Source organism: Phyllobacterium pellucidum (genome assembly GCF_013327855.1).
Classification (GTDB): Bacteria; Pseudomonadota; Alphaproteobacteria; order Rhizobiales; family Rhizobiaceae; genus Phyllobacterium; species Phyllobacterium pellucidum.
The window spans coordinates 55,175-168,314 of record NZ_JABUMX010000008.1 but is presented as its reverse complement, the minus strand read 5'-3'; the positions used below and the strand labels follow the sequence as shown (position 1 = coordinate 168,314).

General features: G+C 58.0%; 117 protein-coding genes and 3 tRNA genes (2 of these 120 cut by a window edge). 70 read left to right on the top strand and 50 right to left on the bottom strand.

Going from position 1 to position 113,140, the window contains the following annotated elements; all coding sequences use genetic code 11:
- The 12 genes from eno to HQ945_RS22215 all read left to right on the top strand — a co-directional run.
- Positions 1-167, top strand: partial view of a phosphopyruvate hydratase gene (eno, locus tag HQ945_RS22270; RefSeq protein ID WP_027233319.1) — the end only. It extends 1,111 nt beyond the left edge of the window; the window shows 167 of its 1,278 coding nt (coding positions 1,112-1,278); its start codon lies beyond the left edge, outside the window; the stop codon is at positions 165-167.
- Positions 168-323: 156 nt separating this feature from the next.
- The gene (locus HQ945_RS22265) at positions 324-656 is read left to right on the top strand and encodes an FtsB family cell division protein (protein WP_113280543.1); all 333 of its coding nucleotides are present in this window, start codon (positions 324-326) and stop codon (positions 654-656) included.
- Positions 657-784: 128 nt separating this feature from the next.
- A complete protein-coding gene (gene pdhA, locus HQ945_RS22260) occupies positions 785-1,816 on the top strand; it encodes a pyruvate dehydrogenase (acetyl-transferring) E1 component subunit alpha (protein ID WP_027233317.1) in 1,032 nt (343 codons plus the stop codon).
- A gap of 15 nt (positions 1,817-1,831) precedes the next feature.
- Positions 1,832-3,223: a pyruvate dehydrogenase complex E1 component subunit beta gene (locus HQ945_RS22255; RefSeq protein WP_113280542.1), complete on the top strand. Its 1,392-nt coding sequence runs from the start codon at positions 1,832-1,834 to the stop codon at positions 3,221-3,223.
- A gap of 15 nt (positions 3,224-3,238) precedes the next feature.
- Positions 3,239-4,603 carry a pyruvate dehydrogenase complex dihydrolipoamide acetyltransferase gene (locus HQ945_RS22250; protein WP_174208525.1) on the top strand — a complete coding sequence of 455 codons (1,365 nt, stop codon included), beginning with the start codon at positions 3,239-3,241 and terminating at the stop codon, positions 4,601-4,603.
- Positions 4,604-4,611: 8 nt separating this feature from the next.
- Entirely contained in the window at positions 4,612-5,250 is a 639-nt protein-coding gene (locus HQ945_RS22245) for an SGNH/GDSL hydrolase family protein (RefSeq protein ID WP_091922737.1), read from the top strand.
- An 18-nt stretch (positions 5,251-5,268) separates the two neighbouring features.
- Positions 5,269-6,714, top strand: coding sequence for a dihydrolipoyl dehydrogenase (gene lpdA / locus HQ945_RS22240; protein WP_091922738.1), 1,446 nt, complete (start codon positions 5,269-5,271; stop codon positions 6,712-6,714).
- Positions 6,715-6,729: 15 nt separating this feature from the next.
- Complete coding sequence (locus HQ945_RS22235) at positions 6,730-6,990, top strand: hypothetical protein (RefSeq protein ID WP_175585089.1); 261 nt, start codon at positions 6,730-6,732, stop codon at positions 6,988-6,990.
- Positions 6,991-7,002: 12 nt separating this feature from the next.
- Positions 7,003-7,281: a GlsB/YeaQ/YmgE family stress response membrane protein gene (locus tag HQ945_RS22230; protein WP_027233311.1), complete on the top strand. Its 279-nt coding sequence runs from the start codon at positions 7,003-7,005 to the stop codon at positions 7,279-7,281.
- 9 nt (positions 7,282-7,290) lie between these two features.
- Entirely contained in the window at positions 7,291-8,256 is a 966-nt protein-coding gene (gene lipA, locus HQ945_RS22225; RefSeq protein WP_174208524.1) for a lipoyl synthase, read from the top strand.
- Positions 8,256-8,714, top strand: a complete 459-nt coding sequence (locus HQ945_RS22220) for a type II toxin-antitoxin system RatA family toxin (RefSeq protein WP_027233309.1) — start codon at positions 8,256-8,258, stop codon at positions 8,712-8,714. Before lipA ends, HQ945_RS22220 begins: the two co-directional genes overlap by 1 nt.
- Before the next feature lie 28 nt (positions 8,715-8,742).
- Positions 8,743-9,186: a GNAT family N-acetyltransferase gene (locus tag HQ945_RS22215; protein ID WP_027233308.1), complete on the top strand. Its 444-nt coding sequence runs from the start codon at positions 8,743-8,745 to the stop codon at positions 9,184-9,186.
- A gap of 26 nt (positions 9,187-9,212) precedes the next feature.
- Here the strand turns inward: HQ945_RS22215 and HQ945_RS22210 are convergent, their stop codons facing one another.
- Together HQ945_RS22210 and HQ945_RS22205 are read right to left on the bottom strand one after the other, a co-directional pair.
- Positions 9,213-9,707: a CinA family protein gene (locus tag HQ945_RS22210; RefSeq protein WP_174208523.1), complete on the bottom strand. Its 495-nt coding sequence runs from the start codon at positions 9,705-9,707 to the stop codon at positions 9,213-9,215.
- The gene (locus HQ945_RS22205; RefSeq protein ID WP_174208522.1) at positions 9,704-10,924 is read right to left on the bottom strand and encodes a bifunctional 2-C-methyl-D-erythritol 4-phosphate cytidylyltransferase/2-C-methyl-D-erythritol 2,4-cyclodiphosphate synthase; all 1,221 of its coding nucleotides are present in this window, start codon (positions 10,922-10,924) and stop codon (positions 9,704-9,706) included. Before HQ945_RS22205 ends, HQ945_RS22210 begins: the two co-directional genes overlap by 4 nt.
- A 144-nt stretch (positions 10,925-11,068) precedes the next feature.
- Between HQ945_RS22205 and dusB the strand changes: the two genes are divergently transcribed.
- The 4 genes from dusB (at position 11,069) to HQ945_RS22185 (ending at position 15,321) form a co-directional block, all read left to right on the top strand.
- The gene (gene dusB, locus HQ945_RS22200) at positions 11,069-12,091 is read left to right on the top strand and encodes a tRNA dihydrouridine synthase DusB (protein WP_174208521.1); all 1,023 of its coding nucleotides are present in this window, start codon (positions 11,069-11,071) and stop codon (positions 12,089-12,091) included.
- Positions 12,091-13,245 carry a two-component system sensor histidine kinase NtrB gene (locus HQ945_RS22195; protein ID WP_113280537.1) on the top strand — a complete coding sequence of 385 codons (1,155 nt, stop codon included), beginning with the start codon at positions 12,091-12,093 and terminating at the stop codon, positions 13,243-13,245. The genes dusB and HQ945_RS22195 overlap by 1 nt, the downstream gene beginning before the upstream one ends.
- A gap of 2 nt (positions 13,246-13,247) precedes the next feature.
- Positions 13,248-14,708: a nitrogen regulation protein NR(I) gene (ntrC, locus tag HQ945_RS22190; protein ID WP_027233303.1), complete on the top strand. Its 1,461-nt coding sequence runs from the start codon at positions 13,248-13,250 to the stop codon at positions 14,706-14,708.
- A gap of 139 nt (positions 14,709-14,847) precedes the next feature.
- On the top strand, positions 14,848-15,321 hold the full coding sequence (locus HQ945_RS22185) for a YfbU family protein (protein WP_027233302.1): 474 nt from the start codon (positions 14,848-14,850) through the stop codon (positions 15,319-15,321).
- A gap of 9 nt (positions 15,322-15,330) precedes the next feature.
- On the opposite strand, the gene HQ945_RS22180 is transcribed toward HQ945_RS22185, so the two are convergent.
- The 3 genes from HQ945_RS22180 to HQ945_RS22170 form a co-directional block, all read right to left on the bottom strand.
- Positions 15,331-15,840, bottom strand: coding sequence for a DUF1993 domain-containing protein (locus tag HQ945_RS22180; protein ID WP_113280536.1), 510 nt, complete (start codon positions 15,838-15,840; stop codon positions 15,331-15,333).
- Positions 15,841-15,941: 101 nt separating this feature from the next.
- Positions 15,942-16,730 (bottom strand): GGDEF domain-containing protein, encoded by a 789-nt coding sequence (locus HQ945_RS22175; protein ID WP_113280535.1) that lies wholly within the window; start codon positions 16,728-16,730, stop codon positions 15,942-15,944.
- Between the two features lie 150 nt (positions 16,731-16,880).
- Positions 16,881-17,234 (bottom strand): DUF1428 domain-containing protein, encoded by a 354-nt coding sequence (locus tag HQ945_RS22170; protein WP_091946287.1) that lies wholly within the window; start codon positions 17,232-17,234, stop codon positions 16,881-16,883.
- Positions 17,235-17,466: 232 nt separating this feature from the next.
- On the opposite strand from HQ945_RS22170, the gene HQ945_RS22165 reads away from it, so the two are divergent.
- Positions 17,467-18,393 (top strand): Gfo/Idh/MocA family protein, encoded by a 927-nt coding sequence (locus HQ945_RS22165; protein WP_113280534.1) that lies wholly within the window; start codon positions 17,467-17,469, stop codon positions 18,391-18,393.
- A gap of 103 nt (positions 18,394-18,496) precedes the next feature.
- Here the strand turns inward: HQ945_RS22165 and otsB are convergent, their stop codons facing one another.
- The gene (otsB, locus tag HQ945_RS22160; RefSeq protein ID WP_091922752.1) at positions 18,497-19,246 is read right to left on the bottom strand and encodes a trehalose-phosphatase; all 750 of its coding nucleotides are present in this window, start codon (positions 19,244-19,246) and stop codon (positions 18,497-18,499) included.
- 149 nt (positions 19,247-19,395) lie between these two features.
- Here otsB and HQ945_RS22155 point away from each other — a divergent pair, with 149 nt between their 5' ends.
- The 10 genes from HQ945_RS22155 (at position 19,396) to hflX (ending at position 33,202) form a co-directional block, all read left to right on the top strand.
- A complete protein-coding gene (locus HQ945_RS22155; protein WP_113280533.1) occupies positions 19,396-20,853 on the top strand; it encodes an alpha,alpha-trehalose-phosphate synthase (UDP-forming) in 1,458 nt (485 codons plus the stop codon).
- A 25-nt stretch (positions 20,854-20,878) separates the two neighbouring features.
- Positions 20,879-23,566: a malto-oligosyltrehalose synthase gene (treY, locus tag HQ945_RS22150; protein ID WP_113280532.1), complete on the top strand. Its 2,688-nt coding sequence runs from the start codon at positions 20,879-20,881 to the stop codon at positions 23,564-23,566.
- Between the two features lie 94 nt (positions 23,567-23,660).
- Positions 23,661-25,913, top strand: coding sequence for a sensor histidine kinase NtrY-like (locus HQ945_RS22145; RefSeq protein WP_113280531.1), 2,253 nt, complete (start codon positions 23,661-23,663; stop codon positions 25,911-25,913).
- A gap of 1 nt (position 25,914) precedes the next feature.
- Positions 25,915-27,276: a nitrogen assimilation response regulator NtrX gene (gene ntrX, locus HQ945_RS22140; protein ID WP_027233296.1), complete on the top strand. Its 1,362-nt coding sequence runs from the start codon at positions 25,915-25,917 to the stop codon at positions 27,274-27,276.
- Between the two features lie 7 nt (positions 27,277-27,283).
- Complete coding sequence (gene trkA / locus HQ945_RS22135; protein ID WP_113280530.1) at positions 27,284-28,660, top strand: Trk system potassium transporter TrkA; 1,377 nt, start codon at positions 27,284-27,286, stop codon at positions 28,658-28,660.
- Between the two features lie 20 nt (positions 28,661-28,680).
- A complete protein-coding gene (locus tag HQ945_RS22130; RefSeq protein ID WP_174208520.1) occupies positions 28,681-29,445 on the top strand; it encodes an MBL fold metallo-hydrolase in 765 nt (254 codons plus the stop codon).
- Between the two features lie 8 nt (positions 29,446-29,453).
- Positions 29,454-30,548: a lactonase family protein gene (locus HQ945_RS22125; RefSeq protein WP_091922764.1), complete on the top strand. Its 1,095-nt coding sequence runs from the start codon at positions 29,454-29,456 to the stop codon at positions 30,546-30,548.
- A 12-nt stretch (positions 30,549-30,560) separates the two neighbouring features.
- A complete protein-coding gene (locus HQ945_RS22120; protein WP_091922766.1) occupies positions 30,561-31,427 on the top strand; it encodes a D-amino-acid transaminase in 867 nt (288 codons plus the stop codon).
- A gap of 121 nt (positions 31,428-31,548) precedes the next feature.
- On the top strand, positions 31,549-31,788 hold the full coding sequence (hfq, locus tag HQ945_RS22115) for an RNA chaperone Hfq (RefSeq protein ID WP_008129219.1): 240 nt from the start codon (positions 31,549-31,551) through the stop codon (positions 31,786-31,788).
- Between the two features lie 49 nt (positions 31,789-31,837).
- Entirely contained in the window at positions 31,838-33,202 is a 1,365-nt protein-coding gene (hflX, locus tag HQ945_RS22110) for a GTPase HflX (protein WP_244532872.1), read from the top strand.
- Between the two features lie 5 nt (positions 33,203-33,207).
- Here the strand turns inward: hflX and mazG are convergent, their stop codons facing one another.
- From mazG to HQ945_RS23070, 10 genes are all read right to left on the bottom strand, one after another.
- Positions 33,208-34,029, bottom strand: a complete 822-nt coding sequence (gene mazG, locus HQ945_RS22105; protein WP_027233291.1) for a nucleoside triphosphate pyrophosphohydrolase — start codon at positions 34,027-34,029, stop codon at positions 33,208-33,210.
- A gap of 151 nt (positions 34,030-34,180) precedes the next feature.
- Positions 34,181-34,906, bottom strand: a complete 726-nt coding sequence (locus HQ945_RS22100) for a class I SAM-dependent methyltransferase (protein ID WP_091922769.1) — start codon at positions 34,904-34,906, stop codon at positions 34,181-34,183.
- A 162-nt stretch (positions 34,907-35,068) separates the two neighbouring features.
- Complete coding sequence (locus HQ945_RS22095) at positions 35,069-35,539, bottom strand: YbaK/EbsC family protein (protein ID WP_091922771.1); 471 nt, start codon at positions 35,537-35,539, stop codon at positions 35,069-35,071.
- A complete protein-coding gene (locus tag HQ945_RS22090) occupies positions 35,536-36,345 on the bottom strand; it encodes an MBL fold metallo-hydrolase (RefSeq protein ID WP_091922773.1) in 810 nt (269 codons plus the stop codon). Before HQ945_RS22090 ends, HQ945_RS22095 begins: the two co-directional genes overlap by 4 nt.
- Entirely contained in the window at positions 36,338-37,126 is a 789-nt protein-coding gene (locus HQ945_RS22085; protein ID WP_113280558.1) for a TatD family hydrolase, read from the bottom strand. The genes HQ945_RS22090 and HQ945_RS22085 overlap by 8 nt, the downstream gene beginning before the upstream one ends.
- Positions 37,127-37,143: 17 nt before the next feature.
- Positions 37,144-38,691 (bottom strand): methionine--tRNA ligase, encoded by a 1,548-nt coding sequence (metG, locus tag HQ945_RS22080; protein ID WP_113280528.1) that lies wholly within the window; start codon positions 38,689-38,691, stop codon positions 37,144-37,146.
- 85 nt (positions 38,692-38,776) lie between these two features.
- Positions 38,777-39,838, bottom strand: a complete 1,062-nt coding sequence (locus tag HQ945_RS22075; RefSeq protein WP_174208519.1) for a DNA polymerase III subunit delta' — start codon at positions 39,836-39,838, stop codon at positions 38,777-38,779.
- Positions 39,835-40,506 (bottom strand): dTMP kinase, encoded by a 672-nt coding sequence (tmk, locus tag HQ945_RS22070; protein WP_027233284.1) that lies wholly within the window; start codon positions 40,504-40,506, stop codon positions 39,835-39,837. The genes HQ945_RS22075 and tmk overlap by 4 nt, the downstream gene beginning before the upstream one ends.
- A 75-nt stretch (positions 40,507-40,581) precedes the next feature.
- Entirely contained in the window at positions 40,582-41,811 is a 1,230-nt protein-coding gene (locus HQ945_RS22065; protein ID WP_246272759.1) for a D-alanyl-D-alanine carboxypeptidase family protein, read from the bottom strand.
- Positions 41,780-43,021: a septal ring lytic transglycosylase RlpA family protein gene (locus HQ945_RS23070; protein ID WP_174208518.1), complete on the bottom strand. Its 1,242-nt coding sequence runs from the start codon at positions 43,019-43,021 to the stop codon at positions 41,780-41,782. Before HQ945_RS23070 ends, HQ945_RS22065 begins: the two co-directional genes overlap by 32 nt.
- A gap of 236 nt (positions 43,022-43,257) precedes the next feature.
- On the opposite strand from HQ945_RS23070, the gene HQ945_RS22055 reads away from it, so the two are divergent.
- Positions 43,258-43,800 (top strand): carboxymuconolactone decarboxylase family protein, encoded by a 543-nt coding sequence (locus tag HQ945_RS22055; protein ID WP_174208517.1) that lies wholly within the window; start codon positions 43,258-43,260, stop codon positions 43,798-43,800.
- Between the two features lie 3 nt (positions 43,801-43,803).
- Here HQ945_RS22055 and HQ945_RS22050 read toward each other — a convergent pair whose 3' ends face one another.
- On the bottom strand, positions 43,804-44,229 hold the full coding sequence (locus tag HQ945_RS22050) for an OsmC family protein (RefSeq protein WP_113280524.1): 426 nt from the start codon (positions 44,227-44,229) through the stop codon (positions 43,804-43,806).
- 175 nt (positions 44,230-44,404) lie between these two features.
- On the opposite strand from HQ945_RS22050, the gene HQ945_RS22045 reads away from it, so the two are divergent.
- Positions 44,405-44,494, top strand: a tRNA-Ser gene (locus HQ945_RS22045).
- 407 nt (positions 44,495-44,901) lie between these two features.
- Here the strand turns inward: HQ945_RS22045 and HQ945_RS23225 are convergent.
- On the bottom strand, positions 44,902-45,075 hold the full coding sequence (locus tag HQ945_RS23225) for a beta-barrel domain-containing protein (protein WP_484555912.1): 174 nt from the start codon (positions 45,073-45,075) through the stop codon (positions 44,902-44,904).
- Positions 45,076-45,361: 286 nt separating this feature from the next.
- On the opposite strand from HQ945_RS23225, the gene HQ945_RS22040 reads away from it, so the two are divergent.
- The gene (locus HQ945_RS22040; RefSeq protein ID WP_174208516.1) at positions 45,362-46,780 is read left to right on the top strand and encodes a sensor histidine kinase; all 1,419 of its coding nucleotides are present in this window, start codon (positions 45,362-45,364) and stop codon (positions 46,778-46,780) included.
- A gap of 18 nt (positions 46,781-46,798) precedes the next feature.
- On the opposite strand, the gene HQ945_RS22035 is transcribed toward HQ945_RS22040, so the two are convergent.
- Positions 46,799-47,473, bottom strand: coding sequence for a response regulator (locus HQ945_RS22035; protein ID WP_113280521.1), 675 nt, complete (start codon positions 47,471-47,473; stop codon positions 46,799-46,801).
- A 234-nt stretch (positions 47,474-47,707) separates the two neighbouring features.
- Between HQ945_RS22035 and HQ945_RS22030 the strand changes: the two genes are divergently transcribed.
- The 6 genes from HQ945_RS22030 to HQ945_RS22005 all read left to right on the top strand — a co-directional run bounded on the left by HQ945_RS22030 (position 47,708) and on the right by HQ945_RS22005 (position 52,131).
- Positions 47,708-48,841 (top strand): glycosyltransferase, encoded by a 1,134-nt coding sequence (locus tag HQ945_RS22030; protein WP_162737166.1) that lies wholly within the window; start codon positions 47,708-47,710, stop codon positions 48,839-48,841.
- 300 nt (positions 48,842-49,141) lie between these two features.
- Positions 49,142-49,420, top strand: a complete 279-nt coding sequence (locus HQ945_RS22025; RefSeq protein WP_113280519.1) for a hypothetical protein — start codon at positions 49,142-49,144, stop codon at positions 49,418-49,420.
- Between the two features lie 11 nt (positions 49,421-49,431).
- Positions 49,432-50,187, top strand: coding sequence for a polysaccharide deacetylase family protein (locus HQ945_RS22020; RefSeq protein ID WP_113280518.1), 756 nt, complete (start codon positions 49,432-49,434; stop codon positions 50,185-50,187).
- Complete coding sequence (locus HQ945_RS22015) at positions 50,172-51,194, top strand: glycosyltransferase family 2 protein (protein ID WP_246272758.1); 1,023 nt, start codon at positions 50,172-50,174, stop codon at positions 51,192-51,194. Before HQ945_RS22020 ends, HQ945_RS22015 begins: the two co-directional genes overlap by 16 nt.
- A gap of 309 nt (positions 51,195-51,503) precedes the next feature.
- A complete protein-coding gene (locus HQ945_RS22010; protein WP_113280517.1) occupies positions 51,504-51,734 on the top strand; it encodes a hypothetical protein in 231 nt (76 codons plus the stop codon).
- A 127-nt stretch (positions 51,735-51,861) separates the two neighbouring features.
- A complete protein-coding gene (locus tag HQ945_RS22005) occupies positions 51,862-52,131 on the top strand; it encodes a hypothetical protein (RefSeq protein WP_091922844.1) in 270 nt (89 codons plus the stop codon).
- Between the two features lie 13 nt (positions 52,132-52,144).
- On the opposite strand, the gene HQ945_RS22000 is transcribed toward HQ945_RS22005, so the two are convergent.
- Positions 52,145-53,605 carry an MFS transporter gene (locus HQ945_RS22000; RefSeq protein WP_174208515.1) on the bottom strand — a complete coding sequence of 487 codons (1,461 nt, stop codon included), beginning with the start codon at positions 53,603-53,605 and terminating at the stop codon, positions 52,145-52,147.
- 178 nt (positions 53,606-53,783) lie between these two features.
- Entirely contained in the window at positions 53,784-54,053 is a 270-nt protein-coding gene (locus HQ945_RS21995; RefSeq protein WP_174208514.1) for a hypothetical protein, read from the bottom strand.
- 321 nt (positions 54,054-54,374) lie between these two features.
- Here HQ945_RS21995 and HQ945_RS21990 point away from each other — a divergent pair, with 321 nt between their 5' ends.
- From HQ945_RS21990 to HQ945_RS21975, 4 genes are all read left to right on the top strand, one after another.
- Positions 54,375-54,935 (top strand): tetratricopeptide repeat protein, encoded by a 561-nt coding sequence (locus HQ945_RS21990; RefSeq protein WP_113280514.1) that lies wholly within the window; start codon positions 54,375-54,377, stop codon positions 54,933-54,935.
- Between the two features lie 40 nt (positions 54,936-54,975).
- Entirely contained in the window at positions 54,976-55,629 is a 654-nt protein-coding gene (locus tag HQ945_RS21985) for an RNA polymerase sigma factor (RefSeq protein ID WP_051615397.1), read from the top strand.
- Positions 55,629-56,429 carry an anti-sigma factor family protein gene (locus HQ945_RS21980; RefSeq protein ID WP_228018323.1) on the top strand — a complete coding sequence of 267 codons (801 nt, stop codon included), beginning with the start codon at positions 55,629-55,631 and terminating at the stop codon, positions 56,427-56,429. Before HQ945_RS21985 ends, HQ945_RS21980 begins: the two co-directional genes overlap by 1 nt.
- A gap of 63 nt (positions 56,430-56,492) precedes the next feature.
- A complete protein-coding gene (locus tag HQ945_RS21975) occupies positions 56,493-58,220 on the top strand; it encodes an AMP-binding protein (RefSeq protein ID WP_174208529.1) in 1,728 nt (575 codons plus the stop codon).
- On the opposite strand, the gene HQ945_RS21970 is transcribed toward HQ945_RS21975, so the two are convergent.
- From HQ945_RS21970 to HQ945_RS21960, 3 genes are all read right to left on the bottom strand, one after another.
- Positions 58,221-59,066 carry an alpha/beta fold hydrolase gene (locus HQ945_RS21970; RefSeq protein WP_174208513.1) on the bottom strand — a complete coding sequence of 282 codons (846 nt, stop codon included), beginning with the start codon at positions 59,064-59,066 and terminating at the stop codon, positions 58,221-58,223.
- A gap of 133 nt (positions 59,067-59,199) precedes the next feature.
- Positions 59,200-59,571, bottom strand: a complete 372-nt coding sequence (locus tag HQ945_RS21965) for a COG4315 family predicted lipoprotein (protein WP_091922856.1) — start codon at positions 59,569-59,571, stop codon at positions 59,200-59,202.
- 260 nt (positions 59,572-59,831) lie between these two features.
- Positions 59,832-62,402, bottom strand: a complete 2,571-nt coding sequence (locus tag HQ945_RS21960; protein ID WP_174208512.1) for an autotransporter family protein — start codon at positions 62,400-62,402, stop codon at positions 59,832-59,834.
- A 267-nt stretch (positions 62,403-62,669) separates the two neighbouring features.
- Here HQ945_RS21960 and HQ945_RS21955 point away from each other — a divergent pair, with 267 nt between their 5' ends.
- The gene (locus HQ945_RS21955) at positions 62,670-62,915 is read left to right on the top strand and encodes a hypothetical protein (protein WP_027233266.1); all 246 of its coding nucleotides are present in this window, start codon (positions 62,670-62,672) and stop codon (positions 62,913-62,915) included.
- Positions 62,916-62,921: 6 nt separating this feature from the next.
- Here the strand turns inward: HQ945_RS21955 and HQ945_RS21950 are convergent, their stop codons facing one another.
- Positions 62,922-63,464, bottom strand: a complete 543-nt coding sequence (locus HQ945_RS21950; protein WP_174208511.1) for a flavin reductase family protein — start codon at positions 63,462-63,464, stop codon at positions 62,922-62,924.
- A 356-nt stretch (positions 63,465-63,820) separates the two neighbouring features.
- Between HQ945_RS21950 and HQ945_RS21945 the strand changes: the two genes are divergently transcribed.
- The 3 genes from HQ945_RS21945 to HQ945_RS21935 all read left to right on the top strand — a co-directional run bounded on the left by HQ945_RS21945 (position 63,821) and on the right by HQ945_RS21935 (position 65,429).
- A complete protein-coding gene (locus HQ945_RS21945; RefSeq protein ID WP_155810951.1) occupies positions 63,821-63,964 on the top strand; it encodes a hypothetical protein in 144 nt (47 codons plus the stop codon).
- 49 nt (positions 63,965-64,013) lie between these two features.
- Complete coding sequence (locus tag HQ945_RS21940) at positions 64,014-65,102, top strand: alkene reductase (protein ID WP_174208510.1); 1,089 nt, start codon at positions 64,014-64,016, stop codon at positions 65,100-65,102.
- 168 nt (positions 65,103-65,270) lie between these two features.
- Entirely contained in the window at positions 65,271-65,429 is a 159-nt protein-coding gene (locus HQ945_RS21935; RefSeq protein WP_153667455.1) for a hypothetical protein, read from the top strand.
- A 259-nt stretch (positions 65,430-65,688) separates the two neighbouring features.
- Here the strand turns inward: HQ945_RS21935 and HQ945_RS21930 are convergent, their stop codons facing one another.
- Positions 65,689-66,165, bottom strand: a complete 477-nt coding sequence (locus tag HQ945_RS21930) for a host attachment family protein (RefSeq protein ID WP_244506626.1) — start codon at positions 66,163-66,165, stop codon at positions 65,689-65,691.
- Between the two features lie 193 nt (positions 66,166-66,358).
- Here HQ945_RS21930 and HQ945_RS21925 point away from each other — a divergent pair, with 193 nt between their 5' ends.
- From HQ945_RS21925 to bfr, 7 genes are all read left to right on the top strand, one after another.
- Positions 66,359-66,538, top strand: coding sequence for a hypothetical protein (locus HQ945_RS21925; protein ID WP_091922863.1), 180 nt, complete (start codon positions 66,359-66,361; stop codon positions 66,536-66,538).
- 100 nt (positions 66,539-66,638) lie between these two features.
- A complete protein-coding gene (locus HQ945_RS21920; RefSeq protein ID WP_113280553.1) occupies positions 66,639-67,001 on the top strand; it encodes a putative quinol monooxygenase in 363 nt (120 codons plus the stop codon).
- Between the two features lie 114 nt (positions 67,002-67,115).
- The gene (locus tag HQ945_RS21915; RefSeq protein WP_036815271.1) at positions 67,116-67,346 is read left to right on the top strand and encodes a hypothetical protein; all 231 of its coding nucleotides are present in this window, start codon (positions 67,116-67,118) and stop codon (positions 67,344-67,346) included.
- Positions 67,347-67,641: 295 nt separating this feature from the next.
- Positions 67,642-67,887: a hypothetical protein gene (locus HQ945_RS21910; RefSeq protein WP_027233260.1), complete on the top strand. Its 246-nt coding sequence runs from the start codon at positions 67,642-67,644 to the stop codon at positions 67,885-67,887.
- A gap of 188 nt (positions 67,888-68,075) precedes the next feature.
- Positions 68,076-68,537, top strand: a complete 462-nt coding sequence (rirA, locus tag HQ945_RS21905) for an iron-responsive transcriptional regulator RirA (RefSeq protein WP_027233259.1) — start codon at positions 68,076-68,078, stop codon at positions 68,535-68,537.
- A gap of 557 nt (positions 68,538-69,094) precedes the next feature.
- The gene (locus HQ945_RS21900; RefSeq protein ID WP_081815984.1) at positions 69,095-69,406 is read left to right on the top strand and encodes a (2Fe-2S)-binding protein; all 312 of its coding nucleotides are present in this window, start codon (positions 69,095-69,097) and stop codon (positions 69,404-69,406) included.
- Entirely contained in the window at positions 69,372-69,857 is a 486-nt protein-coding gene (bfr, locus tag HQ945_RS21895; RefSeq protein WP_027233257.1) for a bacterioferritin, read from the top strand. Before HQ945_RS21900 ends, bfr begins: the two co-directional genes overlap by 35 nt.
- 63 nt (positions 69,858-69,920) lie before the next feature.
- On the opposite strand, the gene HQ945_RS21890 is transcribed toward bfr, so the two are convergent.
- From HQ945_RS21890 to pcsA, 6 genes are all read right to left on the bottom strand, one after another.
- Entirely contained in the window at positions 69,921-70,988 is a 1,068-nt protein-coding gene (locus tag HQ945_RS21890; protein ID WP_113280510.1) for a BMP family ABC transporter substrate-binding protein, read from the bottom strand.
- 49 nt (positions 70,989-71,037) lie between these two features.
- The gene (locus tag HQ945_RS21885; protein ID WP_174208509.1) at positions 71,038-71,958 is read right to left on the bottom strand and encodes an ABC transporter permease; all 921 of its coding nucleotides are present in this window, start codon (positions 71,956-71,958) and stop codon (positions 71,038-71,040) included.
- A gap of 1 nt (position 71,959) precedes the next feature.
- Positions 71,960-73,051 carry an ABC transporter permease gene (locus HQ945_RS21880; protein WP_174208528.1) on the bottom strand — a complete coding sequence of 364 codons (1,092 nt, stop codon included), beginning with the start codon at positions 73,049-73,051 and terminating at the stop codon, positions 71,960-71,962.
- A complete protein-coding gene (locus tag HQ945_RS21875; RefSeq protein WP_174208508.1) occupies positions 73,051-74,634 on the bottom strand; it encodes an ABC transporter ATP-binding protein in 1,584 nt (527 codons plus the stop codon). The genes HQ945_RS21880 and HQ945_RS21875 overlap by 1 nt, the downstream gene beginning before the upstream one ends.
- Positions 74,635-74,750: 116 nt before the next feature.
- Entirely contained in the window at positions 74,751-75,728 is a 978-nt protein-coding gene (locus HQ945_RS21870; protein WP_174208507.1) for a quinone oxidoreductase family protein, read from the bottom strand.
- The gene (pcsA, locus tag HQ945_RS21865; RefSeq protein ID WP_036815269.1) at positions 75,728-76,465 is read right to left on the bottom strand and encodes a phosphatidylcholine synthase; all 738 of its coding nucleotides are present in this window, start codon (positions 76,463-76,465) and stop codon (positions 75,728-75,730) included. The genes HQ945_RS21870 and pcsA overlap by 1 nt, the downstream gene beginning before the upstream one ends.
- A 180-nt stretch (positions 76,466-76,645) precedes the next feature.
- Here pcsA and HQ945_RS21860 point away from each other — a divergent pair, with 180 nt between their 5' ends.
- Positions 76,646-77,848, top strand: a complete 1,203-nt coding sequence (locus HQ945_RS21860) for a UbiH/UbiF family hydroxylase (protein ID WP_174208506.1) — start codon at positions 76,646-76,648, stop codon at positions 77,846-77,848.
- Here the strand turns inward: HQ945_RS21860 and HQ945_RS21855 are convergent.
- Entirely contained in the window at positions 77,845-79,191 is a 1,347-nt protein-coding gene (locus tag HQ945_RS21855) for an Nramp family divalent metal transporter (protein WP_174208505.1), read from the bottom strand. The two genes, HQ945_RS21860 and HQ945_RS21855, sit on opposite strands and share 4 nt — an antisense overlap.
- 162 nt (positions 79,192-79,353) lie before the next feature.
- The gene (locus tag HQ945_RS21850) at positions 79,354-80,298 is read right to left on the bottom strand and encodes an AEC family transporter (protein WP_113280506.1); all 945 of its coding nucleotides are present in this window, start codon (positions 80,296-80,298) and stop codon (positions 79,354-79,356) included.
- A 94-nt stretch (positions 80,299-80,392) separates the two neighbouring features.
- Here HQ945_RS21850 and hspQ point away from each other — a divergent pair, with 94 nt between their 5' ends.
- Positions 80,393-80,728 carry a heat shock protein HspQ gene (hspQ, locus tag HQ945_RS21845; protein WP_027233248.1) on the top strand — a complete coding sequence of 112 codons (336 nt, stop codon included), beginning with the start codon at positions 80,393-80,395 and terminating at the stop codon, positions 80,726-80,728.
- A 71-nt stretch (positions 80,729-80,799) separates the two neighbouring features.
- Here the strand turns inward: hspQ and HQ945_RS21840 are convergent, their stop codons facing one another.
- A complete protein-coding gene (locus HQ945_RS21840) occupies positions 80,800-81,420 on the bottom strand; it encodes an invasion associated locus B family protein (RefSeq protein ID WP_027233247.1) in 621 nt (206 codons plus the stop codon).
- A gap of 369 nt (positions 81,421-81,789) precedes the next feature.
- On the opposite strand from HQ945_RS21840, the gene HQ945_RS21835 reads away from it, so the two are divergent.
- Both HQ945_RS21835 and HQ945_RS21830 read left to right on the top strand, forming a co-directional pair.
- Positions 81,790-83,514: an extracellular solute-binding protein gene (locus HQ945_RS21835; protein WP_246272762.1), complete on the top strand. Its 1,725-nt coding sequence runs from the start codon at positions 81,790-81,792 to the stop codon at positions 83,512-83,514.
- A 9-nt stretch (positions 83,515-83,523) separates the two neighbouring features.
- Positions 83,524-84,195 carry a DsbA family oxidoreductase gene (locus HQ945_RS21830; protein WP_113280504.1) on the top strand — a complete coding sequence of 224 codons (672 nt, stop codon included), beginning with the start codon at positions 83,524-83,526 and terminating at the stop codon, positions 84,193-84,195.
- On the opposite strand, the gene mfd is transcribed toward HQ945_RS21830, so the two are convergent.
- Both mfd and HQ945_RS21820 read right to left on the bottom strand, forming a co-directional pair.
- Complete coding sequence (gene mfd / locus HQ945_RS21825; protein ID WP_113280503.1) at positions 84,192-87,692, bottom strand: transcription-repair coupling factor; 3,501 nt, start codon at positions 87,690-87,692, stop codon at positions 84,192-84,194. The genes HQ945_RS21830 and mfd overlap by 4 nt on opposite strands.
- 7 nt (positions 87,693-87,699) lie before the next feature.
- A complete protein-coding gene (locus HQ945_RS21820; RefSeq protein WP_027233243.1) occupies positions 87,700-87,987 on the bottom strand; it encodes an FAD assembly factor SdhE in 288 nt (95 codons plus the stop codon).
- Between the two features lie 208 nt (positions 87,988-88,195).
- Between HQ945_RS21820 and recG the strand changes: the two genes are divergently transcribed.
- Positions 88,196-90,295 (top strand): ATP-dependent DNA helicase RecG, encoded by a 2,100-nt coding sequence (gene recG / locus HQ945_RS21815; protein ID WP_113280502.1) that lies wholly within the window; start codon positions 88,196-88,198, stop codon positions 90,293-90,295.
- Here recG and glmS read toward each other — a convergent pair whose 3' ends face one another.
- From glmS to HQ945_RS21800, 3 genes are all read right to left on the bottom strand, one after another.
- The gene (glmS, locus tag HQ945_RS21810) at positions 90,296-92,119 is read right to left on the bottom strand and encodes a glutamine--fructose-6-phosphate transaminase (isomerizing) (RefSeq protein ID WP_113280501.1); all 1,824 of its coding nucleotides are present in this window, start codon (positions 92,117-92,119) and stop codon (positions 90,296-90,298) included. It lies immediately after the preceding gene.
- A 110-nt stretch (positions 92,120-92,229) separates the two neighbouring features.
- Positions 92,230-93,591 carry a bifunctional UDP-N-acetylglucosamine diphosphorylase/glucosamine-1-phosphate N-acetyltransferase GlmU gene (gene glmU / locus HQ945_RS21805; RefSeq protein ID WP_113280500.1) on the bottom strand — a complete coding sequence of 454 codons (1,362 nt, stop codon included), beginning with the start codon at positions 93,589-93,591 and terminating at the stop codon, positions 92,230-92,232.
- Positions 93,592-93,681: 90 nt separating this feature from the next.
- Positions 93,682-94,428, bottom strand: coding sequence for a cytochrome c biogenesis CcdA family protein (locus HQ945_RS21800; RefSeq protein ID WP_113280552.1), 747 nt, complete (start codon positions 94,426-94,428; stop codon positions 93,682-93,684).
- Between the two features lie 272 nt (positions 94,429-94,700).
- Here HQ945_RS21800 and HQ945_RS21795 point away from each other — a divergent pair.
- Positions 94,701-94,776: transfer RNA gene (locus HQ945_RS21795), tRNA-Lys, on the top strand.
- Between the two features lie 116 nt (positions 94,777-94,892).
- Here HQ945_RS21795 and HQ945_RS21790 read toward each other — a convergent pair.
- The 5 genes from HQ945_RS21790 to HQ945_RS21770 all read right to left on the bottom strand — a co-directional run bounded on the left by HQ945_RS21790 (position 94,893) and on the right by HQ945_RS21770 (position 97,637).
- On the bottom strand, positions 94,893-95,201 hold the full coding sequence (locus HQ945_RS21790; RefSeq protein ID WP_174208504.1) for a helix-turn-helix transcriptional regulator: 309 nt from the start codon (positions 95,199-95,201) through the stop codon (positions 94,893-94,895).
- Between the two features lie 66 nt (positions 95,202-95,267).
- Complete coding sequence (locus tag HQ945_RS21785) at positions 95,268-95,585, bottom strand: hypothetical protein (protein ID WP_174208503.1); 318 nt, start codon at positions 95,583-95,585, stop codon at positions 95,268-95,270.
- A gap of 3 nt (positions 95,586-95,588) precedes the next feature.
- The gene (locus HQ945_RS21780) at positions 95,589-95,762 is read right to left on the bottom strand and encodes a hypothetical protein (protein ID WP_174208502.1); all 174 of its coding nucleotides are present in this window, start codon (positions 95,760-95,762) and stop codon (positions 95,589-95,591) included.
- 163 nt (positions 95,763-95,925) lie between these two features.
- The gene (locus tag HQ945_RS21775) at positions 95,926-96,735 is read right to left on the bottom strand and encodes a helix-turn-helix domain-containing protein (protein WP_174208501.1); all 810 of its coding nucleotides are present in this window, start codon (positions 96,733-96,735) and stop codon (positions 95,926-95,928) included.
- Between the two features lie 134 nt (positions 96,736-96,869).
- On the bottom strand, positions 96,870-97,637 hold the full coding sequence (locus HQ945_RS21770) for a hypothetical protein (RefSeq protein ID WP_174208500.1): 768 nt from the start codon (positions 97,635-97,637) through the stop codon (positions 96,870-96,872).
- Between the two features lie 191 nt (positions 97,638-97,828).
- Between HQ945_RS21770 and HQ945_RS21765 the strand changes: the two genes are divergently transcribed.
- The 6 genes from HQ945_RS21765 to HQ945_RS21740 all read left to right on the top strand — a co-directional run bounded on the left by HQ945_RS21765 (position 97,829) and on the right by HQ945_RS21740 (position 102,225).
- On the top strand, positions 97,829-98,074 hold the full coding sequence (locus tag HQ945_RS21765; protein WP_174208499.1) for a hypothetical protein: 246 nt from the start codon (positions 97,829-97,831) through the stop codon (positions 98,072-98,074).
- Positions 98,064-98,474: a hypothetical protein gene (locus HQ945_RS21760; protein WP_174208498.1), complete on the top strand. Its 411-nt coding sequence runs from the start codon at positions 98,064-98,066 to the stop codon at positions 98,472-98,474. Before HQ945_RS21765 ends, HQ945_RS21760 begins: the two co-directional genes overlap by 11 nt.
- A 330-nt stretch (positions 98,475-98,804) precedes the next feature.
- Positions 98,805-100,019 (top strand): AAA family ATPase, encoded by a 1,215-nt coding sequence (locus tag HQ945_RS21755; RefSeq protein WP_174208497.1) that lies wholly within the window; start codon positions 98,805-98,807, stop codon positions 100,017-100,019.
- Between the two features lie 393 nt (positions 100,020-100,412).
- Complete coding sequence (locus HQ945_RS21750) at positions 100,413-100,724, top strand: hypothetical protein (protein WP_174208496.1); 312 nt, start codon at positions 100,413-100,415, stop codon at positions 100,722-100,724.
- Positions 100,725-100,982: 258 nt separating this feature from the next.
- Positions 100,983-101,291 carry a hypothetical protein gene (locus HQ945_RS21745; protein WP_174208495.1) on the top strand — a complete coding sequence of 103 codons (309 nt, stop codon included), beginning with the start codon at positions 100,983-100,985 and terminating at the stop codon, positions 101,289-101,291.
- Between the two features lie 70 nt (positions 101,292-101,361).
- Positions 101,362-102,225 (top strand): AbiJ-NTD4 domain-containing protein, encoded by an 864-nt coding sequence (locus HQ945_RS21740; protein ID WP_174208494.1) that lies wholly within the window; start codon positions 101,362-101,364, stop codon positions 102,223-102,225.
- Positions 102,226-102,730: 505 nt separating this feature from the next.
- Here HQ945_RS21740 and HQ945_RS23065 read toward each other — a convergent pair.
- Together HQ945_RS23065 and HQ945_RS21735 are read right to left on the bottom strand one after the other, a co-directional pair.
- Positions 102,731-102,856, bottom strand: coding sequence for a hypothetical protein (locus HQ945_RS23065; RefSeq protein ID WP_280139090.1), 126 nt, complete (start codon positions 102,854-102,856; stop codon positions 102,731-102,733).
- A 4-nt stretch (positions 102,857-102,860) separates the two neighbouring features.
- Positions 102,861-104,294, bottom strand: a complete 1,434-nt coding sequence (locus HQ945_RS21735; RefSeq protein WP_091922896.1) for a tyrosine-type recombinase/integrase — start codon at positions 104,292-104,294, stop codon at positions 102,861-102,863.
- Positions 104,295-104,437: 143 nt separating this feature from the next.
- Between HQ945_RS21735 and HQ945_RS21730 the strand changes: the two genes are divergently transcribed.
- The 4 genes from HQ945_RS21730 to HQ945_RS21715 all read left to right on the top strand — a co-directional run bounded on the left by HQ945_RS21730 (position 104,438) and on the right by HQ945_RS21715 (position 106,890).
- A tRNA-Lys gene (locus HQ945_RS21730) sits at positions 104,438-104,507 on the top strand.
- Positions 104,508-104,558: 51 nt separating this feature from the next.
- A complete protein-coding gene (locus HQ945_RS21725) occupies positions 104,559-104,798 on the top strand; it encodes a hypothetical protein (protein WP_162737165.1) in 240 nt (79 codons plus the stop codon).
- A 145-nt stretch (positions 104,799-104,943) separates the two neighbouring features.
- Positions 104,944-106,473, top strand: coding sequence for a S10 family peptidase (locus HQ945_RS21720; protein WP_113280498.1), 1,530 nt, complete (start codon positions 104,944-104,946; stop codon positions 106,471-106,473).
- Between the two features lie 156 nt (positions 106,474-106,629).
- A complete protein-coding gene (locus tag HQ945_RS21715) occupies positions 106,630-106,890 on the top strand; it encodes a hypothetical protein (RefSeq protein ID WP_091922902.1) in 261 nt (86 codons plus the stop codon).
- Between the two features lie 18 nt (positions 106,891-106,908).
- Here HQ945_RS21715 and HQ945_RS21710 read toward each other — a convergent pair whose 3' ends face one another.
- Positions 106,909-108,318: a sensor histidine kinase gene (locus HQ945_RS21710; RefSeq protein WP_113280497.1), complete on the bottom strand. Its 1,410-nt coding sequence runs from the start codon at positions 108,316-108,318 to the stop codon at positions 106,909-106,911.
- Positions 108,315-109,031 (bottom strand): response regulator, encoded by a 717-nt coding sequence (locus HQ945_RS21705; protein WP_113280496.1) that lies wholly within the window; start codon positions 109,029-109,031, stop codon positions 108,315-108,317. Before HQ945_RS21705 ends, HQ945_RS21710 begins: the two co-directional genes overlap by 4 nt.
- A gap of 209 nt (positions 109,032-109,240) precedes the next feature.
- Here HQ945_RS21705 and HQ945_RS21700 point away from each other — a divergent pair, with 209 nt between their 5' ends.
- The 3 genes from HQ945_RS21700 (at position 109,241) to HQ945_RS21690 (ending at position 110,264) form a co-directional block, all read left to right on the top strand.
- Positions 109,241-109,543: a hypothetical protein gene (locus tag HQ945_RS21700; protein WP_091922908.1), complete on the top strand. Its 303-nt coding sequence runs from the start codon at positions 109,241-109,243 to the stop codon at positions 109,541-109,543.
- 39 nt (positions 109,544-109,582) lie between these two features.
- Positions 109,583-109,795, top strand: coding sequence for a hypothetical protein (locus HQ945_RS21695; protein ID WP_027233234.1), 213 nt, complete (start codon positions 109,583-109,585; stop codon positions 109,793-109,795).
- A 214-nt stretch (positions 109,796-110,009) separates the two neighbouring features.
- Positions 110,010-110,264 carry a GlsB/YeaQ/YmgE family stress response membrane protein gene (locus HQ945_RS21690; protein WP_113280495.1) on the top strand — a complete coding sequence of 85 codons (255 nt, stop codon included), beginning with the start codon at positions 110,010-110,012 and terminating at the stop codon, positions 110,262-110,264.
- Between the two features lie 72 nt (positions 110,265-110,336).
- Here HQ945_RS21690 and HQ945_RS21685 read toward each other — a convergent pair whose 3' ends face one another.
- On the bottom strand, positions 110,337-113,140 hold the 3' portion of the coding sequence (locus HQ945_RS21685) for an efflux RND transporter permease subunit (protein WP_027233232.1). Its footprint extends 274 nt past the window's final position; 2,804 of the gene's 3,078 nt are visible here — the last part of the coding sequence; the start codon falls outside the window, past its right edge — the gene reads right to left on this strand; the stop codon is at positions 110,337-110,339.

Here is a 113,140-nt window from a genome sequence, read left to right as displayed (position 1 = left end):
ACTCGACAATTGCCGATCTTGCTGTCGCCACCAACTGCGGACAGATCAAGACCGGTTCGCTGGCACGCTCCGACCGGGTCGCGAAATACAACCAGCTCATTCGCATCGAGGAAGAACTCGGACCGCAGGCGCGCTATGCCGGCCGCGGCATCTTCCGCAACGCCTGACAGCAAACTGGCAAGACAACAGAAAATGGCGGGCCTGGTGTCCGCCATTTTGCTTTTCAAGGCTGGCGGTAAGACCCTGTTAAGCAAAACATCGTCTTATTGATTGCCAGAGATCGGGCATTGTCGCCTGATTCCGCAGCATTCGGACCGGCTTCCATGTGGACAAAACAAAGACGAAAAACGCGACGGGGACGGTTGATCCTTCCGTTCCTGTCAGCGCTATTCTTCAGCTATTTCGGATTTCACGCCTACCACGGTGAATACGGTCTCTATTCGACCATCAAGCTGCAGGAGCAGACCAAGCTCCTGCAAGCTCAACTCGAGGCCGTGACCGCTTCGCGCACGGAGCTTGAACGACAGGTCCAACTTATGCATGATGGCACGATTGAGAAGGATATGTTGGACGAACAGGCTCGCAAGGCATTGAACATGTCCCGCCCGGACGAAGTCACCATAATGCGTGGCTCCGGCGATTTGGCTATTAACTGATTTCTAGTTAATAGCCGTTTTATGCTGTATTTTTAACAGCTTATTTGCATAGCACTTATTCAATTCTGCATATTGTAACTTCTGCCCCTGCTGCTATTCTCTTGCGACCAAGTCACAGGGAGTGAGATATGGCTACGAGGGCGAAAAAAAGCCCTGCGCGTTCTGCGCAGACCTCTGCTGTTAAAGCACCAAAACCCATCCAGTTCACCAAGGAGCAAGAACTCGAAGCCTATCGCCAGATGCTGCTGATCCGCCGTTTCGAGGAAAAGGCCGGTCAGCTTTATGGCATGGGTTTCATCGGCGGTTTCTGTCACCTGTACATCGGCCAGGAAGCCGTCGTCACGGGCATGCAGATGGCCCTGAAGGAAGGTGACCAGGTCATCACCGGTTACCGCGATCACGGCCATATGCTTGCTTGCGGCATGAGTGCCCGCGGTGTCATGGCCGAATTGACCGGACGGCGCGGCGGCCTTTCCAAGGGCAAGGGCGGCTCGATGCATATGTTCTCCAAGGAGAAGCATTTCTACGGCGGCCACGGCATCGTCGGCGCGCAGGTTTCGCTGGGTACGGGTCTCGCCTTCGCCAATCGCTATCGCGACAATGGCAATGTCTCACTCGCCTACTTCGGCGACGGTGCGGCGAACCAGGGCCAGGTCTATGAAAGCTTCAACATGGCCTCGCTGTGGAAGCTGCCTGTGATCTATATCATCGAGAACAATCGCTACGCCATGGGCACCGCCGTATCGCGCGCCTCGGCTGAGACCGATTTCTCCAAGCGCGGTGTTTCGTTCAATATTCCGGGCATCCAGGTCGACGGCATGGATGTGCGCGCCGTCAACGCGGCTGCCGAGGAAGCAGCGGCCTTCGCGCGTTCGGGCAAGGGTCCGATCATTCTCGAGATGCAGACCTACCGGTATCGCGGCCACTCCATGTCGGATCCGGCAAAATACCGGTCGAAGGACGAAGTGCAGAAGATGCGCTCCGAGCACGATCCAATCGAGCAGGTGAAGAACCGGTTGATCGGCAATAACTGGTCCAGCGAGGACGATCTGAAGAAGATCGACAAGGACGTTCGCGACATCGTGGCCGACGCAGCCGATTTCGCCCAGTCCGATCCAGAGCCGGATCCGTCCGAGCTTTACACCGATATTCTGCTCTAAGGGGAGGCGCGACCAATGCCTGTAGATATTCTTATGCCCGCGCTCTCGCCGACAATGGAAGAGGGCAAACTGTCCAAGTGGTTGAAAAAGGAAGGCGACAAGGTCACTTCCGGTGATGTGCTTGCCGAGATCGAGACCGACAAGGCGACTATGGAAGTCGAGGCCGTCGATGAAGGCACGATCGGCAAGATCGTCGTTCCGGAAGGCACCGACAACGTAAAGGTAAACTCTGTGATCGCCGTCTTGCTGGGCGATGGCGAGAGCGCCGATGCCGCCAGTGCGCCGAAGGCCGCGCCCGAGGCGCCGCCGCAAGCAGCCGAAGCTCCAAAGGCAGAGGCAGCGGCCGAACAGGCTCCCGCCTCGGTTCCTGCTGCTCCCAAGTCCGAAGTTGCGGCCGACCCCGACATTCCGGCCGGCACCGAAATGGTTTCGACCACGGTGCGCGAAGCATTGCGCGACGCGATGGCTGAAGAAATGCGCCGCGACCCGAATGTCTTCATCATGGGTGAGGAAGTTGCCGAATACCAGGGCGCCTACAAGATCACCCAGGGCCTGCTCGACGAGTTCGGCCCGCGCCGCGTTGTTGACACGCCGATCACCGAACACGGCTTTGCCGGCGTCGGCGTTGGCGCCGCAATGACCGGGCTGCGTCCGATCGTCGAATTCATGACCTTCAACTTCGCCATGCAGGCGATCGACCAGATCATCAATTCGGCGGCAAAGACGCTCTATATGTCGGGCGGCCAGATGGGTGCGCCGATGGTTTTCCGCGGACCGAGCGGCGCCGCCGCCCGTGTCGCCGCCCAGCACTCGCAGTGCTACGCCGCGTGGTACAGCCACATTCCGGGCCTCAAGGTCGTGATGCCCTATACGGCCGCCGACGCCAAGGGCCTGCTCAAGGCGGCGATCCGCGATCCTAATCCGGTGATTTTCCTGGAAAACGAGATCCTCTACGGCCATTCGTTCGACGTGCCCAAGCTTGACGATTTCGTCCTGCCGATCGGCAAGGCCCGCATTCACAAGAAGGGCAATGACGTTACGCTCGTCTCGTTCGGCATCGGCATGAACTACACCGTCAAGGCCGCCGAGGAGCTTGCCAAGCTCGGCATCGACGCCGAGATCATCGATCTGCGCACGATCCGCCCGATGGATATGCCGACGGTGATCGAATCGGTGAAGAAGACCGGGCGTTGCGTCACGATCGAGGAAGGCTATCCACAATCCTCCGTCGGCACGGAAATTGCCACACGCGTCATGCAGCAGGCCTTCGACTATCTCGATGCGCCGGTTCTCACCGTCGCCGGCAAGGACGTGCCCATGCCCTATGCGGCAAACCTTGAAAAGCTGGCGCTGCCAAGCGTCAAGGAAATCATCGATGCCGTCAAAGCTGTGACCTACACGGCTTAAGGGGAGGAAACCGATATGCCGATCAATATCACCATGCCGGCGCTCTCTCCTACGATGGAAGAGGGCAACCTCGCCAAATGGCTGGTCAAGGAAGGCGACAAGGTTGGTCCCGGCGATGTCATCGCGGAGATCGAGACTGACAAGGCGACGATGGAAGTCGAGGCCGTCGATGAGGGCACAGTCGCCAAGATCGTCGTTCCCGCCGGTACCGAAGGCGTAAAGGTCAATGCGCTCATCGCCATCCTTGCGGGTGAGGGCGAGGACGCCGCCGCAGCCGCAAAGGCCGATGGTGCAGCGCCCAAAGCGGAAGCGCCAAAGGAAGAGAAGAAGGAGGCCGCGGCTGCTCCAAAGGTGGACGCCGCTCCGGCACCGGCCGCAGCGCCTGCCGCATCAGCCGCGCCTGCCGCATCTGGTGCACCTGCCAAGTCGGGTGACCGGCCCTTCTCGTCGCCGCTTGCACGACGCATCGCCAAGGAAGCAGGCATCGATCTGTCCGGCGTCACCGGCTCCGGTCCGCATGGGCGCGTGGTCAAAAAGGACGTCGAAGCTGCCATCTCGGGCGGCGGCGCAAAGCCCGCGGCGGCGGCTCCAGCTTCCGCTGCAGCCCCGGCGCCGGCAGCGGCCAAGCCAATGTCCGACGATGCTGTGCTAAAGCTCTTCGAGCAAGGCTCTTACGAACTCGTGCCGCATGACGGCATGCGCAAGACCATTGCCAAACGCCTGCTCGAGGCAAAGACGACGGTCCCGCATTTCTACCTGACCATCGACTGCGAACTCGACGCGCTGCTTGCGCTTCGTGCGCAGATCAACACGGCCTCGCCGATGATCAAGACCGAAAAGGGCGACGTTCCCGCCTACAAGCTTTCGGTCAATGACATGATCATCAAGGCCATGGCGTTGGCGTTGCGCGACGTTCCCGAAGCGAATGTTTCTTGGACAGACGCGAATATGGTCAAGCACAAGCATTCCGACGTTGGCGTTGCCGTTTCCATACCAGGCGGCCTGATCACACCGATCATTCGCAAGGCCGAGCAGAAGACGCTCTCGACGATTTCCAACGAAATGAAGGATCTCGCCAAGCGCGCCCGCGACCGCAAGCTGAAGCCCGAAGAATATCAGGGCGGCACCACGGCCGTGTCCAATCTCGGCATGTTCGGCGTCAAGGATTTCGCCGCGATCATCAACCCGCCGCACGCAACCATTCTTGCAGTTGGAGCGGGCGAGGAGCGGGCGGTCGTCCGCAAGGGCGAGATCAAGATCGCGACAATCATGTCGGTGACCTTGTCTACCGACCATCGCGCGGTTGACGGTGCGCTTGGAGCCGAACTCGCACAAGCCTTCAAGCGGCACATCGAAAATCCGATGGGCATGCTGGTCTGAGCAACGCGATGAAAACCGTCCTCTGCTATGGCGATTCGTTGACCTGGGGCTATCGCCCCGACGGCTCGGGGCGCCATGCACGCAAGGACCGGTGGCCGGAAGTCTTGCAGGCTGAACTTGGTGAAGCCGTGCACGTGATCAGCGATGGCCTGAACGGGCGAACGACGGCGTTCGACGATCACCTTTCGGGCTTTGAGCGCAACGCTGCCAAGACGCTGACGACGGCGCTTGGCACGCATTTTCCGCTCGATCTGGTCATCATCATGCTCGGCACCAACGACATGAAGCATATACTCTGCGGCAACGCCTACGGCGCCAAGCGGGGGATGCAGCGGCTGATCGAGATCGTTCGCACGGCGCCCTATCAGTTCGACACCAAGGCGCCGGCCGTTCTGATCATGTCGCCGCCGCCATTCGGCGCCAACGAATGGAGTGAATTCAGGCTGATCTTCGAGGGCGGTGCTGAACAGTCGCACCTGCTTGCGGAATTCTACCGTGACGCGGCGGAGCTTGCCCGTTGCGCGTTCTTCGATGCCGGCTCGGTCGCCGCAACGTCAAGCATTGATGGCATTCATCTTGATGCCGAAAACACCAGGGCGATCGGAAAAGCCGTCGCTCCCATCGTTCGAGACATACTCGATCTCTAATCCAGGAGGACCAAGGTCTTGGCCAATAATTACGACGTGATCATCATTGGTTCTGGCCCCGGCGGCTATGTCACCGCGATCCGCTCCGCGCAGCTCGGATTCAAAACCGCCATCGTCGAGCGCGAGCATCTTGGCGGCATCTGCCTGAATTGGGGATGCATACCGACCAAGGCTCTGCTGCGCTCGGCGGAGATCTTCCACTATGGCCAGCATCCCAAGGATTATGGCCTGACGATAGAAGGCAAGATCTCGGCCGACATCAAGGCTGTCGTCCAGCGTTCGCGCGGCGTCTCGGCGCGTCTTAACGGCGGCGTCGGCTTCCTGATGAAGAAGAACAAGGTAGACGTGATCTGGGGCGAAGCGAAACTCTCAAAGCCCGGCGAAATCGTGGTCTCCAAGTCTTCGAAGAAGCCCATGGAGCCGCAGAATCCGGTGCCCAAGAACACGCTTGGCGAAGGTACTTATTCGGCTAAGCACATCATAATTGCCACCGGCGCACGCCCGCGTGCATTGCCCGGCATCGAGCCGGACGGCAAGCTGATCTGGACCTATTTCGAAGCCATGGTGCCGCCGGAAATGCCGAAATCCCTGGTCGTTATGGGATCTGGAGCCATCGGGATCGAGTTCGCCTCGTTCTACCGGACCATGGGAGCGGACGTGACTGTGGTCGAGCTTCTGCCGACAGTCATGCCTGTCGAGGATGCCGAAATCTCCGCCTTCGCCCGCAAGCAGTTCGAAAAGCAGGGCATGAAGATCATCACCGATGCCAAGGTGACCAAGGTCGAAAAAGCAGCCAACTCCATCACCGCCCACGTCGAAACCAAGGACGGCAAGGTCGAGAAGATCACGGCTGAACGGCTGATTTCCGCCGTTGGCGTCCAGGGTAACATCGAGAATCTCGGCCTGGAGGCGCTTGGCATCAAGACGGATCGCGGCTGCATCGTAACCGACGGCTACGGCAAGACCAATGTGCCCGGCGTTTATGCGATCGGCGACGTCGCCGGCCCGCCCATGCTCGCGCACAAGGCCGAGCACGAGGGCGTTATCTGCGTCGAGAAGATCGCCAACGTTCCGGGCGTCCATGCGCTCGAGAAGGACAAGGTCCCGGGCTGCACTTACTGCCAGCCGCAAGTGGCGTCGGTGGGGCTGACGGAAGCGAAAGCCAAGGAAGGCGGGCGCGAAATCCGCGTCGGGCGGTTCCAGTTCGCTGCGAACGGCAAGGCGATCGCGCTCGGCGAAGACCAGGGATTGGTAAAGACGATCTTTGACAAGAAGACCGGCCAGCTGATCGGCGCCCACATGGTCGGCGCGGAGGTGACGGAACTCATTCAGGGCTTCGTCATCGCCATGAACCTCGAGACTACGGAAGAAGAGCTGATGCACACCATATTCCCGCATCCGACTCTGTCCGAGATGATGAAGGAAAGTGTACTCGACGCCTATGGTCGTGTGCTGAACGCCTAAAGGAACGATGAGCGATTGAACATCAGCGACAGCAGGCCCTGGACCAGTCTTGCATGGGCGGTCCTCAAATGGTCGACCATTATCGGCCTGCTGGTCGGCTTCGTGCCGTCTGCCTTGAGTCTTTTGTCGGGTAACACCATATCGGTGAGTGGAACGGCAATCGGCGGGTGGACTGGTGTCTGGGTTGTCACGCTTGCGTGCGGCTTGGGCGGGTTTCTTTTCGGTGCTATATGGGCTCTGGTGCTGCGCGCCGTTGCCATCGCATCTGGGCGCTAGCGGGAGAAAAATATGGATCAGCCAGTCGGTATCATGGGCATGCCCGGTGTGGGTTTCTTTGGAATGCTGGTCATCGGCTTCATTGCCGGTTATATCGCCGAAAAGGCGATGAACCGCGATCACGGATTGCTCACCAACATTCTCGTCGGTATTGCCGGTTCTTTCGTCGGCGGCACGCTGGCCAGCCTTCTGAATTTCCAGTTCTATGGATTTCTGGGAAATCTGATCGTCGCCACCGTCGGGGCAATTCTCATTCTGTGGATTTTTGGCAAGGCCAGGACCGCGAACTAGGAAGACATAATGGTAACGGTACTCGACACGATCGACCAGAAGCGGCGCCTTCGCCACCCGGAGAAAGCGCATCGCCCGGATTCGGAGGTTTTGAAAAAGCCCGACTGGATCAGGGTCAAGGCGCCCGTGTCGAAGGGATATTCGGAGACGCGCGATATCGTTCGCTCGCACAACCTGGTTACGGTTTGCGAAGAAGCCGGCTGCCCGAACATCGGCGAATGCTGGGACAAGAAACACGCGACGTTCATGATCATGGGCGAAATCTGCACCCGCGCCTGCGCGTTCTGCAATGTCGCCACGGGCCTGCCGACCGCTCTCGATGTGCACGAACCGGAGAATGTGGGCAAGGCAGTCAAGAAGATGGGCCTTTCTCACGTCGTCATCACGTCGGTGGATCGTGATGATCTGCCGGACGGCGGCGCCCAGCATTTTGCCGACGTGATCCATGCGATTCGCCGCATTTCGCCCGGAACGACAATCGAAATCCTCACGCCCGATTTCCTGCGCAAGGAGGGAGCGCTGGAGATCGTTGTCACTGCCCGTCCCGATGTCTTCAACCACAACCTCGAAACCGTGCCGTCCAATTATCTGAAGGTTCGGCCGGGTGCGCGTTATTTCCATTCCATCCGACTGTTGCAGCGGGTCAAGGAACTTGACCCTACCATCTTCACCAAGTCGGGCATCATGGTCGGGCTTGGCGAGGAGCGCAACGAGGTCCTGCAGCTTATGGACGACCTGCGTAGCGCCGACGTCGATTTCATGACGATCGGCCAGTATCTCCAGCCGACGCGCAAGCACCATCCAGTGCTGAATTATGTGACGCCGGACGAATTCAAGTCCTATGCGACGATCGCAAAGACCAAGGGTTTTCTCGTTGTTGCGTCGAGCCCGTTGACCCGCTCGTCGCACCACGCCGGCGAAGATTTTGCACGATTGAGGGCTGCACGCGAGGCGATGCACGCAAATCGCAGCTGATGCCGAAATTCGAGACGAGCCGTCCTGTCGTCCACCGCGCCGAGGAGATGTTCGATCTCGTCGCGGACGTGGAGACGTATCCGCAGTTTCTGCCCATGTGCGAGAGCCTCAAGGTGCGCTCACGCAAGGAAAGCCACGGCAAGACCCTGCTCATTGCCGATATGACGGTGGGTTACAAGCTCATCCGTGAGACCTTCACCAGCCAGGTTCTCCTCAAACCGCAGGAAAAGGTGATCCTCACCAAATATATTGACGGACCGTTCCGCTATCTCGACAACCGCTGGCAGTTCATTCCGGCGGAAAACCCGGAACATTCCGTCGTCAAATTCTACATCGATTATGAATTCAAGAGCCGCACGCTCGGTTTCGTCATGGGATCCATGTTCGATATCGCCTTCCGAAAATTCACGGAAGCATTTGAAAAGCGTGCCGATGCGATCTATGGCAGGAACGTATAGTCGCCTGAGTGCATGAAGGTAATCTGCTATGCAGCACGAAGATCCGGAATATCAAGTTCAAATCGGCACACCCTCGGTAGAGGACTATCGCAGGCTGCGCGACATTGCCGGCCTGAGCTCAAAGAGCCAGGAGGCGGCGGAGCGCGGCCTTCCGAACACCGTTTATGCGGCAACCGTTCAATATCAGTCGAACGCGGTCGCCATGGGTCGAATAATCGGCGATGGCGGATGTTTCTTTCAGGTGGTGGACATTGCCGTCGATCCCGCGCATCAGGGCAAGGGCCTTGGCAAGATCATTGTTTCGCGGCTTGTTGATTACCTGCAGGCGGAAGCCCCGGACGGTGCCTATGTCAGCCTTATCGCCGATGGTCCCGCAAAATATCTTTACGCTAAGTTCGGGTTCAGGCCGGTAATGCCCGAGTCGATCGGCATGGCCATCGAGATCAGGCGCCCGTCCGAATACGAAATGTAGAACGTTTTTGTCCCAGCAAGAAACGCTCAGTCGCTCAGAGCCTTGAGGACCATATCCAGCGCGGTGTTCACTGCTGCAAGCCGGATCGAAGCGCGCCCGCCATCGGCAAAAACGCGCCGCTCCGCTATTGGCGGCTTTCCCTTGAGTGCAAGGCCGAACCAGACCAGCCCGACCGGCTTTTCCGCCGATCCTCCACCCGGACCCGCGACTCCCGTTACGGCAACCGCGATGCCGGCGCTGGAATGGGCGAGGGCGCCTTCCGCCATGGCGAGCGCCACTTCTTGCGACACTGCGCCGTGCGCCGCGATTACACCTGCAGGCACGCCGACCATGTCCTGCTTGGCCTCGTTCGAATAAGTCACGAAACCGCGGTCGACAACGTCCGAAGAGCCGGCAATGTCGGTCAGCGCGGCAGCTATCATGCCGCCCGTGCAGGATTCTGCCGTGGCTAGCAGAATGCCCTTGCGGCGGCAGGCTTCGAGCACTGCAATTGCCTTTGCCTCGGCAATCAGTCCGCTCATTCCGGCAAACCTCCCGGATAGACGACCGAAGCCGTCGCTATGGCGGCGATACCCTCCTGCCTACCGATGAAGCCAAGTTTTTCATTGGTCGTCGCCTTGATCGAAATGCGATCCGGCGAAATGCCGAGCATAGTCGAGAGTGCCGCCGTCATCGCCTCGCGATGAGGGCCCACTTTCGGTGCCTCGCAGATGAGGGTGATATCGGCATTGGCGATCCTGCCGCCTGCTTCCCTGACGATCTTGACCGCATGTTCAACGAAGATGTGCGAGGCCGCGCCCTTCCATTGAGGATCCGACGGCGGAAAGTGCGTTCCAATGTCGCCGGCACCACGTGTGGCCAGCAGAGCGTCGGTCAGCGCGTGCAGGGCGACGTCGGCATCCGAATGACCCGAAAGCTTGCGGTCATGGGCGATAAGTACGCCTGCGAGCGTGACGCCGTTTCCCGGCTCGAATGCGTGCACGTCGTAACCGTTGCCGGTGCGTACATCCGGAAAGGCGGAATGCTGCTTGGTCAAGCGTTCGTCTGCCATTTCGATATCCTTCGCCCAGGTCAACTTTGTATTGTCGGCCGATCCTTCCACGATCCGGACGGGCAGGCCATGCCATTCGGCAATCGCGGAATCATCGGTAAAATCCGACCGTCCGACGGCAAAGGCGGCGTCGTGGGCGGCAAGGATCGGAAGAAACGGGAAGGCCTGCGGCGTCTGCGCGGCGTAAAGACCGGCGCGCGGCACGGTAGCACTGACCATCGCGTCGTTGCCCGCAGCCTTGAGTGTGTCCGAAACGGCAAGCACCGGCAGAACGCCGATATGCGGTGTCAGATTGAAGACAACCCGTTCCAGCAGATCAGCCGAAATGAACGGACGAACGCCGTCGTGAATGAGGACATGATCCGGGGAAATGTCCTTGAGAGCCAAAAGTCCGAGCCGTGTCGACTCCTGGCGCGTCGGGCCGCCGGTGACGGCAACGACACGTCCGGCCCGATCGCCGAGCGCCTGCGTGAACAGCGCGTCGTCTTCCTTGTGAATGACGACAATGACGTCATCGATCAGCGGGCATTCGAGAAACGCATGCAATGTATGCGCAAGAACGGCCTCGCCGCCAATCTTGCGATACTGCTTCGGTCCTTCAACGCTTTGGCCGGCACGTTCTCCGCGCCCAGCCGCGACGATGACGGCTGCGACCCGCGCCTGCTTGTTTTCAGTCTTTCCCGCCACATGTCTCTCCGTAATGCCAACTCCGTTACCCTTTGCAACGGCGAAAGGCCAGAGAATTGAATCGCCACAATGTCAAAATAGGAGCAACAAACGCCGCACTTTGCCTTGCGAAGAGGCACGATCCTGTCTAAAGCATAGGCTATTATGAAACTGCATACGAAACAGGCAAAATCGTGGGTTGAATTGGCGGACGCACTGCACGTTGGCGGGGTCGTTCTGCGCAATCGCGTGTTCCTTGCGCCGATGTCCGGTGTGTCGGATCTGCCTTTTCGCCAACTCGCCTGGCAGGCGGGGGCCGGCATGGTTGTTTCCGAGATGGTCGCGAGCGCCGAGCTCTGCACCCGCGAGCGCGGCAATTTGCTGCGTCTAAAGGGCGACGGGCTCGGGACTCATGTCGTGCAGATCGCCGGCCGTGAGCCACGGTGGATGGCCGAGGCAGCGCGTATCGCTGAAGGCGAGGGTGCGCATATCGTCGACATCAATATGGGCTGTCCGGCAAGAAAGGTGACAGGCGGTCTATCAGGATCAGCGCTGATGCGCGATCTCGACCACGCCATGACATTGATCGAGGCGACGATCGGCGCCGTCGACGTTCCCGTGACGCTGAAAATGCGCCTTGGCTGGGACGATGCAACGATCAACGCGCCGGAACTCGCGGCAAGGGCCGAGCAGGCCGGCGTCAAGATGGTGACCGTCCATGGACGGACGCGTTGCCAATTCTATGAGGGCAGGGCGGATTGGCATGCCATTCGCGCGGTCAAGGAAGCTATATCGATACCGCTTGTGGCCAATGGCGATGTCCTGAATCGTGGCGATGCGGAGGCGATTCTCGCAGCATCCGGAGCCGATGCCGTGATGGTAGGGCGCGGATCCTACGGTCGACCATGGCTTCCAGGCAGTATCGTCAATGGAAAGGGTGCGGAGAGCGAGATCATCGCCGACTATGCGGTTGCGCATTATGAGGCGATGCTCGCCCATTACGGCGAGACCACCGGCAGCCGGCATGCGCGCAAGCATCTTGGCTGGTATCTCGACCGTCATGGCTTTGACATCACCGCGAATGAACGCGGTGCGATCATGACGGAAACCAATCCCGGTTACGTGTCGCGCCTTTTATGTGCTGCGCTTTCGCGCGGTGGCTCTACAGATACGAAGAAAGTTGCCTGATGACCTCAGCAGACAAGTCGGTGCTCGAAGACAAGCTGGCCGGCATCGTGCTCAATTCGATCCGCCATCCGGTGATCATGCTCGATGAAGCCGGGTACATTTCCTATGCCAATGCCGACGCCGAGGCTTTCTTTCGTTCCAGTGCAAGCATTCTCAGCCGCAATACACTGGACATGCTGTTGCCCTTCGGCAGCCCGCTTCTCGCGCTGGTCAAGCAGGTCCGCGAAAACCCGTCGCCGGTCAATGAATACCGCGTTGACGTTTCATCGCCGCGCCTCGGACAGGAACGCATTGTCGATCTCTACGTGACTCCGGTCAGTGAAGCTCCTGGATCGATCGTGATCCTGTTCAAGGAACGCTCCATGGCGGAGAAGCTCGACCGGCAGATGACCCATCGCGGCGCAGCGCGATCCGTCACAGGGCTCGCATCGATGCTGGCGCATGAAATCAAGAACCCGTTGTCCGGTATTCGCGGTGCGGCTCAGTTGCTGGAAACGGGGCTGAACGATGATGACCGCGCGCTGACGCGCCTCATTACCGATGAAACCGACCGGATCGTCTCGCTTGTCGACCGGATGGAAGTGTTCTCCGACGAGCGGCCCATCGAGCGCGAGGCTGTCAATATTCACGTTGTCCTCGATCACGTGAAGGCGATTGCCAAAAACGGGTTCGCCAGCCACATCAAGTTCCACGAGGACTATGATCCCTCGCTGCCTTATGTCTTCGCCAATCGGGACCAGCTCGTTCAGATTTTCCTCAACCTCGTCAAGAATGCCGCGGAGTCGATCGGCCCCAACGAGCCGGGCGAGATCACCCTCTCGACCGCGTTCCGCCCCGGTATTCGTCTTTCGGTCCCGGGTATGCGCAACCGCGTCTCGCTGCCGCTCGAATTCACGGTGCAGGACACGGGCCCCGGCGTTTCGCCCGATATCATGCCGCATCTCTTTGACCCGTTCGTGACGACCAAGCCCAATGGCTCCGGCCTTGGCCTGGCGCTTGTGGCCAAGATCGTCGGCGACCATGGCGGCGTTATCGAATGCGATTCGGTCCCGCGCAAGACGACGTTTCGCATTCTTATGCCTGCATGGGACAGCGGCTCTGCCGACGGAACCCATGCAGATGAAAATCCTTATTCCAATAAAGCAGGATTCTGATCATGAGTTTGGGCAGCATTCTCGTTGCAGATGACGACGCGGCGATCAGGACGGTCCTCAATCAGGCGCTTTCGCGGGCCGGTTACGATGTTCGCATCACCTCCAACGCGGCGACGCTTTGGCGCTGGATATCGGCTGGCGATGGCGACCTCGTCATCACCGATGTGGTGATGCCGGACGAAAACGCCTTCGATCTCCTGCCGCGCATCAAGAAATCGCGCCCCGATCTTCCCGTAATCGTCATGAGTGCGCAAAACACGTTTATGACGGCTATCCGCGCCTCGGAGGCGGGTGCTTACGAATATCTGCCGAAGCCGTTCGATCTCACCGAACTCGTCAGCATTGTCGGCCGCGCGCTGGCTGAACCGAAAAAGAAGCCCGAAAAATGGCATGGCGAAGAGCAGCCCGATACGATGCCGCTCGTCGGCCGCTCGCCCGCAATGCAGGATATCTACCGTGTCCTCGCCCGCATGATGCAGACCGACCTGACGGTCATGATCTCGGGCGAGTCCGGTACGGGCAAGGAACTCGTCGCGCGCGCTTTGCATGAGTATGGCCGGCGCCGCAAGGGGCCCTTCGTTGCGATCAACATGGCAGCTATTCCGCGCGACCTGATTGAATCCGAACTGTTCGGTCATGAGCGCGGCGCCTTTACCGGCGCACAGAACCGGTCAAGCGGTCGCTTCGAACAGGCCGATGGCGGCACGCTGTTCCTCGATGAGATCGGCGACATGCCCATGGAGGCGCAGACCCGGCTCTTGCGTGTTCTGCAACAGGGCGAATACATGACGGTGGGCGGCCGCACGCCGATCAAGACCGATGTGCGCATCGTTGCTGCAACCAACAAGGATCTCAGGACCCTGATCAATCAGGGACTATTCCGGGAAGATCTCTACTATCGGCTCAACGTCGTGCCGCTGCGCCTGCCGCCACTGCGCGAGCGTGGGGAGGACATTCCCGATCTCGTCCGCCACTTCTTCAAGCTGGCGGCGAAGGACGGTCTGCCCGAAAAGCGGATCACCGCCGACGGTCTAGACCTGATGCGTCGCTATCCCTGGGCCGGAAACGTACGCGAACTCGAAAACCTCGTGCGCCGTCTCGCCGCTCTCTATCCGCAGGACGAAATTAATGCGGACGTGATCGAATCCGAGCTGAAGGCCGACCTTCGGCCGGCAGAATCGGCTCCAACGGCGATTGCGAATGAAGAATTGACCATCAGCCAGGCGGTCGAACTGAACATGCAGCGCTATTTCATGTCCTACGGCGACAAGCTTCCGCCTGCCGGCCTCTACCAGCGCGTGCTGGAGGAAATGGAATATCCGCTGATCCTTTCCTGCCTCACGGCGACGCATGGCAACCAGATCAAGGCGGCGGAACTGCTGGGTCTCAATCGCAACACGCTGCGCAAGAAAATTCGCGAACTCGGCGTCAATATCTACAAGAGCAGCAAGAGCGACCGCTGAGAACAGAAAAACCCGGAAAGCTAAAATTGTAGAGAGTGGAATAGACCGTTCTTAACAGGACTGTGCGCATAGTAACCATCGAAAATCCCGTAATCATTGCTGCTTCAAGAAGGCAGCGGGCGGAATATGGAGGTCTATCGTGTTCAGCTTTGCGGAACGTTTGATTCTGTTCAATCAGTACGAAATCCTGAAGAAACTCGACCCTGACAAGTCGAGCCTTTACGGCCGGCACCAGGAAGTTGTCGAACGCGGTTTCGAGGATCTTTACCAGGAACTTGGCATAACCGAGGAAACTGTCAGTGCCGCAGCGGCGCAGGAGATGAACGACATACTCGGGCTTTTCCGGGCGATCCGCGGGTCGAGCGTCGCGGCCGGCAACACCAATCCCGACAAGAGCAAGTTTGTCGGATTTGGCGCAGCTCAGCCGCACGAACAGTTTGCCTATGCGGACTTCCTTGCCAAGATTCTCAATTTCCCGCAGGAAATCTCGCGGAGCGCCGACAATCAGCCTGAGGCGCAACTCGACCAGTACCGGAAGATGCTAAGGCGCTGGGATGAAATCGGCAGAAAGCGCGAGCTAACCGCCGACCAGATCGAGCATCTCGTCGCCTGATGTTCAGGTTCAGCTCAACGCGCCGATATAGTTGAGCTTACCGACCTGAAGACCGTTGTGGCGCAGGATGTCATAGGCGGTCGTCACGTGAAAATAGAAGTTCGGCAGCGCGAACTTCTGCACATACTCCTCGCCGCTCAAGGTCACCTTGAGCTGGCCGGCGCTGAGAACCACGTCCTTGGTCTCCGCGCCATCGAGCGCACCGGCATCCACGCTTTCAAGAAAGGCCACGGTCTTGGCAATACGCTCGCGCAAGTCCGCAAGGCTCGCCTCTTCATCGGCGAATTTCGGAATTGCAAGTGTCGTCAATCGGCCGATCGTCGCCTTGGCCGTGTCGCTCGCCCGCTGGATCTGTCCGGCAAGCGAGAGCATGTCTGGGGCGAGACGCGCGTTGACGAGCACGGTGGGATTGATCTTCTTCTCCTCGGCGTATGCTTCGGCCTTTTCGATCAGACTGGCGAGAACCGCGAAACCGCGCAGATAGGCCGGGACTGAGATCGTGTACATATTAAGTGCCATGGGGCGCTCCTTGAGGCATTGGCAGACGTGGCGACATTGCTTGCTGCCAAACGCAAATACGCCGATGGGTTTCGATTTCAAGAGCACTCTACTGCAATGCTCTAAAACGTCCGCATATAGTTATCGTGGCGAACCTTGGTATCGCTGGTCGCGTGCACGATACGGTTCCGGCCCTGGTTCTTGGCTGCGTAAAGGCATGTATCGGCCGCAATGAGAGCCGTCTCCAGCGATTGACCGGGCTCGTGTATGGCGATGCCAACACTGACCGTTACCTCCAGATCCTTGATCTGCAGTAGCTGAGATATGTTGCGGACGCCGGTCAGTATTTTCTGTGACAGCCAGTCTGCGCGACCGAAATCCGCATCCTTCAGGAATACCGCGAACTCCTCGCCGCCGAAGCGGGCTGCAAAATCACCCTTGCTGATGACCGTCTGCATCAAATGCCCGATTTCGCGCAGGACCCGGTCGCCGACCGCGTGTCCATGGCGATCGTTGATCGTTTTGAAGTAGTCGGCATCGATGTAGAGCAGGGCGCCTGCACTCAGGTTCTGGGCGGAGCCTTCGATCAGACGCTCGACTTGCAGGTAGAATTCGTTGCGGTTCGCAAGACCGGTAAGGTCATCCATGCGGGCAGCACGATCGCGCTCGATCGCTATCTGCTTCAACCGAAAATTCAGGCCGATGAGAAACGCTCCAAGCGGAACGCTGACAATCACGACAATGAACGTGGTGACGAGAAGCACCGTCGAGAGGCGGTCGAGCCCGATCGCGAGGAAAAAGACTGCGGCAAGAATATCCGCCGATATAACGGCCATACCAACCATAATCGCGATCTGCTTGATCGGAGAATAGTCGCCAAATTTGGTCATCCAGAGATCGTAGGTAGTCATAGCAATTCGCCGCACGCTTAGGACCAAAGGACAGTACAGCGCAAAGCTATGAAAAATATTCTTTGCTAATGCTGCAAATTTTAATTGCCCTGGCATTTCCTCGAAACGTGGGGCGAGGGCCCACGCGCCACATCTCGTTCAAGGCGAAGATCAAAGCTCCATGAAGGATTTGAAGCCACCGTAGATCATGCGTTTGCCGTCAAAAGGCATGTTGTCCATGTCGCCCTTGAGGCGCGGGTCCGCCATGACCTTGGCATTGATTTCATCCCGCTTTTCACGGGATTCATAGGTAATCCAAGAAAATACGACCGTTTCATCATCTTTGGCCTGAACGGCACGCGGGAAGGAGGTAAGTTCCCCGTAAGGGACATCGTCGGCCAGGCATTCAACATAGGAAAGCGCGCCATATTCCATCCAGACATCGCCCGCTTTACGGGCCAGTTCCTTGTATTCTTCGATTCTGTCCTTAGGCACTGCGACCAGGAAACCGTCAACATAAGGCATGTCTTCCTCCGGTGAGTTTGAACATTGCTAGCGATACAAGACTATACGTTGAGTTGGCGTTTGCGAAACACGCATGGAAATTTTTCAAATCGGACACGCCGAGGCCAGCCTGCGCAACTCGAGTTTTGGATTGACAAGCCTATATGAAAAAAGGTCCATGGCGGTGGAAAACGAAGCAGTGAGAAGCTTCGATTTCCGAGAAGAACAGAATGCCTCAACGCGAGTGTAAACCATGTCCGCCATCAATCTCGCCATCGTAGGCGTCGGCAAGATCGTCAACGACCAACATCTTCCATCAATCGCCAGGAATCCCGATTTCAAGCTCGTTGCCACGGCAAGCCGCAACGGCACCGTTGAGGGTATCGACGCCTATAAGACAATCGACGCCATGCTTGAGGCGGTGCCGGCGATCGACGCCGTATCGCTGTGCATGCCACCGCAATTTCGCTACGAGGCTGCGCACAAGGCACTCGCCGCGGGAAAGCATGTTTTCCTTGAAAAGCCGCCTGGCGCCACACTCTCGGAAGTTGCCGACCTTGAAGCCACGGCTGCGGCAAAGCGCCTGTCTTTATTTGCAAGCTGGCATTCGCGCTATGCTCCGGCCGTAGAAGCGGCTAAGGCATTCCTTGCTGCAACCAGGATCACCAGCGTTCAGGTAAACTGGAAAGAGGACGTGCGCCATTGGCACCCCAACCAGGCATGGATCTGGCAGGCTGGAGGACTTGGCGTTTTCGATCCCGGAATCAATGCGCTGTCGATCGTGACCCATATTCTCCCACGCGCGGCATTTCTGACCAGCGCCACGCTTGAATTTCCTGAAAATTGCGACGCACCCATCGCTGCCGACCTGCAGTTCAAGGACGCCGACAATCTGCCGGTTCATGCGGTTTTCGATTGGCGGCAGACTGGAAAACAGACGTGGGACATCGTCGCCGAGACCGAGGCTGGCACAATGGTGCTCTCGGAAGGAGGCGCGAAGCTTTCCGTCAATGGCGAACTCAAGTTCGCCGAGCCTGAACAGGAATATGCGCAGCTCTACTGCCGCTTTGCCGAAATCATCAAGGTTGGGCAATCGGATGTCGATCTATCGCCGCTGCGGCACGTGGCCGACGCCTTCCTGCTCGGCAAAAGGAAGATTGTTGAGGCTTTTTACGACTGAGTGGCTGGCAACCAACTGCGCCTCTAAAAGCAACCGCCGCAATAGGCCTGCGACATCCAATTCCCGGCGCACATCGATCCGCCGGGAATTTCAAATCAAGCGCTCAAACTGTAGCTGAAATTTTGGCGATCCATTTGCGTACGTTGTCGGGTGTACCGACGGTGAACTGGGCCTTGCTATCCCCCGTTCCCACCTTGACCGAACGTCCGCCGACCTCATTGACATAGCCAAACATCGCTTCATCGGTGATGTCATCGCCAATCGCAATGGGCAGTCGACCCTGAAACGGTGGGTGTGCCATCAGCCGTATGAGGGCTTCGCCCTTGCTCGTGCCGCTCGGCCGAATTTCGACAACCATCTTTCCGTCCTGCCGGACCCAGTTCGGGCCAAGCTCGCTCAGAAGATCGGAAACCCGCTGGTCCACTTCACCATGCGCCGCTTCCGCCTGCCTGTAATGGACAGCGAGGCTGATCCCCTTATCTTCGATAATGATACCTGGCCACGTCCGCACGAGGTCGTCGAGTTCGCGGCGCGCATCGTCCAGATCGGTATCATTGACGGGAATGCGCTTTACGGACCCATCGAGCGTGCTTCTGAGTTCTGCGCCGTGCAATCCTGCTGCTGCAAACCTGCAAGGTTTAAACAGCGCGTCGATTGATGCGATTGAGCGGCCGCTGACCAGTGCCAATGCTCCGCCTAGCCGGGCCGCCAACTGGCTGATTTCATGCGGAAGAGAAGGAGGTACCTCGACACTATCGGGCGTCGCAGCAATGTCGATCAACGTTCCATCGACATCAAGGAAGAGTGCCCACGAGCCGATTTTCGCCGGGAGTACCTCGCTGACATCGTACATTACCCGTTCCTTCGCTGAAGCATTTCATTCGAATTTTTGGCTGTTCTCACCAAACCGATTAGTTCCCGGATCGTTCCATTGCGAAATATTTCGGGAACCAATCGTGGGTCGAGAAGTTAGCCCTACTCTCATGAAACTGGGGTATTGATATGGAACGCCTTGTTGTTGTCTCAAATCGGACAGCCGATCTGGGAGGCAAAACACTGAGCGGGGGGCTTGCAGTCGGAATTGTCGATGCGCTGAAAAGCAGCGGCGGGATGTGGATGGGCTGGAACGGCGATATCGTCGACAAGTCCCGTTCAATGGATGCGCGCGTCGAGACCTACGATAATGTCGCGTCCCTGACCATGCCTCTGACGAAAGAGGAGCATAACAACTACTATCTTGGCTTTGCCAACAAGGTCCTGTGGCCAACATTCCACTATCGGCTCGACCTTATGGATTACCGAACCGAGTTTGCGCGCTCCTATGCCCGGGTGAACGGCAAGTTTGCCGACATTCTCCATCCCCATCTGCGCGACGACGATCTGGTCTGGGTGCATGACTACCATCTTATTCCCCTGGCTTCCGAACTTCGCGCCAAGGGTTGCAATCATAAGATTGGCTTCTTCTTGCACATCCCCTTTCCCCCCTCGGATATTTTTTCAGCAATCCCACGGCACCAATGGCTGCGTGAATGCCTGCTGCAGTTCGACTTGATCGGGTTTCAGACACAGAACGATGCAGACAATTTCTGCCGCTATCTGAAAGGCAATTCGGACGTCAAGTTCCTTAGCCCCGACAGGATCAGGTGGCACGACCGGACAATCAAGATCGGTCACTTTCCGATCGGCATAGACGTCGATCAGTTTGCTGCCATGGCGCAGGAAACCGACGAGGAGATCCAGCTCGAGCGGAAGCGGCGTAGTCTGCTCAAGCGCTTCCAGGTCATTTCGGCCGATCGCCTCGATTATTCCAAAGGACTGCCGCAGCGCATGAAGGCGTTTCGAAAGTTTCTCGATACATCCCCGGAATATCGCGGACATGCTGAATATTTGCAGGTGGCCTCACCCTCTCGCGAGGACGTCACTGCTTATTCCGACATCCGCGGAGAACTCGAACAGCTTTCCGGGGCGGTGAACGGCAAGCACGCCGATATTAATTGGGCTCCAATCCAATATATCAATCAGAGCATATCACGGGAGCGGCTGGCGCTCCTGTTCCGCTGTAGCCTGATCGGGCTTATCACGCCGCTTCGCGACGGCATGAACCTCGTCGCCAAGGAATACATCGCCGCCCAGGACGATGAGGATCCCGGTATCCTCATTCTGTCGCGGTTTGCGGGCGCCGCCGAAGAGCTTGGCGATGCGCTCATCGTCAACCCCTATGATGTTAACGAGGTTGCGCAAGCCATCAAGAAGGCGGCGACGATGCCTATGGATGAGCGCAAGGCCCGTCATCGCAACCTCTTCAGTCAGATTTCGACCAACAATGCCGATCTTTGGCAGCGCCGCTACGTTGCGGCGCTGCGGTCGGTCGAGCCCAATGTTCAACGCGCGCAACTCTCGTCACACGCGAAGTGGCGCAAAGAGCCCGGCTTGGGGACCATGAGCAACAGCCGGCATTAATCTGCGAGAGCTGTCGAGCGAAAGCATGTACACACCCAAATCAGCATATCGGATCCAACTTCGCCACGGGACGACCTTCAGGCACGCTGCGGATGCGGCCGGCTATATGAGCGACCTGGGAGTGGATGCCCTCAGCATGTCCTCGCCATTCCAAAGCGTGCAGGTCGGTGAGCATGGTCTGGCGACCGTCAGCCCTGCGGTTCTGGATGTGGAATTGGGTGCAGAGAGTGGGTTTGCCGAACTGAATTCCCGCCTCGCCGGAGCCGGCTTGGCTCTGATCATCGATCTCAACCCCAGCCGGATGCCGGCGTCGTCCGAAAACTCATGGTGGTTCGATGTCCTCGAATGGGGAAGCAGGGCGACCTATGCCGGCTATTTTGACATAGACTGGGCTGGACCGGTCCTGTTGCCAGTCCTTGAACGGCCGATGGGTGAGGAGATTGAGGCCCGCCTTCTCACAATTTGCTTCAATCGGCGCCTTGCAAGTATCGGCATTGCCTATCGAGGCGTCTTTCACCCCTTCGAACCGTCTTCTTACGCCGCCGTGCTCCATCGCAATGAAACCGCACTGGCGGCCGAGCTGATTGGGGTGGCGGACCAAGCCACCCCCGAAGCCGCCACTAAGTTTCACAGAGAAATCGCCCGTATTCTCAAGGAGGCTGACACAGCCGCGCTTATCGATCTGGCTGCGCATCTTAACAATGTTGCCGGTGACGCGGGGTGGCGCGATGCGATCTTGGATTTGCAAAATTGGCGGTTGGTGGAAAACGAAGCACCAGCTGCGCGCAACGCAGGCAATTCGAGCCTGACTGTTGGATTGCGCCACGAAGAACCCGATGTGTTCAAGGATTTTCACCGTGAGCCGCTTTCATTGCTGCAAAGGACGCAGGTGAGAGGTTTAAGGGTGAACGACATCGATATGTTGGCTGACCCGGAGTCCTATACGCGGCTTTTGCGTCAACGGGCTGGTGAAGATGCGTTCCTGATTGCCGACAAGATAGTTCTCAAGGGGGAAAGCGCCATCTCGGAATGGCAGGTAAACGGTACGGCAGGCTATGAATTTATCGGTACGGTCACCGATCTTTTGATCGACCCGCAAGGCCTGTCGATTTTACAACGCCATTGGTCGAAGCTTGATCCAACGACTGAATTTGCTGGCGACCATAACCACGTCAAAGTAAACATTCTGCACGCGGCCTTTACCGATGATCTCGCCCAGCTGGTGCAACTTTTGACGGAATTGCAGCCGCCAAGCGATGAGCCGACGATGCTTAGCCGCGCCGTTGTCGACCTTGCAACGGCGCTCCCCGTCTTTCGCGCGTATTCCAAGGACGGAAGGATATCGCCGTTCTATGCGCGGGCGCTGCGTTCCACTGCTGCCCAGGTCTCGAAAAGAGAGGGCCAGACCCCTGAAGAGAACGACGTTTTGAGCTTTGTGCTGGGGGTCATGCAATCGCCGGAAAAAACAGTGAACGCCGCGATCGCCGAGACATTTTCCGGACGCTTTCAGCAGTTGGCGGCAGCGGTGACGGCGAGTTCATTGGAGAAGTCCTACCAATATACGCGGGGGCCCATCGCCCTTGATGAGCTTATCCTGAAATCAAACGTCAAACCCGATCCCGTCGGGTCCTTTCATCACTCCATGCATGAAAAGGCGAGGACCGAGCCTTCTGGCATGCTGGCGACCTCTTACAGCTATGCCACCAAGTTCGGTGAGGATGCACGAATGAGGCTTCTCGCGCTCTCCGAAGCACCTGAACGGTGGGCGTCCGCCGTCGAGCGCTGGCGACAGAGCCAGGCCGGCAACCTCGTCACGATCGAGAATGCCGTTGTCCCGGACGCCAAGGCTGAGTGGCTGCTTTATCAAACGCTTGCCGCCATCTGGCCTGCCTCCTTGCTCGTGCACGACAAGGCTGGTCTCGCCTTGGTTCGCGATGAGCTCGTGGCATTCATGTCGGGCGCTATTCGCGAATCCGATTGGTTGTCCCTCTGGACGGGCACTGACAAGCCCTATGGCAAGGCTGTAACACACTGTATCGACCGTCTTTTCGCCGACGAGGAATTCCTGGGAGATTTTGTCGAAACGGCAAGGCCGTTCTGGCTTGCCGGTGCGCTGAACGGCCTTTCGCAAACCGTCTTGAAACTTACCGTACCGGGTGTTCCGGTCATACGCGCTGGCTCCGAAACCTGGGACATTTCGCCCACCGGTCAATTCGGCTCGCACCCTGTCGACTTCGGTGAACTGAGAAAGGGATTGGCCAACGCCAGCCAGACGCAACTGAATGTCCTGCTCGAAGACTGGCATTCGGGCACGGTGAAGCTGCGTTTGGTGCAAGCCTATTTGCAGCTGCGCCAGCAACGAGCCGACCTGTTCTTGCGTGGCCAGTATATCCCACTGCATGTAAACGGCGATCTGGCGGACCACGTCGTCGCGTTCTATCGGGAATTTGAAGGGCAATATCTAATCGTTGCGGTTCCGCGACTGTGTTTTGCCATGCTGAAACAGTTCAGCAGTCCATTCCTACCGCTATCGGACTGGGAACAGACGTCGCTGGCGCTTCCAGCGCAATTACGTGGCGTGACCCTCCGGCACTTGATGACCGGGAATCAGACCAAACTGAGCGCCAACTACTCCTTGGCCGAGGGATTTCGCGAGTTTCCAATTCTGACTTTGGTGTCTGACGACGACATATTCGAGCCTGTGGAAACCTGATTTCAATCCGAAACTTTGCACGATGTCGCGGGCGAGCGTTGCATTTCCGCCACAATGTGTTGCATGACTGCCACGTGGTTGGAATCACATAACAATGCTCTTATCAAATTCGGTCAATCTGTTTCAGACGTCAGGGACTGGCGCTGCACGTAGTGGCAGCAACCAGCGGTTTTACTCGCGTGCAGGTATTGCAACCGTCATTCTGGCCCTGCTGACGACCGGCGTTACCTTCCTGATCCTGACCGATATGACGCCGATTCATCCGAACAGCGAGGTCACGCTACTTCTCACCAGCATCAATGCCGTTTTGATTCTGGCATTGATGATCCTGATCGGCCGTGAAATCTACCGCATTGCCCAGGCGCGCAGCCGCGGAAAGGCGGCTTCCCGACTGCATGTGCGGCTGGTCGTGCTCTTTTCGCTGGTGGCGGCCGTGCCGGCAATGATCGTTGCCATCGTTGCGTCTGTCACACTCGATCTTGGCCTCGACCGCTGGTTTGAAATGCGAACCACGACGATTGTCAATTCATCCATAAGCCTCGCCAACTCGTATATCCAGGAAAGTGCTCGCAATCTGCAGGGTACGACACTGGAAATGGTGAACGACCTCGACGGGATGCGTACGCTCTATAACCTCGACCGCACCGGATTTACCCGGCTGATGACGCAGCAGGCGCTCGGACGCGGCTTGATCGGCGCTGCGCTCATTCGGCCGAATGGTGATATCGCGGTCCGTGCCGACATCAAGACCGAGGTGACTATTCCTGCGGTGGCCAGATCAGTGCTCGACACCGCCGCCGACGGCAAACCCGTTCTCATTCCGCCGGAACAGACCAATCTCCTGAGCGCCGTCATCAAGCTGCGGGAAATTCCGGGCCTTTTCCTTTATGCGGTCAGGCCTGTCGATGCCGATATTTTGAGTTCCAGCCGCCTCATGGAGCAGCGGGCCGAGGATGCACAGAAGAACGACGGCAAAGGCATCACCACGCAGATTTTGTTTGCGCTTCTCTATTTCGGGCTGACGCTGACGCTGCTCCTGTCCGCGATCTGGACGGGTATTGCGGTTGCCGATCGCCTTGTACGGCCGATCCGTTTGCTGATTGGCGCGGCAGATAACGTCGCGACAGGCAATCTTGATGTTTCGGTGCCGGTACGCCGCTCCGATGGCGACGTGGGTTCCTTGTCGCAAACCTTCAATACAATGGTCGAGCAGTTGAATACTCAGCGCAGGGAACTCGTCACGGCCAAGGATCAGATCGACGAACGCCGGCGCTTTTCCGAGGCTGTGCTGTCAGGCGTGACGGCGGGCGTGATCAGCGTCAACGGCGATGGCGTCATCGGCATTGTCAACAGATCCGCCGAGGCGATGTTCGAACTCGACGCCGTCGATACGGTTGGGAAGAACCTTACCGCGCTCGTCCCCGAAATCGGCCTTGTCTTCGAGGTTGCGCATGCCACCGGACGCTCGGTTTACAGGGAACAGGTCAGCATGTCGCGGCGCGGCAGTGCCCGCACGTTCAACGTGCAGATTACCCTGGAAGACGCGGAAGCGCTCGAGCACTCCTATGTCGTCACCGTCGATGACATCACCGATCTCGTCGAGGCACAGCGTTCTTCGGCCTGGGCTGATGTCGCCCGGCGCATCGCCCATGAAATCAAGAACCCGCTGACGCCCATTCAGCTATCGGCTGAACGCCTGCGCCGCCGGTTTGGCAAGGTCATCACAGAGGACCGCGAAGTCTTCGATCAGTGCACGGAAACGATCATCCGCCAGGTTGGCGATATCGGCCGAATGGTCGATGAGTTCTCGTCATTCGCCCGCATGCCGAAGCCGGAAATCAAGACGATGGACCTGCGCGAAGCCTTGCGTGAAGCCTCCTTTCTCGTTGAGGTCAGCCGCAGTGATGTTCGCTTCGAACGTCATTTCGGCGATGAGCCGCTTTCTGGTGAGTTCGACGGGAGGCTGCTTGGGCAAGCCTTCGGAAATGTTATCAAGAACGCTGCAGAATCCATTGATTCTGCAGTAAAAGATGGCATAACTGATGGTCATATTCTGATCCGTGCCAAGCGCCAGGACCAGCAACTCATCGTCGAGATCCTCGACAATGGCAAAGGCCTCCCGCGCGAGCATCGCCAGCGCCTGCTCGAGCCCTACATGACCACCCGGCAAAAGGGGACCGGGCTTGGTCTTGCTATCGTCAAGAAGATTGTCGAGGACCACGGTGGCCAGATCGAACTGCATGACGCGCCGGACGATTTCTACGCCGGCCGAGGCGCCATGATCCGAATGATTTTTCCTACCGCAAAGGCTTCGACCGAGGCCGCAAATAATAAGCAGGTGAATTGAGATGGCATCTGACATCCTTGTCGTCGATGATGAGATCGACATCCGCGAACTAGTTGCAGGGATACTTGGCGACGAGGGCTACGAAACCCGTGTAGCCTCCGACGCCGATAGTGCCTTGACTGCCATCGACGACCGAATTCCGCGTCTGATCTTCCTGGATATCTGGATGCAGGGAAGCCGTCTCGACGGCCTCGCACTGCTCGACGAGATCAAGCAGCGCCACCCAGAGATCCCGGTGGTGATGATTTCAGGGCACGGCAATATCGAAACCGCCGTATCTGCGATCCGTCGCGGCGCCTATGACTTCATCGAGAAACCTTTCAAGGCGGACCGGCTGATCCTCGTCGCCGAGCGGGCGCTCGAAACCTCAAAGCTGCGGCGCGAAGTTTCGGATCTGCGCAAGCGGTCCAGTGAGAGCTTCGAACTGCTCGGCTCGTCGCTGCCAATGAATCATTTGCGCCAGACCATCGAGCGTGTCGCACCGACAAACAGTCGCATCATGATCACGGGTCCATCGGGCGCGGGCAAGGAATTGACGGCACGCGCGATACACGCGCTGTCCATCCGGTCCAAGGGACCATTCGTCAATCTCAATGCTGCGACGATCACCCCGGAGCGAATGGAAATCGAGCTGTTCGGGACGGAATCCGATGGCGGCGAGCGCAAGGTCGGCGCGTTGGAAGAGGCCCACGGCGGCATCCTCTACCTCAACGAAATCGCCGACATGCCGCGCGAAACGCAGAACAAAATCCTGCGCGTCCTTGTCGATCAGCAGTTCGAACGGGTAGGGGGTACGAAGCGGATAAAGGTCGATGTCCGCATCATCTCATCCACCGCCCAAAACCTCGAGGCGATGATTGCCGAGGGGCGTTTCCGCGAAGATTTGTTCCATCGTCTCGCCGTTGTTCCCGTCATCGTGCCGCCGCTTGCAGACAGGCGCGACGATATCCCGGCTCTCGTCGAGTTCTTCATGACCCAGATCGCCGACCAGGCCGGCATCAAGCCCCGCAAGATCGGCCCCGACGCCATGGCGGTGCTGCAGTCGCACTCCTGGCCCGGCAATATTCGCCAGTTGCGCAATAACATCGAGCGCCTGATCATCCTTGCCCGGGGCGACGATCCGGAAGCGGTGATCACTGCGGATCTCTTGCCGGCGGAGATTGGCGATACCTTGCCCAAGGCGCCGACCGAGTCCGATCAGCACATCATGGCGTTGCCGCTGCGCGAAGCGCGGGAACGGTTCGAGAAGGAATACCTCGTCGCCCAGATCAACCGTTTCGGCGGAAACATCTCGCGCACCGCCGAGTTCGTTGGTATGGAACGCTCAGCACTGCACCGGAAGCTGAAATCCCTCGGGGTCTAATCGCAAAATGCGCGTCATCATCTGCGGCGCTGGACAGGTAGGCTACGGCATTGCCGAGAGGCTAGCGGCCGAGGGCAATGACGTATCTGTCATTGATATGTCATCCGATCTCATCGAGATTGTCGGTGACACACTCGACGTTCGCGGGTTCGTTGGCCATGGTGCACATCCCGACATGCTTGAAAAGGCCGGGGCGGACCAGGCCGACATGATCATCGCGGTAACGCTGTTTGATGAAGTCAACATCGTCGCCTGCGAAGTCGCCCACGCGCTCTTCAACGTCCCCACAAAGATCGCGCGTATCCGCGCTCAATCCTATCTGCAGTCGCACTACCAGGACCTTTTCTCACGCGAACACATGCCGATCGACGTCATCATTTCGCCTGAACTCGAAGTCGGGGAAATGGTCTTGCGCCGTATCGCGCTGCCGGGCGTCACCGACGTCGTTCGCCTCTGCGATGACAAGGTCGCGGTGCTGGCCATCGAATGCCTGGAGGATTGCCCGGTCGTCCATACCCAGCTGGCGCAGTTGACCAGCATGTTTCCCGATCTCAATGCCACGGTGATGGCAGTGGTCCACGATGGCAAGCTGGCGGTAGCGCATTCAAGCGACCAATTGATGCCCGGCGATGTCGCCTATGTCGCGACACCTTCAGCGCAGATTGCACGCACGCTGGCCCTGTTCGGCCATGAGGAACCTGAAGCGACTCGGATTGTCATCGCGGGCGGCGGCAATATCGGCCTTTACGTGGCCCAGACCATTGAGGAACGCCAGCCGCGGACGAAGGTCAAGGTTATCGAAGCCAGCCTCCGCCGGGCCAATTCTATTGCCGACGATCTGCATCGCTCACTCGTCCTCCACGGCAGTGCCCTCGATCAGAAGCTATTGCGCGAGGCCGAAATCGAGGATGCGGATCTGATCGTTGCGCTGACGAATGACGACCAGGTCAACATGCTGGCCAGTGTCATGGCCAAGCGTCTCGGGTGCAAATCCAACCTCGTGCTCATCAACAATCCCGACTATCTCGATATTGCGAAATCGCTTGGCATCGACGCGCAGATCAGCCCGCGCAGCGTCACCATCTCCCGCGTGCTCCAGCATGTACGGCGCGGCCGCATTCGTGCAGTGCACAGCATCGAAAATGGCCAAGCCGAGATCATCGAAGCTGAAGCGCTTGAAACGTCGCCGCTGGTTGGCGCGACGCTTGGCGAACTCGATCTGCCTGACGGACTGCGCATCGGCGCGATCTATCGTAACGGCGAACTTATTAAGCCGCAGGGCAGTACCCGGATCAAGCCGCGTGATCGCGTCGTTCTCTTCGCCACGGCGGAGACGGTCAAACAGGTCGAACAGATGTTCCGCGTCAGCCTCGAATTCTTCTGACCCCCAGAAAGGCAGATATCATGAAACTTCAGCTCTTTCGCAATGCCACGCTCAAGCTCGACTATGCCGGCTCGGTCATATTGATCGATCCGGATTTTGGACGAAAGCACAGCAGGCCGTCATTCACCGGGCGCTCTCCAAATCCGATGGTCGAACTGCCGGCATCGACGGACGAGATTTTGGAAGGTGTCGATTTTGTCCTCGTGTCGCATCTTCATGCCGACCATTTCGACAAGGTCGCACAGGACCGCGTACCGAAGCACCTGCCGCTTATTTGCCAGCCGGGTGACGAGGACACGATCAGGTCGTTCGGGTTTCTCGACGTCACACCGCTCTATGATGACCTGACCATCGACGGCATTCACGTGAAGCGCCGTGAGGGGAACCACGGATCGGGTCCGGTTCTCGAAAAGATGGGAAAAGTGATGGGCTTTACCATCGAGGGCGAGGGCGAGCCGTCAATCTATTGGGCGGGCGATACGATTCTCTATCCCCCGGTGCGCGAGACCATCGAGACGGCTGAGCCAGATATCATCATCACCCATTCCTGCGGCGCCAAATGGGACGACGTATTCATCGTCATGGATGCTGAACAAACCAGCGACGTGTGCGAAATCGCGGCTCCCCATACCAGGGTCATTGCCGTTCACATGGAAGCGCTCGACCACGCGACGACATCGCGGGAAGAGCTTCGGGCCTATGCGAACAGCCGGTCGGTTGATAAGCATAGACTCATCATCCCCGACGATGGAGAAATCCTCCATCTGACAGCCCCCACTTCGTGAGACCATCCATGCCAAACACATTCGCATTCGTCGGAACGCAAAATCGCAACGGCCAGGGCACAGGGATCAGCGTCTATCGCTTTGACAGCGCGACTGGAGAACTGACCCTCGCCAGCGAATATCTCGCCATCGACAATCCGGGCTATCTGGCTATCGACGAGACGCGCAAGCGTCTCTACGCCGCCGTCGAGATCCCCGCCTGGAATGAGAACATGGCCGTCGCCTTCGATATCGACCCTGAGACGGGTGCACTCTCCTACATCAACATGCAGCCGACGCTCGGCAACACGACGTGCCATCTCGGCTTCGATCAGCGGGGGGAGACCATCTTTGCCTCCAACTACACCGTGGCCGATCTTGGCGAGCAACCCGGCAATGCGGTGGCGGCCTTCGCCCTGCGGGAAGACGGTGGGCTGGAGCCGGCCTTTGCCGCCGCGGCACACGAGGGCAAGCACGCCATCATTGCCACCGACAAGCGCCAGCATGGCCATTGTGCCGTGGCAAGCCCTGACAACCGCTACCTCTTCGTCTGCGATCTCGGCCTCGATCGGATTGTCGCTTATAATCTGCCGAAGCAAGGTGAGGCGATGACACTCGCGTCAGCGCCGTTCGTTCAGTTTCCGGACGGTGCGGGCCCGCGCCATCTGACGTTTCATCCAAACGGCAAGGTCGCATACGTGATCAACGAATTGAACTGCACCGTCAGCGCACTGGACTACGATCCAACCGATGGCGAGCTTTCGATCCTTCAGACGCTGCCCAGCCTCCCGGACGATTTTACCGATACGAACACCTGTGCGGAAATTGCGATCAGCAGCGATGGCAAGTTCCTGTACGGATCCAATCGCGGCCACAACAGCATCGTCAGTTATGCCGTTGCACCTTCCGGCGAGTTGTCGCTGATCGGCTGGACGCCGTCGCAGGGTATCGGCCCGCGCAACTTTACGATCGATCCGAGCGGTGCGTTTATGCTTGTCGCCAACCAGAAGGGCGGCGGCATTGCCATCTTCAAGCGCGATGTTGCGACGGGTGCGCTTTCCGATACCGGCAAGCGGGTCGACCTGCCCAACCCGATGCGCATCGTCTTCGGCACGTTCGGTTGAGGTTGCAAGCAGATGTCACGCATTGCCTATGTCAATGGCCAGTATGTCCAGCATTCGGAAGCGGGAATTCATATCGAGGACCGCGGTTATCAGTTCGCTGACGGCGTCTATGAAGTGTGCGAGATTGCGCGCGGCAATATCATGGACATGACCCGCCATCTCGATCGCCTCAATCGTTCGCTCTCGGAACTGCGCATCGCCTGGCCGATGGACCGCAAGGCGCTCATCGTCGTGATCAAGGAGGTGGTAAGGCGCAACCGCGTTTATAACGGGCTCGTCTACGTCCAGGTCACGCGCGGCGTCGCCAGGCGCGATCATGTGTTTCCCGCTGCCGGCACGCCTTCATCCATCGTCGTCACCGCGAAGCGCACCGATCCGAAAGCCTCGGCGGCGCGAGCGGCCAAGGGAATCAAGGTGATAACCGTGCCCGAAAATCGCTGGGAGCGCGTGGACATCAAGTCGATCGGTCTATTGCCCAACGTGCTTGCGCGCCAACAGGCGAAGGAGGAGGGTGCACAGGAAGCCTGGTTCATCGATCCCGACGGTACCGTTAAGGAGGGCGCGGCGACCAATGCCTGGATTGTGACCAAGGACGGTACGCTTGTGACCCGGCCGGCCGAAAATGGCATCTTGCGCGGCATTACCCGCACAACCATCTTTGATGTGGCGAAAAAGCTGGGGCTGAAGATCGAGGAGCGGGGGTTTTCAGTGGACGAAGCCAAGAAAGCCAAGGAGGTTTTCATGACGGCTGCGACCACTGTTATCATGCCAATCGTTGCGATTGACGGCGAATCGGTGGCAAATGGCCATCCTGGAGAGACTACACTTTCCTTACGGGAAGCGTTTTTTGACGTTGCGGAAAGAACGCCAGCCTGTTAACCGGAGAGTGAGGGGACTAACAGACGCACTTTTTCACCTCCCGTAGGAGTCGATTCATTTCCACTCCTGCTGCCGAATGTTGTATGAGACGCTTTGCTGATCGCATAAAAGGACAAGAACAATGGCTGAACGATCGCAGAATCTTCAGGATCTTTTTCTGAATTCAGTCAGAAAACAAAAGATTTCTCTGACAATTTTCCTCATCAATGGTGTGAAACTGACCGGCATTGTCACTTCTTTTGACAACTTTTGCGTGCTTTTACGCCGTGACGGCCATTCGCAGCTCGTCTACAAACATGCGATCTCGACCATAATGCCGAGCCAGCCCGTGCAAATGTTCGAAGTTGAAGAGAGCGACTGAAACCAATTTGACCAAAGAAACCCGGCGTAACGCAAAGAAGTCCAGCCCGATTACCGACAACGGTGAAACGGCCAGGGAACTGACGCGCGCTATCGTGATTGTGCCGATCCTTCCGCAACGCTTTGCCGATGGCGGCAGGGATGCGGGCAATCACAGCAGTTTCCAGCATGAATTCCAGCGCAGCGACGAAGCCCGTCTCGAAGAGGCTGAGGGCCTGGCGCGCGCCATCGATCTCGACATCGTCCATTCCGATATCGTCCAGGTTCCCAACCCGCGACCGGCGACCTTGCTTGGAACGGGCAGGGTGGAATCGATCGGCGAACTCGTGGAAGCGTCGCATGCGGAGCTCGTCATCGTCGATCATCCTTTGACGCCCGTACAGCAGCGCAATCTCGAAAAGGCATGGAATGCCAAGGTCCTCGACCGGACCGGGCTCATCCTCGAAATCTTCGGGCGCCGGGCGCAGACGAAGGAAGGCGCGCTGCAGGTTGAACTTGCGCATCTGACCTACCAGAAGGGCCGGCTCGTGCGCAGCTGGACCCACCTTGAACGCCAGCGCGGTGGCGGCGGCTTTCTCGGCGGTCCCGGTGAAACCCAGATCGAGGCCGACAGGCGTGCCTTGCAGGAAAAGATCCTGCGCATCAAGCGTGAACTCGAAACGGTTGTCCGCACGCGCACGTTGCACCGTGCCAAACGCAAGAAGGTGCCGCATCCGGTCGTGGCGCTCGTCGGCTATACCAATGCCGGCAAATCGACCTTGTTCAACCGGCTCACGGGAGCAGGCGTGGTAGCTGAGGACATGCTGTTCGCCACGCTCGACCCGACGCTGCGCCGCATCCGCCTCGAACATGGCGAGACGATCATCCTTTCCGATACGGTAGGTTTCATCTCGAACCTGCCGACACATCTGGTAGCGGCCTTCCGTGCCACGCTCGAAGAGGTGGTGGAGGCGGACCTTATCCTGCATGTGCGCGATATCTCCGACCCCGACACGGCCGCTCAGGCTGAAGACGTTCATGCGATCATGGAAAGTCTTGGCATTGAACGCGGCGACTCCAAGCGCATCATCGAGGTTTGGAACAAGATCGATCTCCTTGATGAGGCTGGCCGCGAGACAGCATTGCGCCAGAGCGCCGCGGTTTCCGGAATCGAGCATCCGATCCCGATTTCGGCGATCACAGGCGAGGGCGTGGACGCCCTGCTACATGAGATCGAGGGCCGCATCTCCGGGACACTTTCCCGGGTCAAAGTCACGCTCAAGCATGACCAGATGCGCTTGATGGACTGGATTTACCAGCATTCCAGCAATGTAAAGCGCAAGGACCTCGACGACGGATCGATCGCGCTGACCATGGACATGACGGTAGCCTCAAACCAGATGCTCGAGGAAAAGCTTGGCCTCAATGCGCGGTAGGGCGCTTACTTTTCGCTCTTCGCCTGCTGCCATAGCGCTTCCATCTCTTCGAGCGTAGCCGCGCCAAGCGATTGATCCTGTTCGGCGAGCTTGCGCTCAATGTAGTGAAAGCGCTTGCGAAACTTCTCGTTCGTCCCGCGCAACGCGCTCTCCGGCTCGAGTTTGAGATGGCGGCCGAGATTGACGATGGCAAAGAGAAGATCGCCATATTCCTCCTCGGTATCCTTATGCTCGCCGCTGGCGATCGCTTGCTTCAACTCGCCGATTTCCTCTTCGATCTTGTCAAGGATGGGCGCAGCCTCCGACCAGTCAAAACCGACCTTGGCGGCGCGCTGCTGCAGCTTCAGCGCACGCATCAGCGCCGGGAAGCCGTGCGGAATATCGTCGAGAAAGCCCTCTTTTTCGGCAAGACTGAGATTGAGCGCCGCGCGCCGCTCGCGCCGCTCCGCCTTTTCCTCGGCCTTTATCTTGTCCCACATGCCCTTGGCCATGCCGGCGCCACGCGCCGCTTCCTCGCCGAACACATGCGGATGCCGCCGGATCATCTTGTGCGTGATCGCCTGAACCACGTCGCCGAAATCGAATGCCTGCATTTCCTCGGCCATGCGGGCATGAAAGACAACCTGAAGCAGGAGATCGCCGAGTTCTTCGCGCAGATCGTCGATATCGTCGCGTTCGATGGCATCGATCACCTCGAAGGCTTCTTCGAGTGTATAAGGCGCGATGGATTTGAAATCCTGTTCAAGATCCCATGGGCAGCCGGTGACAGGCGTGCGCAGGGCCTGCATGATATCGAGGAGACGGGAGATATCGCGTGATGGTTTCATGGATAGAGCATAGGCCACGCCAGTGCTGCCGAACATGACGGATTGGATCGCAAGCGAAATTTGTCCACAACATCTGGATAAGGACGCCTTAGGGGGCCCCGTCGTAATGGGAGCGGGGCCGCAACAGGTGATTTCGTAGGTGACGACCACTCTAAAGCGCTGTACGCCAGGCGATCCACGCACCCCAAAACAAGCTTGAAAAGAATCCTTCCGGTCGTTCAAAACCCGCATTAGCAAGCAGGCTGAACACCTCATCTTCAGATGCAGGTGGGTCGGCACCCTGCAGGATTTTGCCAAGCTTTACCTTGACGTCCTCGCTGGTTGCACCATGCATCCGCCAGCGTTCTCCCCATGCGGCAAGCAAGTGCGGCTTCTTGGCATAAACATAACGGTTGCACGCAAGGATGAGAGGCGCACCCGGCGCGATCCGATTTGCGATATCGTTCAGTATGGCGTTCTTTGCATCATCACCGGGCAGGTGATGCAGCACCCCTAGCATCATGGCGGCATCAAACGTTGCATCTGTCGAGAGCCCGTCCAATGTGCCCAGATGCAGTTCGGTTCTGTCGCTTAGGCCTTGCTCCTCAAGGCGCTGCGCAGCGCGCGCAAGCATCGGTTCCGAAGGGTCAATGCCAACGAAGCGCCAAGTGGGTTCGATTCTGGAAACTGCGGTTATTTCCTGAGCAGTGCCACCCACACCAACGATGAGAATGCGACGGTTGCCTCCAGGTCCGAGCGTGGCAGCCAACATGCAGGCGGCAAGCTCATGGCATGCCTCATAACCAGCCAGCGCTATCCGGCTCTGCGTTTCGTATTCATCCGCTCGCGAGCTATCGAACTTTTTGGCAGATTGGAGTTCACGATCGTCGCTTTTCATCTTCAGTACTTTTCTCCGGACTTCATATGCCTTGAATTGCGGGGCATTGCATCCTCGTGAAAACGAGGAGGGTTTTGTACGTGTCGCACTTCAAACTTGAACCCACCATCCTAAATAAAAAAGTCACATAAGATAGATTATGGAACTAACATATAGATACAATCAGCCGGCAATATCCGTAATTTGGGCCTTTGCAGCCCTTACCAAGGCTTTGGGATCGCTGGGAAACACAAAATTGGTGCCGCCTGCCGCCGCCCAGACAACATCGTACTGCATCAAATGCTCATCGGCATAAGCCGCTATGTCGATGAGATGGCCTATGGGTGCAACGCCACCAATAGCAAAGCCGGTTTCCTTGCGCACGTGCTTCGGATCGGCACGGTGCAATGCTTCGCCCGTCAAACGCGCGGCCTTGCCGAGATCGAGTTGCCGCGGACCGGACACCAGAAACAAATACAGCTTCGCGGTCTCAGCGCCTTGAAAGATCAGCGACTTGACGATCTGACCGACGGTCACGCCGCATTGCACAGCCGCGTCTTCGGCCGTATGGGTCGAATCCGGCATCTCGCGAATCTCGATCTCGAAGCCGGCGGCATGGGCTGCCTGGCGAACACGTTCGACGCTCTTGCTCATAGGTTGACCTCGAATGTCAGTCCATCGAACGCGGGTTCGACATGATCGGGCGTTTCGCGCATGACCGTCTCGTAGTCGAGCGGCACATGCATGTGGGTCAGGATTGCTCGACGCGGCTTGAGCTTATCGATCCATTCAATTGATTCTTCTAAAGAAAAATGGCTTGGATGCGTCCGATACTGCAGAGCGTCGATCACCAGCGTATCGAGGCCAGCCAAGGCAGAGGCCGTCGCCGCAGGAAAGGCGCTCACGTCGGAGCAATAGGCAATATCGGCAATGCGAAAGCCGAGCGAAACAATGTCTCCATGGATCTGCGGCAATGGCAGGAAGCGTATCGCTCCGCCCGCACCTTCGATCGCGAAACTCTCGTCATGGATAATCTCGTGCGGCCGCAATATCGGCGGATAACTCGATCCTTCGGGTGTCTTGAAGCAATATCCGAAGGCGTCATAGAGCCTCGTCAGGGTTTGCGCATCCGCATAGATATCGAACAGATCGCGGCGATCGATGACAAAAGTGCGCAGGTCGTCAAGCCCGTGAATATGGTCGGCGTGAGGATGTGTATAGACGACAGCGTCGAGCTTGCCCGAACCGAAATCGATCATCTGCGAGCGGAAATCCGGGCCGGTGTCGATGATAACGGTGGTAACACCGCCATTTTCGGAAATGCGCTCGACCAGCATCGAGGCGCGGCGGCGACGGTTCTTCGGATTGACCGGATCGCATTTGCCCCAGTCGCCATTGATGCGCGGCACGCCCGGCGAAGAGCCGCAGCCGAGAATCGTGAAGCGCAAGCGGTCAGGCATCGGCGGGCCTTGGCATCTTGGTGAAAAGCCGGAACACGTTTTCAGTCGTCAGGTGGGCGACCTCTTCCTCGCTGACGCCGATTGTCTCGGCAAGGACGGCTGCCGTATGGCGCACGAAACTCGGCTCGTTGCGCTTGCCGCGATGCGGCACTGGCGCAAGATAGGGCGCGTCGGTCTCAACCAGCAGGCGATCACGCGGGACATTACGGGCTATGTCACGTATCTCGGGCGAATTCTTGAAGGTAAGTATGCCTGAGAAGGAAACATATCCGCCGAGATCGACGCCGACCTTGGCGAGTTCTGCGCCAGAGGAAAAGCAGTGCAGGATGAAAGGGAAGGTCCCCCTCCCCGATTCTTCCTTGAGGATCGAAATCATATCGTCATCGGCGTTGCGCGCGTGGATGACCAGTGGAAGCTGTGTGACGCGCGCCGCTTGAATGTGCGTGCGCAGTCCCTGCGCCTGCGCTTGCGGTGGCGCGTAGTCATAATGGTAGTCGAGCCCCGCTTCGCCGATCGCCACCACCTTCGGATGCTCTGCCAGACGGATCAGCTCGTCGGCTGTTACGTCGAGTTCCTCATGCGCGTTGTTCGGATGCGTGCCAACCGAAGCATAGACACTGTCATAGCGTTCGGCGATGGCAAGGATCGTGTCGAAGCGCCGGACACGCGTTCCGATCGTCACCAGACGCTTGATACCGTGATCAAGCGCCCGCTGGACGATGGCATCCCGTTCTTCCTCGAAATCGGCAAAGTCGAGATGGCAGTGACTGTCGACAAGCATCGTCATTCGCTGTCCGCTCAGGCTTCTTTATCGGCTTCGACATAGCGCGGAAAGATCGGCTGCGGTGCCGGCAAGTAAGCTCCCGCAACGAGCTCGCCGCCAGTCAGATCGGCGAAGTTGCGCTTGTCGGACGGGATCGCCAGGATGTCGAGCAACTTGGCTGCGGACCCTGGAATAAACGGCAGACAGAGAATGCCGACGCGGCGGATGACTTCGGCTGTCACATAGAGAACTGTTTCCATGCGCGCCGGATCGGTCTTCTTGAGCGCCCATGGCTCCTGCCCGGCGAAGTAGCGGTTTGCCTCGGCCACGACAGCGAAGATTGCGCCAAGCGCGAGATGCAGCGCCTGCGTAGACACTGCCTTTCGCGCCGTGTCGAGGGCTGTCAACGCCTGGTTGAGGATCGCCTGATCCGCATCGTTGAACGCCCCGGGCTGCGGCACCTTGGCGCCGCAATTCTTCGCGATCATCGACAGCGAACGCTGCGCGAGATTGCCGAGATCGTTGGCAAGGTCGGCATTGGTCCGGTTGACGATGGCCTCATGGCTGTAATTGCCGTCCTGCCCGAACGGGATCTCGCGCAGGAGGAAATAGCGCAACTGGTCGAGCCCATAATGTTCGACGAGCGAGATCGGATCGATGACATTACCGACCGATTTCGACATCTTCTCGCCGCGGTTGAAGACGAAGCCGTGTCCATAGACCCGTTTCGGCAGCTCGATCCCGGCAGAAAGCAGAAACGCCGGCCAGTAGACGGCGTGGAAACGAATGATGTCCTTGCCGATGACGTGAACGTCTGCCGGCCAATAGCGCCAGCGCTCGGCATTCGTGTCCGGGTAGCCGGCGGCAGTAATGTAGTTGGTGAGTGCATCGACCCACACATACATGACGTGCTTTTCATCGCCGGGAACGGGGATTCCCCAATCGAAGGTGGTGCGCGAGACCGACAGGTCCTTCAATCCCGACTTGACGAAGGAAATCACCTCGTTGCGGCGTTCCTCCGGTCCGATAAAACCAGGATTGTCGGCATAGAGCTGAAGCAGGCGATCCTGGTACGCGGACAGGCGGAAGAAATAACTCTCCTCCTCCAGCCACTCGACAGGCGTTCCCTGGGGCCCGTAGCGCACATTATCCGCACGCACTTCCGTCTCTTCTTCCTGATAATAGGCTTCGTCGCGCACGGAATACCAGCCGGCATAGGAATCCTTGTAGATGTCCCCCGCCTCTACCATCTTCTTCCAGATCGCTTGCGATGATGCGTAGTGCCGCTCTTCGGTGGTGCGAATAAAATCATCATAGGAAGCATTAAGAAGCGTACCCATGTCACGGAAAAGCTTTGCATTTCTGTCGGCGAGTTCACGCGGGGAAATCCCCTCCTTGCGTGCCGTCTGCAGCATCTTGATGCCATGTTCGTCGGTGCCGCTGAGGAAGAGAACATCCTTGCCATCGTGGCGATTGAAACGGGCAATCGCGTCCGTCGCAATCAGCTCATAGGCATGGCCGATATGCGGGCTCCCGTTCGGGTAGGAAATGGCAGTGGTTATATAGAATTTTTCGCGGCTCATGCTGACCTGATTTCGTCTTTGTCTCGGAAGCTTGGGAGGCTTTGACATAACTCATGTCCGGCGCGATTGCCAGACCACCAAAGCCCTATCTGGCGTCTGCAAGAGCGCGATGCATTCGCTCGAGGAAGATCAGTACAGTCTGCTTGCGGTCGAGATTGTAGGCGGCGGCATCCCTCGCCTCGTTCTGCATCTCGTTCCAGAGGTTGGACCACCTGCTTGCCCTTGCGGTATCGCCCTGCTCTGCCGCCAGACGTGCCTTGAGCGCGATCCGGTCGAAGAGACCTTCCAGAAAGAGATCGTACTGGATTTCAGCTTCGCGGGCCGATAGCGCCGAGGCCAGCGCATGCGCCTTTGGCACATCGAATACTGCCTTGGCGAGAACGCCTTCCACGGCCTCGGCAATTTCAAGGCCGCCGAACGCCAGAAGCAACGCCGCCTTGCGCACGCTGCCATCGGCTTGCGCGATGAGCGCCTCGACATCGCCGGCTTGCGCGGAATCGAGCTTGATTGCGCTTAGCGCCGATATCAGATCGTTCCGCTCCAGCGGCTCAAACCGCAGCGACTGGCAGCGCGATCGGATCGTCGGCAGGAGACGGCCGGAGGAATGCGATATCAGAATAAAGAGCGTTCGCTGTGGCGGCTCTTCAAGCGTTTTCAACAAGGCATTGGCGGCATTGCGGTTCATGTCGTCTGCGGGATCGACAATGACAATGCGCCAGGAACCGTCATGCGATGTCCGGTTGAGGAAATGCGTGACCCTTCTGATCTCGTCGATGGTGATGCCGGTCTTGAACTTGCCCGTCTTGGCATCGACCGGCCGCGTGATGTGCAAGAGCGCAAGGTGCGTGCCGCTGGCAATCTGCCGGTAGGGTGCAACCGTGAAATCCGGCTCGGCAAGTGCCGGCGGCGCAGCGTGAGCTTGCGGGTGGCTGAGCATGTGCCCGGCGAGATGGAAGGCAAGCGTTGCCTTGCCGACCCCCTGCGGTCCCTCCAGGAGAAGAGCATGGTGCATATGGCCGGATTGATAGGCCTGCGCCAGAAACGATCTAATCACCTCGTGTCCGAACAGGGCAGAATTGGCAGAGGGTGACGGGACACCGTCTATTGTGTCATGGGTAGCCGGAACGTCGAGGATCGCGTCGGTCATCGTGCCACCTCGGCAGTCCGGACAGCTTTCATGCCCCGGCTTGCCTTGAGGTCGTCGACAAGCTCGGCGATCTGGCGGGCAATCTCGCCTGCCGGCCGGTCGCCGGCGATCACCTTGCAGCGCTCGGGTTCGGCATCGGCAATTGCGAGATAGGCATCGCGCCGCTTGGCATGCATTTCGACCGTTTCCTTCTCGAAGCGGTCGGCGGTGCCCTCGCCGCGTCGCGCGTTGGCGCGCTGGAGACCGACCTCCGCCGGCAGGTCGAGAATGATCGTAAGATCTGGCACCAGCCCGTTGATTGCCACCTTCTCGATGGCGTGCATGAGATCAGGGTCGAGGTCGCCCGTCACACCCTGATAGACCCGGCTCGAATCGATATAGCGGTCGCAGAGCACCATCCGGCCCGACCGGAGCGCCGGACGCATGACCTGCTCCACATGATCATTGCGGGCCGCAGCGAAAAGCAGCGCTTCCATCGCGGGCCCGAATGGCTCCGCCGCACCGCTCAAGATGACGTGACGCAGTGCCTCGGCGCCGGGTGAGCCGCCGGGCTCGCGCGTCGCCAGCACGTCATCGCCGCCTGCGCGCAGATGTTCGGCCAGCCGCGCAATCTGCGTTGATTTGCCAGCGCCCTCGCCGCCTTCGAATGTAATGAATAGTCCTTGCACGCCGCCGCCGTCTTTCGATGCAGAGTCATTTTAAAGATGGTTCTAGCGCCCGCAAATTAAAAGGTCGAGGCGTGTTCAGAACTTGAGTTGCCTCGTCCAGCCCGTGGTCAGCTCCAGCATCGCATCAATGCTGCGCTTCTTCAGATCGCCGGTCTCCACGGCCTCGGCCGTGAACACGGGCGTTTCCTGGACAAGCTCGTCGCCAATCCAGATGCGCAACACGCCCGCCTCTTCCCCCGCCTTTATGGGCGCGACGAGTGGTCCCTTGTAAACAACATGCGCTTTCAGCCGGTCGCGATTGGCCACGGGGACCAGCAGGCTGATTTTTTCGGTTGCTTTCAGCGGCACGCTGGACTTCGTGCCGCCAAAGACACTCGCCTCCCCGATCGTTTCGCCTGCGGCAAAGATATCGATTTCCTCGAACGCCTGATACGCCCACTCGAAGATGCGCTTTGCCTCTTCGGCCCGCTCCTTGTCGCTGGCAAGCCCGCTCAAGGCAACGACATAACGCCGGCCGCCGTGCTCCGTGGCGCCGACAATGCCGTATCCCGACTGTTCGGTGTAGCCGGTGCCCATGCCGTCCGCACCAATATCAAGGCGGAGCAGCGGGTTGCGATTGCGCTGGAAGATATTGTTCCAGGTAAAATTGTCCTGCGCATAGGTGTGATAGAATTCGGGATAGCTGCGCTTTATATGGCGGGCAAGCGCGACGAGGTCAGTCAGCGAAACGCGCTGCTTCGGATCCGGCAATCCCGTGGAGTTGACGAAGGTGGAGCTGTTGAGCCCCAGTTCCTTCGCCCGCGCATTCATCATTTCGGCGAATTTTTCCTCCGAGCCGGCAATGCCTTCGGCAAGGATAATGCAGCCATCATTGGCCGACTGAACGATAACGCCCTGTATGAGATCGCCGACGCTGACCGCCGATTTGAGCTTGGCGAACATGGTCGACCCACCCGATGGTGCACCACCGGTACGCCAGGCGTGTTCGCTGACCGTATACTGCGTCGAAAGGTTGATCTTCCCCGCCTGCAACTCATGGAATACGACTTCCATCGTCATCAGTTTGACGAGCGCTGCAGGCTCGATGAGAGTCTCCGGCATTTTGGAATAGAGCACCGTACCGGTCTGGTCTTCGACCATCAACGCCTGCTTGGCCTTGGTGTCAAATAGCTGCTCCTGCGCATCGGCAGCGAAGCCTGCGACCATTACCACTGCAATGCCAAGGACAATAGAACGGATGGGCGCTTTCAACGCGACGACAAGGCGTCGGCAATCAGTTCCCGTCATCGCGAACGACAAATGCATCGCCTGCCCCGGCCGCCCAGGCGGCCTTGAGCAACCGGTCGGTATTCTTTCCGGAATCGGCACGGGCAATGAGCTCTATCCTGCGCCCTTCAGGGCTGGCGACTTTGGTCATCTCGACTTTGCCGAACGCCGAAAGGGCCGCGACCATCCGTCCGGCCGCGCTCTTGCTGGCAAACAGGCCGATTTCGACATATTCGCCGGATGATCTGCTGACGACCGCCCCGTTCATGCTCTTCCATGAAGAGGAAATCGCCGACGAGGAGAGAATGCCTGTAGTCGCCTCGATCGGCGCATTGGCGGTTTCAATACGCTCACTGGCATAGGAACTGACGAATGGCGATCCCGCCTTGCCGCCCTTCAGCGAGCCGATAAGGATCGTCGGCTTGTCGTCGATATAGGGCCCAACCAAGGGCAAGACCGGGTCGATATCGATACTGAAGTTCATGGCTGCCGCCATCGGCACAGGCTGCGGCTGGCCCCCGTCGATCCGCGCCGCCTGTTGCTCAAGCGAAAATGCCTGATTGCCAAGGCTGGCCACCTGGATGCCGGCGGGCTGTTGCGGCTGCATGCCGGGTATCGGCATCGGCACGCGCCGCGTCGGCGTGCCGCCGTTCATGGCGATCATCACTCCGGATGCCGGCTGGCCGTAAGGATCGACGCCAGGCGCGTGATATGAGGCCATGAGAAAGCTGTCATCATTGCCTTCGAGCGGTGCACGGCCAACATACTCGACCTTGACGCTAGCGGTGCCTGTGTCGTGGTAGTCCAGCACCATCGCGGCCTTCTGCGATAGATCGATGAGGCGGTCGGAATGATAGGGTCCGCGATCATTGACGCGGACGATGACAGAACTGCCATTGGAAAGGTTGGTGACGCGCGCATAGCTGGGCAGCGGCATTGTCGGGTGCGCCGCCGTCAGCCGGGACGTGTCGTAAATTTCGCCATTGGCGGTCAGGCGGCCATGAAACGCAGAGCCGTACCAGGACGCCTTGCCCTGGCGCCGATAGCCCGGCTCTTCCTTGGGATAGTACCACTTGCCGGCAACCTTGTAGGGCTGGCCGACGAGATTACGGCCGCCACCGCGCGGAATGTGGCGCAGATCGGTGACGACCCGCGGGCTCGCCTTCACGCCATAGGCGGATTCGGCGAAATATTCCTTGGGGTGCTGCTTGCGTGCGACTGTCACTTTAGGGGAAGCACAGGCGGTCATCAGAGCGCCCACGGCAACAACCCCCACAACTTGAAAAGCTTTGGCTTTTGACAATGTTGACCATCGGCCGCGCGGACCGTCCCCAGGAATGGTAATGTATCGATAGCAGATCAGAACGTTGACGCAAACCCCGACGCCCATCCGGGATGCACCAATATGAAATTGCCACTGATAGGTTGATAGGCCCTTAACAGGCTCTATAGTGCGGCAAGCCTATCAAAAATATGGATATTTCCATGAGTCGCATATCTGCAATCGACTATGCCGCCGCTTCCCCCAAAACACGCGCCGAACACGACCGTGAGCTGCAATTACGCGGGCGGATGACCAACATGAAGCGCATAATGCTGCATTCTCCGGTCGCCCACCGCATTTATGCCGAGTGGTTCACGTTGCGCGATTTGCTGCGGCCGGCCTTGAGCGACCGGGAAATCTGGCTCCTGTCGCTGGCGATTTCCGAAGCGAGCCAGGCGCGCGTTCCCGCCACCTTTTTTCGCCGGGCCTTGATCGAGTCCGGACTGGAGCTGGAAGCCGTGGTGCCGACGGCCCGCGAAGAAGCGCTGATCGATTTCGGACGGGCCATTGTCGTAAACTCCAATGCCGTAGCGGACGAATTGTGGAACAAGCTCGCTGCCAGCTATGATGAAGCCACGCTCGTCAACCTCGTCGCCTTTGCGGGGATCATGATTGCGACGACCATTTTCACCAATGTCGTCAATGTGGATCTCGATCCCGAGCTCGAGCGCTACGCCGCAGCCGGCGATAGCGCGGCCTCTTGAAGATCAGTCGCGAAGGGTCGTTACGAATTGCGCGTCGCCACGCAGCGTGTTGGAAACGGTGCAGATTTCCTCGGCTTTTTCGACGATCTGGCGCCGCGTGCCGGGGTCGAGATCGCCATCAATCTCTATGTCGATGTTAAACGACGCAACGCGGGATGGCTCGTCATGCGCCTTTTCGCCGGTGACATGGACACGCACTCCCGCAAGCTTTTCCGAGACACCGAGCTTGTTTGCCGCAATCCGCGCGCTGAGCGCGATGCAAGCCGAGAGTGACGCGTAAAGCAGGTCGAGGGGATTGAACCCCGGCTGCGAGACGGAGGTGACGATGTTGATTTCGCCGCCTGTCTCGGACGTTATAACCGGCAGTACCTTGCCCTTGAGCACTGCCGTGGCTCCAACGGCCCTGGTGCGGATCTTGAGTTCTGACATCTGCGGCTTCTCACTATGTTACCGTTGTGCTTCCTCTACTTTGAAGGCACGCTGTAGGACAAGTCCACGGCAAAAGATGCGGCGCAGCCGTTGACGCGGCAATGCGAAGAGCTATAAAAGCCGCGTCGATGCTTCGAGGCGAATTTTATATAGTTTCGCTCGCTGTGCTGAGGCTGGAAGAGTGGCCGAGTGGTTTAAGGCAACGGTCTTGAAAACCGTCGTGCGGGGAACCGTACCGTGAGTTCGAATCTCACCTCTTCCGCCATAGCATCCGATCTGAGCCATTTATTTAACGATATAGTCCACCGGAACGCGTGTCGGCTCGCACGGAGCAATGCTGGAGCCGATCGCCTATCCCACTCCGTCGCTCTCAAGCTTTAAGGGTAGCGGCCGCATCCCCATCACCCTCCGCTCAAGCAAAGGTGAAGGCGATCGCATACCATTCCTGATTTTTGAGCTTATTCTCGTATCATCCAAAACTTCAGGAGGCAGCGATGCGACTTTATATTGTTGCGTTCCTCGCATTGGCGTTGAGCGGGTGTGTCACGAGCAATCCACAAGACGGCGGCGGAATACCCCGGCATGCTTCATGGGCAGGACAAAATTGATCGCTACCAAGCGAAGTTCAAACCTCAATACACGGCGTTAACACCTTGCTTGAAAAAAGAAACATCACTGTTCCTTGAACGTGCGGCTGAACTGATCGGCGAGCGGCTTGGCTAAAAATGACAGCGCCGTGCGCTCTTCTGCCGAAACGAAGACCTCGACCGGCATGCCGGGCAGCAGCTTCCCGTCGCCGAGCTTTTCCAGTTCATCTGCTGGAACGATGACGTCGGCAAGATAAATAGACCTGATCCGAACGAATGTAGGTTACCATAATTGCCCTCCTGGATCGCTTTCATGCGCGGTGTTTTGTTGCCGCGACTGCACTTAGGCAGGCGCCATCCCCCTCCCGCGGCGTGTTTTTCTTGACCAGACCCGGATCTCCGGGACAAACTCACCAAAAACGTCGACACGAGTTTCGATAGTCGGATGATGTGGTGGGGGGAGCGAACTTGGTAGTTCGGAAGGTCCGGTCAATTACAAAGACCTTGGTCAAGAGAGTTTCGGGACTTTTGGCCTTATCGCCAACATGACCTATGACCTCAACCACGAGGGTGGGCGGTTCGGTATCGGCAAGCTCGTACGGTACTGGCAACGCCTTGATCTAAAATCGCAATTCCTCGTGGTAGCCGCGCTCATCCTCTTGGGATCCATGGCGATCCTTGGAGAATGGCTGAGTTCCCAGATTGCGGCTAACCAGTTGCGGAGCCGGGCAGAATCGGGGGCCCTTTACATGGAAGGATTCCTTGCCCGCCACGTCGACGAGGAAAATGGCAGGCCGCTGGTCGTTCCGGAAAAGCAGAAGGAACTCGATGACCTTCTAATCGGGACGGATCTTGCGAAGCGAGTGGAAGGCTTCAGAATCTGGGACAAGGACGGAACTGTTGTCTACAGCACAGACAAGTCACTTATGGGAAAACGGCTGCCATCCGAGGACATTGAACGGGCGTTCGCCGGAACAGTCGTCGCTCAACTTGAAGAGCACCACGACGATCAGGGTATCGCCAACGAGCAAACGGCGCGTCCGCTGATCGAAATCTACGCACCTATCTACCGACCCGGCAACCATGATGTGATCGCGGTTGGAGAGCTATACGAGGAAGCGGAGGATTTCATCGCCCAGCGATCGCGCGTCCAGCGAAGCACATGGGCACTGGTCGGGGCGACGACCTTGACGATCATGGCCCTGCTTTACCTGATCGTGCGGCGCGCCAGCGGCATTATCAATACGCAGCGTGAAACCTTGAAATCGCAATTGGAGAACGCGCAAGCGCTTGCCGATCAGAACCGTTCACTGCGCAGAACCGCCGACAAGGCGCGCATGGACGCGTCAAAGTCCAACGAAACATTGCTCAACCGTATCGGCTCGGATCTTCACGATGGTCCTGTCCAGGTCTTGAGCCTGCTGATACTGCGCTTAGGGCAAACGTCGGGCGCAGGCAACCAGCGGGATGAGCTCGACCCGTCGCGGCTTGCGAGCCAGGTACTCAGTGAACTGCGCGAGCTCTCGACGGGTCTCGTGCTGCCGGAACTTGAAAACCTGTCCATCGAAGCAGCGCTCAAGCTCGCAGCGCAACGCCACGAATACGCGACAGGGTCAATTGTCGCGGCACATTACGAGAATCTGCCGGAAAAGGTCGCGCATCCGCTGAAAATATGTCTTTACCGGGTCGTGCAGGAGGGGCTCAACAACGCCTATCGCCATGCTGGAGCCCGCGGACAGCGGGTGGAAGTGAGCGCCGATGGCAGCGTCATCACCGTCACTGTCAGCGACAAGGGCCCCAGCCCCGACCAGCCAATTGCTTCGGCCGGGCGACGGCACCCACTCGGACTTCAGGGCATTCGCAACCGGGTGGAGGCATTTGGCGGCACGGTGCGGATCGTGCATGAACCGGGTGCAGGCACCAGCCTTATTGTCGCCGTTCCCCTGGAAAGCAACAGCGCCTAGGCATTGGAATCGCTTCGACTAATGACGCGAAACGGATTCGCGCTCGTCGCGGCTGGCGACCTCTAGTTTCTGCGCGGCGATCAGCACTTCAAGACGGTTTCGCGCATGCAGCTTCTGCATGAGGATCGTCATATAGTTCTTGACCGTCTTTTCGCCTATGCCGAGCCCGATCGCGATCTCACGATTGGTACGGCCCCGGAGCAGAAGGCTTACGATCTGTTCTTCACGGATGCTGAGCTTGATCGGTCCCGCAGCTCGTTTGCGCAAGGAGGCGATGCGCAGTGCTTCGATGACTTTGATTGCGAAAGCCGGCGTAATGTAGGTTTCGCCCGAATGGGCGGCACGCACGCCCTCAACGAGCTCATCGGCGCTGCTGCCCTTGAGAACGTAGCCCTTTGCACCGGCGTGCAGCGCGCGCACAGCATAGTCGCTGCCAGTCATCGCAGTGAACGCCACAACCTTGGTGCCTCCCGGATTTGCGCCTATCTCGCTGATGACTTCAAAGACATTGCCCGGCATGTAAAGGTCGAGAACCATGACATCGGGACGCAATTGCCGGCTGATCTGGAGTGCGTCATCGGCCGACGCGCCCTTGGCCACAACCGAAAATTCTGAGTTGGTTTCGAAGAGATTGACGACGCCTGCAAGCATGAGCGGATGGTCATCGACCAGCGCAACAGAAATTGGCACCATAGTGACTTCGCCCCCCTTTTGCCTTTGCGGCTTTGGGCGATATTAGGCGCCTGTTCTTCGATTCTGTCCCGTACCCAATTAGGATTACGCATCGGATTGCTTATTTTATACAACCAGTGAACGGTTCGCGGAGTTCATCCGGATGGATAACTTTCATTTGTTGCCGAGGAATAAGATCATCGCCTCCAACAAATAGTGCTCGCAATGTGGGCGCCGTCCGATCGAGGCAAGGATATGCGCATTCTCAATATCATTCAGTGCACTGAACTCGGTGGCATGGAGCAGGCCTCGCTGCGGCTGATGCAATGCCTTCAGGATCGCGGCCACGAGATTAAAGTCATATCGCTCAATCCGCTCGGTGCCCTCAAGGAGCATTTGGACAAGTCAGGCATCGAGGCGGTCGGGATGGAATATCGGGGCGCCCTGGGTTGGCGCAGCCTGCCCACGCTTTACCGGATCTTGCGGGGCGAGCGGGCAGATGCCCTGATGATGACGGGAAGCAATCTCCTGGCAATGCTGACGCTGGGCGGCATTGCGCGCGGTCGCCGCCTCCTCGCCATGCATTTCCACCATTCGGTGCGTCCCGATTGGCAGTGGAAGCTTTTCTATGGTTTGGCAAAGCGCCGCTTCGATGCAATCAGTTACCCGTCGGATTTTGTACGGCTCGAGGCTGAAACCATCGTCCCTTCTGTCAAATCCATAACCCGCACGATCCGCAATCCGCTGGCGGTGCCGGAAAAGGCTTCTGCGGAGGATAAGGCGGCCGCACGGCGACGGTACGGGTTGCCGCCACAAGCCAAAATCATCGGCAATGCCGGCTGGCTTATCGATCGCAAGCGGTTTGACGTGTTCTTGCGAACCGCCGCGGTCGTTGCCGTAAAGCGGCCCGACGTGCGTTTCGCCATCGCGGGTTCTGGTCCCGAAAATGAGAAGCTACAGGCTCTGGCGCAGGAACTCGGTATCGCCGACCGTATCCATTGGCTCGGCTGGATTGCGGATATGCGCGACTTCTATCTCAGCCTGGATGTCCTGCTGTTCAATTCCGATTGGGATGCCTTCGGCAATACGCCGGTCGAGGCGATGACCTACGGCATCCCGGTGGTAGCTTCCGTGATGCACGGCGGTCTCGGCGAAGTGATTACCGACAGGCGCTACGGGTACCTGATCGCCGAGCACGATCCTGAGCGGTTGGGTTCCGCGATCGTCGAGACCATCGATCAGCCGGATGCCGGCAACGCCGAGAACGGACGCTTCCGGGCCGTGACCTTGAGCGATCCCGCGCGCATTGCAATCGAGGTCGAAAAAATCCTGCAAGGACAAATAGCGGAACTTTCGGTACCCGAGCCCACGCGGATCTTGTCGTCCTGAGGTAAGCTGAAAATGTGCCGCATGATGCGCCTTGAATGTACGGCTTCCCCGTTTTGACTTGAATCATACTGCGAAAGTATTATTGAAAACATCTGACTTATAGGGCAATGAGGTGCAGATTTTTTGCAATGTAATAATGTAGTAATGTATTTGAGAAAGTCACAAGTATAATTATCCGATAAAGTATTGAATACTTTCATTTGGTAAGATCTAATCATTTTTCGCATAGCCTTTCTTTTATTTTCCGGATAGCCGGCTGATTGCCAGTTTCGTTTTGCACATCCCAGTTGCGGGTAGATAATGTTTGTCGAGAAATTCATCACCAACTGGTTCGCTGCGGCTGCGACCCTCGGCGCCGTTGCGTTTGCGATTAAAGCGGGCTGGCATTGGCACGCTTCAACCGACATTATCACCGCCGATGAACTGGCCAGCCTGTCGGATGGTCGCAACGCGCTTGCCGAGACGATCGACGCTTCCATGCGCCAGAGCGCGCTTCTTGCCAAAGGCGCGAGTGCAGCTTCGATTGCGGCGATACTCGCTGCCTGTGCGCTTCTTGCGCTTCTTGCGCGCCTATCGTGAGGGAATTCGCGATGGCGGGCCAACCGGGCGACGAGGAATTACGCGGAACCACGAGCGGCGCAGATCGGCCGGTTCCTATTCTGATGTATCACCAGATCGATCAGGTGCCGCCGCGGGGCACGCCATTTCGCGAATTGACGGTCGATCCATCCAACTTTAGGACGCAAATGCATCGGTTGAAGCGCCTGGGCTTCATCGGCCTGTCGATGCACGATCTCAAACCATATCTATCGGGTCAAAAATCCGGACGCGTCGTTGGAATCACCTTCGACGATGGCTTTCAAAACGTGCACACATATGCGTTGCCTGTCCTGTCGTCGCTCGGGTTCACCGCTACCAATTACTTCGTGAGCCGGCAGATTGGTGGTTCGAACGTCTGGGACGCAGAAGTCGGCGTGCCCGCTGCGCCCTGCATGTCGAAATTGGAATTGCTCGAATGGACTGCCGCATGCAATGAGGTCGGGGCACACACTCTCGATCATGTCCACCTCCCCGCCATCCCCGCTCGCGAAGCGAAGCGCCAAATCGAAGACTCTCGCAAGGAACTCGAGGATATCGTCGGCAACACGGTTGACGCCTTCTGTTATCCTTATGGCGATGTCTCCGAGAATGTCAGGTGTATGGTCGAGGATGCCGGCTATGCGCACGCGACAACCACAATTCGGGGGCGCGCCCGCCCCTCACACGACGCTTTTATGCTGCCCCGCCGCATCGCACGTTGCTCCGACGGCTGGATGAACGTGCTGCGCAAATGCCTGACGGGTTGACCATGGACCATTCCAGCGCGGCAAAACCGGCGTTGGCAGGACGGCGCCGGATATGTATCGGCACCGTAACCCGCAATCGACCACAAATGCTTGCCCAACTGCTTGAGTCCTATGGACGACTAGAACGACCGAGCGATACCGATCTTGTTTTCATCATCATTGAGAACAGCGGCCACGCCACGCTTGACCGCATAATCGAAATGTTCCGATTGCAAGCACCGGAGACGAGTGTGCGGTATGAAATCGAGCCCAACCTTGGGATTGCATCCGCGCGTAACCTGGCGATCGAATGTGCGATCGACGCTTGCGGGGAACTTTTGACCTTTGCCGATGACGACGAAACAGTCGAGCCGGACTGGCTGATGCACCTGCTTTCCGAGCGCGACAAGCTCGATCTCGATATTGTGGGTTCGCCCGTCCGTCCCGCCCCCATCGATGCTGACGCATCATTTCGGGAAAGACTGGTGTGGAACGGCCTGGTTTGGCACAGTCGGGCCTGCGAAGCGAAGTGCCGTCGCATGCGCGATACAGGTTCACACCATAGGATAAAACTTGCCACCGGTAGTTGGATGGGGCGGGTAGAGTTCTTTCGTTCGACAGGCCTACGCTTCGATACCCAATTGGGGCTTGCCGGCGGCGAGGACTGGCGTCTCTGGTCGGAAGCAAGGAAAATGGGCGCCCTCACCGGATGGACACCGCTTGCTGTCGCTCACGAAACAATTCCATCTGCACGACTCACGTTCCTCTATCAATTCAAACGCAACAAGGACCATTGCACGACGGAATTCCGTTCCAAACTGGAAAAGCGTCCCTTGAAAACGCTGCTTAGATTGCCGGGTTCGCTAGCGGCGCGCATCCTGTCGTTTGCCTTATACTGTCTGGCCGCACCATTCACGGGGGGACAGTCACTGGTCAGGGCGACATCCTGCCTCGGATCTATTACCGGCCTCATTGCTGCCTGCCTTGGTTGCAAATCAGCCCACTACAGGCGAACCGACGGGGCGTGAAGCCAGACGCGGTGTATCGCGCGGCACTTCATCCTTTTAGGGCGATTGTCAGCATGGCCGATCTGTTGGATGATTGGCGATCGAATAATAACGACGGGGGAAAAACCTCATGCGCCTGACAGCTTTCAATTGTTTCACCGTATTCACGATCGGCCTCAGCCTTGGCGTAACGCTGGGCTTGCTCCACATCTAGCGACTTCGGCCCCTGCAAGCGCAAATATTGGGGTCAAACGCGTCGCCTTCTAGGCATTTGAGGCGAATCGGCTCAAAATCCGATCACTGACATAGGCGTCTTGAAGGATGACCGGAATGAAACTGAGCTTCGAAGAGTTCGTAGAATCGCGGGACTATTGCGACGATCTTTTCGCTGTAGGCCTGTGCGACGGTGAAGGCTATGTCTATGCTGACGGTCTTTGCTGCATAGAAAAAAGTGGCGCGGTCTTCCTGCTCCACCATAACGGGTGCACGCTACACGCTGCCGATATTGCGACGCTCGAACGCGAGCTTTACCGTCTGGTGCAGATGGCTGAAGCGGCCTGAGCGACCGAGATACCTGCACTCCCGTCCAGAGGACCCATTCATTCGAGCTAGAGATTTTGGCTGGATGGTTGTCCACCCGCAATAAGCGTAAGCTCCCCTACTGATCACATTCTTTGGGGAGGGAATCGTGAAAAGCTATCTCATCTTTATCGTCCCGGTTTGCGCCTTCATCGTCAGCGCACCGATGCCGGGTGAATCGGCCAACAAGCCGCGATCAATTGCCGCCTGCAGCGCAGCGCTCCAGAAAAAGGGGCTCACACCGCCCGCTGCTTCCGCGGTCACCACCAATTTCGGCAAGGGCATGTGGATGACGATCCAGGGCAAGGCCAACGGCAACACGCCCTTCGTCTGCAAGACCCATCACAACAGCGTCATTTCTCTCACCATCGATGGATGATCACGACGGAAGATCACGCCTTTCGCGGCGTTGTCTTTACCTGATGCCCGCTGATATCGGCGCCCGCGGAATTTGAGAACCGCATGTTCCAGACCGTTGCGGTGATGGAGATCGCCGTGACGATGATGAAAGCGACCGAGAAGTCGCCGAGTTCCGGCACATCGTGGTCGCGCGCAAGCATTGATCCGTGCAGCGCAAGCGCGCCGACACAAATCCCCAGCGACAGCATCAACTGCTGGAACGTCGTATAGAAACTGGTCGCCGAACTCATCTGATCGCGTCCGATCTCGTCATAGGCGACCGTATTATAAGCCGTGAACTGAAACGACATGAAGAAGCCGCAGAAATAGAGAAGGACGAAAATCAGCGGCAGCGGCCAATCCGGCCGGAACGCCGCGCACAGCGCATAGCCGAATGTCGAGATTATGCCGTTGACGATGAGGCTGTTGCGGAAGCCGAACTGCCTCAGGATCTTTGGTGCAACCGCCTTCATCGTCATCGACCCGAGTGCCGTCGCGATGACGATCGCGCCGGCCGATGCGGCGGAGAGGTTGAAGCCAAGCTGCAACATCAGCGGCAGCAGGAACGGCTGTGCGCCCTGCGTAATACGGGTCAACGATCCCGCGACCACCGAGGCGCTGAAGCTCGGAATGCGCATCAGCGAAAAATCGAGAATGGGCGACGGGTGCCGCCGTGCATGACGCAGATAAGCAATGCCGGCCATTGCGCCGACTGCGACCAGCGAAGCCGCAAGGCCGGCCTCGCCGCTGCGGCTTGCCATTTCGAAGCCGAAAAGCAGGGAGCCGAGCGATATGCCGGAAAGGAACAGGCCGGTCCAGTCAAAGGGTCCCCGCGCTTCGCCCTTGAAATCCTCTATGAACAGGCTGACGAGGATGAAGCCCAGGATGCCAATCGGGACATTGATGTAGAAAATCCAGCGCCAGTCGAGGTAAGTCACGATCAGGCCGCCAACAGGCGGACCGAGGATCGGGCCGATCAGGGCCGGTACCAGCAACCACGACATGGCCGAAACGAGATTCTTGCGCTCGACGCTGCGCATCAGCACCAGACGGCCCACCGGCATCATCATGGCGCCGCCGAGGCCCTGCACCAGTCTCGCAAAGACGAGGAAAGTGAGGTTCGGCGCGAAGGCGCAAAGCACGGAACCCAGGATGAATACGCCGATAGCCGTGCGGAAAACGGTGCGGGATCCGAACCGGTCGGCAACCCGGCCGCTCGCCGGTATGAAGATGGCAAGGCTCAAAAGATAAGATGTGAGCGCGATGCTCATCGCGGGCGCGCTGACGCCGAAATCACGCGCCATTGTCGGCAGCGCCGTCGCAAGCACCGTAGCATCGAGTTGCTCCATGAACATGGCACTGGCAATGATCATCGCAATGATACGGAAATTCGGCGCCGGTCTCTGAAGCGCGCCTTTGGAGGTCGCGGCAACATGACAAGTCTGATCCGACATTTTTAAGACAGCTCTTTCGATTGGGACCGATTGCGCCGCGACGGCTCAACGGCTGGGAAGACGCGCTGAGGCTCGCAGGAACGGAATTGATATATTAGCGCGCGGCTGCAAAGGCCATAGGGTTTTTTGAAATCCGCTCCAGGCTTCGGTAACAAAATCGTGCGCAGAGCCCCGCCGCTCAAACCAGATCGTCAGCGGACTCGTCTGTCCGCGCCGCATCGAGGGCGCGCATGGCCGCAAAGAGCGCTTCCCTGTCCTGCTGATGCGCGTCGAACAAGGCGACAAAGACGGGATTGGTGATCTCGTGCGGTCGGGGTGCCGCCTTGGCCCGCTCCAGGCTCGCGTCGGCAGCGCGTCTTGCCGCTTCGACATGTTTCCTCGCACGCTCGACGTCAGATACGCCTTTTCGCGGTGCGCGTTCTTGCTCACGCGCTTTGTTTGAACGCATGTCGAGTCCTGCGAGCAATGATTGCACGAGCGGGGCGCTGGCAATATCGGAGGTCATGGGTTCAGCCGTTCTGCAGTTCATGTGTTTTCGTGAGGTTGAGCAGCTTGTGATTTTCCTTAATCTATAAGGTCGCGACAACGCACGGAACGTATATCCGATCAAAATTCGCCGCGAATGGAGCAAGCGATTCCCGCGAGCGGAGCGGTTCTGAAATCGAATTGCAAAGCGGCGTTTCGCCGAATACTGCGCGGGCGCTTCGAATAAACCACCTCTCCAAGTGTTCTTTAGGTCGCACGTTCCCTTCCAGCGGAGACTGATCTCATGAGCAACATCTTCAACACACTCTACCGGCAGGTGCCTGCCGCCCTGCTTGGCGCCGGACTTGCGATCGCGATGCTTCCTGGCGCAAGCCTCGCCGCGGGAGGCGGAGGCAGCGACGATGCAGCAACGACGCCGACCTGTCCCAAGGGCAAGGTTTACGAAAAGAAGTCGAAGAAATGCGTCGATAAGACCACCAGCAATGTTCCGGACGAAGATCGCACCGAATATGCCTATACGCTGGCCAAGGCCGGCCGCTACCAGGAAGCGCTCGACATGCTCGATACATTGAAGGATCCGAACACCAAGGAGGCGCTTAACTATCGAGGCTATGCGACACGCAAGCTCGGCCGCACCGATGAGGGCATCTCCTGGTACAAAAAGTCGGTCGCGCTCGATCCCAAATACGCGAAAGTTCGCGAGTATCTCGGTGAAGCCTATGTCGTCAAGGGCCAGATCGACCTCGCCAAGGAACAGTTGACGACGATCAAATCGATCTGCGGGACAAGTTGCGAAGAATATCGCGACCTGCACGAGGCAATCGAAAAGCCCTCTAAAATCTGACCCCGATCACGCGCGGCTTTAGGAAAACAGCATGAGCGGCATGCCGGGTTCACCAAAGGAGCACAAAGTGCCTGTCGCTCATCTTCAACTTTATGCTTATAGTCGCCCGGACACGGGCGCATCATCGCTGCCCGACGTTCGCAAAGAACGAGTTGGCGCGGAGGCAATCATCGCGAGCGAACACGAAATCAGGGCGAGTTTGAGCCAGCACCTCGCTCGGCTCTGGCGCTACGGGATCGTGCTGTCACGTCAGCGCGACGTGGCCGACGATCTCGTCCAGGCAACATGCGTGCGTGCCCTTGAGCGGGCGAACCAGTTTACCAGCGGCACGCGTCTCGACCGCTGGTTGTTTTCTATCCTGCATTCAATCTGGCTGAACGAAGTGCGCTCGCGCCGCATTCGTATGGGCAACGGCTTCGTTGATGCAGACCTGACGCTGACATTCGACGGTGAACAGGATACCGAAACCCATGTTATGGCCAATCAGGTTTTGCGCAAGGTCAACGCCCTGCCCGAAGCGCAAAGAACGGCCGTGTTTCTTGCCTATGTCGAGGGCCTCTCCTACCGCGAAGTCGCAGATGTGCTGGATGTTCCGATTGGCACGGTCATGAGCCGGCTTGCTGCGGCTCGCGCGAAACTTGCCGAGAACATGGATGAGGACGCGGTTGCCAGACGGACGAAAGGGGGCAGTTGATGAGCGAACACAAGCATCCTGAAATGCCCTCCGACGAACTATTGGTTGCTTTCCTCGATGGCGAACTCGCCGGCGAGGAACGGCGGCGTATCGGAGCCCTGGTCGAGAGCGATCCTGAGGTGGCTGCGCGCTATGAGTTCCTTTCGCGTAGCGAGATGCCATTCTACGACGCGTTCGTTCCGCTGTTGGAGAATGCACCTGCTTCTGATTTGGAAGCGATACTTGCGCGCCTTCCCTCACCCAACGCCGCCGAGCCAAGGGGCCATAACTGGACACGTCGCGGTTTGCTCGCTGCAGCAGTTGCATCTGTTTTTGTCGGCGTCGCGATCGATCGCGCCTATCTGCGGATCAAGGATGATCACGAGGAAGCAGACGGTTCGGAATGGCGTTCGGTCGTCGCCGAATACCTCAGTCTCTATACCGCCGATACGCTGGCGGATCTCGCAAACGATCCGGGCGTACAGACAGCGCAATTGCAGTTGATAAGCGACAGGCTCGGCCTTCAATTGCCTGCCTCCGCTTTGACGCTTCCCGATATACCGCTCAAGCGCGCGCAGCTTCTGCAATATGACGGCAGGCCGCTTGGTCAGCTTGCTTTTCTCGATCCGGAGCACGGACCGCTTGCACTGTGCATCGTCAAGTCTTCACGCGGCGCCTTCGCGCCGCAGGTCGAAAAGCGCTACGGCATGAATGTGGTTTACTGGGCCGATGCCGCCCATGGCTACATGCTCGTCGGTCGCAACCCTGTCGATCAGTTGAGCGGGCTTGCCGAAAAGCTACGCACCGCCATCAGCGCCTGAGCGAAAATCAGCGTGGGTATTTTCTCGGCTTTCGGCTAGTCTACCGGGTCTGTGCCGTTGACCCTGGGAGGAAACGTCACGAGCCCGGCTGCAGCCTTTACGGGCGACGATTCACGTTTAAGCCACGTGCGCGGCCCAAACGAGCCGCCGCTTCTCGACAAGACCATATCGCAGGCGCTCGATGATGCTACAGAGCGCTGGGGGGATGTCGATGCTCTCGTCGCCGTACATCAGGGCGTTCGCCTGACATATTCTGAGCTCAAGGCAAGGGCGGACGCATTTGCGGCCGGGCTGATCGCGCTTGGCATGGAGCCTGGCGAGAGGATCGGCATCTGGTCTCCCAACCGCGCCGAATGGACCGTGACGCAGTTTGCCGCGGCCCGAGCCGGCTTGATCCTCGTCAACATCAATCCCGCCTACCGCCTGTCGGAACTCGAATTCACGCTGAACAAGGTCGCCGTCATGGCGCTTGTTGCCCCCGAGCGCTTCAAGACCAGCGAATATGCGGAAATGGTGGAAACGCTTGCACCTGAAATTCGTGCGGGACATGCGATCGTTTCAACGAAATTGCCGCATCTGCGGCACGTGATCAGGATCGGTGAAGGAAAGCGGCCGGGTTGGCTTGCCTTCGACGCCGTGCCCGCATTTGCAGAAAGAGAACACCACGTCGAACTGGAGCGTCGGCACAGGGCCATCAGTCCGAAGGACGCCGTCAATATCCAGTTCACCAGCGGAACCACAGGTCTGCCAAAGGGCGCGACGCTTTCCCACCGCAATATTCTCAACAACGGCTTCTTTGTCGGCCGCAGCGTCGGTCTTCGCCCCGGCGACCGCCTCTGCATACCGGTGCCGCTTTATCACTGCTTCGGCATGGTCATGGCCAATCTCGGCTGCGTCGCGCATGGCGCAACCATGGTCTACCCTTCCGAGGGGTTCGATGCGCTCGCCGTGCTGCAAGCGGTAGAGACTGAGCGTTGCACCGCGCTTTACGGCGTGCCGACGATGTTCATCGCCGAACTCGGCCACCCGGAATTCGACAAATTCGACCTCTCCTCCTTGCGCACCGGTTGCATGGCAGGTTCGCCCTGCCCGATCGAGATCATGAAGCAGGTAATCGAGCGCATGCACATGCGCGACGTCACGATCGCCTACGGCATGACCGAAACGAGCCCGGTCAGCTTTCAGAGTTCGGCCGAAGACCCGGTGTCGCGCCGCGTTTCGACCATCGGGCGTGTCCAGCCGCATCTCGAATGCAAGGTAATCGACACGGACGGCAACACCGTGCCGCGCGGCACCCCTGGCGAGCTCTGCACCCGGGGCTATTCGGTGATGATCGGTTATTGGGACGATGCGGAGAAAACCGCTGAAGCCATTGATGCGGATGGCTGGATGCACACCGGCGATCTCGCGACCATCGACGAAGAAGGCTATGGCAACATAGTCGGCCGTCAGAAGGACATGGTGGTTCGTGGCGGCGAGAACATCTATCCGCGCGAGGTCGAGGAATTCCTTTTCCGCCACGTAAAAGTGAAGGACGTGACCGTCGTCGGTGTTCCCGACCTGAAATATGGCGAGGAACTATGTGCCTGGATTATCCTGAAAACCGGCGAGACGGGAACCGAGGAGGAAATCCGAATATTCTGCCAAGGGCAGATCGCGCATTACAAGGTGCCTCGCTATGTCCGTTTCGTTGAAGCGTTTCCGCTTACGGTGACCGGCAAGATCCAGAAATTCCTCATCCGCCGACAAATGGCGGATGAGCTCGGCGTCGAAGAACAAAAGACCGCTTGATCAATTGTCGATGAAATCACGGACGGCCTTGTTGTAGCCTTCCGGATCCTGGACCATGGCGAAGTGGCTGGCATTGTCGAGAATGATCAGCTTCGCGCCGGGTATGGTCTTGGCCATGTAATCGGTATGCTCGCGAGTGATCGCCTCGTCATGATCGCCAAGCACGATGGCAATGGGCGTCTTGATCTTTTTCAGATCGTCGTCGGTCCAGTTCGGCTGGCTTGCCCACATGCCGCTGATCTGCTCGACAAAAGCGTCGTACTGGTCCGGCGTCGGCGAAATCTTCTTATAGACCTGCCCCGCGTGATCTATGTAGCCGGCAAACGTTTTGTTCTGCATGACGTCCGGTTTCACACCGTCGACCTTCGTATTTGCCGCCTGGGCAAAGACCTTCGTCAGCTTCTCGGGATGCTTCATGGCGATATCGATACCGATGATACCGCCGTCGCTCCAGCCGACGATCGCCGCCTTGTCGACCTTGAGATAATCCAGGAGGGCGACGTAGTCCGAAGCCATGAGGTCGTAACTATAGGGATCGGCGGTGCGCGTCGAGCGTCCATGCCCGCGGCTTTCAGCAACGATGACCATGTGATCCTTGGAAAGATCGGCCACTTGCGCACCCCAGATATCGGCATAGCCGAGGCCACCATGGATAAGCAGGACGGGCGGTCCCTTGCCGTAAACGGCATAATACATCTCGATACCGTTTACCGGGGCCTTGCCGCTCTTGTCTGCCTTCGGCATCGGTTGCGGCTCGGGAAGCTGTTCCCACCGTTCCGCGGCGAAAACACTGGTGGCAAGAGCGAAAAGAACTGCAAGAGAGTAGATCAACGACTTAAAGTGCATGATTGTCCTCCTGATTGTCGTAACAATACTCCAGGTTGAAGATCAGCATGTTTACCATGCACTTGCAATCACAGCGTGAAAAGCAAAAGGCGGCCCGTCAGAGCCGCCTTTCTCATTTGCAAAGAATTTGATCTTACTTTGCGACGTGCCAAACGCCACCGACGCCTTCGCCGCTCATATCGCCGGCTTTCTTGTCCTTGGCAAACATGTAGAGCGGCTTGCCATCATAGGCCCACATTTCCTTGCCGTCGGCGTCCTTGACGAGCGACCACTCGCCTTCCGCCTTTGCGCCGGTATCGGCGTGGAAAGCCGGCCAGTTCTTCAGGCATTTCGCATCACAGTTGGATTTGCCCTTTGCATCCTTGTCGAACGTATAAAGCGTCATGCCCTTGGGGGTTGTCATAACCTTCCCCATCTTCGTATCCATCATCTTCACCGGTTCTGCAGCGAAGACAGACAGACTCGTGGCTGCAAGTATTCCCATTGCTACGAGTATAGTCCGCATTTTATGTACTCCCTCTTCAGGGTTGCCGGCAGAATGTCGGCAGAGCCCGTTTTCTTGGCGAACCAAGCCGCTCGCCTCTGTTCAAACAATGCGCCAAATTCTGATCGGAATTGAGGCAGTTGACGCGCGGGATGGGTCACCTGCTATAACGCCTTGCGACGGTCGGCCGTTCCTCCCACATGCCTTTGAACACGCGAAACGGCGCTATTATTCAGAGGGCCTTACAAAATAGCAGCGCCCTCGTGACAACCCGGAAATGGTTACCACTTTACCCGCAGGCCGATATTGCCTTCGACAATCTCTTGATGTGGGCCATCGACGTCGAATGTGTAATCGGCAACGGCGAAGGCGCTGACATACTTGGTGAAATCGTGTGTTACGCCAGCGCCAAGTTCAAGAGACGTTGATTCGAGCTCGGTGTTGATTGCATCCGGGCCGAAAAGAACAGAATCTGTCCCGCTGAAATTGTGCCATAGATTGGCCTTCAGATAGGGCTGGAACAGGCCGGAGGCTGTCTCGTATTTGCCCTGCAGCCGGAATCCGACACGGCCGATATACCCATCATCGGTGTCGAACGATACATCGGAAAAGGCATCGGACTGGTCGTCAAGCGACAAATGCTGCCAGATCACTTGCGCTTCCGGCTCGAAATTCCAGCTCTGCGTGAGCGCGAATGGATAGCCGCCCTCGAGCGAGGCTGTGATGCCCGTTCCGTCGATATCGACGCCAATATCGCGCGACGACGTAGAATGCCCGTTGAACCACGAGCCCATCAGCACGGCGTCGACATACCAGCCGGACGGGCCAATATGGGTCCAATAGCCGCCAAAGCTGGTGGTATCGACATTCATCGAACCGACCTGGAGATTTTTCCAGCCGACGGCTTCGCCCTTTATGTCGGCATCGAAGTTGGAATAGCCGAAGAACAGTCCGGCCATGTCATAATGCCCGCCATTGCTTTCATGGCCGAGAATATCGAGGCCGGCTTGAATACCGTAAAGATGTCCGTCAACAGATGGATTGACAGTGCCGTTCCAGCTTTGATCGGTCGATTGGCCAAAAGCCCTGCCCCAACCTGCGGAAAAATTCGAATTCGACGTAGCGATACTCTGTTCGCCGCGCCGTTCGTGGAAAGTTCCGAGCGTGGCGAGCGCGGTTTCCCGCACTGCCGGCGGGACGACCGAATAGGTCGGAACCTCGATACGATAGAGCGGGATGGCCTCGGTTGGATCATCGGCAACGATGGGCGTTGCGCCAGGCGTGGGCGGTTCAACTCCCGGTGCCGGCGGCAGGATGATTTCCTCTCCCGGTTCTTCGACGGCGGGATCGGGATCGATCGGCGGCGCCGGTGGTTCCGATCCGGGAATGAGCGCCGAGCGCAGGTACCAGTTTTCATCCGATCCTGCCGAAACGCCACCCTTAAAGAGCGCATACTCAAAGGCGCCGGCAGCCACCGCATTGCTTAGGCCGAACGCCGTGCCGGCCGTGGTCGCACCGTTGATCGCCTGCACGACCAGGATACCATCCTGCCGGGTCGCCGCACCCGGACCGTCGAGGTTGGTGACGGCGAGCCCTGTGGTCCCGCTCGCTGCGCCACCCGAAATGACAAGTTTGTCCGCGGGCGAAGCATCGTCCCCGAGGACCGTCTGCAGCCGAATGGCGCCGCCGCTGCCGGTATAATTGCCGATAACAGTGAAGGTATCCGTTGCTCCGCTGGTGCCATTGGTGAGATCGATGACGCCGGCATTGGTGAGCGAAACTGGCCGGACACCATCGAAAGGCGCGATCGCTGCATTGACGCCGTTACCGGCAAGGAGCGTACTGCTGTCATCTATCGAGAAACTGCCGGTGCCCGTGCCGCTATCGCCAAGAATGAACGTGCTGTCGAGCGTGAATACCGAGCCCGCAGTTAGAGCCACGTTTTCCCAGTTCACATAGCGAGCGGATGTGGTCGCGGTCGTGCTAGCGAATGTCAGCGTATCGGTGCCAGCAGCGCCGTTCAGCAACGGCGTTAAGGAAAGCACAGCGTCAGTCAGGTTTTGCAGGGTTCCAGTGTCATTGCCGCCGCCGAGGCTTATGGCACCGCCGATCGTGCCTGCTGTGGTCCAGGTGAACTGGTCGTTTCCCGTCCCGGTCGTCAACGTGCTGCCGATCGATCCACCCGAGACAAAGACGCGATTATCACCAATGCCGAGGTCTACGAAGGTACCAATCGAACCGCCTGACAATATCAAAAGGTCGCGCCCTTGCGCGGCGATCACAAACCGGTCGATCGTGCCCCCCGACATGCGCATTTCATTGTTGGCCTGTTCGAGATTGACCTCCCCGATCTGACCTCCGGTCATCGTAAAAAAGTCACCGGCAAAAAACTGCCCGATGATTCGTCCGCCAGAGACGACTGCCGTATCGAGTTCGCTGCCTTGCTCGACGCGCTGGACTGTGCCCCCGGTCATTTTGAACGTATCGACGCCGGCGCCCTGGGTTATCGTTCCGTTGACGAAGCCTCCCCTCAATTCGACGGTGTCATTGCCTGCACCGGTGTCGAGGTTGCCCTGTATGGTGCCGGATTCGATGGAGACCGAATCCGCGCCCGCGCCGAATACGACCGGACCGTTGATAAACCCCGTTCCGCGAGCCGGCATGATGAGGGTGTTGTTGCCGCCCGTATCGATCAGCGGTCCGCCGACACCGCTGTCGCACGTATAAGTATTGTTGCCGGGATTTGGGACGAGGACACAAGCCGCTTGGGCCGATTGGCCCGATAACAGAATGGTGGGAAGTGAAATGATGGAGGGCCAGAGAAGTCGTGCGCGTACACCATGAAACTTCATGCTTCCCCTCACCTGACAATAGTAGCTGGCATAGCTCGATTGCTATGCTGGCTCCTTGGAAGAACGCTCCAGACGCAACCTATATTTCACCAGCGTGCTCTACAACCGCAGGTTTCAGTTCGCGCCGCGCTGTGACAAATATGGCGCAATTGTGCAACGCTAAGCATATGGGTCACGTTTTGGCCTCCATCGATTGATTTGACTGACACACCATGTTTCGTTGTAATTGGAATGATCAGAATGCCGTTGAATGCTGGAGTACCGAAGATGGACCGCTACGAAACCTTCGCAACCTGGATCTTTATCGTCTTCGGGGCGTTGATCGTAGCCGGCCTGATGGCGTTCGCAATTGCGACCGGCGATAAGCCGGCCTTCCTGTTCGCACTGGCTTCGGGCTGCTCCGCCTTCTTCCTTGGCTTTGCTGTAATCTTCGACCAGCCACGCCTTTACGGGCTTATTCTTTTTGTCTCGGTCGCGCTCATCGGCTGTTCGATAACCGCAATCGTTACTTGACGCCTCTCATTTCCGGGACTGCGGCGCGATGTGACGATAGGCGCCATGCCAGTAGAGCAGCGGCTCGGCATTTGCGCGCAGTGTAACTGCTCTCACCCTGCCGATCAAAATGCCGTGCGAATGCCGTTCAATCGCGTCATCGAGTTCGCAATCGAGCACAGTCAGGGCATGAGCGAGCGCCAAGGTGCCCGTCGAAAGTTCCAGCCACTCGGCATCCTTGTAGCGGTCGATCCCCTTTCGCCCGCCGCGCCCGGAGAAACTCTCGGCCACGTGGCGTTGATCGTGGGCGAGAACGTTCACGCAAAACGTGCCGTGGCGCTGCAGCACCGGCCAGGAGGACGAATCGCGATTGAGACTGACGATCACGGAAGCGGGATCGACCGCCAGCGATGAAACCGATGTTGCGGTAAATCCGGTTCGGTCGTCACCGCGACCGACGGTAACGACGCTCACGGCACCGGCGAGATGCCGCATGGAATCCTTGAACAGGTCTGGTTCAACGGAAAGCTCGCGGCGGGCCGCGCCCGCTCCCGAATAAAATACGGACATACTTTCCTCATCATAGGTTGGTCGCGGATCGCGAATGAAGGTCGTGCCGCAATTGCACCACACCAGGCACCCGGGCAGCCAGCTTTTGCTTTGCGCCCGATACAACCTTTTGGCGATTTTGTTTTGCCTATCCCGACAGTTTGGAGAAATCCAATCTAGTGAGACGCTTTAGACGACTATCGTGGTAGAGATATCCGCTTTTGACTTGGAGGGTTCAGACGAAATTTAATCCTACCGAACACAGCCGGGGCGCAAAACCCTACCGGAGGGCAGCCGCAAATCGTAATCTCTATCGTGTTAATCGTGTAATCAATGCGTCAAAATAGGCACACGACCAAACGGAGAATCGGTTCCTCATGGCCTCCATCGACTTCGCCCAGCGCACAACCCTGGCCCGGCCCGCTCGCCGATTTGTCCGGGAACGAGCGCCCGGTATCCTGCTTTTTGCAACAGCAGTCGCTTTTCACCTGGCGATCCTGTTCAACCTGCTGCCGGCCTGACCATCCGCTCGAATTTTCCTTGCCTCTTTAATTCATTCCTGATGTGACAATGTCTGCTCCATGCCTGTTTGCGCCGATGACGTTCGGCGACCTTTCCCTCTCGAACCGCATCGTCATGGCTCCGATGACGCGCCGCCGCGCGATGCACGGCAAGATCCCCAGCGAACTCAACGCCCTTTATTATCGCCAGCGTGCCGGCGCCGGACTGATCATTTCGGAATCGATCGAAGTCGATCCGTTCAGCACAATCGATGTTCCGACGAGGCCGGGGCTCACCAATTCAGCCCAGGAATCCGGCTGGCGCCTGGTGACTGATGCCGTTCACGGCGCCGGCGGAAAGATCTTCGCCCAATTGTCGCATATGGGACGCACGGCCCATCCTTCGCAATTGCTTGACGGCAGGCAACCGGTGGGACCATCGGCACTCGCCGCATCCGGGACTATCTACACGTCGACCGGTCCCGAGCCTTACGCCACACCGCGCGCGCTCGAAATCCCGGAAATAGGCACGATCGTCGCCGAGTTTGCGGCCGCCGCAAGACGGGCTCGATCAGCAGGTTTCGATGGTATCGAGATCCATGGGGCCAATGGCTATCTGATCGATCAGTTCTTGCGCGACGGCAGCAATATCCGGACCGATCGTTATGGCGGCTCGGTCAGTAACCGGACTCGCCTCCTCATCGAGATCATCGCTGCAACCCAGATGCATTGGCCGGCCGCCCGCGTTGGCGTCCGTCTATCCCCGACAAATACCTATCAGGGGATGAGCGACAGCGATCCTGTGGGCAATTTCGCCGGGATTGCCGCGTTGCTCGATCCGCTCGGACTGGCCTACCTTCACATCGTCGAGCCGATAGTGCAGTCGATTGGCCAGCCGCGGACATTGAAAGGCATTCGCGATACATTCGGCGGAACGCTCATTGTTGCCGGTGGCTATGGGCGCGCTGACGCAGAAAACGTGCTGGCGTCGGGCGCTGCTGATCTCGTTGCCGTGGGCGAGGCCTTCATTGCCAACCCCGATCTGCCGGAACGGTGGCGACTGAGCGCGGGTCTTAGTGCAGCAGACAAATCCACCTTCTATACGTCCGGTGAACGAGGCTACACCGACTACCCGCCCTTGAGCGCAGTGACCGATTAGAAGATTCTTTAGAAAATTCCGGAACCAAGTTCGCGATCTCGCGTTTTAAATGTACTGGTTCCCCCAAACCAGCCCTTGGCTAACCCACAAGCCAACATGGCCCAATCCTCATGCCCCTTGAGGATTGGGCTTTCTGCATGTACCGTCCCGGCACAAGTGGAGGTAGAGATGTCGATTGAAAATGCCAGACATGCGATCGAAGCCGCGATCCATAGCGGTGATTTCAAAGGCATGGGCGTTGCTGTCTTTAAGGCAATCAATGCCTTGGAAGAACGAATTAAACATCTGGAAGAAGAAGTAGAGCGTCTAAAACGTTCATCGAAATAACGTTATCAGCATCTATTTCTTGAAATTCGCGATACTTGTGGTAGCATCTCTACAAGTTGAGTGTAGCGGTGCCTTGAGCCTGAGCCGCACTGAAACGATGCGCGATATTTTTATCCAGAATCCAGTTTGCTAGAGCCAAATCAAGCCTCAACCCGCGAAACCCCTACCGCCAAGGCAGGGGTTTTGCTTGTTAGGAAGAGCTGGATTGAAGGCGCATGAACCTTGCCTTCAACTGCCGCTCTACCCAACGACCTGATACTTAATTCTCTTCTACGATGGCCTGAATATCTGTCGTCGAATGGTTCGTCAGGGTCTTGGGGATTTCGGCCACCACCCGGTCCGACACTTCCTTGTGGAACTCTTGACGCATCTCTCCCAGCATAAGCGGAGGCGCGACAATGACGAGTTTCTCAAACTCACCCTTGTGAGCGTGGGCATAGAGTGTGTCAGCGATTTCCTTGGCAAAGCGTTTCTTCGCCATTTCATGCCAATCGGTGTCGTCGACCGCCGCACGGCCAAGGCCGGGTCCGCTGGAAAATCGCCCGGGCTTGTCGGTGCCCTGCTCGCGTGTAGCCGGATTGGCCTGGCTCAACTGGTGAATAATGCCAAGCTGAACATTGTTCATATCGTTCTTGTTGCGCAGAAAAAGTGCCTTTTCTCCGTCGGCAACCAGAACCCAAGTCTGGCGGTTCAAAATGACCTTCACCATCGCGGACTCCGACTGATATGTTGTCATCTGGAATTCCTTTTTACTGGAGTTTCGTGTGGTTGGAAATGTGCACAATGACCAAGCGAGTTCTTTAGCTGATGCCTGGTGGTGGTGCGGCGAGGACGTTGGTCAACGGGTTGCGGCAGCGGAAAGTTCCTGCTTTTTTTCCGAAAGTCGTTCCACTTGGCACCCCTAAGCATTTGAAAAGGAATGTAACGCAATGAAGATCGCCCTTTCGATCGTTTCGGTTCTCCTTGTGATCATGGGAGGTATCTGGGCGCTGCAGGGACTGAGCATCCTCGGCGGGAGCTTCATGGTGGGGCAGACGCGCTGGCTCTATATCGGTCTGTTGACCATGATCTTCGGAGGCGTCCTGTTTTTCGTCACGAGAAGGCGCTGACGTCAGAAAAGCCGTTGGTTAATGCAGCTCCATTGGCCTTGCGTCTGGATTTGTTGAATAACGGCTGTTAGCCTCAAAATGCATGGGAGAGATCAATTTTATGACTGCACTTACTATTATCGTTGAATTCGAAACCAATGAGGGCTGCGAAGAGGAATTTACTGCGATTATTCGTGAACATGCCCGCAGGACCCTTGAAGAGGAAGCGGGTTGCTTGCGATTTGAAGTGATCAAGCCGATCGAACGCGACGGAACGCCGATCCCGAACAGGGTGATCGTCAACGAACTTTACGCAAACGAGGCGGCGGTTACGGCGCACGAGAACAATCCGCGCATGCCCAAGCTTCAGGCGATGAACGCACCGCTTCTCAAATCGCGCCGCTTGATCCTGGCACAATCGCTTACCGCGCGGGCTGCCGAGGGGTTGAGGCCGCAAGAACTCAACGCCAGCAATGATGACTAAGTTGAAGCGCGCTCATCACCCGAAGGTCCAATTTCAGCCGCGTTCAAATTATGCGATGAGGGCGCGGACGTTCTCGATTGCACCCACTCTAACAACGCGTCGAAAGTACGAAAGATGAAGAAACTGAGCCTGGCCCTCCTTTTGCCCTGCGCGTTCGCGGTAACCAATTGCGGCGCCATGCGCTGGATGAGCCAGCCGCCCGCGCACAATTCGAGTTGCGCCGGCTGGAACAAGATCCGCCTCAAGCCTGAAACCGCGGTCTATCTTGCCAAGAACGACTTTGCTGCCGGGATTGATATCGATTCTCACAATCTAAACGGCCAGAACAATGGCTGCTGGAAATAAGCGGACGGGGCTGCCCTTGTATATCGGCATCCACCTACCTATTTAAGTTCCAGAAATTCGCTTCTGCTTTTGACCACGGATGTACTGGCACTGGTATCGAGGCGAATTCGGAAGGTCGGGAATTCCCGGCCTTTTTTGTTGCCTATCGCACACATGTTTACTGCAATCCGCGTCCTTCGGCGTATCCGATTGCCTTCGAGGGTGCGAACGGTCTATGAAGGTCTGGCTATCGGCCGCCGTCCAGTTTCGACGCCAGCGGGCCGTCTCGAGCTTGTATTGAGAGTGGGTTCCTTGAATGGACAATTTTGAGAAGTACGCTCTGGCCATCATGGTTGTGTTTGGCGCCCTGATTATCGGTGGCCTCATGGCTGTTCATATTGCCTGGGCCCACAAGGCAGGTTTTCTTTATGCCTTGGGCGCTGCGGTGGTGGCATGGTCCGCCGGCTTCGCGGTCCTGTTCGACAAGCCCCGTCTTTACGGATTGTTGCTGCTCGTCACGACCGCACTAATCACGGCCTCGGTCGTCGTACTCGTACGGTAACGCGCCCCATTCTGGGTTCGCGCATAATATGAAGCCGGCCTTCATATTATCGTTTACTTTATCAAGAATAATTCTAAACTGCGGCTCAGATTCAAAGTGCATGCCTGAATCCGTGACGCTGCCAGCTGTCGGTTTTATGCGATAGTTCAGCACCGGTCCCTGGCTCAGGTTGAAAGAGAAGTAATCCGATGCGCCTGACAAGACAGACGAATTATGCAATCCGCATTCTCATGTATTGTGCTGCCAACGAGGGCAATCTGAGCCGGATCGGCGAGATCGCACAAGCATACACAGTCTCAGAGCTCTTTCTTTTCAAGATCCTCCAGCCGCTGGTCGAGAATGGTTTTATCGAGACCGTACGCGGCCGCAATGGCGGCGTGAAGCTCGGCAAACCCGCGAAGGACATCACCCTCTTCGACGTGGTTCGGGTGACCGAAGAGAATTTCTCTATGGCCGAATGCTTCGACAATGATGGCGCCGACTGCCCATTGATCGACAGCTGTGGCCTGAATTCCGCGCTGCGCAAGGCGCTCAACGCTTTCTTCGAAGTCCTCGCACAATATACGATCGAAGATATCGTGGACAAGCGCGACGTGCGCGCACTCCTCGGTATCGACATCATCGAGAAGCGACTGGCGGCGGCAAGCTAGCCGCGCGGTTTTTCATCCAGCATTGCGTCTTCACGCGGGAGCGCACTGTCGTGCTCCCGAGCGACTGATTCTGCGTGAGCGCGACCCGGTATTGGGTTTTGCCGGGTATGCTGTGACGAACCTTTGACAGAAGAAGCTTTTCATTAAGGCGCATGAGACGTTTTGACACATAACCGGATTTCGCCGGGAATTTGCGCTGCAAATGACCACTGGTGGTTTAACCTGATTGAATTGGTTAGGTTATTTGTCTAGTTTAGAACTATTCTAACTACTTGAAAACATGACATAATCTCACCACATAGATTTGACAGTTATCCCGATAGCCGGTTTTATGTACCAAGCGTTACGGTGACGCATGACCTTTGATGTTTGGGCCTTGAACCCTTGCGATTGGAGGAACCATTGTCTGGTTCGATAGTATCCCCCGTTTTCGGGACAGTATTTTCAGGTCTCTGCGTACAAAACGCTTTTATTTCAATAGCTTATTTAAGCTTTGATGCCGATTTGGTGTCGAAGGTCGGGGCCCTTTCTTCTCAAGAATACGGCGTCGACCCGAAATGCTAGTTTGCCATTGCAATATCATTACCCAGAAGGAAGTCGAGAATACTATCATTGAACTTCTCGACGCCGATCCGTGGCAACTCGTTGTTCCTGCAAAGGTTTACCATGCCATGAAGAAGCGGGGACGCTGCTGTGGCTGCTTCCCAAATGTCGTTGAAACCATCATAAAGGTGACGGAAGAATATCACCTCCGCCATGGTTCGGATGATTCTGTTGCAGTTTCATTCATCGACCGTGTTCGGGAATTGCGTCACCAATACGGGAGTTCACGACATGAAGGGCGACATAAAGGTCATCGAGCGGCTTAACGAAGCTTTGTTCCTCGAACTGGGGGCCGTGAATCAATATTGGCTTCACTATCGCCTGCTTGACGATTGGGGCTACACCAAGCTCGCCAAGAAAGAGCGTGAAGAATCCATCGAGGAAATGCACCACGCGGACAAGATCATCCAGCGCATCATTTTCCTCGAAGGCCATCCCAACCTGCAGTCTATCGGCGCCCTACGCATTGGCCAGAACATCAAGGAAGTGCTCGAGGCCGACCTTGCGGGCGAATATGATGCGGTCAAATCCTACAAGAAATCCCGCGAAATCTGCGATCAGCTCGGCGACTATGTCTCCAAGGAGCTTTTTGACGAACTCCTGAAGGATGAAGAAGGTCATGTCGACTTCCTCGAGACGCAGATCGATCTGTTGAACGCAATCGGCGTCGAGCGCTACGGCCAGCTCAATGCTGCTTCGGCCAACGACGTCGATTGAACCAGAATTTGCCGGACACAAAAAAGGGCGCCAGTGGCGCCCTTTTCTTTTTTCATAAAAAGCTCATTTCGGAAGCTGGTCATCCACGCCGGCAACGTAGAAATTCATGCTGAGAATGGTCTTGTCGTCGGCAGTTTCACCTACCTTCAGCCATTCGCTGCCGTCCTGCTTCTTGATCGGGCCAGTGAACGGCTTCAGTTCACCGGATGTGATCTTCGCCTGGGTTTCCTCGGCCAGCTTCTTCACGTCGTCAGGCATATTGGTGTAGGGCGCCATGACGACGAGGCCCTCGTGCATGCCTTCGAAAACGTTGTGCGACTTCCAGGTGCCGTCGAGGACTGCCTTGGCGCGCTCGATGTAATATGGGCCCCAATTATCGACGATCGACGTCAGCTGTGTTTCCGGTCCGAACTTTATCATGTCCGATGCCTGGCCAAACGCCTTGATCTTGCGCTCCGACGCAACCTGCATGGGCGCGGTCGAATCCGTGTGCTGGGTGATGATGTCGACACCCTGATCGACCAGCGCCTTGGCGGCGTCAGCCTCCTTGGCCGGATCGAACCAGGAATTGGCCCAGATCACCTTGATCTTGAAGTTCGGATTGACCGACTGTGCGCCAAGCATGAAGGAATTGATGCCCTGCACAACTTCCGGAATTGGGAACGAGCCGATATAGCCGGCAACGCCCGTCTTCGACATCTTCGCGGCGATCACGCCTTGCACATATCGTCCCTCATAGAAGCGAGAATTGTAAACAGCGACGTTCTCGGCGGTCTTGTAGCCGGTTGCGTGCTCGAATTTCACCTTGGGGAATTTCTGCGCGACCTTGTTCGTTGCATCCATGTAGCCGAACGATGTCGTGAAGATAAGCTGATTGCCGGCGCGTGCGAGGCGCTCGATGGCACGCTCGGCATCCGCACCTTCCGGTACGTTTTCGAGGAAGGTCGTCTCGACCTTGTCGCCGAGTTCCTTTTCCAGCTGCTTTCGGCCCTGGTCGTGCTGGTATGTCCATCCGAAATCACCGGGGGGTCCGATATAGATGAAACCGACTTTCAGTTTATCCTCGGCGTGCGCCGCACCCGCCAATGCAAAGCTGGCGGCGACAGTAAGCGCCATCATCAATTTTTTCATTTAGGTTCACCTCTCTGTTAATGCGTATCGAGTTTCGTTTCAGGCCGCCCTAGCGGTCCGGTACGAAGGGTTTGCCGAGCGAAGTCGGGGTATTCATCAGCGTCAGCCGCTTGTTTCTGGAGATCAGCACGAGCACGACGATTGTCGCAAGGTAGGGCAGCGACGACATGAACTGGGAGGGTATTCCGATACCCAGCGCCTGCGCGTGCAACTGACCGATGCTCACCGCGCCAAAAAGATAGGCGCCCGCCAGAATCCGCCACGGCCGCCACGACGCAAAGACAACGAGCGCAAGCGCGATCCAGCCTCGCCCCGCCGTCATGTTCTCCACCCATTGCGGCACATAAACCAGCGACAGCTGGCCGCCGGCGAGCCCCGCACAGGCGCCGCCGAAGAGAACCGCCAGGTAACGGATGCGGACAACGGGAACGCCAAGCGCATGCGCCGAGGTGTGGTTGTCGCCGACAGCACGCAATGTAAGGCCTGCGCGGGTCCTGAACAGGAACCAGACGACGGCGATCGTCAAAAGGATTGAGATATAGAAGATCGGATCCTGGCCGAAGAGGAGCTTGCCGACATAGGGAATATCGGTCAGCCCGGCAATATAGAGCGATTCCATCTTGACCCCAGGCAGGCCGACAAAGCTTTCGCCGATCATCGCCGAAGCGCCCAGGCCCAGCAGGGTCAGTGCGAGGCCGGTCGCGACCTGGTTGGTCACAAGGGTCAGCGTAAGAAACCCGAAGAGCAGGGAAAAGGCGGCGCCCGCCAAAATGGCCGCGCCCATGCCGACCCAGGCGGATCCGGTCGTCTGGGCAACCACAAAGCCGCAGACCGCGCCCATGATCATCATGCCTTCGACGCCGAGGTTAAGTACGCCGGAGCGTTCGACGACGAGTTCGCCAAGGGCGGCAATGAGGAGCGGCGTCGCCGCAGTCGCAACCGTTAGAAGAATGGCTTCGAACATGGACATCTCAGGCGCCCTTTGCCACGGCGTCGCCGAGACGCGTTACGAACCTTATGCGGTAGTAGATCAGCGTGTCGCTGGCCAACACGAAGAAAAGGATGATGCCCTGGAAAATGCGGGCTGACTTTTCCGATATACCGAGCGAGATCTGCGCCGCCTCGCCCCCGAGATAGGAAAGTGCCAGAACCAGTCCCGCGGCAACGATGCCGAGCGGATTGAGCCGCCCGAGGAACGCGACGATGATCGCAGTGAAGCCATATCCGGGTGTAATCGTCGTCCGCAACTGGCCGACGGCGCCGGACACTTCAGCAATGCCGGCGAGGCCGGCAAGCGCACCGGATACAAGGAAGGCAAAGAAGGTAAGCCGGCCCGCGCTGAAACCGGCAAAGCGCCCTGCCCGCGAACTGCGGCCGAGCACCTTGATCTCAAAGCCGTTGAGCGTGCGCGACAGCATGAACCAGACAATGACAGCAGCGATCAGAGCGATAATAAAGCCCCAATGCGCTCGGCCCGAATCGGCCCAGATGGCCGGCAGGATGGCGCTGTCATTGAACTGCACCGTCTCGGGAAAGTTGTAGCCTTGCGGGTTGCGCCAGGGACCGCGTACCAGCCAATCGAGGAAAAGCTGCGCGACATAGACGAGCATGAGGCTCGTCAGGATCTCGTTGGTATTGAAACGTACCTTGAGATAGGCCGGGATCGTCGCATATGCCATTCCACCCGCCATGCTGAATAACAGCATCAACGGCAGGACGTACCAGCCTTGAAAATCCGGGAACATTACCGGAAGAATCGACCCCGCGATCCCGCCTGCGATCAGCTGACCTTCAGCACCGATGTTCCAGTTGTTCGAAAGGAAGCAGACCGACAAGCCGACTGCAATCAGGATAAGCGGCGCGGCTTTCACCAATAATTCATGGATCGACCAGACCTCGGTGAGCGGCTCGACGAAATAGGAATAGAGTGCCGCAAATGGATTCTTGCCGAGCAACGAGAAAAGAATTGCTCCAGCAATGACCGTGAGAAACAGGGCGATGAAGGGCGACAGCGCACTGAAAAGCGCCGAGTGTTGCGGGCGTCTGACGATTTCTATCCGCATCATGCTGCCCCTGCACTCGCCAGGGGTGCGGCGTGCTCGGCACCGCCCATCATCAAGCCGACGCGTTCGCGGTTCATGGCTTCGATAGGCACAGATTCAGAAAGCCGGCCATGCACCATCGCGGCGATGCGGTCGGAAATTTCGAAAAGCTCATCGAGGTCCTGGCTGATCACAATCACGGCCGAACCGCTCCTGGCAAGGTCGACGAGCGCCTGGCGGATATGCGCGGCCGCGCCAGCGTCCACGCCCCATGTCGGCTGGTTGACGATCATCACCGAAGGGTTGCGATCAAGCTCGCGGCCGATCAGGAACTTCTGCAGGTTTCCGCCAGAAAGCGCTGACGCATCGGGGTTTTCTGCGCTTTTGCGGACGTCCATGCGGCCTATGATGCGCTTAGCCGCCGAGGCAAGACTGGACTCTGCGACGAGCTTGAGCGCGCCGCCGGCAAGAAACACCTTGCGATCCGTCGCATGGCGCGAAAGAAGGAGATTGTTGGTCAGCGACATATCTGGCACAGCACCATGGCCAAGGCGCTCTTCCGGCACGAAAGCGGCACCAAGCTTGCGCCGGGCCGAAATGCCGATTCTGCCAGCATCCTTGCCGCGAAGCCGGATTATGTCCGGCCGCTCCTGCAGAACCTCTCCGGAAATTGCCTCGAACAATTCGCCCTGCCCGTTTCCGGCGACACCTGCGATGCCGAGGATTTCGCCAGCCTGAACGGCAAGGCGGATATCGTGCAGCGAAACCGAAAAGGGGCCGCGCGGCCGCTGCGACAATCCGTTGACCTCGACAAGCGGCAGGCTCTGTTCAGCAGATTTTTGCACCGGACTACGCTCGATGACGTGGATGTCGCTGCCTACCATCATCCGCGCCAGGGAAGCGGCTGTCTCGGCCCGGGGGTCGCATTGGCCCACAACTTTGCCGTGCCGAAGAACGGTTGCCCGATCGCACAGGCGCCGGACCTCCTCCAGCCGGTGGCTGATATAGAGAATGGATTTTCCTTCAGAGCGAAGCCGTTCCAGTGTCACGAAAAGTAGGTCTGCTTCCTGTGGTGTCAGCACCGATGTCGGTTCGTCCAGAATGATAAGGTCAGGGTTTTGTAACAGGCAGCGAATGATCTCGATTCGCTGCCGCTCACCGACGGAAAGGTCGCCGACAAGCGCATCGGGATCGACCGGCAACCCATAGGCATCGCCGATTCCGCGAGCACGCGCGGCGATCGTATCGAGCGGCGTTTTTTCGTCGAGCGAAAGGGCGATATTCTCTGCTGCAGTCAGCGCATCAAAGAGCGAAAAGTGCTGGAAAACCATACCGATACCGAGCGATCTTCCCATGGCCGGATTGGTCACCGTGACAGCGTTTCCCTTCCAGGAAATGCTGCCGGAACTTGGCTGCAATGCGCCAAACAGCATCTTCACCAGCGTCGATTTTCCAGCGCCGTTCTCGCCGAGCAGCGAATGAATCTCGCCGGCGCTAATTCTCAGGTCGATTTCGTCGCAGGCTTTGAGTGTGCCGAAAATTTTGGTGAGCTTGTCAGCTTCCAGTAGCGGTGTTTCAGAGCCGTCTATTCTTTTTTGTGTCATCGTTCCCCGCGGCCAAGACCGTTCCTGATCCTATGCTACCCCGGCCAAACTTGGAAAGTGCAAAACGAGTGGTTGCGGCCATTTGCGCACATTAATCGTGCACGAACATCAGAGGCTTAAGGAATGAGCACGGTCGTGCCGGTCGTCTTACGGGCTTCAAGGTCGCGGTGCGCATTGGCGACATCCTTCAGCGGGTAGGTCTGGCCGACTTCAATACGGATGACGCCCTTTGCGACGAGGTCAAAAAGTTCGTTGGCACCGCTTTCGAGCGCCTCGCGCGCGGCCACATAGACGAAGAGCGTCGGACGCGTAAGGTAGAGCGATCCCTTGCGCGAGAGAATGCCCAGATCGAATGGCGGCACCGGTCCGGATGACTGACCAAAACACACGATCATTCCGCGCGGCCGCAGGCAATCCAGCGAGCCGTCGAACGTGTCCTTGCCGACGGAGTCGTAGACGACATCGACGCCTTTGCCGCCGGTCAGCTCTTTCACCCGCTCCACAAAATTCTCACTGCGGTAATTGATGACATGGTCGTAGCCATGATCGAGGGCGAGCTTCACCTTGTCTTCTGAACCGGCGGTGCCGATGACCGTCGCGCCAAGGTGTCTTGCCCATTGTCCAGCGATGAGACCGACGCCGCCGGCAGCCGCGTGAAAGAGGATCGTGTCACCTTTCTTCACCGGAAAAGTCTGGCGCAAGAGGTACTGGGCCGTAAGGCCCTTAAGCATCATCGCTGCCGCTTGTTGCAGCGGAATTTCATCCGGGACTTTGACAAGGCGATCGGCCGGAATAAGCCGCTCATGCGCATAAGCACCGATCGGACCGGTGTAGGCGACCCGGTCGCCGGGCTTCAGCCATCCGGCACCCTCGCCGACGGCAAGCACAACGCCAGCGCCCTCGTGGCCCGGAATCAGCGGCAGCGGGGTCGGCGACGGATAGAGACCAGTTCGATAATAGACATCGAGAAAGTTGAGGCCGATCGCTTCATTTCGGATGCGCACCTCGCCCGGTCCGGGCGCCCCGACCGAAACATCTTCGTAAGTCAGTGCCTCCGGCCCGCCGGTTTGATGAATACGAACAGCCTTGACCATTACGCTTTCTCCGTCCGCCCCAAATTGGGGAACAACTGCATTACGGCGCCGATGAAAAAAAGATAGATCCCCGTAACGGAAATGCCAATGCGCACCCAAAGCGGCGAATCAAGTTCTTGAAACAGCGAGAACGCCCCAAAGCCGCACCAGAGGAAAAATATCGTCAGATTGAGGTTGCGCAAACGCTGCACGCGCACCGGATGCAGGAAATAGATCGGCAGGAATGAAACTATTGCGGCAACGAGAACGATTGCAAAAGCCACCCATTCGCCGGGCCGCACGATGAACAAGGTGAAAACAATCATGTTCCAGACAACCGGGAACCCTTTGAAGAAGTTCTCCTTCGTCTTCATGCCTGTGTCAGCGTAGTAGATAGCGCTCGATACGACGATGATGGCCGCTGCGAGAAACGACAGGCCCTCGCCCATGAAGCCGCGCTGGTAGAGCGCGAAGGCGGGGATGAGCACATAGGTCATGTAGTCGATGATATTGTCGAGGAGTTCTCCCGACCAATTGGGCAGGACGTACTTGACTTCCAGCTTGCGGGCGATCGGACCATCGATGCCGTCAACGAACAAGGCAAGTCCGAGCCACCAGAACATGGCGGTCCAGCTTTCCTCGCTGGCGGCGACGACGGAAAGAAACGCCAGAAACGAACCGGACGCCGTCAACAGATGGACCGAGAAAGCCTTTGCTTGCGGCGCCGTCACTTTCTTGGGCTTGACGCCCTTGGGCATGGTAGGTTTTTTCAAGGGTCCGCGCCAATCTGCTGCATCACAATTAAACGCCTGCCGTTATATCTTGGCAACGACGAACGATTTGCGATCAGCTTTTCTTGAAATTGGCTGAAAGCGCAAGCAATGAAACTCATATAAACTGTTGAAAGCCCCGCACGGGCCCGCAAATGGGAGACAGATATGACCAGCACCAGAACCGATCCGATCGTCATTGCCGGAGCTGGGCACGTCGGGTTGATTGCGGCGATCGCCACGGCCCGCTCGTTCGACAATGTCGTCAGCCTCGGCGTCGTGCCTGAAGCCTCTGACCAGCGCACCACTGCGCTGATGATGCCAGCCATCAAGCTCCTGGAAAAGATCGGCCTGTGGGAAGCGATCGAACCGCACGCAGCCCCGATTACCACGATGCGCATCCTCGATGGCACGCAGCGTCTGATCCGCAGCCCTGCCGTCACGTTCGAGGCCAGCGAGATTGATGAACCGGCATTTGGTTACAATATTCCCAATACGACACTGACGTCTGTCCTTGCTGACGCACTCCAGCATTCAGGCGCGAGGCACATTGCCGCCTCGGCCACCCACTACCACCCGAGCGACGACGCAATTACGGTGGAAGCCAATGATGGCTCGAGCATTACTGCGAACATTGTGATTGCGGCGGATGGCCGGTCCTCGCTTGCTCGCGAAGCGGCAGGCATTTCCGCCCGGACCTGGTCATACAACCAGACGGCCATCGTGCTGAGCTTCAGCCACACGCGCGACCACCACGACATTTCGACGGAGTTCCACACCGAGCACGGACCGTTCACGCAGGTCCCGCTCCAGGGGAAGCGGTCGAGCCTCGTATGGGTGACGACGCCGGCGCACGCGGTTGAACTGCTTGAACTCACCCGCGACCAGCTCGCAATGCGGGTGGAAGAGCGCATGCAGTCCATGCTCGGCGCAGTGACCATTGATGTCGATCCGCAAAGCTGGCCGCTCTCCGGCCTCGTTCCGACATCTTTCGCCCGAAATCGCGTGTTTCTTGCCGGCGAGTCCGCTCATGTTTTTCCGCCCATTGGCGCGCAAGGTCTCAACCTCGGTGTAAGGGACGTCGAGACCCTGCTCGAGACCTTCCCGACGGACGGGGCCGATCTCGGCTCGTCACGGGTCATCTCGACCTATAACCGCAAGCGCAGCCCTGACATCTTTGCGCGGACGGGTGCGGTCGATGCACTGAACAGATCGCTCTTGTCTGATTTCCTTCCGGTGCAGATGGTCCGCAGTGGGGGCCTGGAATTGTTGCGGGTGTTTTCGCCCCTGCGCGGGTTCGTCATGCGTGAAGGGCTTCGTCCGGGCAGCGGCTTCCGCTTTACGCGCAAGCACACTGCCCCGGAACATTAGGCAAGAACGAAGTCGTAAAGCAGCTTCACATTGAGTACGGCGATCACGATCGCAATGATGACGGCAAACGTGGTCAGCCAGCGCGGTGAGACCAAAGCGCCCATCTTGGCCTTGCTTGCCGTGAACATGACCAGCGGGAACACTGCAAATGACAGTTGCAGGCTGAGCACCACCTGGGTGAGTACGAGCAGCTTCGCCGTTCCGCTTTCGCCATACCAGATCGTCACGAGCGCAGCCGGGATAATCGCAATCGCGCGGGTGATCAGCCTGCGCAGCCATGGTGCGAGCTTGATGTGGAGAAAGCCCTCCATGACGATCTGACCTGCAAGCGTCGCTGTGACCGTCGAGTTGATGCCGCAGCACAGAAGCGCAATGCCGAACAGGGTTGGAGCGATGGCAAGACCGAGCAAGGGCGCAAGCAGGGAATGTGCTTCGCCAAGTTCCGCAACCTCCGTGCGGCCGGTCGTATGGAAGGTCGCGGCGGCGAGGATCAGGATCGAAGCGTTGATAAGAAGTGCAAACATCAGCGCCGCGGTTGAATCGATCGTCGCGTATTTGAGCGCCTGCCGTTTCTCGGGCAGCGTATCGCCGTAGGCGCGCGTCTGCACGATACCCGAATGCAAATAGAGATTGTGCGGCATCACCGTAGCGCCGAGGATACCAAGCGCGAGATACAGCATTTCCGGATTGGTCACGATTTCAGTCGTCGGGGCAAAGCCCTTGATCACCGCGCCCCATTCAGGATCGGCAAGAAAAATCTGGATACCGAAGCAGACAGCAATCACGCCAAGCAGCGTAATGATCAACGCTTCCACCCAGCGGAAGCCCAACTTCTGCAGGTACAGGATAAGGAAAACATCGAGCGCAGTGATGAGGACGCCGATTTCGAGTGGAATGCCAAAAATAAGATTGAGGCCGATCGCCGTGCCAATGACTTCCGCAATATCGGTTGCGATGATGGCGATTTCCGCAAGGAACCACAGCGTATAGGCAACGGGCTTTGGAAATGCATCCCGGCAAGCCTGCGCAAGGTCCCTGCCCGATCCGATCGCCAAACGCGCGCAGAGAGCCTGCAGAACGATCGCCATGATGTTGGAGATCAGCGCGACAACAAGCAGCGAATAGCCAAACTTCGAACCACCGGCGAGCGATGTCGCCCAATTGCCGGGATCCATGTAGCCGACCGCCACAAGATAGCCTGGTCCGACAAATGCGGCAGCACGCCGCCAGCCTGGGCCGGTCGAGCGCACGGCGACCGAACGATGAACGTCGGACAAAGATGCCTCGCCCCGGGCATGCCGCCATCCATCGGCCGCCGGGGTGTGCTGCGCTAGCTGATCCATAACTTCTCCGAAACGCAATTGCAAATCATTCGCAACTATATAAACAGATGGACGCCACAGCCGCAAGGGGGTGCCCCACAAAACTTTAGAATTGATACAAACTAGCTAGCCGATGGCGTGCGGCGGCACCCGTCGGGGACTAGAGGTGCGGCGTATGAAGGCTCACCGAACCAGCCCATGTGTCATGGCGTAGAGCCAAAGCGTCAATGTCACGATCGAAAACAGGGTGGTCGCGAGCACTGAACTCGACGCGCGCTCGACCCAAACCCCATATTGCTGGGCGATGACGAAGACATTCGTTGCGGTTGGCAGGGCCGCCATAAGCATTGCCGTATAGACCCAAACCGGTGGGAAATCGCCGGCCAGGCGCAAGACGCAGTAAATCAGTACGGGCTGGACGACGAGCTTGAGCGGAACAATCAGATAGAGTTCCTTCGGCACACGTCGCAAGGGGCGCAGCGCCAGCGTCGCGCCCATGGCGAAGAGCGCGCAAGGCGCCGCCGCACGGGCAAGAAAATCGATCATCCGGTCGACCGCCACAGGCGGCTCCAGTCCGGTGATGGCCGCTCCTACCCCGAAAATGGTGGCGATGATGAAAGGGTGGCCAAATATCTTCTTGAGCACCCCGGCGGCGAGATCGCGCGGCGAACGCTTGTCGTTGCCGGAAAGCGCCATCATCAACGGCGCCATCACGAAATGCAGCGTGTTGTCAAAGCAGAAGATGAGTGCGACCGGCACGGCTGCCGGCGCGCCGAAAGCAAGGATCGCCAGCGCCGGGCCCATGTAGCCAATATTGCCGTAGGCTGCCGCGAGCCCCTGAATGGTGCTCTCGTCAATGCGGCGTGTGCGCACGAACGCGACCACAAACATTGCCATGAAGATCAGGAGGGTCGATGCGGTGCAGCCTATGATAAAGCCCCACTGCGTCAATTCGGCCACCGGCGTCTTGGACAAAATCTGGAAAAACAGCGCGGGAAGCGCCACATAGACGATGAACGTATTCATCCACCCGAGCGCCTCGAGTGGCTGATGTTTTACCTTGGCCACGAAAAAGCCAAGAAAAATCAGCCCAAAGAACGGTAAGACCAGGTTGAATACATCAAGCATAAGCAGGCTTTGAGGTTTGCCGCGCCGGAAACAAGAGCAAGGACGCTTTAGGCTCGCGGGATTGGACAGAAACGGATATCTATCCTGAATGACGATGATAAAACAGATCCGGCATGCCAAATTTCAGATCGGTCAGGTAGTCAGCCACCGCATTTTTGCGTTTCGTGGCGTGATTTTCGACGTTGATCCCGAGTTCAGCAACACCGAAGAATGGTATCAGTCCATTCCCGAAGAGATCAGGCCGCATCGCGACCAGCCCTTCTACCATCTCTTTGCCGAGAACTCCGAGACAGAATACGTGGCTTATGTTTCGGAACAAAACCTCGTTGCCGATACGACCGGGACACCTTTGCGCCACCCGCAGATCAAGAACGTGTTCGAAAAGATCGAGGATGGCGTCTATCGGGTCAAGCGCCCGCATCTCAACTAAGGCTTTGCACCGAAGCCTGACAATAAAAAAGGGACGCGTCACCGCGTCCCTTTTTTGTGTGCGCTAACTGATCAGTTGCCGGCTTTCGCCTTTTCCTGTTCGGCCTTCATCTTGTCTTCGAATTCCTTCTGGCGCTTCTGAACTTCACTCTGCAGCGTCTTCTGGCGCTGTTCGAGTTCGTTCTGCTGCAGGCCGGGGCCGTCATAGGCCTGGCTGAAGCCGGTCAGAGCGACATTGATCGGGTTAGGCTTGTTCTGGAAGTTGACCGAAGTCAGCGTCAGCTGGTTGCCCTTCTTGAACGAGTTGAGCAGATCGTCCGACAAGGCGACTTCCGAAATGCAACGATCCGGGAAGCAGATCGCGTATTCGATCTTCTGGGTCTTGCCGCCATTGATCTGGAGGCCGACGCCCGGAGGAATGAGACGGCCGGTCGGAACCGATACCTGGAAGATCTTGCGGTTGATCTTGCCCTTGATCTCGATGAGGTTGACCGCGGTCAGGAGCTGGCCGCTATCGGCAGTCACGATGTTCTGGGTGTTGCAGATATCGTTTTCTTCCTGCTTGGAGCAGACCTTGAACCAACCTTGCGGCGCTCTCTGCTGCTGGGCTGCTGCTGGTACTGCCGCGGCGGCGAGCAATGCGATGGCACCAGCGAATGATGCGGTTGCCGCGATGGACTTCGGGTTGGACATGGTCAACTGGTTCCTTTCAGCGCACTTATCCTAAGTGTATCTCGATCATCTTTATTTGCTTGTCTGGCTTTGGTTGCCAAATGCGGCAAGAGAGTGACCCTTTGAATATCGAAGGCCGTGTTACACTGCATGTTCTCTCAAATCCAGCCACCTTTTGGACTAGTTTGGGATTCCCCTCGAGGATTTACGGCGCACGCCGCAGAATCGTCGTCAAGTGGTAGTCTCTGTCACGAATCAGAATGAATTCCCGGCTTCCGGGAATGCTAGGTCGAGACGATGTTGAAGAAAACTACCCAGGCGCTGACTATACTTGCCACGATTTGTTGTATCACAAGCGGTGCATTTGCCGAACCGAGCCATGGAATCGCCATGCACGGCGAACCTGCCCTGCCCGCGGACTACAAGCATTTCCCCTATGTCAATCAGGATGCCCCCAAGGAAGGCTCGATCACCTATGGTGTCGTCGGCACGTTTGACAGCCTCAACCCGTTTCTGGTCAAGAGCATGCGGACATATGCGCGTGGCCTGTTCAGTGACGGCGAGTTCGGCGATCTCGTCTATGAATCGCTGATGCAACGCAACGCCGATGAGCCGTTCACCATGTACGGCCTGCTGGCCGAAAAAGTCGAAACCGACGATGAGCGGACTTGGGTCGAATTTACGCTGAATCCCAAAGCAAAATGGTCTGATGGCGAGCCGGTTACGCCCGACGACGTGATATTCACCTTCGACCTCCTGACAAAAAAGGGCCGCCCACCCTTCAGCGGCCGGATGAAGCTCATTTCGAAGATCGAGAAGATTGGCGAGCGCGGCATTCGCTTTACGTTCAACGACCAGGCCAACCGCGAATTTCCGCTGATCCTCTCATTAATGCCAGTTCTTCCCAAACATGCCATCAACATCGACACCTTCGACAGTTCGCCTCTCTCGATACCTGTGGGCAGCGGACCCTATACGGTCTCACAGGTGCAGCCGGGTCAGCGCATCGTCTACAAGCGCAATCCGGATTATTGGGGGAAAGATGTGCCGAGCCGCATCGGCTTCAATAATTTCGACAGGGTGACCGTTGAATATTTCCGCAACGACCAGGCGCAGTTCGAAGCCTTCAAGAAAGGTGTTTTCGATGTCTTCCTTGAGGGCGATCCCAACAAATGGGCAACTTCATATGACTTCCCGGCCATACGAGATGGCCGGGTTATCAAGGATACATTCGAAAAACACTCGCCTGCCAACATGTTCGGGTTTCTGTTCAATACGCGCCGCCCGAAATTTCAAGATCGGGCGGTTCGCCAGGCGCTGGCCCTGATGTTCGACTTCGAATGGGCGAACCGCAACCTCTATGCTGGGCGTTACCGGCGGCTCAGCAGCTATTGGCAAGGATCAGAACTTTCGGCGCTGGGACGTCCTGCCGATGCTATGGAGCGCGAGTGGCTTGCGCCCTTTGGCGATTCTCTCCAGCCGGACGTGATGGAAGGTTCGTACGTGCCGCCGCAAACGGATGGCACGGGGCGCGACCGCAAGGAAATGAGGCGTGCCTTCGACATCCTGACCGAGCGGGGCTACAGGATCGAGAACGAACGGATGCTCGATCCCCACGGAACTCCCCTCACCTTCGAAATCATGACGCGATCCGTTGGCGAGGAACGCTTGGGCCTTGCCTATAAGCGCACCCTTGAGCGGCTCGGTATCGGCGTCACCATCAGGACCGTCGATGACGCCCAGTACCAGAAACGGCTGCAGACCTTCGATTATGACATGATACTCGGTGCCTATGCGAGTTCGCTGTCACCCGGCTATGAGCAATATTATCGTTGGGGCAGCCAGTCGAAGGATGTCGAGGGCAGTTTCAATTATGCCGGCGTTGCCAATCCGGCCATCGACGCCCTCCTCGACAAGATGCTGGCGGTGCGCGGACAGGAAGAGTTTACCAGCACGGTCCGCGCTCTCGACAGGCTTTTGATCTCCGGCCATTATATGATTCCGATCTATTATCAGCCGGAGCAATGGGTTGCGCGGTGGTCGCACCTGCAACATCCCGAAAAGACCTCCCTCGTGGGAAACCAGCTGAACACGTGGTGGTCAGACAAACGATAGGTTGAAGATATGCCCGAAAAGAAATTCACCATCGACGTGGTGTCGGATGTCGTTTGCCCCTGGTGTTTCGTCGGGCGAAAGCGGCTCGAACAGGCGCTCGAGCTCAACCCCGACATCGATGTATCGGTGAACTGGCGGCCGTTCCAGCTTGATCCGACGATCCCGCCGCAAGGCAAGGACCGCAAACGTTACATGCAGGAAAAGTTCGGCAGCTCGGACCGGATCTTCGAGATCCATCAACAGCTTACTGAACTCGGCAAGGAGGTCGGCATTGAGTTCGACTTCGATTCGATCGAGATCAGCCCCAATACGCTCGACGCGCACCGCCTGATCCGCTGGGCATCGCAGGCCCAGCCGAATGTCCAGGACACGCTCGTCGGCATCCTGTTTTCCTACTATTTCGAGCAAGGCAAGGATATTGGCGACGCCGAGGTGTTGCTTGAAGCCGCTGCAGAGGCTGGCATGGATGTTGCCATCGTCGCGAGCCTCCTGCCAACGGATGCCGATGCAGTTGGTGTGCGGCAGGAGATCGATACGGCAAACCAGATTGGCGTGCGCGGTGTTCCCTGCTTCATCCTCGACCAGAAATACGCGGTGATGGGTGCGCAATCGGCCGAGACGTTGGCCGACGCGATCCGCCAGACGGCGGACGGTTTCCAGCCTGGAAGCGGAGCCGCCTAGGCGGCATCCGCCAGTTTCGCAAGTTGCGACATGACCACCGCAGCGCCGTTCAGGCGCTTTTCCGCCGTCGGCCAGTCGCGAACGAGCACGATGCTCTGATCCGGCCTGATCTTCGCCATGGAGCCCTGCTCGCCGATCATCTTGACCAGCGCTGCGGGATTGTTGAACGTCTTGTTGCGGAACTGGATCACCACGCCCTTCGGGCCGGCATCGAGCTTGTCGACATTGGCGCGGCGGCAGAGCGCCTTGATATAGACGATCTTCAGGAGGTGCTGCACTTCCTCGGGCAATGGGCCGAACCGGTCGATCAGTTCGGCGCCAAACCCGTCGATATCCTGCAGTTCCTCGAGATCTGCGAGACGGCGATAAAGGCCGAGGCGCAACTGCAGATCCGGCACATAGGCTTCGGGAATCATCACCGCCGTGCCAACGGATATCTGCGGCGACCAATGGCTGTCTTCTATTTCGCCCGTTCCCTTGATCTCGGCGACCGCTTCTTCCAGCATCTGCTGGTAAAGCTCGAACCCGACCTCACGGATATGGCCCGATTGTTCTTCGCCCAGAAGATTGCCGGCGCCGCGGATATCCATGTCGTGGCTGGCAAGCTGGAAGCCCGCGCCGAGCGTATCGAGCGACTGCAGTACCTTCAGGCGGCGCTCGGCCGTCTGCGTCAGCAATTTGTGCGCGGGCAGCGTAAACAGTGCATAGGCCCGCTGCTTCGAGCGGCCGACGCGGCCACGCAGCTGATAGAGCTGCGAGAGGCCGAACATGTCGGCGCGGTGGATGATCATCGTATTGGCCGTCGGGATATCGAGACCGGACTCGACGATCGTGGTCGACAGGAGCACATCATACTGGCCGTCGTAGAAGGCGTTCATGATGTCGTCGAGTTCGCCCGGCGCCATCTGGCCGTGAGCGACGGCGACCTTCAGTTCCGGCACCTGCGCGTCGAGGAACTCCTTGATTTCGGCAAGATCCGATATGCGCGGGCATACATAGAAGCTCTGGCCCCCACGATAGCGCTCGCGCAGCAACGTTTCGCGGATGACGAGCGGATCGAAAGGCGAAACAAAGGTGCGCACCGCCATGCGGTCGACAGGCGGCGTCGTGATAAGCGACAATTCGCGAACGCCGGTCAGCGCCAGCTGCAGCGTGCGCGGGATGGGCGTTGCCGAAAGGGTCAGCACATGCACGTCCGACTTCAGTTCCTTGAGCCGTTCCTTGTGCTTGACGCCGAAATGCTGCTCCTCGTCGATGATCAGCAAACCAAGGTTCTTGAACGTTATACCTTGTCCGAGCAGCGCGTGGGTACCGACCGCGATATCCACCTTTCCCTCGGCGATGCCCTTCTTGTTCTCCGCAAGTTCCTTGGAGCCAACCAGCCGCGATGCCTGCGCCACATTGACGGGGAGCCCCTGAAACCGGTTGGAAAACGTCTTGAAATGCTGGCGGGAAAGCAAAGTCGTCGGGACCACAACAGCCACTTGAACGCCGTTCAGCGCGGCTACGAAGGCGGCGCGCAGCGCTACTTCCGTTTTGCCGAAGCCGACATCACCGCATACGAGGCGATCCATCGGCTTGCCGAGGGCCAGATCATCGATAACTGCATCGATGGCGCGGTCCTGATCTTCAGTCTCGTCATAGGGGAACCGGGCAGCAAATTCGCCGTAGAGCCCATCCGGCGGCGTGAGGACAGGTGCGCCCCGCATCTGCCGTTCAGCGGCGATCTTGATGAGATGGCCGGCAATGTCGAGCAACCGCTTTTTGAGTTTTGCCTTGCGCGCCTGCCACGCACCACCGCCAAGCTTGTCGAGGATAGCGGTTGAGGATTCCGAGCCAAACCTCGACAACAGCTCGATATTTTCGACCGGAAGAAACAGCCGGTCATCCCCGGCATAGTGCAATTCCAGGCAGTCGTGCGGGGCGCCGGCGGCAGTGATGGTGCGCAAGCCGATAAACCGGCCGATGCCGTGATCCACGTGCACGACGATATCGCCGGCACTGAGCGCGGATACTTCGCTGATGAAGTCACGGTCGCGCTTGCGCCGCTTCGAATGTCGAATGAGCCGGTCGCCGAGTATGTCCTGTTCCGCAATAACGACGAGTTCGCCGGCGTCGAAACCGGTCTCCAGCGAAAGCACGCCGGCGGTGATCTTGTCGCGCGACAGCGCCTTGACCATTCTCAGATCGTCGACAAGCTCGATCTTCTCGAGGCCATGTTCGTTAAGCACCTGGACGAGCCGGTCGCGCGTGCCCTCGCTCCAGGCCGCAAGCAGCACCTTCTTGCCCGCCGCGCGCTCGTCGGCGATATGTTTCACCACGCTGTCAAAGACATTGGTATCCTTGGCGGTCCGCTCCTCGACGAAAGTCCGCCCGCGATGGGCGCCGGCATGGACGATGGACCGGCCGCTGGCAAACGGCGCATCGAAGGGCGTGAAATCGATGCGCATGCCGGACGTCTGCGCCGCTACCTCCACCGCTTCCGGCGTCAGATAGAGCAGGCCCGGTGCGACAGGCTTGTAGGGTACCGCGTCGCCAGGCTCCTTGCCGTCCGATTGACGCCTGCGCGCTTCAAAATGGTCCAGCACCATCTTGTGGCGCTCGGCCATTGATTCATGCGCAAGATGATCGAAGACGACCGGCATGTCGCCGGTGTGGTCGAACACGGTCTCCAGATTGTCGTAGAACATCGGCAGCCAATGTTCCATTCCGGCAAAACGGCGCCCCTCGGATATGGACTGGTAGAGTGCGTCGTCACGTGAAGGCGCACCAAACGTCTGTACATATTGCGAGCGGAAATGGCTGATCACTTCGGGCGAGAGCGTTATTTCGCTCATCGGCTGCATGGTGAACTCGGTCTTCTGGCTCAGCGTCCGCTGCGTTGCCGGATCGAAAGCACGGATCGTCTCCAGTGTATCGCCAAAGAAATCGAGCCTCAACGGCGCTTCAGCGCCCGGCGCGAAGAGATCGAGAATGCCGCCCCGTACCGCGTATTCGCCGACGTCGCGAACCGTTGGTACGCGCTCGAACCCATTGTTTTCAAGACGCTGCACGAGCGCGTTCATGTCGATTCTATTGCCGGGCCTGGCCATGAAAAGCTGCTGAGCCAACACCTCGCGTGGCGGAAGCTTTTGCAGCATCGCATTGGCCGTAGCGAGGATCACACCGGGATGCTTGTGTTCACGCAATGCGGCAAGACCCGCAAGCGCCGCAAGGCGGCGTGCCGATGTATCTGCGCCCGGAGAGACGCGGTCATAGGGCAAGCAGTCCCAGGCCGGCAATTGCAGCACAGGGAGCTCGGGCGCGACAAAACTCAGGACCTGTTCCAGATCGGCAACGCGCTGGCCATCACGGGCGATGAAAAGCACGGGGCCGCCTGCCCCGGCCTCGGCAACGACCTTGGCCAGCGCAAACGCCTCATAGCCATCGACGACACCGTCGACAACGACATGGCCCGCTGTACCGGGCTTCAATCCAAGCTTGGAAAACGCAGTCATTGAATTTTCAGAATTTCATCTCTTTGCGGGACGCGACGATCTTGTGGAAGATGTGCGTATCGAATTCGGCAGGAACATCGGCTTCGCCCGTGACCCATTTTAGAAGATCGCGATCCAAAGCTTCCATGAGTGCTTCATATTGGTCAAGTTCGCGTTCTGACAAGGTCTCGATATGGACGTCGGCGAATTGCCCTAGGATCAGGTCCATTTCGCGCATGCCCCTGTGCCACGACCGGAACAACAGCTTGCGCTGTCGCGGCGGCAGGTCGGCGGTGGTGCGACTGCTTCCTGTCATAATCGGCTCCGTGTTCAGACCAATGCGCGCATTTTGGCGAGGGTATAACCGCATCCGGCGGCCGTGTCAGCCTTGCTCATGCAATGTGCTGCCAATAATCCGGTACGGTCGCCAGTTCCGCGAATGGATACTCGGGATAAGGCCCCATGACAACGGAGACGCAGCAACGAGACTGGTCTCCAAACCCGAAACATTCTAGACCTTTGCCATGCGCCCATCCCTGCTCGATCCCCTCTTTGCTTCGGTTCGCACACTTTCCGGCATCGGCCCGAAGGTAACCGGCTTGCTCGCAACCCTGCTCGGCACGCCGCCGGGTCAGGACCCGCGCGTCGCCAATCTTGTCTATCTTCCACCGCACAGCGTCATCGACCGGCGCCACCGGCCCGGCATAGCCCATGCGCCCGAGGGGGCCATCGTTACTCTTGAGGTGCGTATTGACCGCCACCTCCCGGGCGGACGCAGCAATGCGCCTTACCGGGTTTATGCGCATGACGATACGGGGGAGATCGGGCTGACATTCTTTCACGCCAAGCAGGCCTGGCTCGAAAAGGCGATGCCTGTCGGGGAAATGGTGATCGTGTCGGGCAAGATAGAGTGGTTCAACGGCCGGCCGACCATGGTCCATCCCGACCATATCGCCCGCCTCGACGACGCCGCATCGCTGCCGCTCGTTGAACCTGTCTATCCCTTGACCGCCGGGCTCTCGCCAAAAGTTCTGGCGCGCGGCGTAGAGGAGGCCTTGACCAAAGTGCCGGAGCTGCCGGAATGGATCGACGCGCCGGTTCTTGCCGCCCACCGGCTTCCGTTACATCGCGAAGCGCTGCGGATCATGCACGGGCCGGCCGATCCGGCAGACATCGCGCTCGACAGCCCTGCCCGCCAGCGTCTTGCCTATGATGAGTTTCTCGCTGGCCAGCTGGCGCTCGCGCTTGTGCGGCTAAGGGCAAAGCGCCTTTCTGGCCGCAAGCTCGAGGGCAACGGCGAGATCAAAGCGCGGATCATTGCCGCATTGCCCTATTCGCTGACCAATAGCCAATCTGAGGCTATCAAGGAAATCATTGCGGACCTGCGACAGCCCGATCGCATGTTGCGCCTGTTGCAAGGCGATGTCGGCTCCGGCAAAACGGTCGTAGGCCTGCTGGCAATGGCGCATGCCGCGGAAGCCGGAGGCCAGTCGGCCCTAATGGTGCCGACCGAAGTTCTGGCACGCCAGCATTATGCCACGATAGCGCCCCTCGCCGAAAAGGCCGGGCTGCGCGTTGCTCTTCTCACGGGGCGCGAAAAGGGCCGTGAGCGCGAGGACGTTCTCGAAGGACTGCGTTCCGGGGCGATAAATATCGTCGTCGGGACGCATGCCCTCTTCCAGGAAAAAGTCTCGTACCGCGACCTTGTCCTCGTCATTGTCGACGAGCAGCACCGGTTTGGCGTTCATCAACGCCTGCTACTGACCTCCAAGGGTGACGCGCCGGACATGCTGGTGATGACCGCAACCCCCATACCCCGCACCCTCGTCCTCACCGCGTTCGGCGATATGGACGTATCGAAACTCACGGAAAAGCCGGCGGGCCGGCGTCCGATCACTACCGCGATCCTGCCGATGGACCGGTTGAGCGACCTTGTCGAGCGCATGCGGAGTGCCATTGCCGACGGCCAGAAGATCTACTGGATCTGTCCGCTCGTCGAAGAATCGGAGATCGTCGACCTTGTCTCGGCCGAAGAGCGGTTCGAATCGCTGAAGCCCCTGCTTGGCAGCAGGATCGGCCTGGTGCACGGCCGGATGAGTGGTCCGGAAAAAGACGCTGCCATGCTGGCGTTCAAGAATGGCGATACCCGGCTTCTCGTCGCCACAACGGTGATCGAGGTTGGCGTTGATGTGCCAGACGCCACCATCATTGTCATCGAGCATGCCGAACGCTTCGGCCTTGCCCAGCTGCACCAGTTGCGCGGCCGGGTCGGCCGCGGCGACAAGCCTTCGACCTGCCTTCTGCTTTACAAGGGGCCGCTCGGCGAAGTGGCGCAGGCAAGGCTCAAGATCATGCGCGAAACGGAAGACGGATTTCGCATTGCCGAGGAAGATCTGAAGCTGCGTGGTGAAGGCGAGCTTCTCGGCACGCGCCAATCCGGTACGCCCGGCTTCCGCCTCGCCAGCATCGAGGCGCATCAGGAGTTCCTGGAGATTGCCCGCAAGGATGCGCGCTATATTCTTGCGCGCGATCCCGAATTGCAAAGCGAGCGCGGCAAGGCGCTGCGCATACTGCTTTATCTCTTCGAGCGCGACGAGGCTGTCAGGCTTTTGCGCGCCGGCTAACTATTCGACCGTTACGGATTTTGCAAGGTTGCGGGGCTGGTCGACGTCGGTCCCCATGAACACCGCCGTATGATATGCCAGCATCTGGATCGGCAATGCATAGATGATCGGGGCGATGATTTCCGGCATGTCCGGCAGCACGATCGTGTGCATCGTATTCAATGTGCTCGCCGCCGCTCCCTTCTCGTCGGTGATCAGGATAATCTTGCCGCCGCGCGCCGCGACCTCCTGCATGTTCGAAACCGTCTTCTCGAACCAATGGTCATACGGCGCAATGACGATGACCGGCATCGATTCGTCGATCAGTGCGATAGGCCCGTGCTTCAATTCACCCGCCGCATAGCCTTCTGCATGGATGTAGGAAATTTCCTTGAGCTTCAGCGCGCCTTCGAGCGCAAGCGGGTAGCTGGTGCCACGGCCAAGGTAAAGCACGTGCTTGACCTGGCTGAGGTCACGGCTGATCGTCTCCATCTGTTCTTCGAGGCGCAGCGCGTGATTGGCATAGCGCGGAATTTCCGAAAGCTCGCGCACGAGCTGGCGTTCTTCCTGCTCGTCGATCGTGCCGCGCATCTTGGCGGCGGCTACTGCGAGCGATGCCAGAACCGCCAATTGGCAGGTGAAAGCCTTGGTCGATGCGACGCCGACCTCAGGACCGGCGAGCGTCGGGAACACGGTGTTCGATTCGCGCGCCATCGTCGATTCGCGGACATTGACGATCGTGCCGATCTTCAGCCCCTGCTGCTTGCAGTAGCGCAGCGAGGCGAGCGTATCGGCAGTCTCGCCCGATTGCGAGACGAAGAGCGCAAGGCTGTCCTTCGACAACGGCATCTCGCGATAGCGGAACTCGGAAGCGACATCGATATCGACCGGGAGCCGCGCGATGCGTTCGAACCAGTATTTGCCGATGAGGCCGGCATAAAATGCGGTACCGCAGGCAGATGCCGCGATGCGGTCCACCTTGCTGAAATCGAGAGGCGTTGCATCGGTGCGAACGGTTCCCTTGGCGAAATCGAGATAATTGGCAAGCGTGTGCGAAATCACCTCCGGCTGTTCATGGATTTCCTTTTCCATGAAATGGCGGTGATTGCCCTTGCTGACGAGGAAAGCGGTCCCCGCCGACTTCTGAACGGGGCGTTCGACCTCCATGCCCGTCTCATCGTAGATCACGACGCCTTCGCGCGTCAGGACGGCCCAATCGCCGTCCTCAAGGTAGGAGAGATTGTCGGTGAACGGGGCAAGCGCGATCGCGTCGGAGCCCAGGTACATTTCACCGTCGCCATACCCCACCGCAAGCGGCGGGCCATTGCGGGCGGCAACCAGAAGGTCCTCCTCGCCCTTGAACATGATGGCGATGGCAAAGGCGCCGCGCAGCTGCGGCAAGGTCTGGCGTACTGCGTCGATGGGCGAAAGCCCGCGGTCGAGCGCGCGCGTCACCAGATGCGCGACGGTTTCCGTGTCGGTCTCAGTCTCGAACTTATAGCCGTCGGATTCGAGCATGGTCCGCAGTTCGGCAAAGTTCTCGATGATCCCGTTGTGAATGACGGCGAGGCGCGGCGTCGTATGCGGGTGCGCATTGCGCACGGTCGGCGCACCGTGGGTCGCCCAGCGGGTGTGACCGAGGCCGATCGTGCCGTTGAGAGGTTGCTCCTTCAGGAGCTTGTCGAGATTGGCGAGCTTGCCCTCGGCGCGGCGGCGGTCGAGGACACCATTGTTGAGGGTCGCGACACCGGCAGAATCATATCCGCGATATTCAAGCCGCTTCAGCGCGTCCACGAGCAGCGGCGCAACCTGCTCCCGGCCGATAATTCCAACGATCCCGCACATGCAAAACTCCGATGCCCCAGGCTTTTTTTATCTTCCTGCCTTAGGGCGGAATCGCCCTGGCCGGAAGTCAATTTCCGTTGCGCAATCTTGCACGAACAATGGAATGCGATCTAGTCAGCCTTCTTGGCTAATTTTGCGGCGGCATAGCGGGCGCGCAGTTCGATCGCGCGTCCTTCCTTGATTTCCTGGCGCGCGCGCCCGAAAGCGAGGGCATCTGCGGGCACATTCGCCGTAATCACGCTGCCCGATGCGACATAAGCATTATCGCCGATCTTCACCGGTGCCACCAATGAGGTATTGGACCCGACGAAGACGTTGGCCCCGATCTCCGTCAAATGTTTATTGTAGCCGTCATAATTGCAGGTAATCGCCCCCGCGCCGATATTGGCCGCTGCGCCGATCGTCGCATCGCCGATGTAAGTCAGATGATTGACCTTGGCGCCGATGCCGACCACAGCGTTCTTCACCTCGACGAAATTGCCGACCTTGGATTTTTCCGCAAGATCGGCACCGGGGCGCAGCCGTGCGAATGGACCGACATTGGCATTCGCGCCGATTTTCGCGCCCTCGAAATAGCAGAACGCATGGATAACCGCGCCCCGCGCAACCGTTACCCCGGGCCCGAAAACGATGTTGGGTTCAAGGATGGCGTCGGACTCGACCAGCGTGTCGTGTGAGAAGAACACTGTCTCCGGCGCATGCATCGTCACGCCGGCCATCATCATGTCGCGGCGCATGCGGTTCTGCCAGATGGCTTCGGCCTCCGCGAGTTCGGCACGCGTATTGATGCCGATGACATTGTCCGGAGAAATCTCGATGGCAACGACGCTCTGGCCGCCGGCATTGGCGATCTCGACCACATCGGTCAGATAATATTCGCCATTGGCATTGTTGTTGGTGATCCGGTCAAGCAGGCTGAGTGCACTCTTGCCGCGCAGCGCCATCAGCCCGCCATTGCACAGGCCGATCTGCTTTTCCTCGGCGCTCGCGTCCTTCTCCTCGCGAATCGCCATGAGACGGCCGTCCTTCTCGATGAGCCGGCCATAGCCGTTCGGTCCAGCCGGACGGAAACCCATGACGACCACATCGGCGCCGTCGGCAAGCTTGGCCCGCGCCTGCGCCAAAGCCGCAGTTTCGATGAGCGGCGTATCGCCGAAGACGACCAGCACATCATCGTAGCCGCGTGCAATCGCGTCGCGCGCCGCCAGAACTGCATGGGCGGTGCCAAGCCGCTCGGTCTGCTCGTGCACTGTGACATTCGGCGCTATCGCGCGCACCGCAGCTTCCACCTTTTCGGCGCCCTTGCCAACGACGAGCGCAATGTCGCTGCCGCCAGCCCCCGTGACCGCCTTGGCCACATGCGCCACGATCGGCAGGCCCGCGATCATGTGCAGGACCTTCGGCAGTTCTGATTTCATGCGGGTGCCCTCGCCGGCAGCGAGAATGACGGTGAGGCAGGAGCGTGATGTCATGTCGGACTTCCAGATCAGTTTTGACCGGGCATTCTCATGCCTGCTCTGGCACGGGCCCTATCGCCATTTGAATGAACATTTGAAGCACCTTTAGCCGAGTTGGCCGAGGATGGGAAATGTTTCAAGCAGCCAGAACGAGAAAGTCTGCAGTCCGCCGGTCAGGAACAGAATGCCCGTGACGACGAGAAGCCCGCCCATCACCTTTTCGACCTTGCCGAGATGCATGCGAAAGCGGCCAAGAAACTTCATGAACAGGCCCGAAAACAGCGCGGCGACGATAAAGGGAATGCCGAGGCCGAGCGAGTAGACGGCAAGCAGAATTGCGCCGTCGGCGACCGTATCGCGCGCGCCGGCAAGGGCGAGGATCGGCCCCAGCACCGGACCGATGCAAGGTGTCCAGCCGAAAGCAAAAGCGAGGCCCATGACGTAGGCCGAGAGCGGATTGGCGGGCTTGCCCTGCGTCTGGAATCGCGCCTCGCGCGAAAGGAAAGCAAGCTTGAAGACACCGAGGAAATTCAGGCCCATCAGGATGATGACGATGCCGGCGGCGATGGCGATCTCCTGCTGCCACATGCGCAAAAAGCCGCCGATCGTCGAAGCGCCGGCGCCGAGCAGAACGAACACAGTGGTAAAGCCAAGGACGAAGGCCAGCGAAGACATGAGCAGCGCCTGCCGCACGGGCGAGATGCGCGCCTGCGGCGAATCGGAACGGAAATCTTCAACCGTCACGCCCGCCATGTAGCAAAGATAGGGCGGGACGAGTGGCAGCACGCAGGGCGAAAGGAAAGACAGGGCGCCGGCGCCGACGGCCGTCAGGTAGGAAACATCAAGCGCCATGCGCGCTCCTTGAAAATGGCATTTCGTTGGGCGCGGATTATGCCGAATCCCCTGCGAAGGCCAATCACCTTTTCGCCAGTTTCGCCATGATTGGCGAACGGGCGCGGTTTCGCTCGCGGGTTCAAAGACCACAGCGCGCCGGAAAAGCAGCGAATCGCGCAAAATCAAGGCTTTTTTCCGCAAATTATCTGCATGTTAGTTGTTGACCGATGGCTGTCCCGCCCCTATGTTCCGCCGCACTTCCCGAGGCGATTGAACGCGCCTCGTTTTGGGAGCGCGTAGCTCAGCCGGTAGAGCAACTGACTTTTAATCAGTAGGTCCAGGGTTCGAATCCCTGCGCGCTCACCAAAAACCCGAAGAAAATCAAGACTTTATGAAACTAGAGCTTTCCGGCTGTTACTCAAATTCGCTTCTGAGGTAACGCTGGAGGTAACAAATCGCGGCTGCCAATTTGTCGCACCTCTCTAGCCGATGATCTTGGCGTGTTCCCACGCAAGCAACTCGCTCAGCCGCCAATAGTTGTGTTCCGACAGCTTCACTGGTTTGGGAAAGCCCTTCTGCTCGTCGTGGCTCCACCGGTAAAGAGTGACGCTGGTTATGTCCCCGTAACGCGCCCTCACCTGCTTCGCAGTCAAGTAACGCTCGTCTGCGGGATCGGCGCTGGGCATCTGGCAGGCATAGTTAGTGCGCTGTTTAAACAAAGAGCCGACAGCACGGCTCAAGAAGTTGGCAGCAAACAGACCCCTAAAATCTGCGCTGACGGTTTCACTCACGGGCATTTTTTCCTCCACATAGCGGGGCGCGTGATTGCGCCGGAAAACAAGTGGTGACGCGCGGGGCTATTTTATAGCCGTGATCGTAATTGTCGCAGTCCCGCCAGCAACGACAACACGGATAAAGGGCGGGTTTTCGCGGATCGTATCGGCGGCATTCGAAGCGGCTGCGAGGCTAATCGCAGCTGGGGTGTTGTTGGTATTTTTCAGCGCGAACCAGTTGGTGCCATCACGGGAACCTTGCACGGATACTGTGCCCGTGCCCGTGGCTTGCACGGTTTTATCCGGGAAAAGAGACAGCTGCACTGCACCACCGGTTCCCGTTTCACCTGCCCATTGGGCTGTCGCTCTATTCCCAATAATCGAAACTGTAGGTGTTGCCATGGCTCAGTCCTCGTCCTCGTCCTCATCCGGCAGCAGGCGCTCCGCTATAAGCTCACTGAACTCCTCAAGGTCAGCTTCATTGGCGGCCTCCAGCCAGTCCTTAATGCTGGAGGCCAGAGCCTCCCGGTCGCCGTCTGCTTCCCTGATCCATTTCTTAAATTGCTTCTCAATACTCATCGCTGTGGTCTTCCTTGGTTACATTCACGGTCCCATTCGGCGAGCAGGCGCTTCTCGCGTTCCGAAAGGTATATTTCCCTTCCCGCTGCCCTCCACCGCAACGCCGCCCGTACCTCTGCATCGGGCTTGATTGTCGCTTTCTCGTAGAGGTTCTCGCCCGCTCTCACGATGCAATCCGGCTCTTGGCGAAGTCCTCGACAATCTGCGCTGGCCGCACAATCGCCTTCTCAATAGCTTTTGCCCGGCGCGTCTGGTCGTATCGAGCCAGCACCTCCGCTGTGACCAAGGCATATTTCAAGTTCTCGTAGTGGGCTGCCCCGCTGCCTTCGCTCTCGATGCGGGAGACCTGAGATTTGCCGATGACAGGCTGACACAGCGCTCCCGCCTGCTCACCTGTTAGCCCGAGCTTTTCACGCATTTCTCGCAGTTCACGGCCCTGTGCAGGGTTCTTGGGGGCATCGCCCTCCAAAGCGTTGGCCGGGCGCACGAGCGTCAGAAGGTTCACCCCATGCTTCTGGAGCAGTTTCAAGAGATGCGCCTCGTACTCAGAGGCGTAGGTGTCCATCTCAATTCTATGCAGGCGCTCCCGCTCGATGAGCTTGGCCTCAGCAGCCAGCAGCTTCTCTTCCATCTCAACAAAGTGGACGGTGTATGAGCGCAGTAATGGCAGATTGATTTCCCCAGCGAGCGATGCCGCCACTACACGGACGCCTTTTCCGACAACCTCGCACAGCAGCGCCAGCAACCGCGACGGCCTCGGGGAAAGGATGAAAATATCCGCAATGAGCAGGGTGTCGTTGGCCCGTAGCTGGTCAATGAGCGCCAGCAGGATGTCTTCACCGCCAATCTCATTTTCTGTATGCATCGTGTAGGTCACAATGCCCAGCGGCAAGGACACGGCCTTTATGGCGGCGAATTGCTTGTCCGTCTTAAAGGTGGCGGTGTTTCTGGCGTAGGCGTAACAGGCGGGCATTGGTTAGGGTCCTTAGTGGGTCAAAAGAGACGGCGGAAAACACGCTTAGATACTGGTCTCCCGCCGTCCTCAGCGCCGCGTCCCAGCCATAGGGAGAGTAAAGCTCTGGGCGTGTCGCTTGAGGAGAAAGGTGCTCATCGGGTCCATCCTGACTTGCGCTGCATGTCGAGGATTGTTTGTGAGAAGCTCTCAGGCTGGACTGGAGCGTCAAGGCCAGACGAGGCCCATTGCCCTGAGCTACCGACCATGCCGTTCGCAGGCTGATGGCCGTTAATTTTCTCGATGATATTGTGCTGAGTGCTCCGGCGGCTGTCGTGGTCGTATTTGCCACTGTGAGAGCCGGGGGCGACTTGTTCGTCCCAGATCATGTCGCACAACTCTTTGGGGCTGCTCTCAGCTAGCCTCGCCAGATCGCGCCTGCTTAGCGGTGTGCTAGCCACCAAGCGCTCCATAGCGGCCCTTGCCTCGTCTGGCCGTGCTGCTTCTTGAGGGAAATTGAGCGCATAGACGGGCCACAGGTCAGCAGCGGCACGATTGAAGCGCTTGGCCTCCTTTTCCTCCCGGCGAAGGTCAGCGGCGGTTATGTTGTTGATCTCCCGATTAGCCTCATTGTGCAGAATGCGCTTCTCAGAGTGGCTGAGCCCACGGTTTCCGGTCTCAGGCGTGATCCCGTAGTACTCCTCCGCAAACTGCCGCATCTTCGGATCGTCGCTCGCCCACATCGTGCTGGGATCGCTCGGGTCATACGCAACAACCCCACCGCTCAGGCTCCCCGCTGGCAAGGCGTCTATAATGTCTGTCATCGCCTGCCGACGCTCTTCGATCACCTTCGGATCGGGCCGGTCAACGGGTCCATCCCAAGGATTGTTCGGAAGTTGGTGAAGGTCGGGCAGTTTGGGCACATCGGGCGGCTCTTAGTGGGCAATCTCGCGCGCAACATAAGTGATGCAACGCGCATTCGGGAAGAGACTAGCACAGCCTGCAACTTATGACAATATTCCTATCTTGTGTTGTCCGATTAAAGCAAACGGCGCTTTACATGAGTTTACCCGACTGGCAAAATAGGAACATAAACCTACTACGGAACCCTAGCATGACCGACCCAGCTTACACGATTGATGAGTTTTGCCGCCTCGCGCGCTTTTCCCGTCAATATCTCTACTGGCTCTGGGGACGCGGATTAGGCCCTAAGCGCACCACGCAGCCCGTAGGCCAGCGCCACAAGGTCCTCATCCCCGCCGAGACAGCTGACGACTGGCTTGCCCGTCGCTGGCTCTGCAAAGCCCGGGCTGACCTTCACCGCAACACATCAAACAAGGAAACATCCCATGTCGAATGAAAATCCACAGAATGACTCACACAGCCCCCTAGAAGCGGTTCTCGCGCTGGAGACTGGCATACAGCCGGAAACACCAAAAACGCCTGTAGGAGTCTCTATCGAGTCTCTGGTCGATACTCTCTCAGATCAAGAACTTGAAGCGCTCTCTGACCTCATTCCCGGCCTAGAACTTTACGTCATCCAAAGCCATCCCGAGTTGTTCAAACGCATCACTGCGGGTTGGAGCGAAGAGCAGAAAGCGGCTGGTCTGGAACGTCTTCGGGAGCAGGAAAAGGCCTACAAGGCTAGTGTGTATGAAGATTTGGATCGCTTAGAGCGCGCACAGCCCACAGGTGAGGCGGACTGCTCGATGATCGAGCAGCAAATATTGGTGATCGATCCACAGCAGGTAAAACCATGAGTGAGCCAGAGAGCAAGATCGGCACAATAAATGGGGTATCGATGCACTTCGGCGACTGCGGGCGCTATTGGCGCGATTCGGGGCACGTCGAAGTGTCGGAAGCAGAGGCGAAAGCTGCGGGCTGGGATACTCAGCTGTGGGCTTCTGAGCGCCGCAAACGCTATATCGCCTATAAGTTTGGGCGCGATCCTGTTCCACATGAGCCGTGGCCCCGGAAGCCCTAAAAAGCATAGTGAGAAATACTTATATAAGCGAAAGGGCCAGACGGTGAATGACTGGCCCTTTGAAAGGTTTAGATGATGACAGTAGAAACCAAGAGAACTAAGTCCAATGACTACCGATACAATATTTGGGGTTTCTTCACCCCAAAGTCAAGATACACTCAGCAAAATTCTTCAATTCGGTAATAGACGCCTAGTTAATCCCGCATCAATCGCAAAATATCAGCTAACTCGCTCGGAATTTCAGAGTGGCAAGGCTGATATAAACTCTACTACACGCCCGGCAAGCCAAGCGAATAAGCGCCGTATACTTTCCAGTACCAGTTTTGTTTCCACATGGCATCCGCCTGAGTTCGTCATCGACGGCATTTTCCAGAAACGCTACCTCTACACTTTGACCGGGCCGACTGGGACCGGCAAAACCGCCATTGCCCAGCGACTGGCACTCCACGTTGCGCTTGGCTGGCAACTGGATCAACACGCCATTGAACAAGGTCGTGTGTTGTATTTTGCGGGCGAAAATCCCGACGATATCAAAACCCGCTGGAAGGCGCTCAACGAAGAACTCGGGCTAGATGAGCGTGCGGTGCCGGTGGATTGGATCGAAGGTGCGTTTAAGCTGACAGAGCGCGAAGTGGGGGATTTGGTGCGCGAGGCGGAATTGGCGGGCCAGCGCTATTCCCTCGTCATTGTCGATACGGTTCAAGCCTACTTCCCCGGCGATGACAGCAACAACAACGAACAGATGAAAGATTACTCACAGACCCTACGCAGGCTCCTTAGCCTCCCGGGTGGGCCCGCCGTCGTTGCACTTGCACACCCGAACAAAAAGGGCGATCAGTCAGTACCATACGGTGGTGGGTCGCTTCTCAACGATATCGATGCTAACGCCTACCTCTCGAAGAAAGACGGACGGATAACACTCGCGGCCCACAGTAAGTGGCGCGGCCCGCCATTCGATCCCATAGCATTTTCACTAACAGTTTTCGATACACCGAAGCTGAGGGACACAAAGCAACGCCCGATCCGCAGCGTCATTGCGCGGGTTGTCTCCGCTGGCGTGCACGACACAACCCGCAAGCTTTTGGCGGCACTACAGGCGCAACCCGAGGCGACGCTTGCGCAGCTTGCGGAGGCGATTGGCCTCATAGAACCTACGAAGTCAGCAGCGACAAGTAAGGTTGACCGTGCGTTGAAGAGCCTTGAGACGAAGGGTCTTCTGCGAAAGGAAGGCAAACGCTGGGTTTTGACCGAGAAAGGCGTGGAGAGTTTTTCGGGCGAAAAACCTTTCGACACAAAAACCAAAGGTGAGGAGGATGTGTAATGGGGAGAGCTTTGCTCCCCCTACATCCCCATGGTCATTTTTTCTTTCGCTTCTCTTTCTAAGGGGGCGAAAAACGAAAAAAGCCCGAAAAACACAGGCAGAGAGAAAACCGAAACGAGAAGTGCTCCACGCAACCAAGGGGTTACTTCGATGAACAAACGAGAGTTTCAGCGCCTCCAGCTAGGCGATCTGCTCCAGGAGCCACACGGCAAATGGCGTCTCCCGGGCCCACCGCTGCAAGTCACAGGCATCAAGCCCGGGACTGGCGCGATACAGGTGCGCTGTGAGCGCACCGGGGAGAGGTGGTGGAGACCGTATCAGTCACTGCAGGCTTACGATAATATATAGCTGTTCCAGTATTAGAAAAGGTTCAACCGCCAAGGAGACACGGCCATGGATGATCCGATTGCACATTTTACCAAGACCAGCCAATCAGAGGGTCTTGAAACGCTCTTCTATGTTCCAGCCATTGCAAAAGGCGACACTGCGCTCACGCTTCACGTTTCGACGTGGAACCAAAGCAATGCGAGGCTGGAACTAGAGGAACTCCGGAATGCTATAGATAGACTCTTGAGAGACTGGAATCTCGGAACTTACGCAAAGTATCCACCTGCAACTGCAGACGATAGCAAGCCGAGACCATCACTATATCGCATAGCGCAAGAATTTCCCCCGATGCTTAAAGCCATGATGGGCAAGCTTTAGCCTTATGTTGTTGCGTAAGATCGGATTGTGCGTGGCTTAACTTGCATCTACACAAGATCATAACAATTAGCGTCTTGCGCACAGGGGCGACTCACGTGACCATGCTAAATGAGGACGAGCGTCCTCTCCCCAGAACACGCTCGCCCTCGTATTCGCAACCGGCCCAAAGGAAGGCCTTTCGCATGGTAACAACCTACTCATACTTTTCTAATGAGTCGCGTCAAGTTTTCCTTTGGCCAACTCAAAGGAAACTGCCTCATGGCAAATTATTGGATCTCACTTCGCATAAAGAACGACAGCAGTTACGACGAGCGTTACAACGACTTCGTGGCCGCTTTGCACGCAGTTAAGGCCAACGGATATTGGCCGGAGACCACTGCGTTTTGGATCATCGAGTCTAATCTTGCTATTGACCCGTTTGTGAAGGCCATCACCAAACCCCTCGACGGTAAAAAGGATATGGTGTTGGTACGTAAAATAGCACATGACGAATCGCGCTACTTTGGCGCCATTGAGTACCCTGATGTGTTGAAGAGCTTCATTCCTAATATCCAAAAAGCAGCGTAGCAAACTCCCAAGACTAGGCCCTTCCAAGCTATTTGGCTTGGAGGGGTAGTTAGCGCTAATAGGTGCCGCCGTGACCGTCGAAAATATTGATCGTTCTAAAATGACGTTTGAACAAGCCGAGGGTGTTCATCCGCTGCCCCGGCAATTGAAACTGAGAGAGGTGTCCCCTCAATTGCGGGCCGTCCTATGGGATTTCGTTTACTCGCTATTGTCTGGAAGTAGCAGGGACGGGAATATCGTAGGACGTTGGGCGTACATCTTGCGCGACATGCACGTGCAACGCTTTCATCGAATGGCCGACGAGTTTAGGCCTAACGCGCAGAGGGTATTTCCTGATGTGAAACAAGTCTTCGCAGGCGGCTCCTATCTTGAAATCTTCGGCTTCTTAGAGTGGGCGCTGCGTCATCCTCATTGTCCGCACGATTTCGCTTATCAACTAGATAAACGCCTGCGACAATGTCAGGCAGCATATTGTGTGGTCAACCAAGACACCATTTCGCCAATCTCATCAGAAGAAGAACGCGCAACGATAGAGCGTGCGTTTGCAAATTTGGCCTCTACCGAATTCAACGGGGCCCGGCAGCATTTAAAATTGGCGGCACAACAAGCTACTGCAGGCGAATGGTCCGCTTGTATTCGAGAGAGCATCAACGCTGTTGAGTCGACCGTTCGATGTATCGATCCCAAGGCGCAAGACCTTCGACCAGCCCTTGCAACGCTAGAGCGACAAGGCACTGTACATGGCTCATTAAAAGAGGGTTTTTTAAAACTTTACGGCTACGCAAGCGACGAAAAGGGCCTGCGGCATTCGTTGGCTTTCGATGGCGTTGCGAAAGTAGATGAGACAGATGGGCTCTTCATGCTTGGGGCGTGTGCTTCATTCGTCTCCTATCTGATTAATAAAGGTCGAGCAGCGGGCCTAATAAAAGAATAATTGAGTTGCAGAAGCCCCTGAAACCGCGCGCGGCCAGAGGCGTGCCGCCTGCAACCGGCTGATTTTGCTGCCTTTTGCCGGGAGTTGGGTTTTTTCTATTTTTTTTTTATTTTTACAGCCAAAATCGATGCCATGGGCCCCACAAAGTCCCCGCACTTTCCGCAAAGGTCTGGGGGAAGGTCCCCCACCTAGGGGCTAGTCTTTGCTTATGCCCCCCCGGGGCCTGTTACCTGCCTGTTACTTGGACCTAACAATCCCATACAATTCCATAGCTAACTATCTGATATAGCTAGCGCATTTCACCTATGCATAACTGATCTGTTGTCAGTATGGCGCGCCAATCGGGCTGTGGACGTTCCACTGAGGGGCCGTTCTGCGGGCTTTTTGCGGATTTTACCTGCCACGATGAGCGAATTCCTCTCGCTTCTGGTCGGAACCAACACCCGAAGCAACTCAAACACTTAGCAGGCAGCACCCCCACAGGTCGGCTCTGACGCCTGTCTCATCACACAAGCCCGAGCCAAAGACCCAGCGCAGCCCACCCCGCCACAAACGCGACAATAATCTGCAAAAGCAGCGGCAGGCGCGTAACAATCCAGACGAGCCCCAGCGCAAACACCAATGCCCACATGTCTTCACTCCCTCGCGCGCAGCGGGAGCGGCACTACATTCTCTGCGGGCGGATTGCCGTTCACAAGCCGGAGCACATAACGCTCCCACTTCTCCAGTGCCTCCCGCTTCATTTCTATGCCCTCGGCGTGATTATAAACGCCAGACATTCCGCCCTCTGAGTGGTTCAGGACTGCGTTCACCTGCTCTCTGCCAATACGCAACTCATCGTCGCGCATATGCGTCTCAACCGTGTGCCTGAGTGCGTGAACGCTCCAGTGCTCGATGCTGACCGCCTGCGGGTCGTCGCCACGCTCTGCGGCTTCCTTGCGCGCCTGTTGCTCCATTAAGTCGCGGCACCTGAGATAGGCTTTGCGATAGCTGGTAGGATTGAGTTTGTCGCCGCGCATCGTAAACAGCAGCTTGGTGTCCTTAACTCGCTTTAGGCCTTTCAGGATCGCCAAAACCTCATCAGTGAGCGGCAGTTTATTGACCTTGCCCTTCCCGCCCTCGCGGTCTGGGATCGTCCAGAGCCGCTTGCTGAGGTCCAACTCACTATCTGTCGCCTCACCCACTTGGCTTTTACGTGCGCCGGTCAAAAGCAAAAGCCGAAAAAGTGAACCGAACGGCCAGCCGATGCCGTCAGGCTTTTCGCCCGTAGCCTGCCAGAACCAGCGAATTTCATCTTGGTTCAGGAAACGCTCGCGCTTCTGTTCGGCGGCCTTGTTCCACTTGAGTTGTGCAGCTTCGATCATAAGGTCATCGTCCTGCTGTGCCGCCCACGCAAATAAGGGCGCGAGTGCAGCGTAGGTGCGATTGGCTACATAAGGCGCGCCGTTAGCCTTGCGCTCGCTTTTTTCAAGCAACCCGTCCAGATGATCCCGCACGTCGCGCTTGCGAATATCCTGTATGCGCCTATCACCCCACTTCTCTACAAGACCGCCTTCGATAACGGCCCAACCATTGGGGTTCTCTGGATCGGGCTTGAGCCCGAGCAGGCGGGCAGTCTCCAGCACCGTGCGCTCCTTGGGCTTGTAGTCTTTCTTCTTCTTTCGCTGCGTGGCGCGTCCTTGCCGATAAACGCGCATGTAGCGTTCAACGACAGTCTTGAACAGATCGCGGTCTGGGGTGCCTTCTTTGGCTGCCCGCTTTGCCTCTTGCTTCTGGGCGGCTGGGTCAAGCCCATTGGAAATATCGTCCAGCTTGTCCTGTGCGAGCTTGTGGGCCGCCCCCAGCGACGGAAAGCCTTCAAGCGTGTACTTGCGCTGTTTGCGGTCGCTGAGCCGCCGATAGAAGATGACCCACGACTTTTTGCCGGACGGCTGGACTACCAAGACAAGACCGGGTTTTCCGGCATCGGGGTAATAGGTGAGTTTGGGTTTTCCATCTGCGCCCAGCTTGGGCTTGTAGTCGCCGCGATCAATAGCCGGTTGTGTGATCTTCCTTGCCTTCTCTGCCATGGCCTATCCCCCACGAGGTAACACGCAGGTAACAAAAAGCGGGTGATATGGCTTGTTACCTGATGTGCATTACATTCTCATACATTCCGAGAAAGGCATAGAATTTACGACACTTAGCTTGAGGCGGGTGAACTGATTTGTACGGGTATGAAAGGGTATCTGAGCTGACTTTTAATCAGTAGGTCCAGGGTTCGAATCCCTGCGCGCTCACCAACATCAAATTAACTTAACCCTTCATTCACCCCTTTTCGCCACCCTCGCCGCATGAAAGCCAACGCTATCATGCTTGCGCTGCTCGGCGTCTTCGCTCTCACCGGTTGCGCGAGCCGGCCACCACTGGAGCAAATGTCCTATGGGCAGTTGGGGCAGCTTGCCGGCGCGGTTGAGCGCAAATGCCTCGCCCGGGGTTTCGGGCTCGATACACCTGAATACAAGGCCTGCACCGTGCAGGAGATCACCCAGGAGCAATATAGCCGCGAGTTCGGCAGCGAAAGTTTGCTATAGCGAACTGGCGCCATCTGGCCGGGATCAATTTAGTTTGAGTTTCCTCCTGCCGATCAACAGCAATACACTCGCCCTGTATTTCTGTTTTCAAAGGACGAAGCCATTGTATCTCCAACGTTTTCTTTTGTGCCTAGCACTTGCGTCGATGTTTCTGGCAACGCCCGCTGCCCCGCAGGACCATGCGCCCCATGGCAGCCAGACCGATAATCCCAGCGCCGCCGATGCAGGCCCCGAGGCAGGCGCTGCCGCGGCCGGTTCAGGCATCCTCGGCCTGCTTCCGGCAAATTCGGTAACCGAGCACGTGCTGAAGACCGCTGCCGGCGACCTGCCCTATACGGCGACCGCGGGTACGCTGGTCCTTTATGGGCAGGATGGCAAGCCGATGGCGAAGATGTTCTACACCGCCTATGCCGCGCGCGACCGCACGCCCGGCCGGCCAATCACCTTTGCCTTCAACGGCGGACCGGGCGCAGCTTCCGCCTACCTTCACCTTGGATTGGTAGGACCGCGCATTCTGGAGTTCGGGCCGCATGGCGAAGGCGGCACCAGTCCGGCTCTTACCGACAATCCGGACAGTTGGCTCGCCTTCACCGATCTCGTCCTGATCGATCCGGTGGGAACAGGATGGAGCCGCGCCAGCAACGACAAAGTCGCTGCGGACTTCTACGGGATCGGCGAAGACGCCGACAGTATGGCCAAGGCGATCGCGCTTTACGTTGCGCAGAACGATCGCATGGCCGCGCCGAAGTTCCTGCTTGGCGAAAGCTATGGCGGTTTTCGCGCCGCAAAGGTCGCGACGCGGCTGAAGGACAGTCAGGGCATACTGGTATCAGGCATCGTAATGCTGTCGCCGCTCATCGAGGGAAATCTCCTCTTCGGCGATCGGCGCTATCCGCTATGGGCGGCGCTGCAATTACCCTCCCTTACCGCCGGCGAGCTTGAGCGCAAGAACGCCTTCGATCCGGGCGCTGTCGCAGAGGCCGAAAAATTTGCGATGACAGACTATCTCGTCGCCCTTTCCGGACCGGAACCCGCGGGCGATGCCGCAAAAAACCTCTATGCCCGGATCGCGCAGATGACCGGCATACCCGAAGCGGTGGTGACGCGCGCCCGCGGCTTTCTCACCGACGTCTATGTCAAAAACTCGAAAAGCGCCTCGTCCGAAGTCGTCAGCCGCTATGATGCGTCGCTCGCAGCGCCGGACCCTTATCCTGAATCCGACTCCGAAGAGGGGGGCGACCCGGTTCTCGATGGTTTTACCCGCGCCTATGGCGCAGCCTTCGCAAGCTACGCCCGCAACGAACTCGGCTTCGAGACTGAGCTCACCTACAATCTGCTTGCCAACAACGTCAACGAAAAGTGGAAATGGAGCCAGAACGAGAACGGCGGCGGCCGCACGCGGGCAAGCGCGGCAGGCGACATACGCGAACTTCTGTCGGTCATCCCGTCGTTTCGCCTGCTCGTGGCCCACGGCTACAGCGATGCGCTCACGCCTTACGGGATCAACAAATACGTCATAGATCACCTGCCGGCGACGCTGAGCGCAGGAAGGGTGGAGCTCAAGCTCTACCGCGGCGGCCACATGTTCTACACGCGCACCGGTTCAAGGCAGGCGCTGAGCGCCGATGCGCGGGCATTCTACTCATCAAGCCTCGAAAAGGTGCAAGGGGAGTAGTGACGATCTAAATCGCGCGCCTCCCCCGGCCGTTTTCCTACGCGGTGTATTTATTGCGGCGACTACGCGTTGCCGGGCACTACTTAATCCAATCGAACAGGACCTACCACTTTCTGCCGGATTGCCTGTCGCCGGTTCGCCTTTACTATCAGCGCCATGACTATTTCGCCGCCCAAAAGAACCGACGATCCGTTGAGCCAGGCTGCCGAATGCAAGGCAGCGCTCCGTGCCGGATTTGAGGATCTTGTAAGCCAGGCCCTAAGCGCCGGCTGGGACCAGTATGATGTCGCCCTCGCGCTCTCCGAACTTGGAGAACAACTCGTCGAGACGACGGCGGAAAATGCAGGCTCGGAAGCCGACATTGCCATCGCCAAGGCGCTGTTCGAGATCCGCAAGGCCTTCATAACATCGCATTGACGGATTTGCCCCTTCGCTTCAGGCAGCGCGAGGAATACGCAACTCCGCGCGCAGACCCCCGGCAGGATCATTTGCAAGCGTAATGTCACCGCCGCTGCGTCGCGCGATATTGCGCGCTATGGTCAGCCCGAGACCAAATCCGCCTGTCTGGCGATTGCGGGACGTCTCGACCCTGCGAAATGGCTGGAACACCTCGTCGAGTTTCTCCGCCGGGATACCGGGGCCTTCATCCCGGATCGTGAGGACGATGTCGCCATCCCGCTGCGCTAGATCAAGGTGCGCCTTGCTGCCGTAGGTCACCGCATTGTCGATGAGATTGGTCACGCATCGGCGCAACGCCATGGGACGCCCCGAACAGACAAAGGCGCGTGAGACCGACGTTTCGAACGAGACTTGCGAATAATTGTCGGCAATCGCATCAACGAGGGACCAAAAGTCGATTTTTTCGGGCGTCTCGTCAACGATCTCATAGCTTGCAAAGTCGATGACCGACCGGGCTATCCCTTCGATATCATTGAGATCATGGGCAATCTGCTGGCGAACCGGCGCGTTACGCAGCAGTTCGAGCCGCAGCCGGATGCGGGTCAAGGGCGTGCGCAGATCATGGGCAAGCGCCGCCGCAAGCTGCTCGCGGTCCGCCACGTAGGCGCGCAACTGGGCCTGCATGGTGTTGACCGCCCTCGCCGCTGATTTGTATTCGCTGCTGCCGATCACCGGCAGCGGCGGCGCCTTCACATCCTCGCCAATGCGCTTCACGGCCCGCTCAAGGGCACGGTAGGGTGCAGTGAGCCGCCGCGTCGCCCATATCGACATGCCGATGACCGCCGCGGCAACGCCGCCGAAGAGCGGCAATGACTGACCCGAAAATATCGGATGGGGCGGCGTAATGGGCGTGACGAAGTTCAGCCATTGACCATCGTTGAAACGTATCGATGCGGCGAGGCCATCGCTCTGGCTCAAGTCCTCGGCAATATCCGAGAGTTGACGCTCGATAAGGCCGGCGTCGGGATCGTCCGGCGCGTTGGTATTGGCAAGTTGTCCAGTCGGAACCTGTGCGAGCACACGGCCGATGCGGGCATCGGTCACGCCGAATTCCTGGAGCTGCGCGACAAGAACGTCTTCAAGTTCCGCCAGGCTGTCGTCGGCGGCAATGGCCGACTTGACGACCGGCTCGGCGGACAGGCTCATCGTATTGGCTGAATTCGAAAAGGCGGTGACAAGCTGCTTGCGCTGCGCCCCCGGCACTGCGGAAAACACTTTAGCCAGCGTATGAGCCCGTTCGTTCAGTCGGAAAAACTCAAGGATTTCGGTATTTTCGGCCCGGTCGCGCGCGACGATAGAAAGGGTTGCGACTTGCGACGTCAAAAGCCCGGCTATCAGGACAAGCAATATCCAGCTTGGCAGTGACTGGGGCAGATAGCGGTTCATTCGGCAGTGACTTCCGGCACGAATTGATAACCGCCGCCCCGGATCGTCAAGATCAGCTTTGGGGATCGCGAATCGTCTTCCATCTTGCGCCTTAGCCGGCTGATGAGAATGTCGACGCTGCGATCATAGCCATAGGCGGTGCTGCTTCCGGCCAGTTCCTGCAACTGATCGCGGCTGAGCATGCGCTGCGAACTCTTCACCAGCGCCTCAAGCAGATTGAACTCGCCTGTCGTAAGTTCCACCCTCACCTCATCTGGCGAAACGAGGCGCCGGCGCGAACAATCCATGCTCCAGCCAGCGAACTTGTAAATCTTGGGTTCCGCGCGGCGGTCTGCTCCGGGCGTCTCGAGTCGGCGCAGCACCGCCCGCACCCGCGCCAGCAATTCCCGTGGATCGAATGGCTTGGAGACATAATCGTCGGCACCCATCTCCAGCCCGACAACGCGATCGGTGGTTTCGGCAATGGCCGTCAGCATGATGATCGGCACACGCGAATGCATCCTGATCTCGCGGCAGATTTCCATACCGCTTTTGCCGGGCAGCATCACGTCGAGGATAAGGATATCGATGGGACTGCGCGCCATGACCGCCTGCATTTCCTCGCCGTCACGAGCGACCGAGACCTGCATGCCGCGCTTCTTGAGGAACTCATGCAGGAGATCGCGGATCGCATCGTCATCATCGACAATCAGTATGTGCGGCTCGGATTTCATATCTTTTCCCAAAGTCCTTCCCACCTGACATTGCACTTCGAGTCTTACGCGCGGTTGCGGCCGAAAAGCCACGCAAATTTTCGGGATTGTGGCTTCAGAAACATTCCAGAAACAAAACACCACGAAGGAGAAAAAACGGGGCAACAGTGCTGCCCGATAAAGGGTGCGTCGGTTTCAACTGTTTGCAGAATGGATGCTGGTACACCGCAATGGCTTTCTTCAACTCCTTCACTGCCATTTCGACCGCCATCCTCGCCGGGGGGATCGTCCTCTCCGCCTCGGCCGGACAGTCGAACGCCGACGAGACGCTTACCCGCACAGAGTTGTGCGGCAAACTTCAGCTACAGACTCAACACGCACTCACCGAACATGCCGAGGCCAAACGGGCGGCCAAGGCGAAAGCACTTCAAAAGCAGGCGGCTAATTTCTGCGCGAGCAACAAGCAGGCGCAGGGAATTAGAGATTACGCCCAGGCGTTGAAGCTGCTTGGGGTGCGGCCGGTCGATGATTGACCGCATCCACGAAGCCCGCTTCAAAAGGAAACTGATGCCATGAAAAAGTCCCTCTACACTGCTCTCGGTCTCGCTGTCGCCCTCGCCGTCTCGGCTCCCGTCCTCAGCTCTGGCGCTTATGCAGCCGCCGCAGCCAGCACAACCGCCTCGACCTCCACGCAGAAGGTCATGCCAAAGCATCACGTGAAGAAGGTTCACAAGACCACCACGAAGAAGGTACCTGCCAAGCCGGCTGCAACGACCGTTCAGTAAGAAGGCTTGCAAATTTGATAACATACCGGCCGTGGCAGTCCGCGGCCGGTATTTTTGCGTGCCGCTGGTGCCAGTTACCACGTTGGCAAGATTCGTTGTGCAAAGATCGATTGCCGTCGTAGCATCGGGCAGGTGATTCTCCTGCCAAGCATGGACTGAAGCATCCAGGGGCTGGCGAACCATCACAACGAAACCGGTTCATGGAGATTCCAAGATGGGTGCAGAAAGTCTTCTTATCTTTCTTCTGGTGGGCTTGATTGCTGGCTGGCTCGCGAGCCAGCTTGTCCGGGGCGGCGGCTTCGGCCTCGTTGGCGACCTTGTCGTCGGCGTTATCGGCGCCCTTATTGCCGGCTACCTGTTTCCCGCCCTCCACATTTCCATTGGCGGCGGCATTCTCGGCGCCATCATCGCAGCCGCCATCGGCGCAATCATCCTTCTCGTCATATTGCGCGCCTTCAAACGCGCCTGATCGAAGCGATCAAAAGAAAAAGCCCCCGAACGCTACCGTTCGGGGGCCTCTTTATTTCCAAGTGTAAGTTCGTCAGGCCCGGCCGAATTCAGGCTGGGCGTCCGGCGTTTTCTCGGATTCGACGGCCACGTCCTTGCGCGAGATGAACGTATAGAACATCGGCACGACGAAGAGCGTGAAGATCGTTCCGACGATGATGCCGGAAAAGATCACGAGACCGATCGAGTAACGCGCCGCGGCACCAGCGCCGGTTGCCGTGATCAGCGGAATAACACCAAGCGCCATCGCCGCCGTCGTCATCAGAATGGGACGAAGTCGTGTCTTCGCCGCAAGGATGATGGCGTCATGACGCGATATGCCGTGCAGTTCGCGCTGCTGGTTGGCGAACTCGACCATGAGAATGCCGTGCTTGGTTATGAGCCCGACAAGCGTGATCAGCCCGACCTGCGTATAGATGTTGAGCGTTCCGAGCCCGAGATTGAGCGGGACGATCGCGCCGAAAATCGACAACGGCACTGACATCATGATGATGAACGGGTCGCGGAAGCTTTCGAACTGCGCCGCAAGGACGAGATAGATAACCACGACGGCGAGAACAAACGCGATCAGGATCGTGCTGCCCTGCTCGATCTCGAGTCGCGACTGACCCGAATAGTCCATGAAGAACCCATCCGGCATCAACGGGCGAGCCGTATCGATGATCGTCTGCAATCCCTGACCTGTCGTGACGCCAGGCATCGGCAGCGCGGAAATCGTCGCCGAATTCAGCTGGTTGAACTGTTCGATCGCCGCCGGTGACGCATTCTCGGTGATCTTGATCACCGCAGACAACGGCACCATTTCGCCCGACGCGCTCTTGACGAAGTACTGTCCGAGGCTTTCCGGATTGGCCCGGTAATCCTGCGGCACTTGAGGAATAATGTCATAGCTGTTGGAATCGCGGTCAAACTTCGAGATCTTGCCGCCGCCGACGAGCAGGCCGAGCGTCTGGCCGATATCGCTGACGGGAACGCCAAGGGCCGAAGCACGGTCGCGATCGATCGTGACTGTCACCTGCGGCGCATTGAACGACAGCGAGTTCTGGACAATGATGAACTGACCCGACGCCTGTGCCTGCTTCTTGATCTCCTCGGCCACCTCGTAGACCTTGTCGGCCGGTCCCGTAGACTGAATGACGACCGAAATCGGCAGACCGCCGCCCGTACCGGGCAATGTCGGCGGCGCGAAGATGAAGGCTTCGGCACCTGCAATTGGGCTGATCATCCCCTGCAGTTCCTGCTGAAGCTGCTTTTGCGACTTTTCGCGCTGGGTCCAGTCCTTGAACACCCAGATAGCGAAGGCCGAATTCGTCGTGCCGAGACCGAGGATGTTGAACCGGGCCTTGAGTTCCGGCAGGTCCTTGGTCAGCGCGTCGATCTGATCCGCATAGAGCTTGGTGTAGTCCGAAGTCGCATATTGTGGTGCGTTGACGATCGCAAACAGGGCGCCGGAATCCTCTTCGGGAGCAAGTTCCGATGAGGTCTTGGTAAAGAGGAAGCCGGTCAGCGAGACCAGTGCGATGACGATGAACAGCGTCAGGAAACGGAAATTCAGCGACCCGGCCACGCGGCGTTCATAGGCGCGCTCCAGCCAACCGAAAGTGTTGTCGACAATCCGTTGGAAACGGCTGTGATTGCCAGGCTTCAACAGAAGCGCGCACATCATTGGCGAAACGGTCAAGGCCGCAACGCCAGAGATGATAACGGCACCCGCGAGCGTGAAAGCGAACTCGCGGAAAAGCGCACCCGTCAAACCACCGGTAAAGCCGAGCGGCGCAAACACCGCGGCGAGTGTGATGGTCATGGCGACGATCGGACCCGTGATTTCCTTCATGCCCTTCAGTGCGGCATCGACCGGCCGGAGCCCCTCCTCGATGTGGCGGTGGATATTCTCCAGCACCACGATCGCGTCATCGACGACGAGGCCGATCGCGAGAACCATTGCGAGCAGTGACAGAAGGTTGATGGAATAGCCTAGGATGAACAGGAAGAAGCACACGCCCACAAGCGAGATCGGAATGGTGACGACCGGGATGATGACCGACCTGAACGAGCCGAGGAACAGGAGGATCACCAGGACGACGATAAGAACCGCCTCGCCGATGGTCTTGAACACCTCGTGGATCGATGAACTGATCTGTTCCGTCGCGTCGTAGAGGAGGACGATCGACATCCCATCAGGCAGGGTTGCCTGGATCGACGGCAGTTCGGCACGGACCGCCGCCGTCATATCGATCGGATTTGCAGCGGGAGTCGGGAAGACGCCAAGGAAGGTGCCGCTGGACCCGTTGAAGGTCACAATCGTATCCTTGTTGACGGCACCAAGCTCGATGCGCGCCACATCCCTGAGGCGCACAATATTGTCGCCGTCGGATTTGATCGGCATTGCGCCGAAGGCTTCCGGCGTCTGCAACGTCGTCTTCAACGTGATTGGTGAGGCCGTATAGAGGTTTTCGACCTTGCCCGGCGCCGACAGGAAGTTCGACTGGTTGATCGCCGTCAGCACTTCCGATGCCGTCGTCTTGCGAGCCGCGAGCTTGATCGGGTCGATCCAGACGCGCATCGAGAACACCTGGCCGCCGAGAATCTGCGCATCGGCCACGCCCTGAATCGTCGACATGCGCGGCTGGATAACGCGCTCCAGATATTCGGTGATCTGCTCGCTGGTCATGTTCGGATTCTGTACTGCGAGGTACATTGTCGCGAAGTCCTGGCCCGTGCCCTTGGTGATGACCGGGTCGTCAGCCTCGGCCGGCAAATCACCGCGCACCTGGTTGACCTTCGAGATAACTTCGGTAAGCGCGGCGTCGGGATCGGCGCCGAGTTTCATCTGAACGG

Coding starts and splice junctions, on each gene's coding strand:
- HQ945_RS22265 (WP_113280543.1), top strand. CDS start 324: ATGTGGACAAAACAAAGACGAAAAACGCGACGGGGACGGTTGATCCTT.
- pdhA (WP_027233317.1), top strand. CDS start 785: ATGGCTACGAGGGCGAAAAAAAGCCCTGCGCGTTCTGCGCAGACCTCT.
- HQ945_RS22255 (WP_113280542.1), top strand. CDS start 1,832: ATGCCTGTAGATATTCTTATGCCCGCGCTCTCGCCGACAATGGAAGAG.
- HQ945_RS22250 (WP_174208525.1), top strand. CDS start 3,239: ATGCCGATCAATATCACCATGCCGGCGCTCTCTCCTACGATGGAAGAG.
- HQ945_RS22245 (WP_091922737.1), top strand. CDS start 4,612: ATGAAAACCGTCCTCTGCTATGGCGATTCGTTGACCTGGGGCTATCGC.
- HQ945_RS22230 (WP_027233311.1), top strand. CDS start 7,003: ATGGATCAGCCAGTCGGTATCATGGGCATGCCCGGTGTGGGTTTCTTT.
- lipA (WP_174208524.1), top strand. CDS start 7,291: ATGGTAACGGTACTCGACACGATCGACCAGAAGCGGCGCCTTCGCCAC.
- HQ945_RS22220 (WP_027233309.1), top strand. CDS start 8,256: ATGCCGAAATTCGAGACGAGCCGTCCTGTCGTCCACCGCGCCGAGGAG.
- HQ945_RS22215 (WP_027233308.1), top strand. CDS start 8,743: ATGCAGCACGAAGATCCGGAATATCAAGTTCAAATCGGCACACCCTCG.
- HQ945_RS22210 (WP_174208523.1), bottom strand. CDS start 9,707: ATGAGCGGACTGATTGCCGAGGCAAAGGCAATTGCAGTGCTCGAAGCC.
- dusB (WP_174208521.1), top strand. CDS start 11,069: ATGAAACTGCATACGAAACAGGCAAAATCGTGGGTTGAATTGGCGGAC.
- HQ945_RS22195 (WP_113280537.1), top strand. CDS start 12,091: ATGACCTCAGCAGACAAGTCGGTGCTCGAAGACAAGCTGGCCGGCATC.
- ntrC (WP_027233303.1), top strand. CDS start 13,248: ATGAGTTTGGGCAGCATTCTCGTTGCAGATGACGACGCGGCGATCAGG.
- HQ945_RS22180 (WP_113280536.1), bottom strand. CDS start 15,840: ATGGCACTTAATATGTACACGATCTCAGTCCCGGCCTATCTGCGCGGT.
- HQ945_RS22175 (WP_113280535.1), bottom strand. CDS start 16,730: ATGACTACCTACGATCTCTGGATGACCAAATTTGGCGACTATTCTCCG.
- HQ945_RS22170 (WP_091946287.1), bottom strand. CDS start 17,234: ATGCCTTATGTTGACGGTTTCCTGGTCGCAGTGCCTAAGGACAGAATC.
- HQ945_RS22165 (WP_113280534.1), top strand. CDS start 17,467: ATGTCCGCCATCAATCTCGCCATCGTAGGCGTCGGCAAGATCGTCAAC.
- otsB (WP_091922752.1), bottom strand. CDS start 19,246: ATGTACGATGTCAGCGAGGTACTCCCGGCGAAAATCGGCTCGTGGGCA.
- HQ945_RS22155 (WP_113280533.1), top strand. CDS start 19,396: ATGGAACGCCTTGTTGTTGTCTCAAATCGGACAGCCGATCTGGGAGGC.
- treY (WP_113280532.1), top strand. CDS start 20,879: ATGTACACACCCAAATCAGCATATCGGATCCAACTTCGCCACGGGACG.
- HQ945_RS22145 (WP_113280531.1), top strand. CDS start 23,661: ATGCTCTTATCAAATTCGGTCAATCTGTTTCAGACGTCAGGGACTGGC.
- ntrX (WP_027233296.1), top strand. CDS start 25,915: ATGGCATCTGACATCCTTGTCGTCGATGATGAGATCGACATCCGCGAA.
- trkA (WP_113280530.1), top strand. CDS start 27,284: ATGCGCGTCATCATCTGCGGCGCTGGACAGGTAGGCTACGGCATTGCC.
- HQ945_RS22130 (WP_174208520.1), top strand. CDS start 28,681: ATGAAACTTCAGCTCTTTCGCAATGCCACGCTCAAGCTCGACTATGCC.
- HQ945_RS22125 (WP_091922764.1), top strand. CDS start 29,454: ATGCCAAACACATTCGCATTCGTCGGAACGCAAAATCGCAACGGCCAG.
- HQ945_RS22120 (WP_091922766.1), top strand. CDS start 30,561: ATGTCACGCATTGCCTATGTCAATGGCCAGTATGTCCAGCATTCGGAA.
- hfq (WP_008129219.1), top strand. CDS start 31,549: ATGGCTGAACGATCGCAGAATCTTCAGGATCTTTTTCTGAATTCAGTC.
- mazG (WP_027233291.1), bottom strand. CDS start 34,029: ATGAAACCATCACGCGATATCTCCCGTCTCCTCGATATCATGCAGGCC.
- HQ945_RS22100 (WP_091922769.1), bottom strand. CDS start 34,906: ATGAAAAGCGACGATCGTGAACTCCAATCTGCCAAAAAGTTCGATAGC.
- HQ945_RS22095 (WP_091922771.1), bottom strand. CDS start 35,539: ATGAGCAAGAGCGTCGAACGTGTTCGCCAGGCAGCCCATGCCGCCGGC.
- HQ945_RS22090 (WP_091922773.1), bottom strand. CDS start 36,345: ATGCCTGACCGCTTGCGCTTCACGATTCTCGGCTGCGGCTCTTCGCCG.
- HQ945_RS22085 (WP_113280558.1), bottom strand. CDS start 37,126: ATGCTTGTCGACAGTCACTGCCATCTCGACTTTGCCGATTTCGAGGAA.
- metG (WP_113280528.1), bottom strand. CDS start 38,691: ATGAGCCGCGAAAAATTCTATATAACCACTGCCATTTCCTACCCGAAC.
- HQ945_RS22075 (WP_174208519.1), bottom strand. CDS start 39,838: ATGACCGACGCGATCCTCGACGTTCCGGCTACCCATGACACAATAGAC.
- HQ945_RS22065 (WP_246272759.1), bottom strand. CDS start 41,811: ATGCATTTGTCGTTCGCGATGACGGGAACTGATTGCCGACGCCTTGTC.
- HQ945_RS23070 (WP_174208518.1), bottom strand. CDS start 43,021: ATGACCGCCTGTGCTTCCCCTAAAGTGACAGTCGCACGCAAGCAGCAC.
- HQ945_RS22055 (WP_174208517.1), top strand. CDS start 43,258: ATGAGTCGCATATCTGCAATCGACTATGCCGCCGCTTCCCCCAAAACA.
- HQ945_RS22050 (WP_113280524.1), bottom strand. CDS start 44,229: ATGTCAGAACTCAAGATCCGCACCAGGGCCGTTGGAGCCACGGCAGTG.
- HQ945_RS22040 (WP_174208516.1), top strand. CDS start 45,362: ATGACCTATGACCTCAACCACGAGGGTGGGCGGTTCGGTATCGGCAAG.
- HQ945_RS22035 (WP_113280521.1), bottom strand. CDS start 47,473: ATGGTGCCAATTTCTGTTGCGCTGGTCGATGACCATCCGCTCATGCTT.
- HQ945_RS22030 (WP_162737166.1), top strand. CDS start 47,708: ATGCGCATTCTCAATATCATTCAGTGCACTGAACTCGGTGGCATGGAG.
- HQ945_RS22025 (WP_113280519.1), top strand. CDS start 49,142: ATGTTTGTCGAGAAATTCATCACCAACTGGTTCGCTGCGGCTGCGACC.
- HQ945_RS22020 (WP_113280518.1), top strand. CDS start 49,432: ATGGCGGGCCAACCGGGCGACGAGGAATTACGCGGAACCACGAGCGGC.
- HQ945_RS22015 (WP_246272758.1), top strand. CDS start 50,172: ATGCCTGACGGGTTGACCATGGACCATTCCAGCGCGGCAAAACCGGCG.
- HQ945_RS22010 (WP_113280517.1), top strand. CDS start 51,504: ATGAAACTGAGCTTCGAAGAGTTCGTAGAATCGCGGGACTATTGCGAC.
- HQ945_RS22000 (WP_174208515.1), bottom strand. CDS start 53,605: ATGTCGGATCAGACTTGTCATGTTGCCGCGACCTCCAAAGGCGCGCTT.
- HQ945_RS21995 (WP_174208514.1), bottom strand. CDS start 54,053: ATGCGTTCAAACAAAGCGCGTGAGCAAGAACGCGCACCGCGAAAAGGC.
- HQ945_RS21990 (WP_113280514.1), top strand. CDS start 54,375: ATGAGCAACATCTTCAACACACTCTACCGGCAGGTGCCTGCCGCCCTG.
- HQ945_RS21985 (WP_051615397.1), top strand. CDS start 54,976: ATGCCGGGTTCACCAAAGGAGCACAAAGTGCCTGTCGCTCATCTTCAA.
- HQ945_RS21980 (WP_228018323.1), top strand. CDS start 55,629: ATGAGCGAACACAAGCATCCTGAAATGCCCTCCGACGAACTATTGGTT.
- HQ945_RS21970 (WP_174208513.1), bottom strand. CDS start 59,066: ATGCACTTTAAGTCGTTGATCTACTCTCTTGCAGTTCTTTTCGCTCTT.
- HQ945_RS21965 (WP_091922856.1), bottom strand. CDS start 59,571: ATGCGGACTATACTCGTAGCAATGGGAATACTTGCAGCCACGAGTCTG.
- HQ945_RS21960 (WP_174208512.1), bottom strand. CDS start 62,402: ATGAAGTTTCATGGTGTACGCGCACGACTTCTCTGGCCCTCCATCATT.
- HQ945_RS21955 (WP_027233266.1), top strand. CDS start 62,670: ATGGACCGCTACGAAACCTTCGCAACCTGGATCTTTATCGTCTTCGGG.
- HQ945_RS21950 (WP_174208511.1), bottom strand. CDS start 63,464: ATGTCCGTATTTTATTCGGGAGCGGGCGCGGCCCGCCGCGAGCTTTCC.
- HQ945_RS21945 (WP_155810951.1), top strand. CDS start 63,821: ATGGCCTCCATCGACTTCGCCCAGCGCACAACCCTGGCCCGGCCCGCT.
- HQ945_RS21940 (WP_174208510.1), top strand. CDS start 64,014: ATGTCTGCTCCATGCCTGTTTGCGCCGATGACGTTCGGCGACCTTTCC.
- HQ945_RS21935 (WP_153667455.1), top strand. CDS start 65,271: ATGTCGATTGAAAATGCCAGACATGCGATCGAAGCCGCGATCCATAGC.
- HQ945_RS21930 (WP_244506626.1), bottom strand. CDS start 66,165: ATGACAACATATCAGTCGGAGTCCGCGATGGTGAAGGTCATTTTGAAC.
- HQ945_RS21925 (WP_091922863.1), top strand. CDS start 66,359: ATGAAGATCGCCCTTTCGATCGTTTCGGTTCTCCTTGTGATCATGGGA.
- HQ945_RS21920 (WP_113280553.1), top strand. CDS start 66,639: ATGACTGCACTTACTATTATCGTTGAATTCGAAACCAATGAGGGCTGC.
- HQ945_RS21915 (WP_036815271.1), top strand. CDS start 67,116: ATGAAGAAACTGAGCCTGGCCCTCCTTTTGCCCTGCGCGTTCGCGGTA.
- HQ945_RS21910 (WP_027233260.1), top strand. CDS start 67,642: ATGGACAATTTTGAGAAGTACGCTCTGGCCATCATGGTTGTGTTTGGC.
- rirA (WP_027233259.1), top strand. CDS start 68,076: ATGCGCCTGACAAGACAGACGAATTATGCAATCCGCATTCTCATGTAT.
- HQ945_RS21900 (WP_081815984.1), top strand. CDS start 69,095: ATGCTAGTTTGCCATTGCAATATCATTACCCAGAAGGAAGTCGAGAAT.
- bfr (WP_027233257.1), top strand. CDS start 69,372: ATGAAGGGCGACATAAAGGTCATCGAGCGGCTTAACGAAGCTTTGTTC.
- HQ945_RS21890 (WP_113280510.1), bottom strand. CDS start 70,988: ATGAAAAAATTGATGATGGCGCTTACTGTCGCCGCCAGCTTTGCATTG.
- HQ945_RS21885 (WP_174208509.1), bottom strand. CDS start 71,958: ATGTCCATGTTCGAAGCCATTCTTCTAACGGTTGCGACTGCGGCGACG.
- HQ945_RS21880 (WP_174208528.1), bottom strand. CDS start 73,051: ATGCGGATAGAAATCGTCAGACGCCCGCAACACTCGGCGCTTTTCAGT.
- HQ945_RS21875 (WP_174208508.1), bottom strand. CDS start 74,634: ATGACACAAAAAAGAATAGACGGCTCTGAAACACCGCTACTGGAAGCT.
- HQ945_RS21870 (WP_174208507.1), bottom strand. CDS start 75,728: ATGGTCAAGGCTGTTCGTATTCATCAAACCGGCGGGCCGGAGGCACTG.
- pcsA (WP_036815269.1), bottom strand. CDS start 76,465: ATGCCCAAGGGCGTCAAGCCCAAGAAAGTGACGGCGCCGCAAGCAAAG.
- HQ945_RS21860 (WP_174208506.1), top strand. CDS start 76,646: ATGACCAGCACCAGAACCGATCCGATCGTCATTGCCGGAGCTGGGCAC.
- HQ945_RS21855 (WP_174208505.1), bottom strand. CDS start 79,191: ATGGATCAGCTAGCGCAGCACACCCCGGCGGCCGATGGATGGCGGCAT.
- HQ945_RS21850 (WP_113280506.1), bottom strand. CDS start 80,298: ATGCTTGATGTATTCAACCTGGTCTTACCGTTCTTTGGGCTGATTTTT.
- hspQ (WP_027233248.1), top strand. CDS start 80,393: ATGATAAAACAGATCCGGCATGCCAAATTTCAGATCGGTCAGGTAGTC.
- HQ945_RS21840 (WP_027233247.1), bottom strand. CDS start 81,420: ATGTCCAACCCGAAGTCCATCGCGGCAACCGCATCATTCGCTGGTGCC.
- HQ945_RS21835 (WP_246272762.1), top strand. CDS start 81,790: ATGCACGGCGAACCTGCCCTGCCCGCGGACTACAAGCATTTCCCCTAT.
- HQ945_RS21830 (WP_113280504.1), top strand. CDS start 83,524: ATGCCCGAAAAGAAATTCACCATCGACGTGGTGTCGGATGTCGTTTGC.
- mfd (WP_113280503.1), bottom strand. CDS start 87,692: ATGACTGCGTTTTCCAAGCTTGGATTGAAGCCCGGTACAGCGGGCCAT.
- HQ945_RS21820 (WP_027233243.1), bottom strand. CDS start 87,987: ATGACAGGAAGCAGTCGCACCACCGCCGACCTGCCGCCGCGACAGCGC.
- recG (WP_113280502.1), top strand. CDS start 88,196: ATGCGCCCATCCCTGCTCGATCCCCTCTTTGCTTCGGTTCGCACACTT.
- glmS (WP_113280501.1), bottom strand. CDS start 92,119: ATGTGCGGGATCGTTGGAATTATCGGCCGGGAGCAGGTTGCGCCGCTG.
- glmU (WP_113280500.1), bottom strand. CDS start 93,591: ATGACATCACGCTCCTGCCTCACCGTCATTCTCGCTGCCGGCGAGGGC.
- HQ945_RS21800 (WP_113280552.1), bottom strand. CDS start 94,428: ATGGCGCTTGATGTTTCCTACCTGACGGCCGTCGGCGCCGGCGCCCTG.
- HQ945_RS21785 (WP_174208503.1), bottom strand. CDS start 95,585: ATGGCAACACCTACAGTTTCGATTATTGGGAATAGAGCGACAGCCCAA.
- HQ945_RS21780 (WP_174208502.1), bottom strand. CDS start 95,762: ATGAGTATTGAGAAGCAATTTAAGAAATGGATCAGGGAAGCAGACGGC.
- HQ945_RS21775 (WP_174208501.1), bottom strand. CDS start 96,735: ATGCCCGCCTGTTACGCCTACGCCAGAAACACCGCCACCTTTAAGACG.
- HQ945_RS21765 (WP_174208499.1), top strand. CDS start 97,829: ATGACCGACCCAGCTTACACGATTGATGAGTTTTGCCGCCTCGCGCGC.
- HQ945_RS21760 (WP_174208498.1), top strand. CDS start 98,064: ATGTCGAATGAAAATCCACAGAATGACTCACACAGCCCCCTAGAAGCG.
- HQ945_RS21755 (WP_174208497.1), top strand. CDS start 98,805: ATGACTACCGATACAATATTTGGGGTTTCTTCACCCCAAAGTCAAGAT.
- HQ945_RS21750 (WP_174208496.1), top strand. CDS start 100,413: ATGGATGATCCGATTGCACATTTTACCAAGACCAGCCAATCAGAGGGT.
- HQ945_RS21745 (WP_174208495.1), top strand. CDS start 100,983: ATGGCAAATTATTGGATCTCACTTCGCATAAAGAACGACAGCAGTTAC.
- HQ945_RS23065 (WP_280139090.1), bottom strand. CDS start 102,856: ATGTGGGCATTGGTGTTTGCGCTGGGGCTCGTCTGGATTGTTACGCGC.
- HQ945_RS21735 (WP_091922896.1), bottom strand. CDS start 104,294: ATGGCAGAGAAGGCAAGGAAGATCACACAACCGGCTATTGATCGCGGC.
- HQ945_RS21725 (WP_162737165.1), top strand. CDS start 104,559: ATGAAAGCCAACGCTATCATGCTTGCGCTGCTCGGCGTCTTCGCTCTC.
- HQ945_RS21720 (WP_113280498.1), top strand. CDS start 104,944: ATGTTTCTGGCAACGCCCGCTGCCCCGCAGGACCATGCGCCCCATGGC.
- HQ945_RS21715 (WP_091922902.1), top strand. CDS start 106,630: ATGACTATTTCGCCGCCCAAAAGAACCGACGATCCGTTGAGCCAGGCT.
- HQ945_RS21710 (WP_113280497.1), bottom strand. CDS start 108,318: ATGAACCGCTATCTGCCCCAGTCACTGCCAAGCTGGATATTGCTTGTC.
- HQ945_RS21705 (WP_113280496.1), bottom strand. CDS start 109,031: ATGAAATCCGAGCCGCACATACTGATTGTCGATGATGACGATGCGATC.
- HQ945_RS21700 (WP_091922908.1), top strand. CDS start 109,241: ATGGCTTTCTTCAACTCCTTCACTGCCATTTCGACCGCCATCCTCGCC.
- HQ945_RS21695 (WP_027233234.1), top strand. CDS start 109,583: ATGAAAAAGTCCCTCTACACTGCTCTCGGTCTCGCTGTCGCCCTCGCC.
- HQ945_RS21690 (WP_113280495.1), top strand. CDS start 110,010: ATGGGTGCAGAAAGTCTTCTTATCTTTCTTCTGGTGGGCTTGATTGCT.